Here is an 80,838-nt window from a genome sequence, read left to right as displayed (position 1 = left end):
TATGAGACCGCATCTGAGTTTGAATATGGCAACCCCTAATCAGGTGCACAATAGAAAAGGCCAGCTACTGGAGCTGGCCTAAAAACTGTCAACCTATCTTAGGACGAGACACTCAATTGGGTCACTCAACGTAGGGATGTGAATCAAGGAGAGGCGATGTAGGTAAAGGAGAGTGCCGCTGCGATAAAGTGCTTAGCCCATCAAGGATTGCAGGCTTTCTTGGCTGCTAAAGCGTTTGACGAAAAAGTCCAAGAAGGCACTGATATTAGTGGCTAATTGGCGACGACTGGAATATACCCCATAGACCTTAAAGGGTTCGATTGGCCATTCTTGTAGTATGGGAACCAGTTGACCATTCGCTAATTCCGTCTTGCAGGCGGAGTTGGACAGCATGGCAATCCCAAAGTCATCGAGGGCTAACTGCTTGACCATAATAGGGCTATTAACCCTAACCTTACGTTGAAAATTCACCATGGTCTTACGCGCGCCTTTACCCAGTGGCCAAATAGGCGCTGAGCGTGATGTCCCGAGTAAGATGCCACTGTGCTCACTTAATTCCTTGGGGGTTGCAGGTGTGCCTCGGGCTTTTAAATAGGCCGGGCTTGCCACGAGAATGGGTTGGCGCTCGAACAGTAATCTTGCAACAAGATCAGAGGATTGCAGTGGCCCATATTTGATAGCTATGTCATATCCTTCACCCACTAAACCGATATCGTTGTCGGTAAACTGGACATCTAATTCCACATTGGGATATAAACGCATGAATCCGCTACAGAGGTTAGCGATTAATTCTTGGCTAAAAGAGACTGGAATAGCTATCCGTAATGATCCTGACACATCATCATGGGTACTCTCGATAACAGCCTTGGCCGCTTCCACCTCATTGCGAATGGAATCACAGTGTTGATAAAAGAGGGCCCCGACTTGAGTAAGGCTTAAGTTGCGGGTGTCGCGTTGTAATAATCGCACGCCAAGTTCTTCTTCGAGCTGCGCGATTTTGCGACTTATGGTGGATTTTGGGTGGCCGGTTTCACGTGCAGCTTGGGAGAATCCCTTCGCTCTAACTACGGCTGCAAATAGCATCATACCGTTTAAATCTGGCATGTTTTTCCCACTGTCTCATATTTGGAACATAGCGTCTTATGCAGTTTAATGGCATTTGGCGGGATAACAAAGTTATATTTATTGGCTAAAAATTTTCAGAGGCTAAAGCAGAGGATCTTTTGATGACCAGCAATAATCAGCCCACACACATGACTCAAGCCCAAACGCCCGATCCGCTTTTTTTACAAGCCGAGCATTTGGCAAAAGATTTTTCTCTGTTTCCTAAACACAGTAAACAGAGCTTATCAGATGAAATTAAAGGTCTTTTAAACGATGACGCCATTCAGGCAAATTTAAAAGACTTGGCATCTTTAGATGTCGATGGTTACGTCGCAAAAGTGATCCAGCCGACCCAAGATAAAGGTCGTCCTGGTGCAAAACGTATCATTGCTGACCTAAAAGGTCGCTTGATTACCGAAACTCACTTGGGTTCTTTCTACAGCGCTGAGGTCGAGCTGAATTTCGGTTCACGCACTCGTCGTATCGGTTTTATTGCCCAAGAGCGTACCACGGCTAACGGCGCGTGGATGCCTGAACATCACTATGCGGCCTGTAAAGCGATTCGTCATTTCGCCGAATTGTCTATGCCTATCGTTTACCTCATCGACACCCCTGGGGCCGATGCGGGCGAAGTGGCTAACAGCCAAAACCAAGCACATTCTATTTCTAAGGCGATTGCTGAGAGTGCCAACGTTGACGTGCCAACAGTCGGTATCGTTATCGGTGCGGGTTACTCGGGCGGTGCAATTCCATTAGCGGCGGCCAACATCCTGTTATCGCTGCGCGATGGTATTTTCAACACGATTCAGCCGCAAGGTCTGCAGAGTATTGCGCGTAAGTACAACCTGTCATGGCAGGAATGTGCTAAGTCTGTGGGCGTGTCTCCAGAAGAGCTTTACACCGCGGGTTGTATCGATGGCATCATCGATTTCTCTCCAGGTGACCGTGACGAGCGTCAGCACAACTTACGCCGCGCTATTATCAGCAGTATCGAAGCTGTTGAACGTGCAGCCATCAACTTTGTGCGTGAATCTAAAGATTTACGTGAGCACTATGACCGCAGTTTAGCGCGCTTCCTCAGCCCATCTAAAAATCTGATGGCGTTAGAGTTAAACGCGGAATTGGCCGTGGCAACTAGCCCAACCAACCATCACAACCTGTTTGGTAGTGCTTACCGTTACCTGCGTTATTTAACGCTGCGTAGCCGCATTCATTCAATCTCTCAGGAGCAATACGGACGTCTGTCACGTGTTAGCGTGCCTGAAGGTGACTTGTTAGCTCGTATCCAACAAGAGCAAGACCGTGTATTCCAAGCTTGGTTATCAAGCCCTGATAAGCTGGTTTACGATGAAGATCTAAACAAGCTGTGGGCGAACTTTATTGCTAAGCGCGATGAAGTGTCTACCGAGCGTAACATGCTGACTCGTTTGATTTTGGGTGAACCAAAAGAGAACTACAAGAAAGCACGTAAGGCGCTGCTATTTAACATCGGTTGGTCTTTATATCACCGTTGGAAGAGCAACGCGGCAAACAACTTCAAGGGCTTAATCCAGCACCTTGAAAATCTGCCAAAGTCAGTGACTCAAGCCAAGTGGCCTGAACTGAATCAACTGACTGTGCTCGATGTGGTTGTGAACGACGAACTGCGTGAAGACTTCATTTGGCAATGTCATAACATCCTGATCTTTAACTCACTGTACGACAACGTTGTGGGCAGCTTAGCGTCTATCGCGAAAGAAGCCATGATGGCGAAGAGCTTGTCGCGTAACTCAGTGAACAACCTGCTGCACAAGTCAATTGACCATGCGCTGTCGACTCAGGATACCGCTAACGACAAGGCGAAATTCTACAAGTGGCTTAAGTACTTTATGGGCCAATCTAACCGTGCCGATCTCTTGGTGCGTGTAGAGCAGTGGAAGAGTGTGGGCTTCCCACAACTTAACGACAGTTTATTCGTTATCCTGACTTACTTCTTCGAGCGTTTACTGCCTGAATACTTCGACAGTGAAAGCGATAACAGCAAGTACACTGGCGCGATTAACCCTGTGCGTATCGGTCGTCGTAAGGACTTCTGGAACCGCTTGACCATGGGTTATCAGGACTTACTGATCCAAAAAGTATTACGTGACGAAAAACGTACCGGCAAGATGACGTGGGAAAATGTGATTAAGCAATTCTTCACTCATTTTGAAGAGATCAATGGCGACAAAATGTCGGCCAACTTGCTTAACTTCCCTGGTTTCCGCCTCTCAATCGAAGATGCGTTAGACAAAGGCATTCGTCCTTGCGGTCTGATCACAGGTATTGCTGACTTTAAAGAAAAAGGTCAAAAAGTCCGTGTGGGTGTGGCTGTGTCTAACACTGCATTCCAAGCGGGTGCCTTCGATATGGCGAGTGCTGAGAAATTCTCTGCCCTGCTGATCGAGTGTGCTAAGCGTAAGCTACCAGTTGTTTGCTTTATCAGCTCAGGCGGTATGCAGACTAAAGAAGGTGCTGCAGCACTGTTCTCAATGGCTGTTGTGAACGACCGTATCACCCGTTTCATCCGTGATAACGAATTGCCAGTACTGATGTTCGGTTTTGGTGACTGTACCGGTGGTGCGCAGGCGAGTTTCGTGACTCACCCATTAGTGCAAACCTATTACCTGTCTGGTACTAACATGCCATTCGCGGGTCAAATGGTGGTTCCAGCTTACTTGCCTTCGACTTCGACGCTGTCTAACTACTTGTCGAAAGTACCAGGTGCAATGGCGGGCCTAGTCCACAACCCATTCAGCGAAACCTTAGATAATCAATTGGCGAGCATCGATCCGCTGATGCCAATGCCAACGGCGAAGATCAATGACGTGATCATCAACGCCCTATCAACACTGGTTGTTGAAGCGCCTGTTGAAGAAGAAGTGATTGTTCAAAACGATCCGCGTAAGTTAATGAAACCAATTAACAAAGTATTGGTTCATGCCCGTGGTTGTACCGCTGTTAAGTTGATCCGTAAGGCTCACGATAACGATATCAACGTGGTATTAGTGGCGTCAGATCCTGACATGACCGCCGTACCTGCGGATATGCTGAAAGACTCAGACAAGTTAGTCTGCTTAGGTGGTAACACCTCTGACGAAAGTTACCTGAACGCTTACTCAGTGCTCAAAGTTGCCGAATACGAGCAAGTTGATGCACTGCACCCAGGTATCGGCTTCCTGTCTGAAAGCCCACAATTTGCGGCCTTGTGTGTGAACAATGGGGTTAACTTCGTTGGTCCTAGCGTACATTCAATGACGACTATGGGTAACAAGTCGAACGCGATTAAGACTTCACAAAGCCAAAACGTGCCAGTAGTACCAGGTTCACACGGTATTCTGACGAACGCTGAGCAAGCGGTGAATGTTGCCAATGAAATTGGTTACCCTGTGCTGCTCAAAGCGGTACAAGGTGGTGGCGGTAAAGGTATCCAGGTCGTTAAACGCCCTGAAGATATGATTGGTTTGTTCCAAAAGACCTCTACCGAAGCGGCTGCGGCCTTTGGTAACGGCGACTTGTACTTAGAGAAATATGTAACCTCACTGCGTCATATCGAAGTGCAGTTACTGCGTGACAAGTTTGGTAACGCTAAGGTTCTGGGTTTACGTGACTGTTCTGTACAGCGTAACAACCAGAAAGTGGTCGAAGAGTCTGGCTCAACCATGCTGCCAGAAGAACTGAAAAAACAAGTGCTGGATTACACCCGTGCTTTAGGTGATGCGACCGATTATATGGGCGCAGGTACAGTTGAGTTCATCTATAACTTAGATGCGAACGAAGTGTACTTCATGGAAATGAACACCCGTCTGCAGGTAGAGCATCCAGTAACTGAAGCGACTTCTGGTATCGATATCGTGAGCGCGCAGTTTGATATCGCTGCGGGCCGTTCAATCGAGAACCTCGAGCCGAAAGAAATCGGTTATGCGATGGAAGTACGTGTGACTGCCGAAAAAGCAGCACTCGACAGCCATGGTGTACTGCAACTGATCCCAAATCCTGGCAAGATCACCGAATGTGTATTCCCAGATCATCCAGATGTGGAAATCATCTCGATTGCCGCTGCGGGTAAAGAAGTATCACCATACTACGATAGCTTAATCGCTCAGGTGATTATGCGCGGTGAAAACCGTGAAGACGTTATCGCGAAACTGCACGCTTACTTAGATAGCGTAGTACTCAAAGGTATCGCGACTAACATTCCATTGCTGAAACTGATCCTAAGCGATGGCACCTTCAAAGAAGGCGTATACGACACTAACTACCTGCCACGTTTCATGGCTGAGCTCGACATTCCTGCGCTGATCGCTGAAATGGAAGCCGCTGCCGAAACCGTAGGTGTAGACACTGAGTCACTGCGTGTCGGTGAAAGTAACGAACTGAAAGTATTAGCCCAAGGCGCAGGTATCTTCTATACCTCTCCTGCTCCAGGCGAACCTGACTTCGTGAAAGAAGGCGATATTGTTACTGCAGACCAGACGCTTGCGTTAACTGAAGCGATGAAGATGTTCTCTCAGGTCAACTTAGCCGGCTTTAACCGTCAAGGCGCTGTGTTGTACCCAGAAGATAAGAAGTACCGCATCGAGCGTATTCTGAACAGCAATGGTCAGCAAGTATCGCAAGGTGACTTACTCTTCGTTGTGTCGCCAGTTGAAGATTAATCTTGCTTAAGCGATGACAGAATCGAAATACCCGCCAATCGGCGGGTATTTTTTTATCTAAGTAACAGTCGCTGGATACATCCCAGCGTATATTTCCATAATCAATTTAGGGTTTATTGGTATTATCTTAATATCGCGTATACACTTTTTTTACCTTGTAAGACGAATTGCTGAGTGTATTAGAGAAGCGACATGGGTTGCAGATTCTGGGTTTTACTCCTTTGTTTATGCTCACCTTTATGTGTCAATGCCGAGCGCTTGGCCTCATACCTTAATGCTGCAGACGATGAATTTGCCAATGCCACCCAGTTGGTGCGTTACTGTGTTGACCCCGATTGGTTACCCTATGAAGCGATTCGTGACGGTCAACATGTGGGGATTTCGTCGGATTATATTCGTTATATCGAAGCCCATTCGTCATTAAAGTTTAGTCTTGTGCCCACCACCTCTTGGACACAAACCTTAGATTTCCTACAAACGGGGCGCTGTGATTTAACCCCACTACTCAATAAGACGGCGACTCGGGAGCAGTTTTTACATTTCAGCCATGTGTATTTTCGCTCCCCCAATGTATTAGTGTCTCTCAAGGACGAACCCTTTTTGCAAGGGTTTGAAAACATCGGTCCGCGCACCTTGGCGGTGCCTGATGGCTATCGTCTCGCCGAATATATTCAGCATTACTATCCCAAGGTTCACACCATTAAAGTGGCGAGCGAGCCAGCGGGGCTTGAAGCCGTGCTCGAGAAAAAGGTCGACCTCTTTGTGGGGTCGATGTTTTCCGTTAATGCCTATATTCAGCAGACAGGATTCAATCACCTTAAAATTGCCGGTTGGGGTGGCCCAGAGGATGAACTGCGGGTGGGGGTGAGGGCTGGACATGAGGCGCTGCTGCCGTTAATCAATCAAGTGCTAGACAATGTGGATGAGCTGGAGCGGATCAGGATTTACCAGAAATGGAACAACATCACCATTATCGATGAAACCAACTACTTACTTATCTATCAAGTGATTGCGGCGACACTGTTAGTCGTGTGCCTACTGGTAACGCGCACTTATATGATCAGTCGTTACAATCGCCGACTAACCGATAAAAACCAGCAGCTTGAGGAATTGCGTTTGCAGTTAGAGCAAAGCAATACCGAACTTGAGTTTTTATCCACCCATGATCCGCTTACTAAACTCTACAATCGGCACTACTTTAATCGACAATTTGTCCATGAACACCGCGCCGCCGCTTCCACGCAAGGGGCCATTTGCTTGGTGATGTTAGATATCGATTTCTTTAAAGAGATCAATGACACCTTAGGCCATTCCGTTGGGGATACTATTTTGATGGAGTTGTCCTCGGTATTGCAGCACTGTGTGCGTGAAAGTGATGTGGTTGCACGCTGGGGCGGGGAAGAGTTTGTGATCCTCTGCCATAACACTTCACTCGAGGCCGTGAAGTCTCTGTGTCAGCGGATCACAACCGCCATCAGTGAGTACCATTTTAGTGGTGATGTTCAGCTCACCTGTAGTTTCGGGATTGCCAAACTCGCCGCCAATGAGCCGATGCAATCGTGTTTTGAGCGGGCTGATAAGGCGCTATATCAGGCAAAAGCGCTGGGGCGGGACCAGATTTGTGTCGATGATACTCATCTGTAGCTGCCTTGCTTGGTAAGATTTAAGTCCATTCCTAAGCTCGTAGCGGTTTTTATTCAGAAATCCGCCATTTATCCTAGAAAACCTTCCCAGTTCGCACGATTTTTACTGAGTTGCACAGTCAGTGAATCAACTCATGGTTATTGATTGACTGGCTCCAGGCTATTTGTTGACAGGCTTAGAGCGGGTTTATGGCTGTTTGTTAACAGCTAAAGCATGGAAAAACATCAGTCTCGATGAAAATCGGCTTATTTTTAGGTTTTTTACTAATTGATTGAATATTGAGCTAAATTTTTTTATTTAATTGTTTTCACATATTTTTCTTATTTTTTTTTAATTTTTTCCGCGACTTTATCGTGAAAAATTGCAAGAGCCATTTGCGCATAGCGGGGTTCCAATTTACAATATGCGCCTAAAATAATCTGATGTGCGGTGTGTCGGTGGTTTGTCGCATACTCCGTCTACTTCTTAAACTAATCATTAAAGTTGAATCATGACCGAATTATCCAAATACAGAAACATTGGTATCTTCGCTCACGTTGACGCGGGTAAAACCACGACCACCGAGCGTATTCTTAAGCTAACCGGTAAAATCCATAAGTTAGGTGAAGTTCACGACGGTGAATCAACAACAGACTTCATGGTTCAGGAAGCTGAGCGCGGTATTACCATTCAATCAGCTGCTGTAAGCTGTTTCTGGAAAGACCACCGTTTCAACGTTATTGACACCCCTGGACACGTTGACTTCACAGTTGAAGTTTACCGTTCTCTGAAGGTTCTTGACGGCGGTATCGCTGTATTCTGTGGTTCTGGTGGTGTTGAGCCTCAATCAGAAACTAACTGGCGTTATGCTAACGAATCTGAAGTTGCTCGTATCATCTTCGTAAACAAGTTAGACCGTATGGGTGCTGACTTCTTACGTGTTGTTAAGCAAACTAAAGACGTTTTAGCTGCTAACCCACTGGTTATGGTTCTGCCAATCGGTATCGAAGATGAGTTCACTGGTGTTGTTGACCTGTTAACTCGTAAAGCTTACGTGTGGGATGATTCTGGTCTTCCAGAAAACTTCACTGTAACTGACGTTCCAGCAGACATGGTTGACCAAGTTGAAGAATACCGTGAAATGCTGATCGAATCTGCTGTTGAGCAAGATGACGATCTGATGGAAGCTTACATGGAAGGCGAAGAGCCATCTATTGAAGACCTGAAGCGTTGTATCCGTAAGGGTACTCGTACTATGGCATTCTTCCCAACATTCTGTGGTTCTGCGTTCAAGAACAAAGGTATGCAACTGGTTCTAGACGCTGTTGTTGACTACCTGCCAGCACCAGACGAAGTTGATCCACAACCTTTAACTGACGAAGAAGGTAACGAAACTGGCGAATACGCAATCGTTTCTGCTGACGAGTCATTAAAAGCATTAGCGTTCAAGATCATGGACGACCGTTTCGGCGCCCTGACTTTCGTACGTATCTATGCTGGCCGCCTGAAGAAAGGTGACACTATTCTTAACAGTGCAACTGGTAAGACTGAGCGTATCGGCCGTATGTGCGAAATGTATGCAAACGATCGTATCGAAATTGAATCAGCAGAAGCTGGTGACATTATCGCTATCGTGGGTATGAAGAACGTACAAACTGGTCACACTCTGTGTGATGTTAAGCACCCATGTACTCTGGAAGCCATGGTGTTCCCAGAGCCAGTTATCTCTATCGCAGTAGCGCCAAAAGATAAAGGCGGCAGCGAGAAGATGGCTATCGCTATCGGTAAGATGATCGCAGAAGATCCATCATTCCGCGTAGAAACTGACGAAGATTCAGGTGAAACCATCCTTAAAGGTATGGGTGAACTGCACTTAGACATTAAAGTGGACATCCTGAAGCGTACTTACGGTGTTGAGCTGATCGTGGGTGAACCACAAGTAGCATACCGTGAAACCATTACTCAAATGGTTGAAGACCAATACACCCACAAGAAACAATCTGGTGGTTCTGGTCAATTTGGTAAGATCGAATACATCATCCGCCCAGGTGAGCCAAACTCTGGTTTCGTGTTCAAGTCTTCAGTTGTTGGTGGTAACGTTCCTAAGGAATACTGGCCAGCAGTTGAGAAAGGCTTCGCGAGCATGATGAACACTGGTACTATCGCTGGCTTCCCAGTGTTAGACGTTGAGTTCGAACTGACTGACGGTGCTTACCACGCAGTTGACTCTTCAGCAATCGCGTTCGAAATCGCTGCTAAAGCGGCATTCCGTCAATCTATTGCTAAAGCTAAACCACAACTGCTTGAGCCAATCATGAAAGTTGACGTGTTCAGCCCTGATGACAACGTCGGTGACGTAATCGGTGACTTAAACCGTCGTCGCGGTATGATCAAAGACCAAGTTGCTGGTGTAACGGGTGTTCGTGTTAAGGCTGACGTTCCGTTATCAGAAATGTTCGGTTACATCGGTACTCTGCGTACAATGACTTCAGGCCGTGGTCAGTTCTCTATGGAGTTCTCACACTACAGCCCATGTCCAAACAGCGTTTCGGACAAAGTTGTTGAGCAAGTTAAAGAGCGTAAAGCTGCTGAAGCTAAGAAGTAATTCTTAACTTCCTCTAAATAGAAACCGCTGCTAAGCCAAGGCTTACAGCGGTTTTTTTATGGGTGAAATTTAAGGTAAAACAGTATGAGTGGTGCAGCCTAAGGCTTAGTCCAAGCCCAAGCCTTGGAGGAGCTGTTTAACGCAGTGCTTTCTGTTTACTCAGCTCCAGTAACGCATTGGCCGCAGGGGTTAAAGGTAGATTTTGCCGCCAAATGAGGGCTAAATCCCAGGTCATAGCCGGTTGCATAGGTCTAAATACTAGCTTGCTGGTGCTGAGTTTTTGGCAAATAGGTTCGGGTAAAATCGCTAGGCCCATATCGGCCTCGACCATGGCGGCGAGAAAATCCCATTGGCCGCTTCGAAACGCGATATTGAGTTGCACTCCCGCCTTACGACTCAGGCGATTTATTAGCTTCGCCAACGAAAAATCTTCGTTATAGAGAATAAAGGGATAGGGCTCAAAATCCTGCCAGCTGAGGTGAGATTGACTGGCGAGCGGATGCCCATCGGGCAAACAAGCGAGCAGGGGATACTTGGTGAGCGGTTGATTCACCAGCTCTGTCTCATGGGTGGTTGGCAGCGCAGTAAAGGCGATGTCTAAGCTGTTATTCAGCAGCGCCTGTTCACAACCAAACCCGCCGTATTCATACATTTGCAGCTCAACGCCGGGATAACGTTTTCGGTAACTGGTCAGTAGTCCGATAATTAAACTGCTCATCATAGGGCAGACGCCTAATCTTAATCGTCCCGTTTTTAGTCCGCTTAAGTTACTCATATCCTCCTGCAATCTATGCCATTGTCCGAGTATTTCCCGCGCGCTGTGTTCAAACAGCTGCCCTGCTTGGGTCAGCTCGACCTTTTGATTGTTACGGATAAGCAGCGTCTCGCCTAAACTCTCTTCGAGCCTTTGGATGATCTTGCTGAGCGTAGGCTGGGTGATAAAGCATTTTTCCGCGGCACGGGTGAAGTTTTCCGTTTCGACTAAGGTCAGAAAACATTGCAAGGTCTTGATTGGGATATTCATGCTTAAATGGAATCCATGGTATGGCGTTAATTCATTTTACTGATGATGGCCTAAGTATTACTTTGAGCTCGTTAACAGAACAGGGGAATAACCAATGAAATCCACATCAAGTTTATGGGTCGGTGCTTTGTGGCAGGCAGCTATGCCTGAAGCAAAGAATGTGCAAACAGCTAAAGCGGTGCAAACTAGATTAACGGCTCCAGCGGGTGATTTGCATAAAGCAAAACAACAAGTAAACCCAGCCTAGGCTGGGTTTTTACTTTTTAATCGTTTCGTGTTCTCATCCCACCCGTTTTCTTTCCCTGCTCTCCTATCTCATTGCATGCTTGTTTAACGCTCTGTATTTCATTCTCTGCGTTTTAATCTTCAGTCTTAGCTGCGCTCCTAACACAGTACTTTGAACACTATGCGGGCAAAGCTTAGCGCTGAGATTTTATTGCGGAAAATAAAAAGCCACTGGGTTAGCAGTGGCTTTTGTGGGCAGGGAAGTGCTGTGTTATTGATTTGAGAACTTGTTCTCGACTAAAGGCGCCTTGTTTTCTGCCTGTGCAACGTGGCACTGGGTGCAGAAATAGTTATGGCCATTGAGCGTGCCTTTATCGTCGATTACGTGGGACTTCGCCACTGGCGTGGCCTTCATCCGTGGGGCTTTATCCCAGCTGTGACAAGTTAAACAGCCATTTTTATCCATAGTGATTTTGTAATCATCCTTATGGGGAATGAGTGGCGGTTGGTCGGTAAAGCTGCGATCTAACGCCTTGCCACGGCTTGGGTAGACGGGCATGGCATCGGCTGGGCGAATATCCGTTACCGCGCTATCGCCGGCGAGGGATTTGATGTTTACGGGTGTGGCTTGAGAGTCTGCCTGTTGGCCTGAGCAGCCGCCGATGGCTAATACAATCGCAGCTAAGGTGAGTATTTTTTTCATTGGTCATTCTCCGCCTTGGGGGCAATGTGTTGACGAATTGGTGAAGTGGTTGATGGCGACTGACAATCGGTCGAATCGCCTTTACTAAGTTGAGCCTGAGTGGCCGTAAAGCGTGTTTGATAGCGAAATACGCGTTGTGCGCAGACGTCGATACAGCGGCCGCATTGGGTGCAGTCTGGGCTAGTGATCACCGGGTTTTGCCCTTTTAACGCTGGCTTTAATACTTGGCGTTCAGGGCAAACGGCAAAGCAATCCATGCAGTTATCACAGGCACTGGCTTTGCTGGCAACGATTTTGATGGGGCTCCATTTGCCGATTAAGCCAAACAGGGCGCCTGTTGGACAAAGGTGGCCACACCAAGCGCGTTCGGCGATAAACAGATCCAGCAGAAATATCGCCGCTAAGATCCATAAACCACTGAGACTGCCAAATAGCACGTCGCGATAGACTAAGGGTACTGGGTTAACCCATTCCCAAATCAAGTTGCCTGTGAGCAGTGGCAATAACAGCACGAGTGCCAGCAGGTAATAACGTAAATTGCGTGGTAACTCGCTGCTGCGAGGAAGGTTTAGTTTACGTCTGAGCCAGCTTGCAGCATCGGTAACCAGATTGACTGGACACACCCAACTGCAAAACACCCGGCCACCGGCGAGGGCATAAAACAGTATGATCAAAGCTGCGCCTACCAGTAGACTAAGCTCGGGAATATGCCCGCTAATGAGCATTTGTAAGCTCACGAGTGGATCGGCCAAGGGAATGGTATCGAGCAGTAAACTGGCCGATAAATTACCCTTAAATAGCCAAATTCCCAGTAATGGCCCAAGTGCAAATAAGCCTAATAAGCCGAATTGCACCGCGCGGCGTAGTAGCAAATATTTGTGTGCGCCAAACCAACCGAGTTCTGCAATGGCTGCGGCATGCTCGCCTTGCATGCGGGCTTTTGAGTTCATGGTCTGGTTATTCATAGACTTGTTACTCATAGCGTTAGCCCCTTATTCAACATCTCTAAGGTGGTTTCCTCGGTGTTGATATAAGTGTCATGCGCCGCCGCTTTACCGAGCGCCAGAGCGGTCGGTAACACCTTAATCGCGGCCGTGTCGAGCACGCAGGCATGCTCGCATTTACCGCAACCCGTGCAGGTATCGCTGTTGACTGTGGGTAAAAACATGGCGTGGTGATCGCTATGTTGATTGCGTTGGCGTTCTAAGGTGATGGCATTGTCGATTAACGGACAAACCCGATAACAGACGTCACAACGTAATCCCTTAAAGTTAAGGCAGTTTTTCTCATCTATCAGTACCGCAACACCCATCTTAGCATCGCTAATTTGCTCAAGTTGAGGATCAAGCGCGCCCGAAGGGCAGGCTTTAATGCAGGGAATATCCTCACACATTTCGCAGGGAATGCGTCTTGCGGTAAAGAATGGCGTGCCAGTGGCGGCGCCATCAAACCAACGTGCCAGCGATAGGGTGTCGTAGGGGCAGGCCTCGACACACAAACCGCAACGCACACAGGCGGAGAGAAAATCGCTTTCTTCAAGGGCGCCCGGCGGTCTGCAAGCTTGGGGGGCGAGTTGGCCTTGGCTTTTTGCCGTGGCCGTCAAGCCTAATCCCACGAGCCCCATCAAGCAGCCAGCCTTAGCCGTCGTTGCCAAAAACTGGCGACGGTTGACTTGCTTGACTGTGAATGGACTCTTCACTTGCTGACTCACCTTAGTACTCCTTAATCGCTTTCAAATACGCTTATTGCTATCAAATGAGGGCTTAGGCCTTCATCACTTTTACGGGACACTTCTTAAAGTCAGTTTCTTTTGACAGTGGATCGGTCGCATCCAGAATCAACTTGTTAACTAACTGACGCGCATCGAAGAAGGGCATAAACACCACGCCGCGTGGCGGTTTGTTACGACCTTTGGTTTCGACACGGGTTTTGACCTCACCACGGGGGGATGCGACTAGCACTTCATCACCACGTTGTAGACCACGGGCCTTAGCGTCTTCAGGATGCATAAAGATTTGTGCATCTGGGTAAGCGCGGTATAGCTCAGGTACACGGGCGGTCATCGAACCTGTATGCCAGTGTTCGAGTACACGGCCGGTAGACATCCACAGATCGTATTCTTCATTTGGTTCTTCTGCCGCAGGCTCGTAGGGCAGGGCGAAAATCACCGCTTTGCCATCGGGTTTACCGTAGAACTTGTAGCCTTCACCTGCCTTCACATAAGGATCGCTACCTTCAACGAAGCGGCGCAGGGTTTCTTTACCCTCAACCACTGGCCAGCGTAGGCCGCGGGTTTCGTGGTAACGGTCGAAGTCGGCTAAGTCATGGCCATGGCCGCGACCGAAGGCGGCGTATTCTTCGAAAATGCCTTTTTGCAGATAGAAGCCAAAGTGCGCGCTTTCATCGTTTAAGTCGCTCTTACAATCTGTGGTTGGGAACTTGTTGATGACGCCGTTGGCAAACAGCACTTCATAAAGCGTTTTGTCAGCGTATTCAGGCTGTTTAGCGACAAGCTCAGCGGGCCACACTTCAGACACTTTAAAGCGTTTTGAGAACTCGACTAATTGCCACAGATCCGACTTGGCCCCTTCTGGCGCTTTGACCTGTTGATGCCACATATGGGTGCGGCGCTCGGCGTTACCGTAGGCACCTTCTTTCTCAACCCACATGGCGGTGGGCAGAATTAAGTCGGCGGCCATGGCGGTGACGGTTGGGTATGGATCGGAGACCACGATAAAGTTTTCTGGGTTACGGAAACCGGGGTAGATTTCATCGTTGATATTCGGACCCGCCTGCATATTGTTGGTACACATGGTCCAATAGCAGTTGAGTTTACCGTCTTTGAGCATGCGGCTTTGCAGCACGGCATGGAAGCCGGGTTTTGGCGGAATGGTGCCCTCTGGTACCTGCCACACTTTTTCTGTGATGGCGCGGTGTTTATCGTTGGCCACTTCCATATCCGCAGGTAAGCGGTGGGCGAAGGTGCCGACTTCACGGGCAGTACCACAGGCCGAAGGTTGACCCGTTAATGAGAATGGGCTGTTGCCTGGGGTAGCGATTTTACCTGTGAGTAAGTGGATGTTGTAGAGCATGTTGTTTGCCCACACGCCACGAACGTGCTGGTTGATCCCCATGGTCCACAGACTCATGACTTTGACCTTAGGATCGGCATAGGCCTTAGCTAAGGTTTCTAATTTTTCAGGCTCTACACCACTCATTTTCGCCGCATATTCCAGCGTATAAGTGCTGACGAACTTAGCGTATTCTTCGAAGCTGATAGGGCTAGACTTACCATTGCCTGGGTTTTTGGCTTTCTTCTCTAACGGATGATCTGGACGCAGACCATAACCGATATCATCCACACCAAGGGCAAACTTAGTATGTTTAGTCACAAAGTCGGTATTCACGGCTTTGTGTTGGATGATGTAGTTAGCGATAAAGTTGAGGATCACTAAGTCTGACTGTGGACGGAACACCATAGGGTTGTCCGCTAAGTCGAAACTGCGGTTCTCGAAGGTGGATAGCACATGTACGCGGCAGTCTTTGTGGCTTAAACGACGGTCGGATAAGCGTGCCCACAGGATCGGGTGCATCTCTGCCATGTTAGCGCCCCAGAGCACAAATTGGTCGGCGGCTTCTAAGTCATCGTAACAACCCATCGGCTCGTCGATGCCGAAGGTACGCATAAAGCCACCTACGGCCGATGCCATGCAGTGGCGGGCGTTAGGGTCGATATTGTTGGTTAAGAATCCGGCCTTATGTAATTTAGAGGCGGCATAACCTTCCCAAATGGTCCACTGGCCCGAGCCGAACATACCGACTGAGGTTGGCCCCTTAGTGGCGATGCTGTTTTTCCACTTAGCGGCCATAGTATCGAAGGCGACATCCCAGCTAACTGGGGTAAACTCGCCTTCTTTGTGGTATTTGCCGTCTTTCATCCGCAGCAGCGGCGTGGTTAATCTGTCCTTGCCGTACATGATTTTCGACAGGAAGTAACCCTTAATACAGTTCAAACCACGGTTAACTGGGCTTTCGGGATCGCCCTTAGTCGCGACGACTTTACCGGCTTTGGTACCGACTAATACGCTACAACCCACACCGCAAAAACGGCAGGGGGCTTTATCCCACTTAATGCTATCTGATTCGGCGGCTTCGACCATTTTCACGGGAAGCGTGACGCCAACGGCCGTGGCAGCGGCAACCGCTGCGTTAGCCTTGAGAAACTCGCGGCGGCTAATGCTCATAGTGTTTCCTCACTCTCTTGTTCTAAGGGTTCTACTTGGTGGTAAATCAAACTGGCGGATAACACGCCGGACAGGGCGTTGATGGCTTCAACATTGTCGAGAATGGCTTTTTGGCTATTGCCTTCGAGGGTAATAACGAACTTGCCCTCGGGGGAAATGGCGTGGATATCGCAGCCCTTTAATGCGGCAATATCGGCCTCAACCTGTTGTAAGGCATAAGGGGCGGCATGTACCACAAGACTGGTGACATGGTATTCCTGACTCATAGCGGTACCTTTATCTTGAGATTCATTCAGTTGTTTTCGATAAACATCGCGACAACTCAATGTGGATAACTGTGAGTCTAGACCTGATAAAAAATGTGGGTATACCTCGCAAGAGGTATTGGCGGGGATAGTCGATCGGGATCAAAGTTTTGCGCGTGATCTAACTCTCAGTTTGAAATTTATACAATCCCTATCCCTTTGGAGAGGGAGTCTGCGAGTAAGTTAAACGTGGGCATTAGCTCTATAAATATTGCCATTGCTTGAGCAGGATGACTGCGGGATTAGCATTACCTTCGCCTAAGTCGGCAGCGCCTAAGGCATTGTCATAATGGATTTTTCCATTTCCGGTCGCTGTGATGGATTTGCCCCTCACCGAGCCGAAAATCTCTGGGCCGCCGGGGAGATTAACCTTAGATTTGGGGGCGTAGAGCGCGGCATAAATCGGCACATTACCGCTGACGGTGACATCCTTATCCGAGCCAGAAAAAATAGACAGTGGCGGCTTGTTGCTGTCGGTCAGGGTTTGTCCCTTAATGTTGTTACCGTTGTTTGTCCCCGCCGTAAAGGCGACTTCACCGCCCACAAACAGTGTAAGGCTAGAGCCCGGGGCAATATTTAGCTGATTCGAGCCACTCATTTTAAAGTCACCATTGACTATCAGGGTGACATCGCCGCCACTGATATTGAGCACGCCATCGGCGCTCATGACTAAGCTGTCGAGGTTAAATACCGGGGTGTCACTGCCGAAGATGTTTTCTGACGTGGGAGTAAGGCTCGGGAAATAATCGCCTTTCCAGCCGAGTTCGGTCTTACTCGACCCCGATGGCGTGATAGTGACATTGGCGTTGGAGTCAATCCTGCGCGCGCCGTTATTTGGCATCTTAAAGCCGCCCATCACAGCGCCAATATCCAATGGATCGCAGGATTTTGTCGGCACGGGCGGCACATTAGGGCGCGCGTTGACTAGGTTGCCAATCTGGCTGTCTTGATGAAAGTTGCCGTCGCCACCATATTGCAGTGTGCCATTCACTTGGGCTTTGGGCGCCGTGGCGGCATTATTATTGGCTTTGACCGAACCTTCCACCGTGCCGCTATTGGCCAAGTTAAAGTTATTGCCCGCCGCGACATTCCCGCCTATGGTCCCTGTGCCTAGGGTGACATCATTATTGGCTTGAATGCTGCCGTGGATATCCGACGAGCCAGTGAGGGTGACGCTGCCCGTGGCGCTAACATCGCCGTAAATTGGTGCGTTGCCCGTGAGCGTAATATTGGCATTGGGCTCAATGGTCGTGACATTGCCTTTGCCATGTTGATTAAGCTCACTGCCACCTTGGCCATTACTGATGCTATCGCCATAGGCGCCTTTACGGGAATCGTAGCCATCGATGCTACTGCTGCCAGTTAAATTCAAGCTTTCGCAGGACACAATCGCATCATTGAAAGTCGTATTTCCGTGACTGCCCTGCAGTGTGAACTGGGCGTTGAGTTTGGCCTCACCCTCTAAATGATTGCCACGACTGTCGAGGCTAAGATCGGCCCCGGCGATTTGGCCGTTTTCGAGGGCATAGCTGCTGCCTTCGAGACTGCCATCGGCTTCGGCGGGGAGTTGTTCATAAAGGGTTTGCAGGCCTTGATTGGGCGCACGCTGCAGCTGAGTCTTGAGTTGGTTGTAACTCTCGTGCATTCCCTGTTCGGCTAACAACTGTGCATTGACCTGTTTTTGAAAGTTACCGCTCAGTCGCTCTTGCACTAGATTATCCCTGAGCGACGTGACCACCAGCAAACTCGCTAACAAACTGAAGACTAAGACGATAAGCAGTACCGCGCCATGTTCCTTATTGCCTAGAGCAGGTCTTAGATTATCCATTATGGCTTCCTTGCTTTATGGGTTCTGTTGGCTGTTGAGGGCTTGTTGCCATAGAGGTTTACGCAGGGCGATATCGAGCTGGATCCCTTGGTCATATTGCGCGGGGAGTTTTTCGGGCTTGAGTACTACAGTCACCAGTTCTCCATTCAGTGCAAAACGGGTCGATTCTAGCCCTGTGAGTAACACCTGAGCGCCATCGCCGTCGTCGCAGCTCAGATTGGGGGCGTCAAAACGGTAGGTTTCGTTGTAATCGCTGGTTTTGCTGGTTCCTAGGCAAGTTAAACTCGGTTGGGCTGGGGATGCTGCAACTGCCAGCACTAACTCATTCGCGCTGAGGGATACGATATTTGATGCACGTTTGACGCTCTTGCTGAGGCTAAGGGTGGCGTATCTCAGCGCATCGGCAGCGTTTTCGAGGCGTTTACTTTCTTCAACCGTGGCCTTGAGCGGGGCGAAAAAGTTGACCACGGCCAGCATAATAATCAGCCCAAGCACCATAGCGATCATCAGCTCAGATAAGCTAAAGCCCGCTTGCTGTTTTTTCGCGCTTAAGGACATAGCTACACCTGACATAAGTGCGGAAAGCTGGCGTTGAGGCTCACACTGTTATTGTCCTCAATGCGGCCGTCCTGCCAAGTCACAGTGATGGGCATAGTGTCTTGATAAGTGTTCGGTAGTACTAAGGTGTAACCGCTGGGCATATCTTGGCTGAGGCTGGCCCTAAAATTGACATCCTCAAAGCGTGCGGGTTGGCGCTGAATATCGCAGATCTTCGGCCAGATCCTTTCAATGGCATTCTGCGCTTGAATGGTGGCGACCGTATACTGGAAGCTATTGGTCGCATGCTGCAATGAAGATAGCTGAGCTTTGCCGAGCGCCAGTAGCGAAGTGACCGAAACCACTAATGAAATCAGCACTTCGGTCATGGTAAAGCCTTGTTGTTTATCACTCAGTGTGACTATGCGCATGCCGCCTCCTGTAAATAACTTTGCCCGCTTGGCAATATGCATAGATTGAGCGTTTCGCCTTGGGTGTTTTCGAGGCTCATCTGGGTTTTAGTGGTGTTGCCTGTTGCATTGATATTGAGGGTGTTAAAGCCATCGATGCTGACGCCGCGGTTAGATGGGCTAAAGACCTTAAGTTGTTCCTGATTGCTGATAACCAGCCAGCGTCCATCTTCTGTCGCTTCCAGTGTCACGGGCTGATTGCGCTTGATGGCTTCGCCACGGGCGAATTTATAACTGGAGATCAGTTCATTCGCCGTGCTGGTGAGGCTTTCTCTGGCGATCAAATCCCGATAGGAAGGAAGGGCGATGCTTGCCAAGATGCCTATGATGGCAATAGCGACCAGTAATTCGACTAAGGTGAACCCTGCTTTAGTCTGACTTGCCATCTTAGTGGGTCCAGCAATGGGTTGCGGGGGCGCGTACACCTTTATGGTCGAGGCTTAAGGTGCCGCAGGAGTCCGATTGACGACTGGTGGGGACGGCCTTGAGGCTAAAACCTAATTTATCCGCCGTAGGCGTGTAGCTGAAACTGTAATAGGTACTATTGGTTAAACTCTGCGAAGCGGGATACAGGCCGTTGCGGGAATAATGGCGCTCTAGCGCTTGGGCGCTACTGACGAGATATTGCTGCGCATCGAAGCGTCGGCCTTGTTTTAAGTACTCATTAAACGAAGGAATCGCAATGGCGGCAAGAATGCCAATAATGGCGACGGCGATCATCAGTTCAATCAGGGTAAACCCTTTACGTAAAGCGCTCATCCACCCCTCCCTGTGTTATTGAACTGAATAGAATCGTCCGTGATTACGATGGCTATCTTGTTGTTTTGATTGTTTTGACAACGTTGTCATAATAATTTATTGGGATTTGCATCGAAATGCAATCACTGAGTGAAAATTCAACAGCATTTGCAATCGATAGTATGAGGATAATGCGTGTTAAGTCGCTGTTTTTGATATGGAGATCACATTAGAACTAAGTCTGTTGTGGAGATTAATAGCCCGTCAGCTCCATATAACCCGTGCCGCTATGGCTGCCTTTAAGCTCAATCGGGCCTTCCCAATAGGAGGTGGATAACGCCATGGCACTATTGGGATTTAAGGGAGAAATGCGGATGTCGATTTGCTCGCTTGGGATTTGCACTTGCCAGCGGATCGGGTATTTACCCGTGCTGGTGGTTTGCCACTCGAGTGGCGTCATTTTTATCCCATCGGGGGTGTCGCGGGAATTGATGTTGCGTCCGGTGCCATCGGCAAACATTCGTCTGGCGCTGTAAAAGGCCGATTGCGCTTTATCGGAGAATTGTTCCCTGAGCTGAAATAACATCAGCGCCGAACCATCATCTAACCTAAGAGCAAACCAATCCCAGCCCTGCTGGCTCTTATTTAAAAACTGCGAGCTCCATTCTCTATCTAGCCAGCCTTGGCCTGTGACTTTCTCGACGCGGTTTTCCACTTGGCCATTGATCTTGATATGGCGGGTGATTTCGCCATGAATTGTGATAAAGGGTTGGCTGTAGTAGTAAGAGGCGACTTTGCCGTCGCGACTCTTAATGCTGTAACCCTTATCCCCTTGATATTGCAGTGGCGCTTGGCTGTTAAGCTCGAGTTGATAACTAAAGTCGTCGGTTGCAACGCTCAAGGTTGCAGGGAATAACTCATTCGATTGACTGCGCCATTGCCAGTTATCGAGGCGAATTTGGTAGGGATCAGCGCTCACATCCGCCAGTGACGGATGCGCCCGCGACCATTTTTCATGGGCGAGGTGATAAGTACTGGAGGTGAGTGCGCTGTGGGCAAAATAAAGCTGCTCCGTCGCCCAAGTGGACTTAGGCGTCGCTCCCTCGTTTTGCGGTCCAGTGTGCTTAGGTTTTAGTGCTACCCTAAATTGCGTCCATTGGGCGCCAAGTTGCTCCCCATTCTCAGTGGTTAAATTGGCGGTGAGATACCACCATTCTTGACGAAAATCCTGATGGGCGAGGTGATCTTGAGGAAATTGAAAGTGGTTTCCTGGCGTCACCTTGGCAAAGCTTTGGCTATCAGCGCTTGCTTGCCCCAGTATAGTCCCCATGGATTGAGGCTCGGTCGTTGAAGGCGCGTTATCGCAGCCGCTTATTGTCGCAAGCAGTAAGCCACCTATGACACTCTTCAAAATAAAGCCTGAGCTTGTGCCGATCTTAAATCGCGTGGCAGACGCTAATGGATTAAGGTGCCAAGCCTTGGTTTGAGGTACGCATGCGCTCATAGGGTTTCCTGCTGCAAACTGGCAATTAAGGGCCTGCGGGTTTGCCAGTAAAGCGGTAAGAGTACGGCTAAGGTGCAGGTCACTAAGGCAATGAGGATGGCTTTTCCATAGGCATACCAATCCCAGATCATCTTGATTGTCCAGCCGAAGGCCTGCAGGGTGATTTTATCAATCAATAAATAGCCGAGCAGCGCGCCTGTGGGCATGGCCATCAGGCAAGTGATGACCACGACCAGCAGCATTTGGCTGAACACCATAGTCCGCAATTTGTTACGACTCACCCCGAGGGAATACAGCCTCGCCAATGGCGCTTGCCGAGATTGAGTTAACATCAAGCAGGCGCTAAATAGCCCTATGGCCGCCACCAGCAAAGTTAAGCTATTGAGCACCAAGGTGATTGAGAATGTACGTTTAAACATGGCAATGGCCTGAGCCTTGATCTTGGCTTGGCTGTAAATTTGCGCCTGCGCTAAACCCAATGTGACGGCCAATTGCCCTTGCAGGTCATCTAGCTCAGCCTCGCTGAGTTTGCGCTGAGTCGCTGTGATTTGCTCTTCTGGCTCGACAGAGTGAAAACTGGCCGCAAGGCTAATGGGTAACACGGGTAGCTGCGCCCGTTGCCATAGCTCATGGCTGATGATGAGCTCATTACGGGTATTGCCATGGTCGTAATAAATCCCCGCGATCACCACGGGATTATTGGCAGTTTTGTCCAGTACGTTTAACGCCAAACTATCGCCGAGTTGCAGCTGATACTTAATGGCCATGGGTTCGCTGACTAACACGTAGCGCCCTTCAAAGTAGGTTTGCCAGAGATCCGGCAAGCTTTCTTTGAGTGTGCTGGTGTGTTGAATCGATGCATCATCTCGGCTAATCAGGTTGACGGGAATCGTTTGTGCCGCCCCTTGGAGTGATACTTCGGCCTCCACTTGCCATTGCTGATATAGGCCACTCAGGCGAGGATCTTGGCTTAATTTATCGCGCACTTCGGCCATATGGTTGGCGCTGAGGCGCAGGTATAAATCGGCATGCAAGCGGGTTTCTAACCAGCTTCTTAAGGTTTGCTCGAAGCTACCGACCAAGGTGTTCATCGACACATTGGCGCTCAGTGCCAGCAGTATCGCCATCATGGCGAGGGACAGTGGCGCGATAAGCTCGCGGGTTTCGGCGAGGAGATATTGCTTAAGTCCGGGGCGAGTCAATGGCAGCAGCAAGCTAACGCCCCAATGCAATACTTGTGGTAATAACAATGGAATCGCAACGGCAACCATGCCCAACAATACCAAACTGGTGTTATAGCTTTGGCTGAAGGGCATGAGTATTGCGGCGAGCGTGAGCAGGCTGCAGGCTAAGATAAACTGCCTGCCATGGGTTTTGTTGTGGGCCTGCGTTTGTTGATAACGATTAGCGCCTTGGGCAAGGGATTGGCGGGTTAAGTCAAAATACAAGGGTAAACAGGCGGCTAGGGCGGCGACTAAGGTGAGGGTTATCGCTTCGGCCAACCAACGCCATTGCCAAATTCCTGGCAACAAGTGGGCGCCGTAGAGCTGCTCTAAGGTCATCGCGACCATAGGTTGCAACCAATGACTCAGCTGTAATCCTAAGATAAATCCCATTAGCGAGCCTAGCACCACCAACAGCAGCAACTCGCCAAGTAGGGCAAGCATGACTTCGCGCCGCGCTAAGCCCTGTTGCAGCAATTGGATTAATAGACGTTGGCGTTTCATCAGGCTATAACGCACACCGTTATAGGCAATAAACAGCCCGACCACAAAGGCTAACATGCTCATCGCATTGAGGTTTAAATGAAAACTGCGGGTAAGCGCCATCAAGGCTTGGCCTTGATCCTGTTGACTGTAACTGGCGCGAAGCGGCGTAATACCTAGGGTTTTGAGCCGCTGCTTTAAGGTGGGGAGCTTATCCCTGTCACTGAATAGGGCGATATAGCTGAGTTTACCTTGCATCCCGAGTAAGCTTTGGGCGAGGGAAATATCGGTCAGAATCGCACTGCCCAGCCCCCAGCTATCATCGATACTAATGACCTTAAGCTTGTCTGGTGCAAAAGACGCGGGCGCGAGGTCGAGTTGGCCATTGGGCGCGATTTTATTGGCAAGGCTCTGGCTCATTACTACTATCGGCTCACCACTCATTAACTCGGCGAGCGGCAGCGCTCCCATTGACATCCTTAGATTGGTTGCTTGCTTTGTGCTGGCGTTGTGCTTTTGCCCTTCTTTTGAGCTTAGGCTCGCCGTCAGCGCGGCGACGATATCGCTGCCTTCAATTTGCCAGAACTGACCGTTCAGGCCCGCCACTCTGCCACTGACAACCGCAAGGCTTTGGCTTATGTCCGCTTGGCGCAGGCTGAAATACACGGATTCGTCGAGGGTTTCTTGGCCAATGGGCGCGCTTAAGAGCACATCGGCTCGCTGGCTCAAGAGTTCCGTGGCCTCACTGTAGCTGCGAATAGCATTATCATTGGTGGCTTTAACCCCGATAAGCAAAGTCACTGCGAGGGCAAGGCCAATCAAAATGGCGCCCGCTTGCAGCGGCGCGTGGCGATAATGGGCGAGAAAGACCTTTAATACCCAATAGATCCGCAGCCATGGGCGGTTTCTGGTTTGGCTGTGATTTGCCTTAGGAGTTAATGCAGGGCTCATCATCTAGTTAACCGGAGATTGATACAGCGGCGTGGGAAAGATGCCAGCGTTTGTGCATAAAGGCGGCGCATTCTTCACTGTGGGTGACCATAAGTATGCTGGTTTGGCTTTCTTTGGCCAGTTCGCACAGCAGCGACATCACCTGTTTGCCCGATTCATCATCGAGGTTGCCCGTGGGTTCGTCGGCCAGCAGTAAACTCGGGTTGTGGGCTAAGGCTCTGGCGATAGCGACCCTTTGCTGTTGCCCGCCTGAAAGCGCTTCGACTTGCCGATTGAGCAATGAAGCCAGCCCCAATTTGTCGATGAGATAATCGCACCAAGGATTCCAACTGGCGCCATTGAGATTGAGTGAAAAACCTATGTTGTTTCTCACATTGAGCGGCGTCAGCAGATTAAATTGTTGAAACACGACGCCCAAATGGTTACGCCTGAACTCGCTCCAGTGTTTGTCTTGCCAATCTTGGGTGGATTGATGATTCAGCACTATCTGGCCGCTGTCTGGCGTTTCAAAGCCTGCGATCAAATTTAGCAGTGTGCTTTTACCGCTGCCGCTGGGGCCCGTGAGTGCGATGGTCTCACCGCGATGCAAGGTTAAATCGACGGCTTGTAATACGGTATGGCGCTGCTCTCCGTCGCGAAAACTTTTACTCACTTGGATAAGTTTGGCTACTTCTGACATTTATCCTTCCACTCTGGCAACATTTAGCCCGACTAAAGATAAAACATTTTATCTTCTGATAGATACTGCTATTTGGTCCTTAAGGTTCACTTTGCATGGATTCAGACTTAGGTTTTATGCTGTTTAAATTTTCTGCAATTGTGGTTTTAGAACCCCATTCTGTGAGCAAATGGGCTTGAGCTATTTTTGTGTTTGTTGCATGCTGTGCGCCCTGTTAAATCGATAGCGGACTATCGATTTAACAATCCGTTCGGATGAAGGTAGCAGGAGAGTGGGGAATTAACCCCACACCGACGAGGCAACTTTGTTTTGGGATCTTTCCCGATACAAAGCACTCTTTCAGGTGCCGCAAGGCGTGGACTGTTACTGGACGAGCCTCTGGAGAGACTACCGATTGCGTTAAGTCGCGATAATAGGTGGCGCCGAAGGCGAAAGTAGGTGCGTCGATGGATGCATTCTGCGAAACGCTCAGGCAAAAGGACAGAGGAGAGGATGACTGCACGGTCCCTGTCGTTTGTCTTTTGGACTCTTTCCCTGCCTTTATTGGCTGGGTGATAGTCTTTCTTTAGGCTGGCAGCGGTGTGTCACAGCCATTTCTTTTCCTCCTCCTTTATTAATTTAGTTGTTTAATAATTGAGGAATATCATGAGTTTTCAAGCTTTACTCAGCAGCCTGAACGGTATCGTTTGGGGACCCGTTACCCTGTGTTTACTCGTGGGTACGGGCATTTATCTCACCTTGCGTTTGCGGCTTATCCAAGTGTTTCGTCTGCCAATGGCACTCGGCCTATTGTTTAAACCTGCCAAAGGGCATGGGGATTTATCTTCCTTCGCCGCTTTGTGCACGGCACTCTCCGCCACCATCGGTACGGGCAACATTGTCGGGGTGGCAACCGCGATTAAGATGGGCGGCCCAGGGGCATTATTTTGGATGTGGCTGGCGGCCTTCTTTGGCATGGCGACCAAATATGCCGAATGTATGTTGGCGGTAAAATACCGCACTACCGATGCGCGCGGACAAATTGCGGGCGGCCCTATGTATTACATCGAGCGGGGTTTGGGCATGCATTGGATGGCAAAATTGTTTGCCCTGTTTGGTGTAGGAGTGGCGTTTTTCGGGATTGGTACTTTCGCCCAAGTGAATGCGATTAGCGATGCCTTGACCATTGCCTTTGAGGTGCCCACTTGGGCCACGGCATCGGTGCTCACCTTGTTAGTTGCGGCGGTGACCTTAGGTGGGGTGAAGCGTATTTCCAACGTGGCGCAAAAGTTAGTGCCAGCGATGTCGATTGGTTATGTGCTGGCTTGTGTATGGATTTTAGTGAGTTTTGCCGAATCGATTTTACCCGCCTTGCAATTAGTGGTGGAGTCGGCCTTTACGCCTGTCTCGGCGGCGGGGGGATTCTTAGGTGCGACCGTGGCGCAGGCTATTCAAATGGGGATTGCCCGCGGGGTGTTTTCTAACGAATCTGGCCTCGGAAGCGCGCCAATTGCTGCCGCGGCAGCGAAAACCAATGAGCCGGTCGAGCAGGGCTTAGTCAGCATGACGGGCACCTTTTTCGATACCATCATCATTTGCACTATGACAGGGCTGGTACTGATTATTACCGGGGTCTGGAGCGGTGATACTGCAGGTGCTGCCATGACGAGCGCGGCCTTCAGCCTAGGCGGCTCGGCGGTCGTTGGTCAGTATTTAGTGACCATCGCCTTAGTCTGCTTTGCGTTTACCACAATTTTAGGCTGGCACTATTATGGCGAGCGCTGCTGGTATTACTTAGTGGGCGAACGTGGGCTGCGAGCTTACCAAGTGCTATTTTTAGGTTTGATTGCCGTGGGGGCTTTTATCAAGCTGGATGTGATCTGGTTATTGGCCGATACGGTAAACGGTTTAATGGCGATACCTAACTTGATTGCGATTATTGGGTTAAGGCACGTCATTATTGCTGAAACCCAAAGCTATTTTGTTCGGACATTCTCAAACCGTACATTAGACCCAATTTATTAATGTTGTGAAAACAACATATTACTTCACATTATTTTAACTTTGAGATTGTCGCCGCAAAGTTCTTCGTTTACTTTAATAGATGCTGTTCGAAAAAATAGCACATTGAGACGAGAACTTTGAGGCGACGCCATGGACAGAAGTAAACTCCGCACCTTTCGCAGCAAGATCCTATCCCATATCGCGCTGCCACTGATCTTAATCATGGCCGGCGTGTATGGCATTAATTCTTGGTTTAATTACCTGTCTGCCGAGCGCAAGCTATACGACTCCTTAGCGCAGGAGTCGAATCATTCCGCCTATCGTTTACAGTTGCTGCTTGAGCATGCCCAGGCCAATACACAAGGTGTTGCGGATTTTATTGGTTTCATCTCCAATAAGGAGGGCATCAATAATAGTGAGAAAATCAAACGAGTGCTCACTAATCGCCTCGAACGTAACCCCGATTTCTACGGCTCCGCCGTCGCCTTTAAACCTTATACCTTCCCCGATAAAAAACTCTTTTCCCCCTATGTTTACCGCGATGGTGACAGTTTCCATTATTTAGATATTGGCGCCGAAGGTTATGACTACACCGACGGCTCTTGGGATTGGTGGTCTAAGGCCATTAATCAACCGGGGGGCTATTGGTCTAAAGCCTACTTTGACGAAGGTGCGGGTAACACCCTGATGGTGACCTATTCCGTGCCTTTTGGTCCTGAAAACGATTACTTTGGGGTGGCGACGGTCGACTTAGCCCTCGATAAATTGCCCGAGCAATTGGGAGTTCAGCCTAGTGAATTAGTGGTACTCGATGATCAAGGGCGGCTTATCTTCCACAACGATAAAGAGAAAGTGCTCGCCGTCACCTCAGCCGAATGGCTCGATAGAAACACCCGTCGCAATAGTGACTTTTGGGCGTTATTGGATAAGGGGGTGAATGGGCAAGCCCGGTTTGTGGATGACAAGAACATAGTCTACCTCGCCAGTGTGGCTTCGGTCGCTAAGCTTAAATGGCGCGTCATTGTCATGGTCCCCGAACATCAGTTGTTTACGATGCTATTAGATGATGTGGCTGCGGTGGTGCTTAACCTCAGCTTGCTCACGCTGTTATTGATATTGACCTGTTATATCGCCGCTAAACGTTTGACTCGGCCGCTTGAGGCGTTGGAATCGGGCATTTTGGCCTTCGGTCAGGGTAAGGCCCAACAGTTAGCGATCCCCAAAGGCGCTGTGAGTGAAATAGTCACCTTAAGCAGCACCTTTAACCAGATGGCAGAACTCCTCGCCGAGCGTGAACAGGCGATTTTAGACTCCCGTGGTAACCGCTTCGCTCGGCTGATTGATGGCATGAGTGATAAGTCCTTCTACTGTTCGCTCGACCCTTCAGGGCAACTGGCACAGGTGAGTGAGGGCGTCACTAAGGTCTTAGGTATGTCGCCCGAGCTGCTCAAGCGTAAGTACCAACGACTCTTTACCGCCAATCCCTTGAATGAAAAGAATTGGGAATACACAGACTTGGCCCTGAAGGGGCAAAACGTTCCCTCTCACCAAGTGGAATTGCAGGATGCCAATGGCCATCCACGTATGCTCGATCTCTTTATGCAACCCTTGGTTTCGGAAACGGGCGAGTTGATGTCGGTGGAGATGTTATTTACCGATGTGACGGAGCAATTCTCCGCCGCCGCTTGGTCTAATGCTGTGCTCGAAGCGGCGCCTGAGGCCATGTTAATCGTGGATCAAATGGGAGTTATTGTCTTCAGTAACACTCGTTGTCAGCTCCTCTTTGGTTACGATGCTAACAGCATGTTGGGGTTACAGGTTGAGTCGCTTTTACCCGAAACCATGCGCAGCAACCATGCCCGCGACCGCCTGCAATTTTTACGCGAAGGCCGCGATCGCCCTATGGCCAATGCGCGCCATGTACGGGCTCTCAAAGCCGATGGCGGGGAGTTTGTCGCTGAAATCGCCTTAAGTATTTTGCCTGCCGATCATGAAGGTCGCCGTCAAGTGGCTGCATCGATTCGGGATATGACCCAGAAGTTAGCGGTAGAGCAAAAAATCCGTGATAGCGAATTAAGGTTCCGCGGCTTGGTGACCAATATTCCCGGCGCCGTCTACCGCACTCGCATCGGTGAAGTGTGGGTGATGGAATATGTCAGTGAAAATATTGCCGATATTACAGGTTATGCCGCAAGCCAGTTTATTGAGAGCCGCCAACGAACCTTCGCCTCGCTGATCTTGGAAGAAGACCGTGAGCTCTGCCATCAGCATATCGATAGGGCGCTGGCGCAGCAGGAAACCTTTGAGGTGGAATACCGCATCCGCCACCGCGATGGCAGCGTGCGCTGGGTACATGAAAAGGGTAAGGCAAGTTACACCGATGAGGGCTTCCCACTGTGGTTCGACGGCAGTATCGATGATATTACCGAGAGTAAGCTGGCACTGGTTGAGCTTGAGAGTTCGCGTCAGCAGCTAACGAACATCACCGAATCCATCCCTTGTACCGTGTATCAATTACGTTGGGTTTCCCCCGCGGATCGCACTTTTACCTTCCTCTCCGGCGCAGCGTTCCATATGTTAGGGCTGCACCGGGAAGATTTACTGAACGACTTTAATATTATCGCCGAGCGGATTTTTGAAGAAGAACGCCCCGAAGTTGTGCGTGCCTTAGCGGGCAAGAGTGAGGACAAATTGCAATGGGTACGCGAGTTCCGTTATCGCCACCCTAATGGCAGCGTTCGTTGGATGGAGGCCGGGGCGAGCGGCCATATCAGCGACGACGGCGCCATTATCTGGAATGGCTATGTGATGGATATTACTGAACGCAAAGCCATGGAAGAAGAGTTAGCGGTCAGCGAAGCGCACTTTAAGGCGCTATTCGATGGTTCAACCATAGGTATTGTGAACGTCGATGCCAAAGGGGTGATCCTCGACTGTAATGACCAGTATTGTGAAGACATGGGCCAGTCCCGTGAAGCCCTCTGTGGCATGTCGATTTTCGAGGTCTTGAGTCTGCAGGACAAAGAAGCGGCTAAGGCGCAATTTAAGGAGTTAGCCGAAGGGCGAGTCGACCACTATCGTGGTGAGCGCAGCTTTATTCGCCCCAATGGCGATCCGCTGTGGATGACGGTCAATGTGTCGGCACTGTTCAATAGCCAGAAACAGTTCGAATCGGCCGTGGTCAGTATGGTCGATATGACCGAGTTAAAACTCTTATCTAACGAGCTGTTAGTTGCTAAAGAGGAGGCCGATGCGGCGAGTAAAGCTAAGGGTGACTTCTTGGCCAACATGTCCCACGAAATCCGTACCCCCATGAATGCGATTATCGGTATGTCGCAGCTTTGTTTGCAGACAGATCTCGATAAGAAGCAGAAAAATTATGTGGAGAAAATTGAGCGCGCCTCAAAATCCTTGCTCTCCATCATTAACGACATCCTCGACTTCTCCAAAATTGAAGCCGGTAAGTTAGATATCGAATCGGTTCCCTTCCAGCTCGATACCATGCTGGAAGATCTCAGCGATATGTTCTCCGAGAAGGCGGCCCATAAACAGCTTGAACTGCTGTTTGCGGTAGCGCCGAATGTGCCTAGGCACTTATTTGGTGATTCGCTGCGCCTAGGACAAGTGCTGATCAACTTGATGAACAACGCGATTAAGTTTACCGAGCGGGGCGAAGTGTTGTTATCGCTTAACTTGGTTGAGCAGCAAAATGATGATGTGGTGCTGCGCTTTAGTGTGCGCGACAGCGGTATCGGCTTAACCGCTGAGCAGCAGGCCAAGCTGTTTAAATCCTTCAGTCAGGCCGACACCTCGACAACCCGTAAATATGGCGGCACAGGCTTAGGGCTGGCGATTTGTAAGCAGTTAGTCGAGCTGATGGGTGGCACCATTGGGGTTGAGAGTCAATTCGGCCACGGTAGTACCTTCTACTTTACCGTTAAGTTGCAGATTTCTAGCGGTCAAAAGCTGACGGTCGCCCAAGAGCTAGAAGGCATGCCGATTCTGGTTGCCGACGATAATGCCACCGCCCGTGACATTATGCGTACCACCTTAGAAAGCATGGGCTTTAGGGTGGATACGGTGCGCTCCGGTGAAGAAGCGGTGACACGTTGTATCCAGCAGGAATATGCCGTCGCCTTGATTGACTGGAAGATGCCGAATCTCGATGGGCTCGAAACGGCTAAGCAAATCAAACAACAGGCGAAGAAGGCGCCGCGGATCTTGATGGTGTCGGCCCATGCGACCCAAGAGTTCTTAAGCCAAATCGAAGCGCTGGGCTTGGCGGGCTATATCAGTAAACCCATCAGCGCCTCGCGGTTACTCGATGGCATTATGAATTCCCTTGGCCGAGCTGGCGTCCTGCCTGTCAGACGTAACAGTGAGAGCATAGATCCTAAACTCCTGCTGCCGCTTAAGGGCAAACGTATCCTCTTGGTGGAGGATAACGAGATGAACCTTGAGGTGGCCACCGAGTTTTTAGAACAGGTGGGGATTATCTTATCCATCGCGACTAACGGTCAGATAGCGCTCGATAAGCTGGCGCAGCAGAGTTTCGATTTGGTATTGATGGATTGCCAGATGCCAGTGATGGACGGTTATCAGGCCACTCAGGCGATTAGAAAACGGCCAGAACTTGCCGAGTTGCCCGTGATTGCGATGACGGCTAATGCGATGGCGGGTGATAAGGAAATGTGTTTAAAAGCAGGGATGAATGACCATATCGCTAAGCCGATAGAGGTCAACTTGCTGTATCAAACCCTGCTTAAATACTTAAGTGGCGGTGTGCTACCGACCGAAGATGTTTCTCCTAATCAATTGGTTGAAATCCCCGTTAAACCTATCAATCTGGATTCAAAGTCCGTCGTAAAATGGCCTGAACATCCAGAATTAGATATCGATAGGGGGTTACAGTTAGTCCAAAACTCAACCCGCCTCTATCAGCGGATATTTGATCGTTTTGTGACCAGTCAACGTAATGTGGTTGAGTTGATTAATAAAGCGCTCGCCAGCGACAAGCGTGACGATGCCGTGCGGATGGCGCATACCTTAAAGGGGCTAGCGGGGAACTTAAGCTCTAGTAAGCTGGTGGAATTGGCGCGTCAACTGGAGCTGCACCTCAGCGAAAAGACGGAATACCAGACGGAGTTGGACCAAATCCAAGTCTTAGTCGCGTCGATTTGTGAAGCCATTAAGCGGGTCAAACCTCAGTTTGAAGAGCCAACTCAATCGGCGACAGAGCACTTGTCCCAGGAGGCGCTGGTGAGTGCCTTAAACCAATTGCGTCAAAGCTTGGAGGATGCCGATTCCGATGCGGTGACACAAATTGATGCATTAAAACCCCAAGTGAGTAGCAAGTTATGGCAGCAACTCAGCCCTGCGCTGACTATGATTAATCAGTATCAGTTCGATGAAGCGGTGGATTTGATTGATGAAGTGCTTGCGGAATTAGCATGAAGACCGGTCAATTGAAGAACGGTAGTTGACCATAAATAAAGCCACAGGATAAGGTGAAAGCGTTGATGGATAAGGCAACAATATTGGTCGTCGATGATACCCCGGAAAATATCGATATTTTAGTGGGCATCCTCGGTGAGGATTATAAGGTCAAGGTGGCGATTGATGGACCAAGAGCGCTCGCCCTTGTTGCCAAAACCCTGCCAGATTTGATTTTACTCGACGTAATGATGCCCGGCATGAATGGCTATGAAGTGTGTAAGTTGCTTAAGCAGGAACCCCTAACTTGCCATATTCCAGTGATTTTTGTGACCGCCTTGTCTGAGGTGGCCGACGAGACCCAAGGGTTTGAGTTAGGCGCCGTCGATTACATTACTAAGCCTGTGAGTGCCCCCGTGGTAAAAGCGCGGGTGCGAACCCATCTAGCGCTGTACGATCAAAAGCGCCTACTAGAGCAACAGGTTAAAGAGCGTACCCAAGAGTTAGAAGAAACCCGCTTCGAAATTATCCGCCGCTTAGGCCGCGCCGCCGAATACAAAGACAACGAGACAGGCCTGCATGTTGTGCGTATGAGCCACTATGCACGGATGTTGGCCGTGAAACTAGGCTTGCCTAGCACCTTCTGCGAGCTGTTATATAACGCTGCGCCGATGCACGACATCGGGAAAATCGGCACTCCCGATGCGGTGCTGAAAAAGCCCGGTAAGCTTGATGCCGATGAGTGGGAAATCATGCAACAACATGCCGCCATTGGCGCTGAGATCATTGGCGAACATGGCGATCCACTGCTGCAAATGGCGCGGCGCATCGCCTTAACTCACCACGAAAAGTGGGATGGTTCGGGTTATCCTAATGGTTTGTCTGGGGAAAATATTCCGATTGAAGGCCGAATTGTGGCGATAGCGGACGTCTTCGATGCCTTGACTTCGCGCCGTCCTTACAAGGAGCCGTGGACAATCGAAGCCACGGTCGAGTTGCTCGAAAGCCAAGCGGGAAAACACTTTGACCCTAAGCTGGTGGAGGAGTTTAAGCAAATTCTGCCGGAAGTCGTGGCTATTCGAGATACTTACATCGAGCATTAAACAAAAAAGGCGCCTAGGGCGCCTTTTTCAATAGCAACTCTTTGTTAGCTCGCGGCCAACTATTCCTCTTCGAGCGAGTAGGGCAGAGCTTGGATCCCTAAGCTGGATTGCTCGTCATCAGCGAAACGCAGCTTGGCATCATTTGCGGTATCGTTAGCGAGAACGGCGGTCAGTAACACTTGATTGCCACGCTGCACGAACTCAATAATTTGTCCGCCCTTGCGGTAGCCATCTTCTAATGCAATCTCGATAACGCTTTCTAAATTAATCGTTAATGCTGTGGTGCCCTGAAGAATATAGAGTGCGCGCTTGTTACCACCACGGTATTTAGTGCGGGCAACGGTTTCTTGGCCCATATAGCAGCCCTTGTTGAAGCTAATGCCATTAATGGCCTGCAGGTTACACATCTGCGGCACATATTGGTTAGCATGGCTTGGGGCTAGATTAGGGTAGCCCGCTGCAATTTCTAAGGCTTGCCAAGCGCTGGCATCAAATACGGTGTGCTCGCCCACTAAGGCCGTTGCCGCTTCTGGCTGCAGCACCAGCATAAAACGGTCCGCATCCTTTAGAATGGCGCCATGTTCAACCAATGTGAGTTCTTCAGTGATTTCACCGAAGTGTTGCGTCACAAACGGCACTGCTTGTTCGCCCGCCACACCGAGTAATGTCCACTCAGCCGTCGCATTTGTCAGGGTTGCCTTGCTAAATACGGCATATTTTTGCAGCTGCGGCAGGTCGAGCTCTAGGGTGTCCTTTGGCATCAGCATCAACAGCGCATCTTGGATGGCGAAGGTGCGGAAGCTGGCCAGCATCTTACCCTTAGGATCGCAATGCGCGCCCCAGCGCCATTGGTTGGCTTCGAGTGAGCTGATATCCGTGGTGACTTGGCCATGGATAAAACTGCGACCCTGTTCGCCGACCACTTTGATGAGGCCGAGGTGGGATAGGTTGGCGAGCATAAGTGGAGGCATTGAGGCGTCCAGATCCCAATTGGGTGTCGAAACTGCAATAGTCATAGCGGAGATCCTGAAAATGAAGACGATGCAAGAGGCTAGATTGTAGCGGAATTAAGCGGCGCTCAAAAGCATAAGGCGCACATATCTTGAATGAAATGTGCGCCTTATAAATACACTCAAGCTGAGTGCGTAAAGCCTTAGAACAATACGCGGGTGCGCAGTGTGCCTTCAATGGCCTTAAGTTCGACCAGTGCTTCCTCGGCTTGGTGAGTATCGACTTCCATCACCACATAACCGATTTCAGCTGTGGTTTGCAGATACTGAGCGGCAATGTTGATGCCTTTTTCAGAGAAAGCTTTGTTGATTTTGATCAGCACGCCAGGACGGTTTTGGTGAATGTGCAGTAAGCGCGAAATGCCTTTGTGCATTGGCAGCGACACTTCTGGGAAGTTAACCGCAGAAACGGTCGAACCGTTGTCTGAGTATTTGGCTAACTTGCCAGCTACTTCGATACCGATGTTTTCTTGGGCTTCGGCAGTGCTGCCGCCCACGTGCGGGGTCAACAGCACATTGTCTAAGCCACGCAATGGGCTGATAAATTCATCATCATTCGATTGTGGCTCGACAGGGAATACGTCGATTGCCGCGCCCGCAAGGTGACGCTCTTTAAGGGCAACCGTCAGGGCATCGATATCAACCACAGTGCCGCGTGAGGCGTTGATAAAAATGCTGCCTTTACGCATGGCGGCAAATTCCGCGGTGCTGATCATATCTTTGGTCTGCGCTGTCTCAGGGACGTGCAAACTGATCACATCGGATTGTGCCAGTAATTGTTCCATCGAATGGATTTGTTGGGCATTGCCTAATGGCAGTTTGTCTTCGATATCGAAAAACACCACGCGCATGCCTAAGGTTTCAGCCAGGATCCCGAGCTGAGTACCAATATGACCATAACCTATCACACCTAAGGTTTTGCCACGGACTTCGTAACTGCCAGCGGCCGTTTTCATCCAGCCACCACGGTGGGCGATGGCATTACGCTCAGGAATGCCGCGCATCAGCATGATGATTTCGCCTAATACCAGTTCAGCCACGCTGCGGGTATTGGAAAACGGTGCGTTAAAGACGGGTATACCGAGTAATTCGGCGGTCGCCAGATCCACTTGGTTAGTACCGATACAGAAACAACCAATCGCAATCAGTTTTTCGGCACGCTTCAATACATCAGCCGTTAATTGGGTACGGGAACGAATACCAACAAAGTGAGCATCTTTGATGGACTCGAGCAGGGCTTCATCACCTAAGGAGGCTTTGTGATACTCGATATTGGTGTATCCAGCACGTTCAAATACATCGACCGCAGATTGGTGGACGCCTTCCAACAACAGGATCTTGATCTTATCCTTGTCCAGCGAATGTTTCGCCATGATATGGGTACCCTCTAATTAATTGAAATAGTTCTGTGTGATATGCTGACAGCCTTGGCCTTCCAAAGTAGCACTTTTTTTGCTCACTGTGGAGGGCTAGATGGCTAAAGTTAATATTCTAGAATTAGAACAATATCGCATAAGAGGAAGGAACATTGAATAACAAAATCATTTGGTGCGGTATTTACCTCTCAGTTTTAATATGGTCGGCGATAAAACCTGCAGATCCATTCACCTGGTGGCTCGAAGCCTTGCCCGCATTAGTGGCCGTGCCCTTGCTCTTTTTTACCCGTAAGGGTTTTCCACTGACGCCCTTAGTGTATTTTTTGGTGCTGGTGCATTGCTGTGTGTTGTTTGTTGGCGCGCACTATACCTATGCCGAAGTGCCACTGTTCGATACCATTGCCCAGTGGATGGGCACTGAACGCAACAACTACGACAAGGTCGGGCATTTCGCCCAAGGTTTTATTCCTGCCATGTTAGCCCGTGAGATTATGTTACGTAATCAAGCCGTTAAACCTGGTGCTTGGTGTGCCTTTTTAGTCACCTGCTTTGTGTTGGCCTTTAGTGCCTTCTACGAACTGATTGAATGGTGGGTGGCCGCCGCGACGGGCGAAGGCGCCGAGGCTTTCTTAGGCACTCAGGGTTATGTGTGGGATACCCAATCGGATATGTTTTTAGCCTTGATAGGTGCCATTGTCGCGCTAATCAGTTTATCCCGTGTGCAGGATAAGCAAATCGCGAAACTTACCGGCCACGCGTAAGCGCGATAGCTCACAGCTCACAGTTAAATCCCTCCTAAGACAGCCTTAGGAGGGATTTTTATTCCTCAAACTGTCATCTTTTTCTGTTAATTTTTTGTTTAAACTTTCGGTTGAGTGCGATATAGACTAAGGTATAGGTCTGACAAATTGCGGATGAACCCTAGGATTAATCACTATTTAATGGCAAGGCTTTGGTCTGTTAGTCGGACTTACACTATAAAAAGAGTGATTATTTAGTACATTTGGGTGATGGCATTCATGCGGTAACTAGTCAAAATGGGTTATGTTAATTAATTGTACTTTGTGTACATTTGCCCTCTTCAGTTCAGCATTAGGCTAATAAAAACTAAATACTTTTCAGGGAGAAGAGTAAAGTGAATACTATCAACGAGTTAGTTTTTCTGCATCAAGTGGCAGCACCTTGCCATTTGGCGATACTCGCAGAATCTATCGGATTAAAAACACGGATTGTTAAACAGGCTTCCGAGCTAAATTTAGATAAAGGGCAACGCAGTTTTTGCCTTATCGCCCAAAAAGGCGCTGCCTTAGATAATAAAGGCATTCCGCTGTTGGCCTCACGTCTAGTGCCCCATGTTCCCGTCGCCTTGTATCAAGTCGAGCGTAATTCCTTAGACCAAGAGTCAGCCATGTTGCTGGGGATCCGCGGTCTGTTATTTGCGGATCAGCGCATGGATTTGATGCTAACAGGGCTGCGCAAAATGGTGGCCGATGAGCTTTGGTACGATAGAACCTTACTCAGTAAGATGTTTCGCCGGGTGGTGCAAAAGTTGGATGGGCAAAATGATATGCCCGCCGATACTGTTGCCATGTTGCAAGCGCTTACGTCGAGGGAGCGAACCATTATTCAGTTCGTCTCTAGCGGCGCGCGTAATAAGGAAATCGCCCATCGACTCTGCATCAGTGAGCATACGGTGAAGGCGCATATTTCCTCTATTTTCCGCAAGACCCAGTCCCGCAATCGTGTTGAGCTATTGCGTTGGGCTCAGACCTATCAAACACATTTTGAGTTTTGCAGTTAAGCTCAAAGCTTACGCCTTAAACGCACTAAGGTGAGTTGCGAGTGAGCTGTGCCGGTGATTTACATCGGCAAGATAAGACGAGCGGCAACTCACTTTTGTGCTTTATGCGCAAACAAAAACGGGAACATGATTCATGTTCCCGTTTTTATTGGGCCGCCTACAGCAGACGGCCTATCGATAGAGATTAGTACTGAACAACGGTCGCAACGTTCATATCACCGGTTTGGTTAACGCTGATGCTGTTGCTGTTGCCTGCTTGCGAACCAACAACTAAGTTGTCATTACCTGTTTGGGTAATCATTAGGCTGTTGTTATCACCACGCACACCAAATGAGCTAGATGCGAATGAAGTGCCGCTATCGCCACCTACCCAGTTACCGTTACCCGCTTGAGTGATTTGAGCTGAGTTTTCATCACCTTCGATGATTAAATCGATAAGGTTCAGATCGCCACGGTGTTGCAGTGCAGTCACATCGGCGTTGTTGTTACCCGTTACACTGATGATAGTCTCGTTTTGATCACCATCTTGCTCAACATCTACTTCGTTGTCGTTACCCACGGCATCCACATAAGCGAAGTTCGCATCACCTTCTTGGCTGATTTCGATGCTGTTGTCTTCACCTGTTGCGAAGGCAACCAGTTCGTTGTTATCACCCTTAGAAGATAGGTCGAAATCGTTGTCAGTACCGTAAGCACCAAAGGTTGCGAAGTTAGCATCACCACGTTGTTTTAAGTCAACGTCGTTGCTATCGCCCCATACTTGGAACTCTGCACCGTTGCTGTCGCCACGTTGCTTGATAGTAATGTCGTTGTCGTTACCTTGGATGTCAGCAACTAAAGTATCGCCTACAGTGTTGCGGTTACCGTCTTGAGCGATATCGATGCTGTTGTCATCACCCGTGGTCATTGACAGGTAAGCTGTGTTGCTGCTGCCTTCTTGTTTCATGGTGATGTCGTTCTCGCTACCCGCTAAGGCGTAAACGAAGCCAGTATGGCTTTCACCCTTTTGATAGATATCGACGCTGTTGTCGTTACCCGCGATGCCTTTAGCCGCACCAAAGTTGTTGTTACCAATCTGTTCAACCGATACATCGTTGTTATTGCCCACGTTAGCGGTCAGGTCGAGTGCGATTAAACCCGCTTGGTTGTTGCTACCGTATTGCTTGATGTCGCCATCGTTGTTATCGCCTTGAACGCGGAATACTGCGAGGTTAGCATCACCTTCTTGTTCTACGAAGGCGCTGTTTTCGTTGCCAGTGATTTCAACGTAGCTTTCGTTCACTTCACCTAATTGGTTCACAGAAACCAGGTTGTCGTTACCAGTGATGTCGTTGCTGCTTTGGTTGAAGAAACCATCCTGCGCTACTTCAGCTTCGTTGTTATTGCCAGTGACGTTAACTGATGCAACATGCCAATCCGTTTGTTGAGTCACAGTGACTTGGTTGGCATCACCCGTTGAGTTAACTTGCGCTTCATGCCACACACCGTCTTGTAATACGGTGGCAACTTGGTCGTTACCCGTTTGAGTAACTGCTGCAGCGTTAATTAACCCAGTTTGCGCCACTAAGGTGTCTTGACCTTGGCCAGTTTGTTCAACGCTGATGTCGTTAATGAGACTGGCTGCAAATGCCTGGCCACTTAAGCCCGTTGCAATAGCTAGCGCAATGAGTGATTTTTTCGCTTGTGATTTCATGTGACTCTCCCTGTTTAATACTGAGTTATTGAGATTGCAGCACCATCTGCAATCTGCTGGATCGAAAAATTGCCGCTTCCTAGTTGGTTCAATTGCACCAAATTGTCATTGCCAATCTGGGTGATTGAAGCCGTGTTTTGAGTGCCGACTTGCAGTAGTTGGACTTCATTGTTGGAACCAATCTGTGTCACAAGCGAAACGTTGTCGTTACCTGCTTGCGTCGCATAGGCGCTGTTATCGCTGCCCGATTGGATCACTATCGCTTGGTTTGCCGTACCTTGCTGCACTAGGTCGATAAGGTTATCGCGCCCAGAACGCTCAATGAGCGCCTGCAGGGTAATGGGCAGTTCACTGACATCTGCCGCTTGGCTGGGTGTCAGACAACTACATAACAAGATGAGCAGTACCAAAAAGCGTGTTAATAGACTTGGCACAAGTGACTCCTTGTATGTATAGGTGTTTTGGCTGGCTGAAAAACACACCAACCAATTCAGGCATCAAGGTACGAGTCATAGGGCCGAGAGACAATTGGCCGAAAGGGTATTTATTTGTTGAGGAGTAATTGCCAGCTAGGTTGGATTAACTTTTGTTAATCCCATGATAAATCAGTTTATTGTCTATTTACGCGCCGTACGTCTTCCCTTTTAACCTACCAAGTCGGTCTAGTAGTTAAGTCGTATTTCGCTGTGGGCGGCTTTTTTAAGTTGAAACATTATGGCAACAATTTAGCGGCAAACATGCTGGATGTTCGTCGCTATTATCCAATCAATTTTGAGCGGAGGCTGCGTAATTGCGGTTCCAGAATTTCAACGTAAAGGACTATAGGAAGCTCAATATGTCGATAAAACTCTCACCACTGGCGTTAGCAATTGCAGGAGCGATGACACTGTCAGCCGTGCCCGCTATGGCAAAAGATGCCCCTGTCTATGAAAAAGATGCCATTCTCGTGGTGTATAAAGACAATGCGACGAAGGCGGAGCGCTCGGCGGCTCAGCGTTTAATTCGTGGCACCTTAACCGATGCCAATGCGGACGGTGTCGATGATAAGTTCCAGCATTTACTCAATGGCAAACTGGCACGTTTAGCCCTGCGTAAAGGCGCCAATATTGAAGATGCGATTAAGGTGATTAGCCGTCATCCTGCGGTGAAATATGCCGAACCTAACTATATTCTCAAGGCGATAGGCACGCCTGATGATCCAAGCTTTGCTAGCCTGTGGGGCATGAATAACACGGGACAAAACGGTGGCACCGTCGATGCGGATATCGATGCGCCAGAAGCGTGGGAAATCACCACCGGCAGTTCGGATGTGGTGATTGGGGTGATTGACACTGGGGTGGATTACAATCATCCCGATCTACAGGCCAACATGTGGGTGAATGCTGGCGAGATCCCAGGTAATGGCATCGACGATGACGGCAACGGCGTGATCGACGATGTTCACGGTTACAGCGCAGTCAATAATAACGGTAACCCAATGGACGGCAACGGCCACGGTACCCATGTGTCTGGCACTATTGGCGCTAAAGGTAATAACGGCGTGGGTGTCGTTGGGGTGAACTGGGACGTTAAAATCGCCGCCTGTCAGTTCTTGGATGCCGATGGTTATGGTTCTACCGCAGGCGCGATTGCCTGTCTGGACTACTTTACCGATCTTAAGGTTAATCATGGCGTTGATATCAAAGCCACCAACAACTCTTGGGGCGGCGGCAGCTTTAGCCAAGCCTTAAAAGATGCGATTGAAGCGGGTGGTGAAGCAGGCATTTTATTCGTTGCAGCAGCGGGTAATGACGCGGTGGACAATGATGCCAGCCCACATTATCCCTCAAGCTATGACTCGGATGTGGTGTTGTCTATTGCCAGTACCGACCGTAATGACCGTATGTCAGATTTCTCACAGTGGGGCTTAACCAGTGTTGATATGGGCGCGCCTGGCTCGGCGATTCTGTCAACCATCCCTGGCGGTGGCTATGCCACTTACTCTGGTACCTCAATGGCGACGCCTCATGTGACAGGTGCGGCGGCACTCGTATGGTCATTAAATCCAGATCTCTCGCCAGTAGAAATGAAATCCTTACTGATGACATCGGGTGATGCGAATGCGGACCTCACTGGTAAAACCGTGGCAGGGACTCGCCTCAATGTGGCAAATGCCTTAGAGCAGGCTAACCCATCTCCTAGCTATAAGTTTACCGTATCGCCAGCATCGCAATCGGTCGAAGCGGGTAACACGGCAAGTTATAACTTTACTGTCGGTAGTGTGGCAGGGTGGGAAGGTGATGTGGCTCTAAGCGTAGCCGTGTCTCCAGCGCTTGAAGGCGTATCCTTATCAGCCTCAACTGTTTCAGCTGGTGGTTCATTTACCTTAGATGTTGCGACAACGGCGCAAACTGCTTGGGGTGATTACAGCATCACAGTAACAGGTACCGATGGCACCATTGAAAAGTCTAAAGTCGTTTCACTGAATGTGTTCCCTCAGGGATTAAATGACTTTAGCTATGGCAATGAAAACGCTGTTGCTATCCCTGATAACAACGCTAATGGTGTGGTGAGCACTATCGACGTGACCGACGATGTGCAGATTTTTGGTGTGACCGCCGATGTGAATATCAGCCACACTTGGATTGGTGATTTACGTGTCGTGTTAACCTCTCCAGCGGGCACCGAAGTGGTTCTGCATAACCGTGAGGGCGGCAGCGCCGACAACATCGTTAAGAGCTGGGACTTAAGCGCGTTTGACGGTGAAAATGCCCAGGGTACTTGGTCATTATCTGTTGACGACAATGCGGGCGCGGACACGGGCACCCTAAATAACTGGGGCTTAGTGATCAGCGGCTTAGGTGAAGCCTCTCCTGCGGCACCTGTTGCAGGTTTCGAGTATGCGGTTGAAGGTTTAAGCGTTGCCTTCACTAATACCAGTTCCGATGCAAACGATGATATCGTGAGCTATAGCTGGGACTTTGGTGATGACACAAACTCTAGCGAAATGAACCCAAGTCATGTGTTTGCCGCCGCTGGTACCTACAGAGTATCGCTTACCGTGACTGACGCCATGGAGCATAGCAACACTGTGACCATGGAAGTGCAAGTGTATGAGCATAGCATCAGTGCTGCTGTGACTCGTGCATTAGTCTCTCGCCGTGGCAGTGCTATGGTTGACCTCACATGGGATAGCGCCTTAGGTGAAAGCGTCGCCCTGTACCGTGATGGCGAGTTAGTGGCCACGACTGAAAACGATGGTAACTACCGCGATCGCTTCACAACGACGGCATCGAGTGTGACGTACCAAGTGTGTGAAACCACAGGCTCACTCTGCTCTGCGGCGGTTGTCGCGCAGTTCTAATGAAGCTATAAATTAACAAGGCGACCCTAGGGTCGCCTTTTTTGTTCTCTAGACTCAAAAGCTAAGGTTTTTCTTTCGCTTCCTCAGGCTCGGTTTCGGCGGAAATTTGTGTTTTCCTGTCGGATAACTGCTGTATTGCCTGAGTGTTATTTGAGGTTAAGCCATTAAAATGGTCGTTAATTTTATTGAGCTGGCTGATGTATTCAGGGTCATCCTTTTCCTTATGTTGCCAGTAACGCTGCCGCTCTAGTTTTTGTAATTCACTGGCCCTTAGGATTTCGAAATAGCTGTTTTCCTGCTTTAGCCGATACAGTTCGGCATCGAGCAGTTGCAGCAATTTTTCCTTAGAAATCGTTTGGCTATTGAGCAAGGATTGCAGCGGGTCGACAGGCGTCTCGCGTTTGTCTGAATCGGTTTCCGTGGTGATCCCTAGCTGATACTCAATCTTATGTTGGCTATATTCCTGCGGGCAGGCGGTTTGGCTAAAGACGACCTTATCGTCCTTGCGACATTTATAGACGGTATTTGCAAGTGCAGTTGTAGGAAGTAGCACGCAAATAAGAGTCACTATGAGTCTTGCCATTCGACGACAGATCCTTTGTATCCGCGATGATGAATAAAATACGTATTGTTACTGCGCCAGATTGAAGCTGAGTCTGCGTGTTCTTTAAACTCTAGCAGCTATATATCCGAGGGGCAGAAATACTTGTTACTTAGCATTAACAACCGTGAATACTATGGCGTAACTCAAAGAATAAAACCAGTTTTTTGACGATGGAATTTTTTTGACACTCAATAGATTGAGACGCGTCTGCGCAGAACCGCACAAACAAAAAAGGAGCCTAAGCTCCTTTTTCATGATGCTAAAACCTTAGCGGTCGAAGCGCAGATTATCGATAAGACGCGCTTTACCTAAGTAAGCGGCGGCCAGAATCACTAGCGCTTGGTCCGCAGCTTCCGCATGGGCCAGGGTGGTGGCATGGCGAACTTCTAAGTAATCCGGGGTAAAGCCTGCGGCGATAAGGCTCGCTTTAGCTTCCGCAGTGACTTGTTCGATGCTCACGCCTTGTTTGATGCCTTGCGCCATGGCATCGATGGCTTTTTTTAGCGCTGGCGCCGCGGCTTTTTCTTCCGCCGTCAGGTAGCCATTGCGTGAACTCATGGCTAAGCCCGAGGCTTCACGAATGGTATCCACACCAATAATTTCAATCGGCAGTGACAAGTCTTCAACCATAGTGCGGATCACTAAGAGTTGCTGGTAATCCTTGTTGCCAAAGAAGGCGACATCGGGCTGCACTATGTTGAACAGTTTGCAGACGACAGTTGCAACGCCACGGAAGTGGCCGGGACGACTGGCACCGCAGAGTACATCGGAAATTCCCGGTACTTCGACATAGGTTTGCTGCGCCAAGCCTTTAGGATAAATAATTGCAGGCGTTGGGGTGAACAGCAGCTCGGCGCCCGCAGCGGTCAGCGCTTGGCTGTCGGCTTCTAAGGTGCGCGGGTAGGCATCGAGATCTTCGTTCTGCCCGAACTGCATAGGATTCACAAAGATTGATACGACCACATGGTCGCATTTCTTCGCAGCTTCTTTCACTAAGGTGATGTGTCCCTGATGGAGATTGCCCATGGTAGGCACAAAGGCGACAGTTTCGCCCTTGGCACGCCATGCCCGCACTTGAGTACGAATATCATCGATATGGGCGCTAGTGATCATTAACTCTTACCTTGCTAAAACTTGAAATAGTCGTCTGTGTGCTTAGCACTATTTAGCTCAATGAGTGCTAGCACGCTTAGTTAAACGTGTGATCAGCACTTGGGAAGGTGCCATTGGCCACTTCTTCAATATAAGCGCGAACCGCCGAGCGGATTTCACCGGTTTGCTTGAGGTAGTTCTTTGAAAAACGTGGGATATAACCACTCGAAATACCGAGTACGTCGTGCATTACCAGGATCTGGCCATCTGTCGTGGGGCCTGCGCCGATACCGATTACTGGGATAGTTAATGCTTGAGTGATGGCGGTGGCAAGTGATGCCGGAATACATTCAACCACTAACAGCTGCGCGCCAGCGGCTTCTAAGGCTTTAGCTTCATCGAGAATGCGCTGGGCATTTTCAGCATCGCGGCCTTGTACTTTAAAGCCACCAAAAACGTGTACCGATTGCGGGGTGAGGCCCAAGTGGGCGCAGACAGGAATACCGCGCTCGGTCAGTTTAGTCACGGTTTCGAGCAACCAGTGACCGCCTTCCAGCTTGACCATATTGGCACCCGCCTGCATCAGTGCAGTGGCGTTTTCCATGGCTTGTTCTGGCGTGGCATAACTCATAAATGGCATGTCGGCGATCAGCAGTGAACGCTCGATACCGCGACGCACACAACGAGTGTGGTAGGCGATTTCGGCTGTCGTGACGGGCAGCGTATCATCGTGGCCTTGCAGAACCATTCCCAAAGAATCGCCGACCAGTAGCACATCGATGCCTTCGCCGTCGAACGCACTGGCAAAGCTGGCATCATAGGCTGTCAGAGCGGTGAATTTTCTACCTTCCTGTTTGTATTTCAACAGGGTTGAGCTAGTAACTTTAGACATATGGGTGATCTTCAAACCAAATAGAAGTGGTGTTATAAGCTAACTGGGGGCTGACTTCAATGATCATTGCCCAGTAGTTGTAACTCGGCCAAGAATTTTTCACTGATAAGGCTGCGTAGCGGCGTTTTACAGGGTAACACCAGATCCGGTGCTATGGCCGCCAAGGGCACTAGCACAAAACTACGCTCCTTCATGCCGTAGTGCGGCACTTTGAGTCTGGGTTCATCGATAATGGCATCGCCATATAAGAGTAAGTCGAGATCTAAGGTTCTGGGGCCCCAACGTTCTTTACGGACGCGGCCCTGAGTGTTTTCAATCTCTTGCAGTGCATCTAACAGGTCGATGGGCGCCAGAGAGGTCTCAAAGCTGGCAACGGCATTGATATAGTCGGGTTGCACTACGTCCCCCATGGGGGCGGAGCCGTAATAGGGCGATACCTTGAGGCTTTGATTTTCAGCCAAGGCGGACAAGGCCGCAACGGCATTGTCCAGCTGAGCTTTAGGATCTTCAAGATTAGCCCCTAAGGCGACAAAAACCTGAGTCATTATTCGGCGGCTTTGGCTTTCGCGGCACTCGGGCGACGGCGACGGCGCTGTGGTGAATTGCGGTTACGGTTACCCGCCGCTTTGTTACCACTGCGGGCGATATTCAGACGCTCGGTCTCATCCGCTTCAACAAACTGTTGCCACCATGCTGCACTCTTGGCGACATTGCCACCTTCGACTTCGCCGCGCAGTAACAGCAAGTCGTAGGCCGCTCTAAATTTAGGGTGCTCTAGCAGTTTAAAGGCGCGAGTGCCTTGACTGCGATCGAAGCGTAATTGCAATTGCCAAATGTCTTTGGCAGGCGTACTAAACCGGCGCGGAATGCTGATGGTTTGGCATTGCTGCTCAATCACATCACCCATGGCGGCAAAAAACGCATCGTATAAGGTCAGGCCGCTCTCGACCGCGATATCTTCGGCGCGTTGGCGCAGTGGATACCAGAGGATCGCCGCATAGAAGAAGGACGGGGTGACAGGTTTATCTTCGTTCACGCGCGCATCCGTGCTCTTCATGATGGCTTGCACCATCTTCATCGCATGGCCCTTTGGCGCATCTTTTAATTGGGCATCGACTTGCGGGAAGAGCGGTGCGAACAGCTTATATTCCTGCATCATCTCAAAGTTGGCCATGGCTTTGCCTGCGAAGAAGAGTTTGAGCACTTCTTCATACATGCGGGCGGCCGGAATGTCCTTGAGCAGTGGCGCTAACTGCTTGATAGGTTTAGCGGTCACTTCTTCAATCGCCATGCTGAGCTTAGTGGCAAAACGCACAGCCCTGAGCATACGCACTGGATCTTCACGGTAACGGGTTTCGGGATCGCCAATCAGCCTTAAGGTGCCCGCCTTAAGATCTTCCATACCGCCGCCATAGCTGCGGATAGAGTAGTCGCTGATATCGTAGTAAAGGGCGTTGACGGTAAAATCGCGGCGCTCTGCGTCTTCATCGATTTCGCCGTACACGTTATCCCTGAGCAAACGCCCTTCGGAATTGGCTTTGGAAATCTTTTCATTGCTGTCGCCGTGATGGCCACGGAAGGTGGCAACTTCAATCACATCGCGGCCAAACACAATATGGGCGAGGCGGAAGCGGCGTCCGACTACGCGGCAATTGCGAAACAGCTTTTTAATTTCTTCCGGCGTCGCATTGGTCACAACGTCGAAGTCTTTCGGTTCGAGTCCGAGGAGTAAATCCCGTACGCCCCCACCGACTAAATAGGCCTGAAAACCTGATTTATTCAATCGGTATAATACTTTAAGTGCGTTTTCGCTGATCTGCTTACGGGAAATCGAATGCGCATCCCGAGGCACGAGCGACAAGCTTAAGCCGCCTGAAGTGAGTTCTGGCGTTTGGGGTTCAATCTGAGCTGGAGTCGGAGCGGTCGTTTTAGGCGCGTCTTCAAATAGCTGCTTGCAGAATTGGCTGATACGGCGAAAAATGGGACACCTCGGAATGTATCTGTTATGTGATTAAAAATCTGGCGGCTATGATATACCAATTGCGCTCCGATGGGTATATCGCGATTTTTGAGCTATGCCACGACTTAGCGCTGATAAAATGATGCTTTTTGGCCGATAACTCGCTCATCCGCCCTATGGAGCTATCAAGATTTCCCGCTGTTTCGGAATGGCCAATAGCTGAAACTGGGTCACGGCCTGGGCCAGCATTTGCGGCGCGGTTGTGATTTCCACAGGTGCTTGGCCTAAAAAGGCGAGGGCAGCATTAAGGCTCGCCTGCGGATACTGTTTATCGATAGCCTGCGCATGGTTTTGTTTCGACAGCTTAAATCCCGGCGTCAAACAGGCTAAGGGTAAATGCAACCACTGCGGCGCGCTTAGGCCAAAGGTTTGATACAGGCTTAATTGGCGACAACTGGCTTCGATTAAATCATAGCCCCGTACCACTTCGGTAATGCCTTGATAGGCATCATCTAGCACTACGGCCAGTTGATAGGCATACAGGCCATCGCTGCGTTTGATAATAAAATCTTCGGCGGCAAAGGCATGGTCCACTACGACTTTTCCCATCAGGTTATCGCTAAATTCGGCGACTTGTTGTCGATTGACAATGCGGATCGCACCCGATTGATGTGGCGTGGCTAACTGATGGCAGCGACCATCGTAAATCCCACCCATGGCTTGGATCTGTTTACGACTACACTGGCAAAAGTAGGCATTATCCTCGGCGAGTAACTCATCGAGCTTGGCTTGATAGGCCTCGGTGCGGTCACTCTGGTACAGCACAGTGTCATCCCATTCGAAGCCGTAGGCCTCTAAGGTACGTAAAATATCATCGGCAGCGCCAGCAACTTCCCTTGGAGGATCAATATCTTCTACACGAATTAACCACTTCCCGCCTAAGGAGCGCGCCCGCAGATAACTGCCAAGGGCGGCGATCAGTGAGCCAAAATGCAGTGCGCCCGAGGGCGAAGGGGCAAAACGGCCAACATAGGGTTGCAAAGTAGAAGTGTTGGAAGAGTGAGTCGCCATCATAGAAATTTGCAGGAATAACCAGTCAAAGTGGCTGTATTTTAGGGGGATACGAACAAAAAGCGAAGTGAAACGAGAGGATGTTAATGCAAGACGCATAAACAAGTAGGCGGGGAAATCCCCGCCCGAAGATGGCCGATTAACCCGCCATTTGCTTCTCTTTGATCTCTGCAAGCGTTTTACAGTCGATACATTGATCGGCCGTTGGACGCGCTTCGAGACGGCGAATGCCGATTTCGATACCGCAAGAATCGCAGAAGCCAAAATCGTCTTCTTCAATTTTTTGTAGGGTTTTTTCGATCTTCTTGATCAGTTTACGTTCTCTGTCACGGGCACGCAGTTCGAGACTGAACTCTTCTTCTTGCGCTGCACGGTCTACAGGATCGGGAAAGTTTGCTGCTTCATCCTGCATGTGACTCAGAGTACGGTCGACCTCTTCACGCAACTGATTGCGCCAAGCTTCAAGAATTGTCTTGAAGTGACCCAGTTGCTTAGCGTTCATATACTCCTCACCCGGCTTTTCCTGGTAGGGACTTACACCTGCGATAGCGAGTACGCCAAGTTTTTTGGTGCCTTCAGGCATAACGCATCTCCTGTCATCATTTGCGTTTGTAGGGCGTCCTTAAGAACGGCCGCTATCTATATCAGAATCTTCACATTGAGGCAAATTTTTCATTTCACCTTGGCAGAATTTTTTGATTGCCTTCGCTAATTGAAATGAAAAAGCATTTTACTCAATCTTAACATCATACTCGGACTGGACAAGCGTGGGCTAGATGTATCTCACTGGCAGAAATCTCACAGCGATAAGCTAGGACTTCTACTCCCGATAAAACAGCCTTTTTCAACAGGTTAGCATATTCTGGGTCGATATGTGCCGCGGGAGCCACGCTGTGGATGTCTGTGTGTTGCACTACAAATAGCAAGACGGCTCTATGCCCAAGGCTGGCCATGTGCATTAATTCCCGTAGATGTTTTTGGCCGCGAAGACTCACTGCATCCGGGAAATAACCTTGGCCATCCTCGAGCAAAGTACAACTTTTGACTTCAATATAACAGGCGGGCTTTTGAGCAGCCTCAAGCAAGATATCGATGCGGCTATTTTCATCGCCGTACTTCACTTCGCGGCTTAAGCTGTCGTAGCCTGTAAGTTCGGTGATGACACCTTTATTAAGCGCCTCCTCGACCAGGGCGTTGGCATTGCCCGAATGAATGCCGATAAGGCCACCCGTTGGCGTGGTCATCAACTCCCAGGTATGGGCATATTTACGTTTAGGATTGTTAGACGTGGAAAACCATACGGTTTCATCGGGGAACAGGCAGTTACGCATTGAACCGGTATTGGGGCAATGCAGGGTGATTTCAGTGCCGTCTTCGAGTTGAACATCGGCGAGAAAACGTTTGTAGCGCTGGAGCAATTTTCCCGATTTCAGTGCTGGATTAAAGTGCATGCTATAACCTGTAGCGAGGTGATTTGGGCGCCCAAGACTAACAAATTTCGCAAATGTTTACAGATTTTACCTCGGTAACTTAGGCCGATGGCTTTCAGTCCTCGGCCGCTGGCAGTAAACTGCCGCCAACCCAGTTGTACTTTGTATACCCCAAAAGCCTGAGGATGTAGGACCTCTCACCTCAACTTGCAAGGGTATAGCGCAAGAACAAATTAAAATAAGGACCCCTCATGAGTGAACTTAAAGTGACTGAAGTGATGAGAGTTGAGTTAACCAAAGATACCCCCGCCGCCCATTGGGGCAAAGCCGATGTGACCTTCAATGCCGAAGGTGCATTAGTCCACTTAGGTGGCGGCGATGAGCTGCGCCAAATTCAAATGGCGGCGCGTAAGTTACGCAATCAAGGGATCAGCACTGTTGCCTTAGCAGGATCTCTTTGGGATCTGAATAGCCAATGGGTCTTCGCCCAAGGTTTTGCCACAGCCAAGCCCGGCTACAAGATCCAATGGTGCGGCGATGACGCAGTACAAGCCGAGTTACAACGTCGCTTAGAAGTGGCGACATTTGCCCGTCAACTGATCAACGATACTCCTGAAAATCTGCCTCCGGTGAAACTGGCGCAGCAAGCAGCCAAATGGTTAGCCGAACTCGGTGGCGCTAAGGTGAGCTACCGTATTATTGAAGGCGAAGCATTATTAGAAGAGCAGTGGATTGGTATCCATGCCGTAGGCCGTGGCAGTGAGCGTCCACCAGCGATGTTAGAGCTAGACTTTAACCCGCTGTCAGCCGATGCCCCTGTATCTGTTGCCTTAGTGGGTAAAGGGATTACCTTCGACTCTGGCGGTTACAGCATTAAAGCCTCTGAAGGCATGCTGGGTATGAAGTGCGATATGGGCGGCGCCGCCACTGTGACGGCCGCTTTAGGTTTAGCGATTAAATCGGGCCTGAACAAACGCGTTAAGTTATTCCTCTGCTGCGCTGAAAACCTGATTAGCGGCCGTGCCTATAAGCTGGGTGATATCCTCACCTACAAAAATGGCGTGACAGTTGAAGTGGTTAACACCGATGCCGAAGGGCGCTTAGTGCTGGCCGATGGTCTGCAAGCGGCTTCTGCGACGGGTGCTCCTTTTATTATCGACGCGGCAACCTTAACTGGCGCAGCTGTGATGGCGGTGGGCTCTAACTACAACGCGATTTTCTCGCCACAGACTGAAGTGTTACAACTGGCGCAGCAAAAAGCCTCGACAGTGGCCGAGCGTGTATGGCCATTGCCACTGGATCCTTGGCACAAGGACATGTGTCCATCGGCCTATGCTGACACCGCAAACAGCCGCCCTGTGAAAGGTGGTGGTGCTGGCGGCGCTTCTAATGCGGCGGGCTTCCTGTGGCGTTTCGTTTCGCCAGAAGCCAAGTGGTTACACGTGGATTTAGCGGCGGCCTTCGAAGATTCGGCTTCCGCACTGTGGGGCGCTGGCGCGACCACCCATGGCGTGCTGACCATCAGTGAGCTGATTAAAGGCTAAGTTTGCCTTCGCGACAGAGTTGCCTTCGCGGCTTAGCTTACGAGTAGCGCTTCTTATTGTATTAAAACCGCCTTCGGGCGGTTTTTTATTGCATAAAATTAAAGCGTGGGCAGTATGAGTCTTTATATGTTTATTTTATGATTCAGCGTATTAGCGGTTGGCTATTACTATGGCCATGGCTTGGGCAATTTATCGGGATGACTATGCTAAGGATACGTAAAGCGACGCAATTAGATGCCAAGGCCTGTTGGGATATCCGCAATGCGGCGATTAATAAAGGCTGCGCCGGATTTTATGCTCAAGATGACTTACAGATTTGGACCCAGGGCGAATTGACTGAATCTTTTCGTCGTATGGTGGGCGCGCATTTTTATGTGGCTGAAATCTTCAATGAAACAACCCAAGAACCGACTGTGGTGGGTACCATCATGCTGGATGAACCCTATGCTCAAGTTGAGGCGCTGTTTGTCTCCCCCGAGGCGATGGGCTTGGGTGTTGGTAAGTCATTGCTGCAATTTATTGAAACAAAAGCCTTTAATCTCGGCCTTGCCAAATTGCGATTAGAGTCAACCTTAAATGCGGTCGAATTTTATCGCCGCTGCGGTTTTGGTGGTGAAGGCCTAGAGGAAGACGCCGTCTATTGCTCACCCCGCGGAATCGCCTTGGATTGTCGGGTGATGTATAAAAATTTAGGGCGCTTAACTTCACGCCGTTAACTGGGCACAGATTGAAAATCTGAGGTGATAGAGCATTGAAGGATTATAGAGGTGGAATTAACTGCTAAGACTTAATGCAAGATGGGTTGCTGGCACACCCGAGGGAATCAATAGATCAAGCATGGATGTGGAATTAACTACTACGACTAAAAGCTTTGATGGGGTTGCTGACATACTTAAGGAAATCAACAGATCAAGCATAGAGGTGGAATTAACTGCTAAGACTTAACGCAATATGGGGTTTCTGACATACTCAAGGGAATCAACAGATCAAGCGTGGATGTGGAATTAACAGCTAATACTTAACGCAAGATGGGGTTGTTGGCACACCCAAGGGAATCAACAGATCAAGCATTGAAGTGGAATTCACCTCTAGAACTTGTTTTGAAGGGTTGTTGGCACACCCAAGGGAATCAACAGATCAAGATGGGGGAATTAACTCCCAAGAGTATGCCAACTATCGTTCTTTCGCCTGAAATCCCGATGCCAATAAGATTAACTTCAATGGCTTAAATCAAGCTTAATCTATTGCTCAAAAAGGCTTTATTTCATTAGCCTTTAGTCAAACGTTAACTCTATCTCAGTTCGCCTGCGGGCTATTAAGCTGCTGGCGTTTTTCCATTAAATCTTTAATCAAGGGTGTGAGGATCAGCTCCATTGCGAGGGACATTTTGCCGCCCGGCACCACTAAGGTGTTGACCCGTGACATAAAGGAGCCTTGGATCATGCTCAAATAATAGGGGAAGTCGACGTTGTTGATGCCGCGAAAACGGATCACCACAAAGCTTTCATCTAGGCTTGGAATATCTTTGGCGCTAAAGGGGTTGGAGGTGTCTACCGTCGGCACCCGTTGGAAGTTGATATGGGTACGGGAAAACTGTGGCGTCATATGCTTAATATAATCGTCCATGCTGCGCACGATTGAGCCCATGACTTTTTCGCGGCTATGACCTCGCTCCGAGGTGTCACGAATGATCTTTTGGATCCACTCTAAGTTAACGATAGGCACCATGCCGATCAGCAAATCCACATGCTGGGCCACGTTGGCATCGCCCGTGACTACGCCACCATGTAAGCCTTCGTAATACAACATATCGGTGTTTTCAGGCAGTGGACGCCATTGGGTGAAAGTGCCCGGCATTTGGTTAAAAGGCACAGCCTCATCGAAGGTATGTAAATAGCTGCGAGTTTCACCTTGGCCCGTGGCACCGTAATCGCGAAAGCATTGCTCTAGGCGGGCAAAGTTGTTGGCCTCTGGGCCAAAGTAACTCAGATTGCGATTCTCAGCCTGGGATTTGCGGATCATCACTTCCATCTCTGCACGGGTAAAGTGATGAAAACTATCGCCTTCTACAAAGGCGGCGTTGATCCCGAGTTGGCGAAAGATATGACTAAAGGCGGTAGTAGTAGTGGTGGTTCCTGCGCCGGATGAGCCTGTAACTGCAATAATCGGATGTTTTGCTGACATTTTTTCTACCTAGCTAGGAACCTAAAGAGCCGCTCATTGGGAGCGATAAACCGTATAAGCTATTTATACGGCACTGGGATACTGGTGGTCAATCTTGCCGTTTTGCTACTTGGTCGGCGTGGCGAATGGCAAAGGATTCATCGTCCTCGCTGTATTCCAAGACGAGTTTTCCTTGTTTAAGTGCTTGTTGGCATTGCACTATTGCCGTTGATAGTTCTTGCTCATCTAGGCTAGTAAAACTACCATCCTCCACTTGGCCTAAAAGATATTCGCGGATCAGATTGGCTAATGTCTCTTTGGGGAGCTGGAGTAAAGCATCGTAGGGGATAAGCATTCGGGTTCCTTATGGTGCCGATGAAGCATCATTGGCGAGTAAAAAGTCTAAAATGCGCCGCTCTAGATAATAGCGTGGCTTCCAAGGTGTACCCCCCTCAATAAAACCGACATGGCCGCCATGGGCATGTAATTCATATTCCACATACGCCGAAAGCTGGCTGGAATGTGGGATAACGGCATCCGTCATAAAGGGATCGTCCTTGGCGTGCAAGATCAGCGTTGGCTTAGTGATGCACTTGATAAAGGGGAGACCACTGGCGCGGGTGTAGTAATCTTCAACGCCCAAAAATCCATGGAGCGGTGCGGTGACTTTATCGTCAAAGTCATAAAAAGTATTGAGATTAGTAACTTGCATTGGGCTCAATGCCATCGCGCCCGCCAGATCGGGGTCAGCAAGCTTTTGATTGACCTTGCGTTGTAACTGTTTGATTAAATGGCTTTGATACACCTTTGAAAAACCATTTTCTAAGCGTTTGGCGCAGGCCGATAATTGCAGCGGCGCCGACACAACTACCGCGCGACTCAACAGGCTATGCTCTTGATATTCGCCTTGATATTTGGTCAGCACATTGCCACCTAAGCTGTAACCCACAGCTAATAAAGGTGATTGCGGGTACGTTTGTTGCAGCAGGCTTAGGTTAAACTGCAGGTCATCGGTATCGCCACTGTGATAACTGCGGGCGAGGCGATTGGTTTCCCCTGAGCAGCTTCTGTGGTGGTGAACCACAGCCGCTAAGCCTTGCTCTTTACAGGCTTGCAGAATGCGTCTGGCATAATGGGACTGGGCACTGCCCTCTAACCCATGAATGATGACCACAATGGGTTTGCCGACTTGGGGCCTTGCTTGCCAATCTAAATCGATAAAATCGCCGTCGGGAAGCTCGAGTCGTTGTCGCTCAAGCACAGGTTTGGCCACTTTAGTGAAAACGGGCAGAATAGTTTGCACATGGGGACTTTTGGCCCACCAAGGCGGATTAAAAACGTTTGGCATGGGATCTTATCTTGATATCAACTATTGCTGAAAATTAAAACGTGTGTTTAATTTAGATTCGCGGTCATTGTAGCACAATAATTTAACACTTAGCGTCTTGGGGAGACATAGATGAATAGACGTACCTTTTTACTGGGCGCGTTTGCCGGTACGGCGGCGATTGCCTTGGGGGTAAATCTCTACTCTCCCGAATTCAGCCTCCCCGATGAAGGCGAAGGAAAAGACTATCGTTTGTTATTCGGTGTGTTGTTACCTGTGATGCTCGATGGGGCCTTGCCCGATGTGGCAACCCATAAGTTGGCGGCGCAAAATCGCACCTTAGATGCCATTAAGCATTCGATTGATGTCTTACCCGACGAGCAGCAGGCAGAGTTATTCGAACTGCTGGATATGCTGGAAAATCGTCTCGGTTTACTGCTACTTACCTCGAGTATGACGCCACTCTTGATGCGCTCACCCAGCGACTTAACACAAATGTTGGAAACCTGGCGCCACAGCTATTTTGCGTTATTGCAAACGGCTTATTTAGGCCTGCGGGAATTAGTGATGGCCAGTTATTACGCCTGTCCCGAGCATTGGAGCCGACTTCACTACGCCAAGCCTGAATTGTTCAAATAGGCTGAATTTATAATAATAACAATAATGTAAGAATGGAGTGTTCCAAGTGGCAATCATAGATCCCATAGTGACAGGCTTAAATTCCGGTTGGTTACATACCGACGCCAGTCAACTGCAAGAGAACCAGCAATTTGAAGCCGATGTGGTGATTGTAGGCACGGGCGCAGGTGGCGGTGTGGCGGCGGAGATCCTAAGCCAAGCAGGGCTTAGTGTGATCATGATTGAAGCGGGGCCGCTTAAATCCTCCAGCGACTTTAATATGGAGGAGCGGGTCGCTTACCCTAATTTGTATCAACAGGCGGCTGCGATGAAAACCGCCGATAAGGCGATTGGTATTTTTCAAGGTCGCGCCGTGGGCGGCTCGACCACCATCAATTGGACCACCTCGATTCGTACTCCGAAGGAAGCCTTAGCCTTTTGGGCGCAGCATAAATCCGTTGCGGGCCTCGACCCCGATGCTCTGGCCCCTTGGTTCGAGCAGATGGAGCAGCGGCTTAATATTCATGAATGGAATTATGAACCTAACCGCAATAATGGCGCGCTCAAGCAAGGCTGCATCAACCTAGGTTGGGATTACACCGTCATTAAGCGTAACGTGGCGGGCTGTTGGAATACTGGTTATTGCGGCATGGGTTGCCCAGTCAATGCCAAGCAGTCGATGTTAGTGACGACTATCCCGAGCGCATTAGAGAAGGGCGCGCAGCTTTTTAGCCGTGCCAAAGTCGTTAAGATTGAACACCATAATGGCCAAGTGTTTGCCCTCAAGGCGCAGGCGCTCGATGTTAATTTACGGCCGACGTCTGTCGAGCTGTTATTCAAAGCCAAACACTATATTTTAAGCGCTGGCGCTATCCACACGCCGACCTTAATGATGCGCTCCGAGGTGCCCGATCCCTATCAGCTGTTGGGCAAACGTACCTTTTTACATCCCACAGTGCTCTCGGGTGGCATCTTTGCCGATGCGATTAATGCCCACAGTGGTGCGCCACAATCTATCTATTCCGATGAATTTGTTTGGAAAAACGGTGCCGATGGCGAGTTAGGTTACAAGCTTGAGGTGCCGCCTGTGCATCCGATTTTGATCGCCTCTAAAACCTTAGGTTACGGGGCGAGCCATGCGGAATTGATGGCGCAATTTAATCAGCTACAGGTCACTATCGCCTTGATCCGCGATGGTTATCATCCCGATAGCCAAGGTGGGCAAGTGCATCTCACCTCGACGGGCTTTGCCTTGGATTATCCGCTCACCGAGGCCTTTTGGCGTGCGGCGCGGCGGGCGTATGCCAGCATGGCCGAATTGCAATTCTCGGCGGGGGCATTAAAAGTACTGCCCATCAGTGATGGTATGCCTTATCTGTCGTCATGGAAGGAGGCGAAAGAGAGTATTGCGCAAATGGATTTAGCGCCGCTGCGGACAATCGTCGCCTCGGCGCACGTGATGGGTGGTTGTCCCTTTGGGGAGGATGAAAAGCTCTCTATGGTGAATAGCTATGGTCAGTCACATTATCTGGATAATCTGTCGGTGATGGACGGTTCTATCTTCCCGACCAGCCTCGGGGCCAATCCGCAGCTGTCGATTTATGGCATTACCGCGCGCAATGCCACAGCGTTGGCGCAAAAGCTGACCGATGGCCGAGAGCCACAATAGCGTGGAGTCTGTATGCAATCTATAGCATCCTTGGAGGGCGGCTGTTTATGTGGGGCGATTCGTTATCGGATTGAGGGCAAGCCCTTTGACGCCGATTATTGCCACTGCCGCATGTGCCAAAAAAGCATTGGGGCCGTATTTGGCGCCTGGATGGATTTTAAGCTGCATCAGGTAACTTGGCTTAAGGGCAAAGTGACAGAGTTTGCTTCATCTGAGTGTGTGAGACGCGGTTTTTGTGCCCACTGCGGCTGCTCGCTAACCTACAGGCACGCTGAGTATCCCGACTATCTCACCCTGACGATCGCAAGCTTAGATGATCCTGAACTGGTGCAGCCTAATTACCATATTTATACCGATGAGCAACCAAGTTGGCTCAATATTGAGGATTACTGCCAGCGTTATCCTCAGGCTCGGACTAAGTAAGCTAACGTCTGGTCTATTAAGGCGCGATAAAATTCAGCGAATTTACATCGGCTGCGGATAGGCCAAACAGGGTGAGGTAACTCACCAGATTGGTTTGTGCGCCAGTTGGCGATAATCCATTGACGGCATTTAAAATTGTGCGCTGCGCCTTACGTTCCATCATCAGCTCTACATCGAGCATCTGCTGATACTCTTCCTCATTCAGGCTTGCCTTGGCGAGGCGGCGCAGACGGCGATAGGGCGTGAGAAACTTTTCATCCCAATCCCAAACCGCATTCACTAGCTGCTGCCACTGCTCGGTCGAATATTCCCGTGGGCCCGCCACATCACTGGTGAGATCTAAATACTGCGCCAGCAGTAAGAGATTCACATTCACTTGGCAGTTATCCTGTAGCTCGAGGCAAAGCTGCTTATTTTGCCCGTAGCTCATATCACACCAATGCCAAATTTGACTGTCTAACGGGGTTGCATCCGACATACTGTTTCCTTGTACGTTAGGCGATAAAGGGCCAATTACTGGCCCATCAGCTCAAGTTCCATTGAATCAATTTCTTCTTGCAGCTCAAGCCATTGCATTTCACTTTCTTCCAGCGTTTGTGTCAAGCTGGTGCGCTCACTGAGTACTGACGTGAGTTTGGCTTTATTGTCCTGATCGTAGAGCTCGCTATCGGCCAGCAGATGCTCCAACTCGGCGAGGCGTTCACTGAGCTTTTGCTGATCGGTTTCAAGCTTCGCCTGCTTACGTTTAAGTGGCGACACCTTTTGGCGCAGCTCTGCTTCTAACCGCTTTTGCTGTTTCTTATCGACGGCGGGTTTGGCATCGTCACCGTTAACGGTGGAGTTCGCACTGGCGGCCTTAGCAGCATCGAGTAACCATTGGTGGTAATCCTCTAAATCACCATCGAAGGCCTGTACTTGGCCTTGATCAACCAGATAGTAATCGCTACAGGTTAAGCGCAGTAAGTGACGGTCGTGTGATACGATAACCATTGCGCCTTCAAAGGTTTGCAATGCCATAGTAAGCGCATGGCGCATCTCTAGATCTAAGTGGTTGGTCGGTTCGTCGAGCAGTAATAGGTTAGGGCGCTGCCACACTAATAGGGCCAACACTAAACGCGCTTTCTCGCCACCCGAGAACGGACGCACCGGCGAGAGTGCCATATCGCCATGGAAGCCAAAACCACCGAGGAAGTTACGTAATTCCTGCTCACGGGCATTTGGCGCGAGGCGCGCCAGATGTTGCAGCGGCGTATCGTCTAAGCGTAAAAATTCGATTTGGTGCTGGGCAAAGTATCCGATATTCAGGCCGGGATTGGGCTCATACAATCCGGTCATCGGTGACAGTTGTCCCGATAACAGTTTGATTAATGTCGATTTACCCGCGCCGTTGCGGCCTAAAAGGCCAATACGGGCACCGGGGACTAAGTTCAAATGCACTTTGCTAAGGATTTGCTTGTCGCCATAACCCACTGCCACTTGCTCCATTTTAATCAATGGATTGGGTAGGGCTTCTGGCGGGCGAAACTCCATATAAAACGGGCTATCGGCCTGGGATGGCAACAGCTCAGTCATCCGCTCCAGCGCCTTTAAGCGGCTCTGAGCTTGCTTGGCTTTACTGGCCTTGTAGCGGAAGCGGTCGACGAAGGACTGCATATGCGCCCGTTCTTTTTGTTGGCGCTCATAGGCGACCTGTTGCTGCGCCATACGTTCGGCACGGATGCGCTCAAAGGCACTGTAGTTGCCTTTGTAATAATTGAGTTTTTGATTCTCGACATGGACGATTTCATCGACAATCTCGTCGATAAAATCCCTATCGTGGCTGATTAAAATCAGCGTGCCTTGATAGGACTTAATCCAACCTTCGAGCCAGTACATGGTGTCTAAGTCTAAGTGGTTGGTCGGTTCGTCGAGCAGCAGTAAGTCGGAGCGGCACAGCAGTGCTTGGGCAAGATTTAAGCGCATCCGCCAACCACCCGAAAAGCTTTTCACTGGGTTATTTTGCTCGGCTTCGCTAAAGCCTAAACCTGCCAGCAAGGCACCTGCGCGGGCGCGAATGGCGTAGCCGCTAATGGCATCGATTTTACCGTGCAAGGTGGCAATGGCGTGGCCATCATTGTGTTCCTGCGCGATATGCAAGTCGGCCTCAAGCTGGCGATATTCTTTATCACCATCAAGCACATACTCAAGTGCAGAGACTTCCAGCGCGGGCGTTTCTTGAGCTACGGTGGCGATTTGCCAACCCGAAGGCATACTAAACTCGCCTTTGTCTAAGCTCAGGTGACCCATAATTAATGCCAGCAGTGAGGACTTACCCGTGCCATTGGCGCCGACTAGGCCGACCTTGTGGCCGGGATAGATGGTCAAAGAGGCTTCGTCGAGCAGGGTTTTGCTGCCACGGATTAATTGCGCTTGGTTGATGCTGATCATTAACTACAACTTGGTCATATCATGAATGAGTAAGGGCAGTGATGATAACGTACAAGCCGATGGCAAACCACAACTTAGGCCGAGTTGCTGAGGATTTCTTACACTTTTTACAGCATCTTTTTGGCGAATGTTGCGGCGGCTTTTAGGGCGTTCTTAGGATGAGAGGCAAAGCGAGTGCACGGCCGATTTGGCAAATCCTTCTTGAGTGAATCCCGTAAGATGCTAACGCCTGCTCATATCTTATGGCATCACAACTTGGTTTAAAGGCTGGCAATAGCTGGGCACTGTGGCAAAATAGCGGCCAATTTCAGGCTCACGCTTTGGGTTTCTCAAGCGAAGCGGAGTCATCTTCTGATCCAACTGAGCTGGTCTGTGCATTAAAGGTATTAGCATGACAACAAAAATAAAAAAGCGCTTCGTAGCTGGCGCAAAATGCCCAAAATGTGGCGCCAAGGACAGCATTCTGCTGTTTAAAGAAAACGGTATCGAAACCGTAGAATGCACCGACTGTGATTACCGCGAACAACAAACCGATGTCAAAGTCACCGAAAAAGCCACAGGTGCCGTGATTGGGGTGTTTAAGCCTGAGTAGTAGCACTTTTATATGCGTGTTTTTTGCTAAGTAACGATTAAAAGCTGATCCCCAAAGTGTGTTTTGCAGTTCAAAAGGGGAATTGGATAAGTAAAGCTATGCCTATAGAAAAGTTGATGGTTCGACTTAGAAGTTATGCATCTCTTCCTTTTGTAGCTTCAATGCGTTAATCAAAATCAAAGTCGTGGGGCTTCACCCCACACCCGACCAAGGAGGACTGCTCGTTCTATCCTCCTTGGATGCTCCAAGACGCCCCAACGGAGCTGGAAACTCCTTGTGCTCATTGCCAAATTTGCTATCGCTTCCGAAGGATGCGTCCCTGCACCTGCGAAAGCTAGCTTGCCATCCATGGCAAGACTCACGCAATTTGTCTATTCGCCCTACGGCAACTCCGAGGGGAGGTGTATTCCTTGGTGTTTTGAGTCGTTAGAAGGTGATTCATCTGCAAAACATAAGCGTAAAAGAATGAGAAAGCTAAAACAATATCAACTAATTACCCATCAAACTGTATAAAAAAAACGCTACCGCAAAAAAGCAAATTCCTATAGCATCATTTATACCAATTGACATGGATTTGGCCGCGGCCATATTTGAGATTTAGTGAATAAGCGATTTATGCCCTGCAAACAGCGCAGCGCATAAATACTAAGACGTTATATCGCTGGTGACGTATGCGTAAAACTCTGATTTTTTCTTTGCGCCATATGGGCATGTTATTGCACTTCTACTTCAGTTTCTTTTTCTGAGAAGACTATTGGGGCTGAAGAAGCCGAAAAATTAGGATTTCATCGTTTAATAGTTGGCAAGAGTGACTCTTGGAACGATGGCTGGATCTTTTTTGTTTATCCGGAAGTCGATGCCAACGGACACAAAATATCTGAAGTTTGCCTAGATATTTACGATAACTCTGAAAAGTTAGCTTTTTTATGTGTCGAAATGAAAAGTTCTGAAATAAAAGGGTTTAATCGTTCAGATATTGAAGTTAGCAAGCAAAGATCTGTTTCTGTGGATGTCAGCATCACATATGGAAGCGAAAGATATTTAGTTAAAAACGTCATATCTTTGCCGGGCAAAGATTATGAAACCTTTAAAAAACGATATAACAAATAAATGTAATCGCCAGCAAAAAGCGCTGGCTGCGACGTCAACCCGCTGCGGGGCTTTCCTCGCTAAATTTAGGCGTTATAAATCTAGGTAAATATGGAAGTAGCCGAAAAAATAATTGATCAATTAGAATTAACGGGACACGATTTGGAGGGGGAAATATCTTTTCCTGCTTTAGGTGAAAGTGTTTTGTTTACTATAGGGTTATCTGGTTCTGGTGAAATAGAGCAGTCACATAAAGATTCTATCAACTGGCTTTACAATAATATCGAACTTGAGTTCCCTAAAATTGAGGAAGCAATTTTCCAATATTACCAGAGAGTCTTACCTGATTATCATCTTGGTTTAGGGGAGTATGCCGACGAGCTAATGCCAACGCTATCCGCACCTAATCAAGTGTGGAACTATGTCACCGAACCAGGAGTGTTCATGTTTCCTGAAGATGAAGGTGGAGAACTTCATTTAGAGTATGAGTGTACCTTCGATGTAGAGCATGGTTTAAGAGTCGTACTTAAAAACGGAAAAATATTAAGGGTTGGCTTAGAGTAATCGATTTATAACAAGGCCATTATGGTAGTTGGACGCAAAACGCTTGGCTTGCGCTCCTTCGTCGCTAAGTTTAGCCAAGCATTTGTGCGCCTCATATGGCGGCGTTAACAGTACAAAACAATGAGCATCGAATATCCACTCAAACCAAAATCAACAAGCTACCTTGAGCAAGGACAGTTTTGGGCTGTGCCTCTTGAACAAGGTGGTTTTGGCTGCGGCGTGGTACTAGCTAAATTATTGCGTCAAGGTAAAACCGATACACGTTTGTTCTTGGTGGGCCTGTTAGATTGGTTTGGCGAGGCACCGCCAACATTAAACCAAATCAAAGGTGCTAACATCATCGAAACTGGAGCGGCACATATAAAAAGCATTACTGAAACAGGCGGTGTAATTATTGACTCTGGTTATAACGTAATAGGCATTGCAAGAGAAATCGAAAAATCCGATTTCATTAGCACATGGGGTTACAACGTGATTACAAGGCTAGCCGAAAGGTACGTAACAGTTAACAAGTCAAGCAAGCAGGATGACGTAACCAGCGTCCCTTCTTGAAGCGTTATCGCCATAGAAGTTTTAATCTGCAACTCAAAAATTAGAGTTGGGAATCTATCACGCTTTTGTTCCAAGGCACGTTGCGTAAGGCTTTTAAATCTACAGGTTACGCTAATGTCTAATGTCAAAAGGTGAGCCATGGTGATTAGCTAGACGACCGTTCGCTCCATGGCCGCTTTTTGGCATCCATGCCATCGCGGCATTCGTGAATCCATTAACATCATACGGGGCGGCCCAGCATCCACAGACGGACTTGAACAACATCCTTGTTTAAAGGCCTGTTCGCCATCCATAGCTCTCGTTCATAGGCTCAGAAACCTTAGGTTTCCATTCACCGTGTCGGTGAGTGAACATCATGGCAAGCCTGCATGAGTGGGTATCAGCAAGCTACCGTTCCATTTTTTCGAATGTTTAGACCGTGATTTCGCGTTATTCTTTTGCATATTTCCTTGTTATTCTGCCTCCATCAGCATTGCCACTGTTTCACTTAGTCACTTCTAACCCAAGTGATCGTGATTGTACGGGCTAATGCCTTACGAGTTAGGAGCATAAAATGAAAGTCTTAGGTCAGTTTTCTGCTAAACCTGCGATGGATGGCGACGGGGTGAATATTCGTCGTGTGGCGGACTTTATCACGACCCATTTTGATCCGTTTTTGATGATGGATGAGATTAAATCCGATGATAAACAGGATTTTATTGGTGGCTTTCCACCGCATCCGCACCGTGGAATGGAGACCTTTACCTACATCCGTAAGGGTGGCTTTGAGCATCGCGATCAGATGGGCAACGTCAAAGCGATTCGTGCTGGCGATGTGCAGTGGATGAGCACGGGTTACGGCGTGGTGCATTCCGAAATGCCGCTGGCCGATGCGCTTAATGGCCTGCATGGCTTCCAAATTTGGATCAATATGCCGGCTAAGGACAAACTGCGCCCCGCGGCGTATCAGGATACGGCTTCAACCCCTAGCGTTGAAACCACGAACGACACAGGCGCCACCCTTAAAGCCTTGGCGGGGGATTGGGCTTTTGCGGGTAAAAGCGCGATCAGTGCCACCATCCAAGGATTAGCGGGCGAAGCGGCGATTGCCGACTTGATGATTAACGCCAATGGTGAGGCGCAGCTCGATCTATCCAAGCATGAGTTTGCCGCCCTCTATCTTTACCAAGGTGGCTTGAGTAAGGGCTAAGGCTCACAGTGGTCATTCAATGAAGGCCAGTTTTTAGTGCTCGATAGCCAAACGCCATTGCAGCTTAAGGCCGATGAACGCGGTGCGGGCATGCTTTTGTTTGTGGGTAAACCGATTCGCGAAAAAATCGTCCAAATGGGGCCGTTTGTGATGAACACCCAAGCGGAAATTCAGCAGGCGATTCGCGATTATCAAGAGGGCCGCTTTGGCAACATTGCCTAAGTCTCGATTGCGTTAAATCTTGACTCCTGACTTGAAAACACCGCTATTACAAAGCTTGTTTTTCCGTAAGTCACACCCACTAAGCCCTGCCACGCAGGGCTTTTTGTTAGCGCGCTTCTTATCTCTCAGATACTTCAAAGCAGCCAATTAAGTCTGCTTGGGTGGTTAAGCGAAAGACTTCAGGAAAAGAGCGCGCTTTATTGCTACAATAGCCGAGCTTTGGATGGTGCGGATAAGATTGAGCATGGCAAGTTGCCGACTTAGCCTTATTGCGCGAATGGCATGGCTCAGTCAGAGGGCTAGTTTAAAGGCTTAATTTAAAGGCTTAGTTAACTTAACCGCCAGAAATAAAGGCCTAAAGAAATGGCTAAACGCCCCGAAGCGATAAGCGTATTTAATCAGTAACACAATGAAATTTCAGTGACTTGCCTGAGTTTAAGCCAGCGCGGGTTACCCACCACAGGATATTCGCCTTGAGCAATTCAGACACTCAGCCTTCAATGGCTTTCTCGACTCTTAAGCTAAAACCCGAACTGCTTGAGAACCTTACCACTATGGGCTATCACGAAATGACGCCGATTCAGGCGCAGAGTCTGCCAGCCATTTTAGCGGGCGAGGATGTGATTGGTCAGGGTAAGACGGGTTCGGGTAAAACGGCGGCCTTCGGGCTAGGTCTGCTGAACAAGTTAGATGTGAAGCGTTTTCGCATTCAAACCTTAGTGCTGTGTCCGACCCGCGAACTGGCCGACCAAGTAGCGCAGGAGATCCGCACACTGGCGCGTGGTATTCACAACGTAAAAGTGCTCACCCTCTGCGGCGGCGTGCCCATGGGGCCGCAAATTGGTTCACTCGAGCATGGCGCCCACATAATCGTCGGTACGCCGGGGCGGATTGTTGACCACTTAGAGCGGAACCGTTTAGACCTAAGTAACCTCAATATGCTCGTACTGGACGAAGCCGACCGCATGCTGGAAATGGGCTTCCAACCCCAGCTCGATGCGATTATCGAGCAGTCGCCACGCGAGCGCCAAACCCTGCTGTTTAGTGCAACCTTCCCCGAGCAGATTCAGTCGATTGCCAAGCAAATTATGTACGACCCTGTGATGGTGAAAGTGGCCGTAACCCACGAAAAGAGCACCATTGAGCAGCATTTCTACCACTTGGATGACGACAAGGCGCGCATGCAGGCGCTGCAATTATTGCTGCTGGATCGTAAGCCGGAGAGTGCGGTGGTGTTTTGTAATACCAAGCGCGAAACTCAAAAAGTGGCCGATGAACTGAGCGATGCAGGCTTTAGCGTTATCGCCCTGCACGGTGATTTAGAGCAGCGTGACCGGGATGAAACCCTGCTGCAATTTGCCAACAAGAGTGCCTGTGTGTTGGTCGCAACCGATGTGGCTGCCCGTGGCCTCGATATCGACGCGTTGGACGCGGTATTTAACTACCATGTGGCCTATGATACCGAAGTGCATATTCACCGTATTGGCCGTACCGGCCGTGCGGGCAGTAAGGGCGCGGCTTTTACCTTCTTTGACGATCAAGATGGCTACAAAATTGCGTTATTAGAAGAGTACTTAGATCGCGATATTCAGAGCGAAGCCTTACCATCATTAAGTTTGCTGGGCACTGCGCCCAATGCACCAACCATGATCACCCTGCAAATCGATGGCGGTAAAAAAGAGAAGCTTCGCCCTGGCGATATCCTCGGCGCCCTCACTGGGGAGAATGGTATCGAAGGCTCGCAGGTCGGCAAAATCCTTGTGACCGATTACCGCGCCTATGTGGCGGTGAATCGTAAAGTCGCTAAAAAGGCGCTGAGTAAAATCACCAGCGGCCGCATTAAAGGCAAGTCCTACCGCGCGTGGTTAATGAAATAAGCCGCAGTTAAGTGAATAAAAAGCGAAGCCAAATGGCTTCGCTTTTTGGTTTATGGCCTAGGGTTAGAAGTTATAGGTGACGCCCAACATCAGGTTACGCCCCATTAACGGCGCATAATCCTTGAGTAAGGAAGTATGGGGGCGTGCCTCCTGATTAAGCAGGTTGGTGCCTTTGAGATAAACCAAAATATCGCCGCTTGAGGTATACCAGCGATAAGTGGCGGCCGCGTTCACTAGGGCATAGCCTGCGGTTTCGGTCTCATTGTCGGCGGTGTCGGTTTGGCGGGCATAGCCTATGGCGCCTAACTCTGCGTGCCACTGCTGCAGATCGAAGTTTAATGTCGAGCCGACACGCATCGGCGATATTTGCGGTAAGTTACCGCCATCGACGAGTTTGCCGCGGGTGTAATCGCTAAAGAGTCCGAGTGACCAGAGATCATTAAATGGAATCGTTGCCTGCGCCTCGATGGAGTAAAGATCCGCATCGCCTTGAGTATATTGATAAACTGGCATGTCGCCTTCTTCATCGCTGTTGACCAGATCCGAGGCAACCAGTCCTGTGTTGCGCTCATAGTAGAAGTTATTGACTCGGTTATAGGCGAAGCTGAGTGAACCTGTCCATGTGCCGTCCAGCTTACGCAACGTGAGGTCGATATTGTTGGCGACTTCCTTATCGTTACTGCCGCTGTTAGCGACGATTTGACCATTCTCTAGGCTAAATTGCGACCCTAACTCAAAGCTTTGAGTAGCATCGTGTGGCCCGTAGCTGTAAAGCTCTTCGGCGGTGGCCGAACGTTCGGCGCGGGTGAGTGATAGGCCCAGATTGTAGGAAGGGGCGAAGTCCCACACTACGCCTGCCGACAGCGTCACATTATTATCAGTTAAATCATTAGGTTGATACTCTTGTTCACCATTAAGCGTGTCGAGCTGCATGCTATCGGGCGCGAGGCGGTAATGCTCGAGGCGACCGCCGAGTTCAAAGCGAAAATCCCCCAGCTTACGTTCTTGCACGATAAAGGCGGCGAGTGTGTCCGTTTTACTGTCGGGGGTGAGGGCTTCGTCGCCTTCCACCGCAAAGTCGCGGTGCACCGCATGCAGCCCCAGAGTGCCTTGCCATTCGCCCCAAGGATGATTGTTTAGGCTTAAACGTGCTTCGCTCTGCTTGTTGAAAAAAGTGGTGCCAGCAACGCCATCTTCTTCCTCGGCGTGTTGATAATCGCTATAGGCTGCGTCGAATTTTAACTTACTAAAACCAGCAAAGGGGTCGAGTAGCCCGCTATGCAACTGCCAAGCGGTTTTCTGTAAGTCGATGGTGATATTAGGGGCATCGGCCTCACCACGGCTGGGGATGCCGTAGTTGGATTCGGTGCGCGCGCCGGAGACGCTAACAAAACCCGAATCCCCCGTATAACCAACGCCTGCGGCGTAATCATCGAGTTTGAGTTGGCTATTGGCTAAGGTGCCGTGGGTGCTCGGCATATCGGCAATGGCATTACCGGGAATGTCGACATCCTCGGTTTTTCTGTGGGTGCCATCCAGATGCCAGTTAAATTGCCCATTACCGCCGTTGAGTTCGCCATTATAGGTTTGGCCATTATTGGCGCTGTCATAGCGAGCGCCAAAGTGCCCTGTCACTTCATCGACTGGGGTTTCGCTATAGCGGGTATCGACCACATTGACGACACCGCCGATGGCGCCATTGCCATAGAGTAGGGTGCCTGGACCGCGAAGAATTTCAATCTGCTGCGCCGAGGCGGCCTCGGAGGTCACGGCATGGTCCGCCGATACGGTAGAGGCATCGCCAACCGACAGTCCATTTTCAAGTACTTGTACTCTGGGGCCGCCCATGCCGCGGATAATCGGCCGACTGGCGCCCGCACCAAAGTGAGAAGCCTGTACGCCGGGGAGTTTTTCTAAGGTGTCGCCCAAGGTGGGTTCGGTGTTGAGCTTGAGTTGATCCTCGGTCAATACGCTGATGGGCGTAGTGCTTTCAAGGGCCGAGCGGGCGAGGGGTGATGCGGTTACCACGATATTTTCCATCGGGGTTTGGCTCAGCGCCACATCTTGAATAAGTACCGCCGTCGTTGAGCTAATCTCTTGATCGCTATGTTTAAAATTCGCATGGCTCACATGTAGATGCAGGTGACTATTATCGGCAATCTTGAGTTGATACTGGCCTTGGGCATCCGTAGTCGTGCTGTTACCGCCGTCAACACTGACGCGGGCATTGGCGAGCGCGTTACCTTGTTGATCAGTGACTTGGCCTTGAAGCTCTGCGGCCATAGCCGATGAACACACGCTCGCGACCGCAAGCGCTATTGAAGATAGTGCAAGTTTCATTGTGCCTTTCCTTGTAGATAAGCAAAAAAATTAATGTTTAAGTTTTTGAATTTGCTTTCTAAAAGGGAGGGGCGCGCGCATCAACATGGCGAATGTGGGCTAAGCTGGGGGCTTGATAGGTGGCAGTGGCGCGATGATCGGCGTGTTGCAAATCCAGCGGTAGCACGGGCATAGATGCCGGACTTGCACTGATATCATGGCCAAAATCGCAGACAATACAATGGGTGTGTTCATGTTCCAGACTGTGTTCGGTGTAATGGGTCAGCGCAAAGCACTGGGTAACCAGTAGCCATACACTGAGCAGCAACCAAGGCCACTTTTTATGAGTCCGAAATTGATGATAAGCCATTATTGTTATTGGTTAAGGTTCAGCCGTTAGTCGTATCGGGAAGCGCATATCCCTGTTGAAATGAGCTAAAGCCTGCGCCTGCGTCAGGCAACCTGAGTCGCTGATGCAGGCCAATTCGCTTTAGCCTTATCTAATCCACAAACTGACCTTAATTGATTTACATTGACCGAGTCTAGTTAACTTTTAGTTATAAAACTGGCTCAGTGGCAATCTAAGGTAAAAATCGCTTGCTGGCAGTGGCGGCACTTAAACTTGTAGATGGCCGGATTGCCACCCTTTTGGTAGCTAGACAAGAGTTTTTGCCATAGGTCATGGTTGGGCATGTATTCGGCTAAAAAGTCTTCTAATGCTTCGCCCTGCAAGGCTTGTAAATCAGTGAGTTCGGCATCGCCATGAAACTCGCAGGCATCATTACAGTGGGATTGCCAGACTTCCTGTTGCCATGAGACATACCCCGGTGTTCTTTCCGCCACTTCCTTCACGATGGCGAGATCCAGCCCCGCGTCGAGCAGTGGGTAATCGTCGACAAAATGGCCATTAAATTTGTCTGCGGCGCTACCATCGGCAACGCACCAAGGGCAAATCGCTTCAATATTGTCCCTGCAATACATTCCTGAGCTGCAGATAAATCCCCGTGCTTGGCCGCAGCATTCGCAGGTCGCATCGCTTGCGATCACGGCGCCAGTATCAAGGGGATGAGGGTGATAAGTAAACTGAGGGAAATCCATTTCAACTCCTAAGTGAGAAATAACGCGATTAAATCGCCAAGCTGATTATCATTGAGCGGAGTGGTTGATTCAATAGTTTATTCAATGAGATAAGCACTTGGCTGGTACTCGCAGCATCACTTAGTGAACGCTTATTGTGTTTTTTACTTGGCTATCGGCTAAGTCTTTTACACTGTTATTGGCATCTTTTGGCCATGGGATGATTCGGGCTCAATTGCAATAAATCCCAACGGTTGCCATAGAGGTCCTCGAACACGGCAACGGTGCCGTAATCCTGCTCCTGCGGCTCACGAATAAAGCGGATCCCAATGGACTGCATATAGTGATAATCGCGCCAAAAATCATCGGTATTTAAAAATAGAAACACTCGGCCGCCAGCCTGATTCCCGATAAAGGGTGCTTGCTCTGGTTTAGAGGCCTTGGCTAACAATAAGGCGGTGCCACTGGAATTGGGTGGGGCTACCACGACCCAACGCTTATCTTGCTCGGGTTGATAGCTGTCTTCAATCAACTCGAATTTGAGTTTATTGACATAAAAATCAATCGCCTCATCGTAATCTCTTACAACGAGTGCGATATGGACAATGGCCTGTTTCATCTTGAGTGCTCGACTTTTACTGTCTGATAAATCGCTATTGTATGGCTATCGCTGCGGTTAGGGTACCGCTGCGATGGACAATCAATCTGTGACTCAAGTGAGTGGCACTTTGGCCACTCACTTTAGAGGCTTATTTAAAAACGCAATGTAACAGCTCATTGTTAGCGTTCTCTTTTTAGAGCAAAGAGCTAAGAGCTAAGGGCAGGGCAATCTAAATTGATCTGAGAGGGCATTTAGACGGCTGAGTAACTCGGGGGAGAGGCTGACTTTTAAGCTGTCGATATTCTCTTTCAGCTGGTATAAATCGGTGGCGCCAATGATGTTTGAGCCAACAAATTTACGTGAGTTAACAAAGGCTAACGCCATTTGCGCGGGTGAGAGATTAAACTCGCGGGCTAAGTCTACGTAGGCAGCCGTGGCATCGAGTGCCATTTGCGAGCCTGTGTAACGGGCGAAGCGTTTAAACAGGGTTAAGCGCGCACCTTCTGGCCATTGGTTATTGCAATATTTGCCGCTCAAAGCACCAAAGGCCAAGGGCGAGTAGGCCAGCAGTGGCAACTCTTCGCGGTGGCTGATTTCACTCATGCCGACCTCAAAGCTGCGGTTGAGCAGGTTATAGGGGTTTTGCACTGTCACAATGCGCGGCAGACCATGTTTTTCCGCCAGTTGCAGGTACTTCATCAGTCCCCAAGGGGTTTCGTTCGACACACCGATATAGCGCACTTTACCTTGGCGAATGACTTCGGCGAGGGCTTCAAGGGTTTCGAGGATTGGCGTTTGCTGCTCAATCTCTTGCTCGTCGTAAAATAATTCCCCGAAGAAGTTGGTATTGCGATCCGGCCAATGTACTTGGTAGAGATCGATAGTATCGATTTGTAGGCGTTCGAGTGAGGCATCGACCGCTTGGTGGATATTGTTCCAGTCCAGCGCCATATTCTTGCGAATATAGTCACTCTTACCACCCGGTGCGGCAATCTTAGTGGCGATCACTAGGTCATCACGGTTGCCACGGGCTTTAATGTATTGGCCCAAAATACGCTCGGTTTCCCCTTGGGTTTCCGGCTTGGGCGGCACAGGGTACATTTCCGCAGTGTCAATAAAGTTGATGCCACTGCCGATGGCGTAGTCTAGCTGTGCGAAGGCTTCGGCTTGGGTATTTTGTTCACCCCAAGTCATAGTGCCTAAACAGATTTTGCTCACCTCGAGATTAGAATGCGGTATGCGTCTGTATTCCATCTATTTCTCCTACGGAAACTATCTTAGTCCGAGGCTATCAAGCTTTTGCTGTAAAGCAAAGGTTAATAGGGCGTCAAACATTTTACTGCAGTAAAAATAACCAACGCTCGAAAGTCGGGAACCGCAGTGAAGTTGCGGGGCTGGCACAGTGGATTGCACACGAACTCGCCACCAACTTAGTGTTTTACGCCTTTGTCAAAAATTTTGGCTGAAAGGAGAGATTTTTGTCAGTTTTTATCTAGTTAAGTCGTAACTAAATCAGAAACACAGGAATTATGAATTATTTGTTATAAAACTACATTTGCAATTTTGTGCTGCAATTGATGTGAATCTATGTCACAAAATGGCGCGAATTTACGTATATTACTTACGAAATTGCGGCGGAATGTGACGCCAATATCGGATTATCTGTTTACAAACATCTACCCTAAATTTATCTAAAAATTTTCATGGTTGATATTTGTGATGGCAGATTTTTCAAACCAAGTTATAACGATCAAAAAAGGCCTCGACTTGCCGATTTCGGGTGAGCCTAGGCAGATCATCGAACCCGGTAACAGGCCATCCCAAGTGGCCTTGTTGGGTGAGGAGTATGTTGGCTTAAAACCGACTATGTTGGTGGAAGTCGGCGATAAGGTCAAAAAAGGCCAACCTTTGTTTGAAGATAAAAAAACAAAGGGCGTGCTGTTTACCGCTCCTGCCAGTGGTGAGATTGTTGCAATCCACCGTGGTGAACGTCGGGTGTTGCAATCCGTGGTGATCCGCTGCAATGGCTTAGACGCCGATGAGCAGATCCGTTTCGACATTCACACCGATTTGCAGGCCTTATCTGCGGATGTGGTTAAAGCGCAACTGGTTAAGAGCGGCCTGTGGACGGCGCTGCGTACCCGCCCTTTCTCCCGCGTTCCCGCACTCGATACCAAACCCGCAGGCATTTTCGTGACGGCGATGGATACCAATCCACTCGCCGCCGATCCTCGATTGATTATTGCCGAGCAGAGCGACGCCTTTAAGGCGGGCTTAGCGGTACTGAGCCATTTAACCGAAGGCAAGGTTTACCTCTGCCAAGATAAGGGTGAGACCTTAGTCGGCGCCGACTTACCTAAAGTGCAAGTGCGCCGTTTTACTGGGGTACATCCCGCCGGATTAGCCGGGACTCACATTCACTTTACCTTACCCGTCAGCATTGAACGTCAGGTGTGGCATATCGGCTATCAAGACGTTATCGCCTACGGCAAGCTGTTCCAAACCGGTGAGCTTTATACCGACCGCGTTGTGGCGCTGGGTGGCCCGAGCGTGCTTAACCCGCGTTTACTGCGCACTCAGTTAGGGGCAGAGCTGAGCGCCTTAGTGGCTGACGAAGTGAAACCCGGTAACAACCGTGTGGTATCAGGCTCAGTGTTATCAGGCCATACCGCGAGGGGCGTACATGACTTTTTAGGTCGCTTCCACAACCAAGTATCGGTTCTCGCCGAAGATGCGCAGCACCAAGTATTGCCTTGGGTGCGTGGCGGTTCGGACAAGTTTTCTATCACCCGTGCGGTGACTTCCCGTTTATTTGGCCTGACCAAATCCTTCGAATTTACCACGCATCAGGGCGGTTCTCACCGCGCCATGATGGCCTTTGGTCAGCTCGATCGCGTAATGCCTTTAGATATTTTACCCACTCTGCTAGTGCGTGACTTAGTGGTGCGAGATACCGACGAAGCACAAGCGTTAGGCGCATTGGAGTTAGATGAAGAAGATTTAGCCCTGTGTACCTTTGTGTGCCCCGGCAAGTATGACTTCGGTAAAGAGTTACGTGCCTGTCTAGATGTTATTGAGAGGGAAGGTTAATGACGACACAACCTAAAAAACCTGATTTACAGGACGCCCCTGATTTGCAGCAAGAGTATTACGCCACGGGTAAATCGATGAAGGGCTTTGTGCGCTCATTGGTGATCGCCAGTGGTCGCAGCACTAAAGGACAAGTACACGTACGTGACGCCATTGACGTAAAACGTACCATGACCTTAGTGGGCCTTTGTTTATTACCCGCCATTTTATTTGGCTTATATAACGTAGGCTTACAGGCTCAGCTCGCACTAGCAAGTGGCCTAACGACGCCAGAAACCTGGAAACTCGCGCTGTTTAATGCCCTAAGTGGTGGCTTAAGTGCCGAGACGGGCGTGATTGGCCTGTTCCTCTATGGCTTAAGTTTTTATCTGCCGATTTACTTAACGGCCTTGCTGACCAGCCTGTTCTGGGAAGTGGTGTTTGCCAAGGTGCGTCGCCAAGAATTGCACGAAGGCTTCTTCGTCACTGCCTTGTTATTTACGCTGATTTTACCTGTTTCGATTCCACTCTGGTTGGTGGTAATGGGGATTAGCTTTGGGGTGGTGATTGCCAAAGAGCTGTTTGGTGGCATGGGATATAACTTCCTTAACCCCGCATTAGCAGGTTTGGCGTTTATCTATTTTGCCTATCCTTCTGAAGTGTCAACCGTTAAACAACTGGTTGCTGTAGATGGCTTTTCAGGCGCGACTGCCTTAGCGCAAGCCGCAGCCGGTAAGCTGCAATTTGCTGATTACGCTTGGTACAGCGCCTTTAGCGATCCTAACTGGTGGAATAATTTCTTCGGCTTTACCGTGGGCGCGATTGGTGAAACCAGCACACTTGCTGTGTTGCTCGGTGGGTTATTGCTGCTTATCACCCGTTTAGCCGACTGGCGCATCGTGGTGGGCGTGATGTTGGGCATGATTGCCACTGCAACCTTGTTCAATGTGATTGGTTCAAGCACTAACCAGATGATGGCAATGCCTTGGACATGGCACTTAGTCACGGGCGGCTTTGCTATCGCAATGATGTTTATGGCGACCGATCCTGTAACGACTTCTTATACCCGCCAAGGCAAGTTTGCCTACGGCGCCTTGATTGGTTTTATGACAATCCTTATCCGTGTGGCTAACCCCAAAATGCCAGAAGGCGTGATGTTAGCCATCCTGTTCGCCAACCTGTGGGCACCGCTGTTCGATTATCTGGTGGCCCGTGCCAACATCAAACGGAGAGTAAAACGTCATGGTATTTAAGAAAGATACTGTGGTGGGGACCATGATCTTCACCATCACGCTCTGCCTTTTGTGCTCCTTTATGATTACTGGCACCGCAGGCGTGTTGAAAGAGCGTAAGCTCGCAAAAAAACGCGATGAGTTACAACGTTATGTGTTGATGGCGGCCGATGTAAATATTGGACAAGGCAATGAGTTTAGAGAGATTTTTACTAAATCCGTTAAGCCATTATTGATTAATCTCGACACAGGCAAAGTGGACTCTGATGCCAATGTACTCGACTTTGACGAGCGCATGGCGGCGATTAACCCAGAAACCTCAAGCGCCCCTAAAAAGGATATCGCCAAAATCAAGACCCGCGCCAACGATGCCCGCGTGTTTAAGGTGTTCGATGACAGCGGCAAGTTATCCAGCGTGGTCGTGCCTTTCTACGGTAAAGGACTGTGGTCGATGATCTACGGTTACGTGGCCGTCGAGCCTGACTTTAATACGATTAAAGGCATGGTGGTTTACGAGCACGGTGAAACCCCTGGTATCGGTGACTTTGTGACTGACCCACATTGGTTATCCCTGTGGAAGGGTAAACAACTCTTTGATGAAAAAGGCAAGTTTGCGATGCGCCTCGTGAAAGGCGGCGCCAAAGAGGGTGATATCCACGGTGTTGATGCTGTGAGTGGCGCGACCATGACCGGCCGTGGCGTGCAGCGTGCAATGGAGTTTTGGTTTGGCGTCGAGGGTTTCCAAACCTTCTTCAACCAATTAAAAGCATCGGCTGAACAAGGTGAGTTGGGAGGTGCAAAATGAGCAACAGTTTATCCATGCGGGACATGCTAGCAGGCCCTGTATTTGCCAATAACCCAGTGGCGATGCAAGTGCTGGGCGTATGTTCGGCGCTGGCGGTGAGTAACTCCATGCAGACGGCCGTGGTGATGACACTGGCGGTGACCTTCGTACTGGTGTTCTCAAACCTTATCATCTCCGCCATTCGCAACTTTATCCCTAACAGTGTGCGGATTATTGCCCAGATGACGGTCATTGCCTCCTTGGTGATTATTGTCGACATGGTATTGCAGGATGTGGCTTACGAGCTATCTAAGCAACTCTCTGTATTCGTTGGGTTAATTATCACTAACTGTATCATCATGGGTCGCGCAGAAGCCTTTGCGATGAAGTATCCACCTCACTTAGCCGTGGTCGATGCCGTAGGTAACGCGGCGGGTTATGGCTTGGTGCTGATCAGTGTGGCCTTTGTGCGTGAGTTGTTAGGCACGGGCAATCTGTTTGGGCATAGCGTGTTGACTACGGTTGAAAACGGCGGCTGGTACTTACCCAATGAGATGTTTAAGTTGCCCCCAAGCGCCTTCTTCCTGATTGGCCTGCTGATCTGGACCATTAACGTGATCCAGCGTAAACGCGGTTAAGGAGCGGATATGGAACACTATATTAATCTGTTTTTACAGGCCACATTCTTAGACAACATGGCGCTGTCGTTCTTCCTCGGTATGTGTACCTTCTTAGCCGTGTCTAAAAAGGTGTCGACCGCCTTCGGCTTAGGCGTGGCGGTTATCGTGGTGATGACCTTAGCCGTGCCTTTAAACCAACTGATCTATGTGAAGGTGTTAGCACCGGGCGCATTGGCGTGGGCGGGCATGCCTGGCATCGACTTAAGTTACCTGCAACTGATCACCTTTATCGGTGTGATCGCGGCCTTAGTGCAAATCCTTGAAATGTTTTTAGATAAATACATTCCAAGCCTGTATGACTCCCTCGGGATCTTCCTGCCACTGCTCACCGTAAACTGCGCGATTTTTGCCGGGGTGATCTTTATGGCTAACCGTGATTACAACTTTGCCGAATCGGCGGTGTTTGCCATGGGGTCGGGCACGGGTTGGGCGCTGGCGATTGTGATGCTGGCCGGGCTGCGTGAGCGGATGAAGTTTCATGCGATTCCCGAAGGCTTACAGGGGATTGGTATCACCTTTATTACCACAGGGTTGATGGCACTTGGCTTTATGTCTTTCTCGGGGATCTCGCTGTAACGCGTGACTGAGAAAGTGAAACCGCATTCTGTTTAGAAAAAGGGTTATCGAATGGAAATGGCAATAGGCATAGGCATGTTCACCTTAGTGGTGTGCCTACTGGTGATAGTAATCCTTATCGCCAAAAAGAAATTAGTGACTACCGGTGAGATCACTATCGGGATTAACGACGATGCCGAGAAAAGCATTAAAGTTGCCGCGGGCGACAAACTGCTTGGCGCTTTAGCGAGTAAGAATATTTTTATTCCCTCGGCCTGTGGCGGCGGCGGGACCTGCGGCCAGTGCCGAGTGAAGGTCAAATCGGGCGGTGGTGATATTCTGCCAACAGAACAAGGGCATATCACTAAAAAAGAAGCCAAAGAAGGCTGTCGTCTCGCCTGCCAAGTGGCGGTGAAAACCGATATGGAACTTGAGCTAGAGGAAGAAATATTCGGCGTGAAGAAGTGGCAATGTGAGGTGATCTCAAACGATAACAAGGCCACCTTTATCAAAGAGTTACTGCTAAAACTGCCCGAAGGTGAAGACGTACACTTTAAGGCGGGGGGCTATATTCAAATTGAAGCGCCTGCCCATGTGGTGAAATACGCCGACTTTGATATTCCGGCTAAGTACCGCGACGATTGGGAAAAATACGGCCTGTTCGACTTAGTCTCCACCGTGAATGAAGATGTGCTGCGCGCCTATTCGATGGCGAACTATCCCGATGAAAAGGGCCGCATTATGCTTAACGTGCGGATTGCCACGCCACCATCGGCCAATGTGCCACCGGGTAAGATGTCTTCTTACATCTTTAACCTTAAGACGGGGGATAAGGTGACCATCTCTGGCCCATTCGGCGAGTTCTTTGTGAAAGAAACCGATGCGGAAATGGTCTTTATCGGCGGTGGTGCGGGTATGGCACCGATGCGCTCGCATATTTTCGATCAGCTCAAGAGTAAAAAGACCAAGCGTAAGATGAGCTTCTGGTACGGCGCCCGCTCAACCCGTGAGGTATTTTACCAAGAAGATTTCGATGCATTAGCGGCTGAAAATGACAACTTTGTCTGGCATGTGGCACTTTCGGAGCCGTTACCAGAGGATAACTGGACCGGTTACACCGGCTTTATCCATAATGTGATTTACGAAAATTACCTTAAACATCATAAGGCACCAGAGGATTGCGAGTATTACATGTGTGGTCCTCCAATCATGAACTCCTCGGTGATCCGTATGCTCGAAAGCCTAGGGGTCGAACCTGAAAATATCCTGCTCGATGACTTTGGTGATTAAGCGGTAAGTTGAATAGAAAATCGCGTTAGGCAGGGCTAGTACAGCTGAGTCTAACGCGATTTTTTTTATAGGGCTTTTGATATCTAGCTAAAAGATTTTCCACTATGGCGGATTAAATAGCCCAGCATACGCTGACTTTCAGTGGTGTAAGACGGCATATGAAACCCACCATGCCAAATTGTTGAGCCTCAAACGAAGGCCAAAAACTTCTGGTAGTCAGGTTATTGCCTTGTCTTACAAAAGATATTCATTTATATCTCGATAAACTTAGTGATTAAGCACAGCCATTCCAGTGACACGCAGCAAGTACGTCCATGTATGCTCGACCGTGACATCCATGTCACGGACGGCCACTTCCATATCTGCGCTTAATCCTGCTGACCACAGCGTATCCTCTTAGCTTGAATATGCCTCAAATTTGTCTTTTCTTTGTAAAATTTAACAATGGGTGTCTCAATAGATTTATTACTTGAACCTCAGTCAAAAGATTTAACCTTAGTCAATTCAGCTTAAGTTTCTTTAGTTTACGAGCGGAATTTCGTAAGTTGAATCGTCTTATCTAAGTACTTATGCCTATAGGTATTATTTAATCATGGATTCAACCGTTTGTAGGATAGGAGGTTCGTTTGAAAAGGCTAGCCATAGCATTACTTATCAGTTTCTCCCTTAGTGCATGTTCTTCACTCAATGAAGTTAAATTAGACGCTCAATCGGCACCCAGTTATATCGGCGAAAAAGTCAAAGTCACCACTGTATCGGGTAAACAGGTGGAATTTACCGTCGAAAGAGTGACTGATCAGCAGATTGAGGGAGAAGGAAAAGAAGTCAAAATTGAAGAGATACAAACATTGGAGGTTGAAGAGTTTAGCCCGCTAAAATCGATATCACTCACAGCGGGTTTATATATGTTGGGTGCGGTAATTATTGCTGTTGTGGTGTTATAACGAATTATCAATTGCTTCCTAACTGGCACTCCAAACCTCAAGTCACACTTAAGGTGTGCTTGTGATAAGCTGGCCGCTTTCTAATCAGGCAGTATTTGCTAATTAAGTTAAGGATAACCCATGCGTTTGAGTGTTATTGGCTCCCTGCTATCGGGGCTGTTATTACTCCCAAGTGCCAATAGTGTTGGCGAGTCGCTTGAAACTGCGATTGTGTCGGAAAGCGTGCAAGGCGGTCAGTCAGTTAAGCTTGAAAGCCAAACTGCATCTTCAGCATCTAAGCTTGGGGAGATTAAGAGCTTAATCCAAGCGGCGATAATGGATTCGCCGCAGCCATTTAGTGGTAGCGTTATTCTGCTTGAAGAGGGGAAACCACTGCTTGAATTACAAAAGGGTGAAGGTATCAATCAAGATTCGCGTTTTGTGATGGCATCGCTCTCGAAACAAATTACCGCAACGCTAGTGTTGCAAGCACTCGATGCGGGAAAACTCGATTTAAATCAAACGCTAAATCATTACCTTTTTGGCGGTCTTGACGCGGAATCTAAGGCGCTAAAAGCCATTGATGCGGGCACTCATGTGGGGGATTTGAATCCCAACCGTTATGATGAGCGCATTACTTTGCACCAACTGCTGAACCATACATCGGGTGTTGCCAGCATTGGACAGGCCAATCGCTTCGAGCCGGGTAGCCAATTTGAATACTCTAATTTGGGTTATTCACTGCTTGGGCAAGTGCTCGAGAAGGTGAATCATCAATCCTTTACCGAGCAGGTGACACAATTTGCTGCGCGATATCAACTTAATGGCTTAAGTGCCGAGCAGGGAAGTCTTGAGGCGATTCAAGCCAAAGTGCCTAGCTTGGCGGTGGGATTGCAGGAAGGCGAAGTGATTGCCCCTGCTGAGCTGGTGATTGATGAAGCGTTATTGCCCGCAGGGGGATTAATTGCCTCGACGGCTACTTATGCCGACTTTCAGCAGCAATTACATGCTGGCAAGTTGTTAAGCCCTGAAAGTTATCAGCGGATGACCACTGCGTATATCGAGTTGCCATTTTTGTGGCCGAATATGCGCTATGGTTATGGGATAAGGATCAATAAGGACAATGACTTGGTCGAATATAGCCATACGGGGTATGTTTCGGGTTATATGTCGATGACGCTACATTATCCTGAATTTAATCTGGACTTAGTCATGCTGGAAAACCTCTCCTTAAACCTTAACGACCGTAACCGGGTATTTGAACTGCATAATCAAATACGCCAAATCATTCGTAGTCAGTTGCTTGCTAAAGCTTTTAAGGCTTAAGACTTGCCATTATGTTGGCTAATAGCCATCCAAGTGTGCAGGTGCGAAGGTAGGCCTAACTTCGAAAGCATAAAGCCCCTTTAAGTGACGATATAAAAGGGGCTTTATCTTGGGTTGCTAGCTAAGGTGCTAACTGTTACCAAAAGCGCTTTCTTAGCGCGGTTTCGATTTCAATTTCAACCCTAAAGTATTGCAAAATTGTCCAAACAGAATCGACTAAGGCTTCGGTAAGTGCGGGATAATCATCCCCGATAACCTTGTTGATTTCATCAACCATTTCATCGAGATAGTCCTGAACCCCTTCTTCAAATTCGGCTTTTGTCGCTTGATTGCGGAAAAAGCTAAAGTTGTCGAGCTTTTCAATCAATAGTTCGACCTGTTCTTTAACCGAGTTTAACTGTTGAGCCGTGATGCTTGGATCGCTGGCTATCGGCTTAAAGAAATGCAGCACTCTGTTTTTGAGATCAAACAGCGTCGGGATTTTGCTTCTATCCACCGCCGCATCACTGACCTCTAATCTAGTTTTATGAGTATGTGCATGTTTTGGTGCCTCCACATGGGTTGTGCCACATTCAAGCGTAAGCGATGCGACTTCTGGCTTCGCTACGTTATGGTCGATAACTGTGGGTGCTGCTGGGATTTCACGCCCTAGCTTCTGTAATAGCCGACGTTGGAAATAACTTTGTGGTTGAGCTTTACTCAGAGCTTGCTCAAGTTGGGACTCACTGTAGGGGACGATTTGCAGTAGTACTTCGAAAATCTCTTTATATTCCTGCTCCATCGTCACGCTTAGCGGGCTATTACCGACACTATTAGTTACGGTTAAGTCAGCGCCATATTGCTGCAACAGTCTTAAGATCCGCACCGCCGTTGACTCAAAGCGAGGAAACTCAATAGAACTGCCGCCCATCACGGCGCAAAGGGCGGGGGTGGTGTCTTCGGCATTGATGGCATTGGGGTTGGCGCCATGTTCGAGTAACACTTCAGCACAGGATTGTGCGCCGTAATAGCAG

The 80,838-nt window shown here is 49.3% G+C and carries 65 protein-coding genes, 2 pseudogenes and 1 riboswitch (1 of these 68 running past the window's edge); of the genes and pseudogenes, 29 read left to right on the top strand and 38 right to left on the bottom strand.

Annotation, left to right across the window (positions count from 1 at the left end; all coding sequences use genetic code 11):
• Positions 1–192: 192 nt before the first annotated feature.
• Entirely contained in the window at positions 193–1,104 is a 912-nt protein-coding gene (locus L2713_RS08450) for a LysR family transcriptional regulator (protein WP_011621492.1), read from the bottom strand.
• Positions 1,105–1,226: 122 nt separating this feature from the next.
• Between L2713_RS08450 and L2713_RS08445 the strand changes: the two genes are divergently transcribed.
• From L2713_RS08445 to fusA, 3 genes are all read left to right on the top strand, one after another.
• Positions 1,227–5,780: an ATP-binding protein gene (locus L2713_RS08445; RefSeq protein ID WP_248967588.1), complete on the top strand. Its 4,554-nt coding sequence runs from the start codon at positions 1,227–1,229 to the stop codon at positions 5,778–5,780.
• Positions 5,781–5,972: 192 nt separating this feature from the next.
• Complete coding sequence (locus L2713_RS08440) at positions 5,973–7,424, top strand: diguanylate cyclase (protein WP_315973160.1); 1,452 nt, start codon at positions 5,973–5,975, stop codon at positions 7,422–7,424.
• A gap of 490 nt (positions 7,425–7,914) precedes the next feature.
• The gene (fusA, locus tag L2713_RS08435) at positions 7,915–10,008 is read left to right on the top strand and encodes an elongation factor G (RefSeq protein WP_248967586.1); all 2,094 of its coding nucleotides are present in this window, start codon (positions 7,915–7,917) and stop codon (positions 10,006–10,008) included.
• Positions 10,009–10,144: 136 nt separating this feature from the next.
• On the opposite strand, the gene L2713_RS08430 is transcribed toward fusA, so the two are convergent.
• Positions 10,145–11,032 (bottom strand): LysR family transcriptional regulator, encoded by an 888-nt coding sequence (locus L2713_RS08430; protein ID WP_011718228.1) that lies wholly within the window; start codon positions 11,030–11,032, stop codon positions 10,145–10,147.
• A gap of 94 nt (positions 11,033–11,126) precedes the next feature.
• On the opposite strand from L2713_RS08430, the gene L2713_RS08425 reads away from it, so the two are divergent.
• Positions 11,127–11,279, top strand: coding sequence for a hypothetical protein (locus tag L2713_RS08425; RefSeq protein ID WP_011627178.1), 153 nt, complete (start codon positions 11,127–11,129; stop codon positions 11,277–11,279).
• A gap of 249 nt (positions 11,280–11,528) precedes the next feature.
• On the opposite strand, the gene napB is transcribed toward L2713_RS08425, so the two are convergent.
• The 13 genes and pseudogenes from napB to L2713_RS08360 all read right to left on the bottom strand — a co-directional run.
• On the bottom strand, positions 11,529–11,960 hold the full coding sequence (gene napB / locus L2713_RS08420) for a nitrate reductase cytochrome c-type subunit NapB (protein ID WP_248967585.1): 432 nt from the start codon (positions 11,958–11,960) through the stop codon (positions 11,529–11,531).
• Positions 11,957–12,940, bottom strand: a complete 984-nt coding sequence (gene napH / locus L2713_RS08415; protein WP_248967584.1) for a quinol dehydrogenase ferredoxin subunit NapH — start codon at positions 12,938–12,940, stop codon at positions 11,957–11,959. Before napH ends, napB begins: the two co-directional genes overlap by 4 nt.
• Entirely contained in the window at positions 12,937–13,671 is a 735-nt protein-coding gene (gene napG / locus L2713_RS08410) for a ferredoxin-type protein NapG (RefSeq protein ID WP_248967583.1), read from the bottom strand. Before napG ends, napH begins: the two co-directional genes overlap by 4 nt.
• Positions 13,672–13,723: 52 nt before the next feature.
• On the bottom strand, positions 13,724–16,204 hold the full coding sequence (gene napA / locus L2713_RS08405; protein WP_248967582.1) for a nitrate reductase catalytic subunit NapA: 2,481 nt from the start codon (positions 16,202–16,204) through the stop codon (positions 13,724–13,726).
• Positions 16,201–16,470 (bottom strand): chaperone NapD, encoded by a 270-nt coding sequence (locus L2713_RS08400; RefSeq protein WP_011718223.1) that lies wholly within the window; start codon positions 16,468–16,470, stop codon positions 16,201–16,203. The genes napA and L2713_RS08400 overlap by 4 nt, the downstream gene beginning before the upstream one ends.
• A 241-nt stretch (positions 16,471–16,711) precedes the next feature.
• Complete coding sequence (locus L2713_RS08395; protein ID WP_248967581.1) at positions 16,712–18,337, bottom strand: DUF7305 domain-containing protein; 1,626 nt, start codon at positions 18,335–18,337, stop codon at positions 16,712–16,714.
• A 15-nt stretch (positions 18,338–18,352) separates the two neighbouring features.
• On the bottom strand, positions 18,353–18,895 hold the full coding sequence (locus tag L2713_RS08390; protein ID WP_248967580.1) for a PilW family protein: 543 nt from the start codon (positions 18,893–18,895) through the stop codon (positions 18,353–18,355).
• Between the two features lie 2 nt (positions 18,896–18,897).
• Positions 18,898–19,305 carry a type IV pilus modification PilV family protein gene (locus L2713_RS08385; RefSeq protein ID WP_248967579.1) on the bottom strand — a complete coding sequence of 136 codons (408 nt, stop codon included), beginning with the start codon at positions 19,303–19,305 and terminating at the stop codon, positions 18,898–18,900.
• The gene (locus L2713_RS08380) at positions 19,296–19,730 is read right to left on the bottom strand and encodes a GspH/FimT family pseudopilin (protein WP_248967578.1); all 435 of its coding nucleotides are present in this window, start codon (positions 19,728–19,730) and stop codon (positions 19,296–19,298) included. Before L2713_RS08380 ends, L2713_RS08385 begins: the two co-directional genes overlap by 10 nt.
• 1 nt (position 19,731) lies before the next feature.
• A complete protein-coding gene (locus tag L2713_RS08375) occupies positions 19,732–20,103 on the bottom strand; it encodes a type IV pilin protein (RefSeq protein WP_248967577.1) in 372 nt (123 codons plus the stop codon).
• Positions 20,104–20,335: 232 nt separating this feature from the next.
• Positions 20,336–21,586, bottom strand: a complete 1,251-nt coding sequence (locus L2713_RS08370; protein ID WP_248967576.1) for a lipocalin-like domain-containing protein — start codon at positions 21,584–21,586, stop codon at positions 20,336–20,338.
• Positions 21,583–24,246, bottom strand: coding sequence for an ABC transporter permease (locus tag L2713_RS08365; protein ID WP_248967575.1), 2,664 nt, complete (start codon positions 24,244–24,246; stop codon positions 21,583–21,585). The genes L2713_RS08370 and L2713_RS08365 overlap by 4 nt, the downstream gene beginning before the upstream one ends.
• Before the next feature lie 154 nt (positions 24,247–24,400).
• A pseudogene (locus L2713_RS08360) lies at positions 24,401–24,922 on the bottom strand (ABC transporter ATP-binding protein); the annotation flags it as partial.
• Between the two features lie 368 nt (positions 24,923–25,290).
• A riboswitch (glycine riboswitch) is annotated at positions 25,291–25,416 on the top strand.
• Between the two features lie 151 nt (positions 25,417–25,567).
• Here L2713_RS08360 and L2713_RS08355 point away from each other — a divergent pair.
• The 3 genes from L2713_RS08355 (at position 25,568) to L2713_RS08345 (ending at position 33,441) form a co-directional block, all read left to right on the top strand.
• Positions 25,568–26,926 (top strand): alanine/glycine:cation symporter family protein, encoded by a 1,359-nt coding sequence (locus L2713_RS08355; RefSeq protein WP_248967573.1) that lies wholly within the window; start codon positions 25,568–25,570, stop codon positions 26,924–26,926.
• A gap of 129 nt (positions 26,927–27,055) precedes the next feature.
• Positions 27,056–32,359, top strand: a complete 5,304-nt coding sequence (locus tag L2713_RS08350; protein ID WP_248967572.1) for a PAS domain S-box protein — start codon at positions 27,056–27,058, stop codon at positions 32,357–32,359.
• A 65-nt stretch (positions 32,360–32,424) separates the two neighbouring features.
• On the top strand, positions 32,425–33,441 hold the full coding sequence (locus L2713_RS08345) for a response regulator (protein ID WP_011718212.1): 1,017 nt from the start codon (positions 32,425–32,427) through the stop codon (positions 33,439–33,441).
• Between the two features lie 59 nt (positions 33,442–33,500).
• Here the strand turns inward: L2713_RS08345 and ygfZ are convergent, their stop codons facing one another.
• On the bottom strand, positions 33,501–34,457 hold the full coding sequence (ygfZ, locus tag L2713_RS08340) for a tRNA-modifying protein YgfZ (RefSeq protein WP_248967571.1): 957 nt from the start codon (positions 34,455–34,457) through the stop codon (positions 33,501–33,503).
• Between the two features lie 137 nt (positions 34,458–34,594).
• Positions 34,595–35,824, bottom strand: coding sequence for a phosphoglycerate dehydrogenase (gene serA / locus L2713_RS08335; RefSeq protein WP_086903786.1), 1,230 nt, complete (start codon positions 35,822–35,824; stop codon positions 34,595–34,597).
• Between the two features lie 155 nt (positions 35,825–35,979).
• Here serA and L2713_RS08330 point away from each other — a divergent pair, with 155 nt between their 5' ends.
• Positions 35,980–36,588 carry a DUF2238 domain-containing protein gene (locus tag L2713_RS08330; protein WP_248967570.1) on the top strand — a complete coding sequence of 203 codons (609 nt, stop codon included), beginning with the start codon at positions 35,980–35,982 and terminating at the stop codon, positions 36,586–36,588.
• A 374-nt stretch (positions 36,589–36,962) separates the two neighbouring features.
• On the top strand, positions 36,963–37,628 hold the full coding sequence (locus L2713_RS08325; protein ID WP_011621517.1) for a helix-turn-helix transcriptional regulator: 666 nt from the start codon (positions 36,963–36,965) through the stop codon (positions 37,626–37,628).
• A 184-nt stretch (positions 37,629–37,812) separates the two neighbouring features.
• Here L2713_RS08325 and L2713_RS08320 read toward each other — a convergent pair whose 3' ends face one another.
• Both L2713_RS08320 and L2713_RS08315 read right to left on the bottom strand, forming a co-directional pair.
• Positions 37,813–39,321, bottom strand: coding sequence for a curlin (locus tag L2713_RS08320; protein WP_248967569.1), 1,509 nt, complete (start codon positions 39,319–39,321; stop codon positions 37,813–37,815).
• Positions 39,322–39,335: 14 nt separating this feature from the next.
• Positions 39,336–39,755 (bottom strand): curlin, encoded by a 420-nt coding sequence (locus L2713_RS08315; RefSeq protein ID WP_011718206.1) that lies wholly within the window; start codon positions 39,753–39,755, stop codon positions 39,336–39,338.
• A gap of 401 nt (positions 39,756–40,156) precedes the next feature.
• Here L2713_RS08315 and L2713_RS08310 point away from each other — a divergent pair, with 401 nt between their 5' ends.
• Positions 40,157–42,664 carry a S8 family serine peptidase gene (locus L2713_RS08310; protein WP_248967568.1) on the top strand — a complete coding sequence of 836 codons (2,508 nt, stop codon included), beginning with the start codon at positions 40,157–40,159 and terminating at the stop codon, positions 42,662–42,664.
• 61 nt (positions 42,665–42,725) lie between these two features.
• Here the strand turns inward: L2713_RS08310 and L2713_RS08305 are convergent, their stop codons facing one another.
• The 8 genes from L2713_RS08305 to sfsA all read right to left on the bottom strand — a co-directional run bounded on the left by L2713_RS08305 (position 42,726) and on the right by sfsA (position 49,734).
• A complete protein-coding gene (locus tag L2713_RS08305; RefSeq protein WP_248967567.1) occupies positions 42,726–43,247 on the bottom strand; it encodes a DUF4124 domain-containing protein in 522 nt (173 codons plus the stop codon).
• Positions 43,248–43,535: 288 nt separating this feature from the next.
• Positions 43,536–44,381, bottom strand: a complete 846-nt coding sequence (gene panC / locus L2713_RS08300) for a pantoate--beta-alanine ligase (RefSeq protein ID WP_248967566.1) — start codon at positions 44,379–44,381, stop codon at positions 43,536–43,538.
• A gap of 76 nt (positions 44,382–44,457) precedes the next feature.
• Positions 44,458–45,252: a 3-methyl-2-oxobutanoate hydroxymethyltransferase gene (panB, locus tag L2713_RS08295; protein WP_126511873.1), complete on the bottom strand. Its 795-nt coding sequence runs from the start codon at positions 45,250–45,252 to the stop codon at positions 44,458–44,460.
• Positions 45,253–45,308: 56 nt separating this feature from the next.
• A complete protein-coding gene (folK, locus tag L2713_RS08290; protein WP_220053814.1) occupies positions 45,309–45,797 on the bottom strand; it encodes a 2-amino-4-hydroxy-6-hydroxymethyldihydropteridine diphosphokinase in 489 nt (162 codons plus the stop codon).
• Positions 45,797–47,104 carry a polynucleotide adenylyltransferase PcnB gene (locus L2713_RS08285; protein ID WP_248967596.1) on the bottom strand — a complete coding sequence of 436 codons (1,308 nt, stop codon included), beginning with the start codon at positions 47,102–47,104 and terminating at the stop codon, positions 45,797–45,799. The genes folK and L2713_RS08285 overlap by 1 nt, the downstream gene beginning before the upstream one ends.
• Before the next feature lie 282 nt (positions 47,105–47,386).
• The gene (gluQRS, locus tag L2713_RS08280) at positions 47,387–48,283 is read right to left on the bottom strand and encodes a tRNA glutamyl-Q(34) synthetase GluQRS (RefSeq protein ID WP_248967595.1); all 897 of its coding nucleotides are present in this window, start codon (positions 48,281–48,283) and stop codon (positions 47,387–47,389) included.
• A gap of 139 nt (positions 48,284–48,422) precedes the next feature.
• On the bottom strand, positions 48,423–48,866 hold the full coding sequence (gene dksA / locus L2713_RS08275; protein WP_007644947.1) for an RNA polymerase-binding protein DksA: 444 nt from the start codon (positions 48,864–48,866) through the stop codon (positions 48,423–48,425).
• 163 nt (positions 48,867–49,029) lie between these two features.
• Positions 49,030–49,734 (bottom strand): DNA/RNA nuclease SfsA, encoded by a 705-nt coding sequence (gene sfsA, locus L2713_RS08270; protein ID WP_248967565.1) that lies wholly within the window; start codon positions 49,732–49,734, stop codon positions 49,030–49,032.
• 230 nt (positions 49,735–49,964) lie between these two features.
• Between sfsA and pepB the strand changes: the two genes are divergently transcribed.
• A complete protein-coding gene (pepB, locus tag L2713_RS08265) occupies positions 49,965–51,257 on the top strand; it encodes an aminopeptidase PepB (RefSeq protein ID WP_248967564.1) in 1,293 nt (430 codons plus the stop codon).
• A gap of 203 nt (positions 51,258–51,460) precedes the next feature.
• Positions 51,461–51,973: a GNAT family N-acetyltransferase gene (locus L2713_RS08260; RefSeq protein WP_248967563.1), complete on the top strand. Its 513-nt coding sequence runs from the start codon at positions 51,461–51,463 to the stop codon at positions 51,971–51,973.
• Between the two features lie 580 nt (positions 51,974–52,553).
• Here the strand turns inward: L2713_RS08260 and L2713_RS08255 are convergent.
• The 3 genes from L2713_RS08255 to L2713_RS08245 form a co-directional block, all read right to left on the bottom strand.
• Complete coding sequence (locus L2713_RS08255; RefSeq protein ID WP_011621530.1) at positions 52,554–53,441, bottom strand: phosphoribulokinase; 888 nt, start codon at positions 53,439–53,441, stop codon at positions 52,554–52,556.
• Between the two features lie 88 nt (positions 53,442–53,529).
• Positions 53,530–53,775: a YheU family protein gene (locus L2713_RS08250; protein WP_248967562.1), complete on the bottom strand. Its 246-nt coding sequence runs from the start codon at positions 53,773–53,775 to the stop codon at positions 53,530–53,532.
• A gap of 9 nt (positions 53,776–53,784) precedes the next feature.
• Entirely contained in the window at positions 53,785–54,768 is a 984-nt protein-coding gene (locus L2713_RS08245; protein WP_248967561.1) for a hydrolase, read from the bottom strand.
• Between the two features lie 111 nt (positions 54,769–54,879).
• Here L2713_RS08245 and L2713_RS08240 point away from each other — a divergent pair, with 111 nt between their 5' ends.
• The 3 genes from L2713_RS08240 to L2713_RS08230 are packed head-to-tail and all read left to right on the top strand — an operon-like array spanning position 54,880 to position 57,457.
• Positions 54,880–55,386 (top strand): TAT leader-containing periplasmic protein, encoded by a 507-nt coding sequence (locus L2713_RS08240; protein WP_089067027.1) that lies wholly within the window; start codon positions 54,880–54,882, stop codon positions 55,384–55,386.
• Between the two features lie 46 nt (positions 55,387–55,432).
• Complete coding sequence (locus L2713_RS08235; protein ID WP_248967560.1) at positions 55,433–57,034, top strand: GMC family oxidoreductase; 1,602 nt, start codon at positions 55,433–55,435, stop codon at positions 57,032–57,034.
• A 12-nt stretch (positions 57,035–57,046) separates the two neighbouring features.
• A complete protein-coding gene (locus L2713_RS08230) occupies positions 57,047–57,457 on the top strand; it encodes a GFA family protein (protein WP_248967559.1) in 411 nt (136 codons plus the stop codon).
• Positions 57,458–57,473: 16 nt separating this feature from the next.
• Here L2713_RS08230 and L2713_RS08225 read toward each other — a convergent pair whose 3' ends face one another.
• The gene (locus tag L2713_RS08225; RefSeq protein ID WP_011627142.1) at positions 57,474–57,935 is read right to left on the bottom strand and encodes a TIGR02444 family protein; all 462 of its coding nucleotides are present in this window, start codon (positions 57,933–57,935) and stop codon (positions 57,474–57,476) included.
• 35 nt (positions 57,936–57,970) lie between these two features.
• Positions 57,971–59,884 (bottom strand): ABC transporter ATP-binding protein, encoded by a 1,914-nt coding sequence (locus L2713_RS08220; RefSeq protein ID WP_248967558.1) that lies wholly within the window; start codon positions 59,882–59,884, stop codon positions 57,971–57,973.
• A gap of 391 nt (positions 59,885–60,275) precedes the next feature.
• Here L2713_RS08220 and L2713_RS08215 point away from each other — a divergent pair, with 391 nt between their 5' ends.
• From L2713_RS08215 to dbpA, 6 genes and pseudogenes are all read left to right on the top strand, one after another.
• Positions 60,276–60,476, top strand: a complete 201-nt coding sequence (locus L2713_RS08215) for a YheV family putative zinc ribbon protein (RefSeq protein ID WP_248967557.1) — start codon at positions 60,276–60,278, stop codon at positions 60,474–60,476.
• A 936-nt stretch (positions 60,477–61,412) separates the two neighbouring features.
• The gene (locus L2713_RS08210) at positions 61,413–61,586 is read left to right on the top strand and encodes a hypothetical protein (RefSeq protein ID WP_248967556.1); all 174 of its coding nucleotides are present in this window, start codon (positions 61,413–61,415) and stop codon (positions 61,584–61,586) included.
• A 90-nt stretch (positions 61,587–61,676) separates the two neighbouring features.
• Positions 61,677–62,129, top strand: coding sequence for a DUF6985 domain-containing protein (locus L2713_RS08205; RefSeq protein WP_248967555.1), 453 nt, complete (start codon positions 61,677–61,679; stop codon positions 62,127–62,129).
• Positions 62,130–62,249: 120 nt separating this feature from the next.
• A complete protein-coding gene (locus tag L2713_RS08200; RefSeq protein WP_248967554.1) occupies positions 62,250–62,681 on the top strand; it encodes an Imm26 family immunity protein in 432 nt (143 codons plus the stop codon).
• Positions 62,682–63,234: 553 nt separating this feature from the next.
• Positions 63,235–64,092 (top strand): annotated as a pseudogene (locus L2713_RS08195) (pirin family protein).
• Positions 64,093–64,592: 500 nt separating this feature from the next.
• On the top strand, positions 64,593–65,969 hold the full coding sequence (dbpA, locus tag L2713_RS08190) for an ATP-dependent RNA helicase DbpA (RefSeq protein ID WP_248967594.1): 1,377 nt from the start codon (positions 64,593–64,595) through the stop codon (positions 65,967–65,969).
• A 63-nt stretch (positions 65,970–66,032) separates the two neighbouring features.
• On the opposite strand, the gene L2713_RS08185 is transcribed toward dbpA, so the two are convergent.
• The 5 genes from L2713_RS08185 to L2713_RS08165 all read right to left on the bottom strand — a co-directional run bounded on the left by L2713_RS08185 (position 66,033) and on the right by L2713_RS08165 (position 71,220).
• Positions 66,033–68,309: a TonB-dependent receptor gene (locus L2713_RS08185; RefSeq protein ID WP_248967553.1), complete on the bottom strand. Its 2,277-nt coding sequence runs from the start codon at positions 68,307–68,309 to the stop codon at positions 66,033–66,035.
• A 58-nt stretch (positions 68,310–68,367) separates the two neighbouring features.
• Positions 68,368–68,616, bottom strand: coding sequence for a hypothetical protein (locus L2713_RS08180; RefSeq protein WP_248967552.1), 249 nt, complete (start codon positions 68,614–68,616; stop codon positions 68,368–68,370).
• A gap of 242 nt (positions 68,617–68,858) precedes the next feature.
• Positions 68,859–69,386, bottom strand: a complete 528-nt coding sequence (locus tag L2713_RS08175) for a CbrC family protein (RefSeq protein ID WP_248967551.1) — start codon at positions 69,384–69,386, stop codon at positions 68,859–68,861.
• Between the two features lie 175 nt (positions 69,387–69,561).
• A complete protein-coding gene (locus L2713_RS08170) occupies positions 69,562–69,984 on the bottom strand; it encodes a VOC family protein (protein WP_109286537.1) in 423 nt (140 codons plus the stop codon).
• A gap of 195 nt (positions 69,985–70,179) precedes the next feature.
• Positions 70,180–71,220 carry an NADP(H)-dependent aldo-keto reductase gene (locus L2713_RS08165; protein ID WP_011718176.1) on the bottom strand — a complete coding sequence of 347 codons (1,041 nt, stop codon included), beginning with the start codon at positions 71,218–71,220 and terminating at the stop codon, positions 70,180–70,182.
• A gap of 465 nt (positions 71,221–71,685) precedes the next feature.
• On the opposite strand from L2713_RS08165, the gene L2713_RS08160 reads away from it, so the two are divergent.
• From L2713_RS08160 to L2713_RS08125, 8 genes are all read left to right on the top strand, one after another.
• On the top strand, positions 71,686–73,056 hold the full coding sequence (locus tag L2713_RS08160; RefSeq protein WP_248967550.1) for a Na(+)-translocating NADH-quinone reductase subunit A: 1,371 nt from the start codon (positions 71,686–71,688) through the stop codon (positions 73,054–73,056).
• Positions 73,056–74,288, top strand: coding sequence for an NADH:ubiquinone reductase (Na(+)-transporting) subunit B (locus L2713_RS08155; protein ID WP_126511856.1), 1,233 nt, complete (start codon positions 73,056–73,058; stop codon positions 74,286–74,288). Before L2713_RS08160 ends, L2713_RS08155 begins: the two co-directional genes overlap by 1 nt.
• Entirely contained in the window at positions 74,278–75,072 is a 795-nt protein-coding gene (locus tag L2713_RS08150) for a Na(+)-translocating NADH-quinone reductase subunit C (protein ID WP_248967549.1), read from the top strand. Before L2713_RS08155 ends, L2713_RS08150 begins: the two co-directional genes overlap by 11 nt.
• Positions 75,069–75,689 (top strand): NADH:ubiquinone reductase (Na(+)-transporting) subunit D, encoded by a 621-nt coding sequence (locus L2713_RS08145; RefSeq protein WP_011621547.1) that lies wholly within the window; start codon positions 75,069–75,071, stop codon positions 75,687–75,689. Before L2713_RS08150 ends, L2713_RS08145 begins: the two co-directional genes overlap by 4 nt.
• A 9-nt stretch (positions 75,690–75,698) precedes the next feature.
• Positions 75,699–76,307, top strand: a complete 609-nt coding sequence (nqrE, locus tag L2713_RS08140; RefSeq protein ID WP_011621548.1) for an NADH:ubiquinone reductase (Na(+)-transporting) subunit E — start codon at positions 75,699–75,701, stop codon at positions 76,305–76,307.
• Positions 76,308–76,358: 51 nt separating this feature from the next.
• Complete coding sequence (nqrF, locus tag L2713_RS08135; protein ID WP_248967548.1) at positions 76,359–77,576, top strand: NADH:ubiquinone reductase (Na(+)-transporting) subunit F; 1,218 nt, start codon at positions 76,359–76,361, stop codon at positions 77,574–77,576.
• 626 nt (positions 77,577–78,202) lie between these two features.
• On the top strand, positions 78,203–78,520 hold the full coding sequence (locus L2713_RS08130) for a putative periplasmic lipoprotein (RefSeq protein ID WP_011718170.1): 318 nt from the start codon (positions 78,203–78,205) through the stop codon (positions 78,518–78,520).
• Between the two features lie 120 nt (positions 78,521–78,640).
• Positions 78,641–79,825, top strand: a complete 1,185-nt coding sequence (locus L2713_RS08125) for a serine hydrolase domain-containing protein (protein WP_248967547.1) — start codon at positions 78,641–78,643, stop codon at positions 79,823–79,825.
• Between the two features lie 136 nt (positions 79,826–79,961).
• Here L2713_RS08125 and L2713_RS08120 read toward each other — a convergent pair whose 3' ends face one another.
• Positions 79,962–80,838, bottom strand: the end of a protein-coding gene (locus L2713_RS08120; protein ID WP_248967546.1) for an ankyrin repeat domain-containing protein. It continues 1,574 nt past the right edge of the window; the window shows 877 of its 2,451 coding nt (coding positions 1,575–2,451); its start codon lies off the right edge, out of view — the gene reads right to left on this strand; the stop codon is at positions 79,962–79,964.

It is taken from the genome of Shewanella seohaensis (assembly GCF_023283775.1).
GTDB lineage: Bacteria > Pseudomonadota > Gammaproteobacteria > Enterobacterales > Shewanellaceae > Shewanella > Shewanella seohaensis.
This window is presented reverse-complemented; position numbering and strand designations above follow the sequence as displayed.

Bases quoted from the DNA above. Each gene is read 5' to 3' on its own strand.
- L2713_RS08450 (WP_011621492.1), bottom strand. From the start codon at position 1,104: ATGCCAGATTTAAACGGTATGATGCTATTTGCAGCCGTAGTTAGAGCG.
- L2713_RS08445 (WP_248967588.1), top strand. From the start codon at position 1,227: ATGACCAGCAATAATCAGCCCACACACATGACTCAAGCCCAAACGCCC.
- L2713_RS08440 (WP_315973160.1), top strand. From the start codon at position 5,973: ATGGGTTGCAGATTCTGGGTTTTACTCCTTTGTTTATGCTCACCTTTA.
- fusA (WP_248967586.1), top strand. From the start codon at position 7,915: ATGACCGAATTATCCAAATACAGAAACATTGGTATCTTCGCTCACGTT.
- L2713_RS08430 (WP_011718228.1), bottom strand. From the start codon at position 11,032: ATGAATATCCCAATCAAGACCTTGCAATGTTTTCTGACCTTAGTCGAA.
- L2713_RS08425 (WP_011627178.1), top strand. From the start codon at position 11,127: ATGAAATCCACATCAAGTTTATGGGTCGGTGCTTTGTGGCAGGCAGCT.
- napB (WP_248967585.1), bottom strand. From the start codon at position 11,960: ATGAAAAAAATACTCACCTTAGCTGCGATTGTATTAGCCATCGGCGGC.
- napH (WP_248967584.1), bottom strand. From the start codon at position 12,940: ATGAGTAACAAGTCTATGAATAACCAGACCATGAACTCAAAAGCCCGC.
- napA (WP_248967582.1), bottom strand. From the start codon at position 16,204: ATGAGCATTAGCCGCCGCGAGTTTCTCAAGGCTAACGCAGCGGTTGCC.
- L2713_RS08400 (WP_011718223.1), bottom strand. From the start codon at position 16,470: ATGAGTCAGGAATACCATGTCACCAGTCTTGTGGTACATGCCGCCCCT.
- L2713_RS08395 (WP_248967581.1), bottom strand. From the start codon at position 18,337: ATGGATAATCTAAGACCTGCTCTAGGCAATAAGGAACATGGCGCGGTA.
- L2713_RS08390 (WP_248967580.1), bottom strand. From the start codon at position 18,895: ATGTCCTTAAGCGCGAAAAAACAGCAAGCGGGCTTTAGCTTATCTGAG.
- L2713_RS08385 (WP_248967579.1), bottom strand. From the start codon at position 19,305: ATGCGCATAGTCACACTGAGTGATAAACAACAAGGCTTTACCATGACC.
- L2713_RS08380 (WP_248967578.1), bottom strand. From the start codon at position 19,730: ATGGCAAGTCAGACTAAAGCAGGGTTCACCTTAGTCGAATTACTGGTC.
- L2713_RS08375 (WP_248967577.1), bottom strand. From the start codon at position 20,103: ATGAGCGCTTTACGTAAAGGGTTTACCCTGATTGAACTGATGATCGCC.
- L2713_RS08370 (WP_248967576.1), bottom strand. From the start codon at position 21,586: ATGAGCGCATGCGTACCTCAAACCAAGGCTTGGCACCTTAATCCATTA.
- L2713_RS08365 (WP_248967575.1), bottom strand. From the start codon at position 24,246: ATGATGAGCCCTGCATTAACTCCTAAGGCAAATCACAGCCAAACCAGA.
- L2713_RS08355 (WP_248967573.1), top strand. From the start codon at position 25,568: ATGAGTTTTCAAGCTTTACTCAGCAGCCTGAACGGTATCGTTTGGGGA.
- L2713_RS08350 (WP_248967572.1), top strand. From the start codon at position 27,056: ATGGACAGAAGTAAACTCCGCACCTTTCGCAGCAAGATCCTATCCCAT.
- L2713_RS08345 (WP_011718212.1), top strand. From the start codon at position 32,425: ATGGATAAGGCAACAATATTGGTCGTCGATGATACCCCGGAAAATATC.
- ygfZ (WP_248967571.1), bottom strand. From the start codon at position 34,457: ATGACTATTGCAGTTTCGACACCCAATTGGGATCTGGACGCCTCAATG.
- serA (WP_086903786.1), bottom strand. From the start codon at position 35,824: ATGGCGAAACATTCGCTGGACAAGGATAAGATCAAGATCCTGTTGTTG.
- L2713_RS08320 (WP_248967569.1), bottom strand. From the start codon at position 39,321: ATGAAATCACAAGCGAAAAAATCACTCATTGCGCTAGCTATTGCAACG.
- L2713_RS08310 (WP_248967568.1), top strand. From the start codon at position 40,157: ATGTCGATAAAACTCTCACCACTGGCGTTAGCAATTGCAGGAGCGATG.
- L2713_RS08305 (WP_248967567.1), bottom strand. From the start codon at position 43,247: ATGGCAAGACTCATAGTGACTCTTATTTGCGTGCTACTTCCTACAACT.
- panC (WP_248967566.1), bottom strand. From the start codon at position 44,381: ATGATCACTAGCGCCCATATCGATGATATTCGTACTCAAGTGCGGGCA.
- panB (WP_126511873.1), bottom strand. From the start codon at position 45,252: ATGTCTAAAGTTACTAGCTCAACCCTGTTGAAATACAAACAGGAAGGT.
- folK (WP_220053814.1), bottom strand. From the start codon at position 45,797: ATGACTCAGGTTTTTGTCGCCTTAGGGGCTAATCTTGAAGATCCTAAA.
- gluQRS (WP_248967595.1), bottom strand. From the start codon at position 48,283: ATGGCGACTCACTCTTCCAACACTTCTACTTTGCAACCCTATGTTGGC.
- dksA (WP_007644947.1), bottom strand. From the start codon at position 48,866: ATGCCTGAAGGCACCAAAAAACTTGGCGTACTCGCTATCGCAGGTGTA.
- sfsA (WP_248967565.1), bottom strand. From the start codon at position 49,734: ATGCACTTTAATCCAGCACTGAAATCGGGAAAATTGCTCCAGCGCTAC.
- pepB (WP_248967564.1), top strand. From the start codon at position 49,965: ATGAGTGAACTTAAAGTGACTGAAGTGATGAGAGTTGAGTTAACCAAA.
- L2713_RS08260 (WP_248967563.1), top strand. From the start codon at position 51,461: ATGCTAAGGATACGTAAAGCGACGCAATTAGATGCCAAGGCCTGTTGG.
- L2713_RS08255 (WP_011621530.1), bottom strand. From the start codon at position 53,441: ATGTCAGCAAAACATCCGATTATTGCAGTTACAGGCTCATCCGGCGCA.
- L2713_RS08250 (WP_248967562.1), bottom strand. From the start codon at position 53,775: ATGCTTATCCCCTACGATGCTTTACTCCAGCTCCCCAAAGAGACATTA.
- L2713_RS08245 (WP_248967561.1), bottom strand. From the start codon at position 54,768: ATGCCAAACGTTTTTAATCCGCCTTGGTGGGCCAAAAGTCCCCATGTG.
- L2713_RS08240 (WP_089067027.1), top strand. From the start codon at position 54,880: ATGAATAGACGTACCTTTTTACTGGGCGCGTTTGCCGGTACGGCGGCG.
- L2713_RS08230 (WP_248967559.1), top strand. From the start codon at position 57,047: ATGCAATCTATAGCATCCTTGGAGGGCGGCTGTTTATGTGGGGCGATT.
- L2713_RS08225 (WP_011627142.1), bottom strand. From the start codon at position 57,935: ATGTCGGATGCAACCCCGTTAGACAGTCAAATTTGGCATTGGTGTGAT.
- L2713_RS08220 (WP_248967558.1), bottom strand. From the start codon at position 59,884: ATGATCAGCATCAACCAAGCGCAATTAATCCGTGGCAGCAAAACCCTG.
- L2713_RS08215 (WP_248967557.1), top strand. From the start codon at position 60,276: ATGACAACAAAAATAAAAAAGCGCTTCGTAGCTGGCGCAAAATGCCCA.
- L2713_RS08210 (WP_248967556.1), top strand. From the start codon at position 61,413: ATGAAAAGTTCTGAAATAAAAGGGTTTAATCGTTCAGATATTGAAGTT.
- L2713_RS08205 (WP_248967555.1), top strand. From the start codon at position 61,677: ATGGAAGTAGCCGAAAAAATAATTGATCAATTAGAATTAACGGGACAC.
- L2713_RS08200 (WP_248967554.1), top strand. From the start codon at position 62,250: ATGAGCATCGAATATCCACTCAAACCAAAATCAACAAGCTACCTTGAG.
- dbpA (WP_248967594.1), top strand. From the start codon at position 64,593: ATGGCTTTCTCGACTCTTAAGCTAAAACCCGAACTGCTTGAGAACCTT.
- L2713_RS08185 (WP_248967553.1), bottom strand. From the start codon at position 68,309: ATGAAACTTGCACTATCTTCAATAGCGCTTGCGGTCGCGAGCGTGTGT.
- L2713_RS08175 (WP_248967551.1), bottom strand. From the start codon at position 69,386: ATGGATTTCCCTCAGTTTACTTATCACCCTCATCCCCTTGATACTGGC.
- L2713_RS08170 (WP_109286537.1), bottom strand. From the start codon at position 69,984: ATGAAACAGGCCATTGTCCATATCGCACTCGTTGTAAGAGATTACGAT.
- L2713_RS08165 (WP_011718176.1), bottom strand. From the start codon at position 71,220: ATGGAATACAGACGCATACCGCATTCTAATCTCGAGGTGAGCAAAATC.
- L2713_RS08160 (WP_248967550.1), top strand. From the start codon at position 71,686: ATGGCAGATTTTTCAAACCAAGTTATAACGATCAAAAAAGGCCTCGAC.
- L2713_RS08155 (WP_126511856.1), top strand. From the start codon at position 73,056: ATGACGACACAACCTAAAAAACCTGATTTACAGGACGCCCCTGATTTG.
- L2713_RS08150 (WP_248967549.1), top strand. From the start codon at position 74,278: ATGGTATTTAAGAAAGATACTGTGGTGGGGACCATGATCTTCACCATC.
- L2713_RS08145 (WP_011621547.1), top strand. From the start codon at position 75,069: ATGAGCAACAGTTTATCCATGCGGGACATGCTAGCAGGCCCTGTATTT.
- nqrE (WP_011621548.1), top strand. From the start codon at position 75,699: ATGGAACACTATATTAATCTGTTTTTACAGGCCACATTCTTAGACAAC.
- nqrF (WP_248967548.1), top strand. From the start codon at position 76,359: ATGGAAATGGCAATAGGCATAGGCATGTTCACCTTAGTGGTGTGCCTA.
- L2713_RS08125 (WP_248967547.1), top strand. From the start codon at position 78,641: ATGCGTTTGAGTGTTATTGGCTCCCTGCTATCGGGGCTGTTATTACTC.